Annotated in this window: 79 protein-coding genes, 2 tRNA genes and 3 rRNA genes (1 of these 84 running past the window's edge); 29 read left to right on the top strand and 55 right to left on the bottom strand. The window is 47.3% G+C overall.

Features of this window, described 5'->3' with window-relative positions; all coding sequences use genetic code 11:
* The 3 genes from DXD65_RS06095 to DXD65_RS06085 all read right to left on the bottom strand — a co-directional run.
* Nucleotides 1-1643 carry the 5' portion of a SusC/RagA family TonB-linked outer membrane protein gene (locus DXD65_RS06095; RefSeq protein ID WP_117887427.1) on the bottom strand. Its footprint begins 1360 nt before the window's first position, so 1643 of the gene's 3003 nt are visible here — the first part of the coding sequence; it begins with the start codon at nt 1641-1643; its stop codon lies off the left edge, out of view.
* A gap of 719 nt (nt 1644-2362) precedes the next feature.
* Nucleotides 2363-4840 (bottom strand): glycoside hydrolase family 2 TIM barrel-domain containing protein, encoded by a 2478-nt coding sequence (locus DXD65_RS06090; RefSeq protein ID WP_117887426.1) that lies wholly within the window; start codon nt 4838-4840, stop codon nt 2363-2365.
* Between the two features lie 28 nt (nt 4841-4868).
* On the bottom strand, nt 4869-6044 hold the full coding sequence (locus tag DXD65_RS06085) for an arabinogalactan endo-beta-1,4-galactanase (protein WP_117749331.1): 1176 nt from the start codon (nt 6042-6044) through the stop codon (nt 4869-4871).
* Between the two features lie 215 nt (nt 6045-6259).
* Between DXD65_RS06085 and DXD65_RS06080 the strand changes: the two genes are divergently transcribed.
* The 6 genes from DXD65_RS06080 to DXD65_RS06055 all read left to right on the top strand — a co-directional run bounded on the left by DXD65_RS06080 (nt 6260) and on the right by DXD65_RS06055 (nt 16793).
* Nucleotides 6260-7264 carry a LacI family DNA-binding transcriptional regulator gene (locus DXD65_RS06080; protein WP_117887425.1) on the top strand — a complete coding sequence of 335 codons (1005 nt, stop codon included), beginning with the start codon at nt 6260-6262 and terminating at the stop codon, nt 7262-7264.
* Nucleotides 7265-7283: 19 nt separating this feature from the next.
* Entirely contained in the window at nt 7284-8651 is a 1368-nt protein-coding gene (locus DXD65_RS06075; RefSeq protein WP_005826335.1) for an MFS transporter, read from the top strand.
* 224 nt (nt 8652-8875) lie between these two features.
* Nucleotides 8876-11194, top strand: a complete 2319-nt coding sequence (locus DXD65_RS06070; protein ID WP_005826334.1) for a family 65 glycosyl hydrolase domain-containing protein — start codon at nt 8876-8878, stop codon at nt 11192-11194.
* A gap of 157 nt (nt 11195-11351) precedes the next feature.
* On the top strand, nt 11352-12404 hold the full coding sequence (locus DXD65_RS06065) for an efflux RND transporter periplasmic adaptor subunit (protein WP_009036569.1): 1053 nt from the start codon (nt 11352-11354) through the stop codon (nt 12402-12404).
* 50 nt (nt 12405-12454) lie between these two features.
* Nucleotides 12455-15484 carry an efflux RND transporter permease subunit gene (locus DXD65_RS06060; RefSeq protein ID WP_117887424.1) on the top strand — a complete coding sequence of 1010 codons (3030 nt, stop codon included), beginning with the start codon at nt 12455-12457 and terminating at the stop codon, nt 15482-15484.
* A gap of 34 nt (nt 15485-15518) precedes the next feature.
* Nucleotides 15519-16793: a TolC family protein gene (locus tag DXD65_RS06055; RefSeq protein ID WP_117887423.1), complete on the top strand. Its 1275-nt coding sequence runs from the start codon at nt 15519-15521 to the stop codon at nt 16791-16793.
* An 89-nt stretch (nt 16794-16882) separates the two neighbouring features.
* Here DXD65_RS06055 and DXD65_RS06050 read toward each other — a convergent pair whose 3' ends face one another.
* From DXD65_RS06050 to DXD65_RS06010, 9 genes are all read right to left on the bottom strand, one after another.
* Nucleotides 16883-18118 carry a sodium ion-translocating decarboxylase subunit beta gene (locus DXD65_RS06050; protein ID WP_005826328.1) on the bottom strand — a complete coding sequence of 412 codons (1236 nt, stop codon included), beginning with the start codon at nt 18116-18118 and terminating at the stop codon, nt 16883-16885.
* Complete coding sequence (locus DXD65_RS06045; protein WP_005826327.1) at nt 18118-19956, bottom strand: biotin/lipoyl-containing protein; 1839 nt, start codon at nt 19954-19956, stop codon at nt 18118-18120. Before DXD65_RS06045 ends, DXD65_RS06050 begins: the two co-directional genes overlap by 1 nt.
* 39 nt (nt 19957-19995) lie before the next feature.
* The gene (locus DXD65_RS06040) at nt 19996-20253 is read right to left on the bottom strand and encodes an OadG family protein (RefSeq protein WP_005826326.1); all 258 of its coding nucleotides are present in this window, start codon (nt 20251-20253) and stop codon (nt 19996-19998) included.
* A 192-nt stretch (nt 20254-20445) separates the two neighbouring features.
* Nucleotides 20446-20937, bottom strand: coding sequence for an HU family DNA-binding protein (locus DXD65_RS06035; protein ID WP_117887422.1), 492 nt, complete (start codon nt 20935-20937; stop codon nt 20446-20448).
* A gap of 451 nt (nt 20938-21388) precedes the next feature.
* Nucleotides 21389-21523 (bottom strand): hypothetical protein, encoded by a 135-nt coding sequence (locus DXD65_RS21470; RefSeq protein ID WP_005826323.1) that lies wholly within the window; start codon nt 21521-21523, stop codon nt 21389-21391.
* A 221-nt stretch (nt 21524-21744) separates the two neighbouring features.
* Nucleotides 21745-23319, bottom strand: a complete 1575-nt coding sequence (locus DXD65_RS06025; protein ID WP_005826320.1) for a peptide chain release factor 3 — start codon at nt 23317-23319, stop codon at nt 21745-21747.
* Between the two features lie 21 nt (nt 23320-23340).
* The gene (rfbD, locus tag DXD65_RS06020; protein ID WP_005826319.1) at nt 23341-24195 is read right to left on the bottom strand and encodes a dTDP-4-dehydrorhamnose reductase; all 855 of its coding nucleotides are present in this window, start codon (nt 24193-24195) and stop codon (nt 23341-23343) included.
* A gap of 60 nt (nt 24196-24255) precedes the next feature.
* A complete protein-coding gene (locus DXD65_RS06015) occupies nt 24256-24801 on the bottom strand; it encodes a DUF4924 family protein (protein WP_117887421.1) in 546 nt (181 codons plus the stop codon).
* A 37-nt stretch (nt 24802-24838) separates the two neighbouring features.
* A complete protein-coding gene (locus tag DXD65_RS06010) occupies nt 24839-25492 on the bottom strand; it encodes a LysE family translocator (protein ID WP_117887420.1) in 654 nt (217 codons plus the stop codon).
* 140 nt (nt 25493-25632) lie between these two features.
* On the opposite strand from DXD65_RS06010, the gene DXD65_RS06005 reads away from it, so the two are divergent.
* From DXD65_RS06005 to DXD65_RS05980, 5 genes are all read left to right on the top strand, one after another.
* Nucleotides 25633-27885 (top strand): family 20 glycosylhydrolase, encoded by a 2253-nt coding sequence (locus tag DXD65_RS06005; protein ID WP_117887419.1) that lies wholly within the window; start codon nt 25633-25635, stop codon nt 27883-27885.
* A 189-nt stretch (nt 27886-28074) separates the two neighbouring features.
* On the top strand, nt 28075-31779 hold the full coding sequence (gene purL / locus DXD65_RS05995) for a phosphoribosylformylglycinamidine synthase (protein ID WP_117887418.1): 3705 nt from the start codon (nt 28075-28077) through the stop codon (nt 31777-31779).
* A 170-nt stretch (nt 31780-31949) separates the two neighbouring features.
* Nucleotides 31950-35993, top strand: coding sequence for a two-component regulator propeller domain-containing protein (locus DXD65_RS05990; RefSeq protein WP_117887417.1), 4044 nt, complete (start codon nt 31950-31952; stop codon nt 35991-35993).
* Between the two features lie 17 nt (nt 35994-36010).
* Nucleotides 36011-36553 (top strand): chromate transporter, encoded by a 543-nt coding sequence (locus DXD65_RS05985; RefSeq protein ID WP_034528571.1) that lies wholly within the window; start codon nt 36011-36013, stop codon nt 36551-36553.
* Between the two features lie 70 nt (nt 36554-36623).
* A complete protein-coding gene (locus DXD65_RS05980; RefSeq protein WP_117887416.1) occupies nt 36624-37193 on the top strand; it encodes a chromate transporter in 570 nt (189 codons plus the stop codon).
* A 52-nt stretch (nt 37194-37245) separates the two neighbouring features.
* Here DXD65_RS05980 and DXD65_RS05975 read toward each other — a convergent pair whose 3' ends face one another.
* A complete protein-coding gene (locus DXD65_RS05975; RefSeq protein ID WP_034525493.1) occupies nt 37246-38757 on the bottom strand; it encodes a glycoside hydrolase family 10 protein in 1512 nt (503 codons plus the stop codon).
* Between the two features lie 40 nt (nt 38758-38797).
* Entirely contained in the window at nt 38798-40747 is a 1950-nt protein-coding gene (locus DXD65_RS05970; RefSeq protein WP_117589139.1) for a sensor histidine kinase, read from the bottom strand.
* A 184-nt stretch (nt 40748-40931) separates the two neighbouring features.
* On the opposite strand from DXD65_RS05970, the gene uvrA reads away from it, so the two are divergent.
* Nucleotides 40932-43715: an excinuclease ABC subunit UvrA gene (uvrA, locus tag DXD65_RS05965; protein WP_008663931.1), complete on the top strand. Its 2784-nt coding sequence runs from the start codon at nt 40932-40934 to the stop codon at nt 43713-43715.
* 100 nt (nt 43716-43815) lie between these two features.
* Here the strand turns inward: uvrA and DXD65_RS05960 are convergent, their stop codons facing one another.
* Nucleotides 43816-44994, bottom strand: a complete 1179-nt coding sequence (locus DXD65_RS05960) for an energy transducer TonB (RefSeq protein WP_117887415.1) — start codon at nt 44992-44994, stop codon at nt 43816-43818.
* A gap of 112 nt (nt 44995-45106) precedes the next feature.
* Between DXD65_RS05960 and DXD65_RS21110 the strand changes: the two genes are divergently transcribed.
* On the top strand, nt 45107-45289 hold the full coding sequence (locus tag DXD65_RS21110; protein ID WP_044467943.1) for a hypothetical protein: 183 nt from the start codon (nt 45107-45109) through the stop codon (nt 45287-45289).
* A 208-nt stretch (nt 45290-45497) separates the two neighbouring features.
* Here the strand turns inward: DXD65_RS21110 and DXD65_RS05955 are convergent, their stop codons facing one another.
* From DXD65_RS05955 to DXD65_RS05945, 3 genes are read right to left on the bottom strand one after another with little or no spacing between them, the layout of a single operon-like run.
* Nucleotides 45498-45986: an outer membrane beta-barrel protein gene (locus DXD65_RS05955; RefSeq protein ID WP_005826298.1), complete on the bottom strand. Its 489-nt coding sequence runs from the start codon at nt 45984-45986 to the stop codon at nt 45498-45500.
* A gap of 25 nt (nt 45987-46011) precedes the next feature.
* Entirely contained in the window at nt 46012-46233 is a 222-nt protein-coding gene (locus DXD65_RS05950; protein ID WP_005826297.1) for a hypothetical protein, read from the bottom strand.
* Complete coding sequence (locus DXD65_RS05945; protein ID WP_008663941.1) at nt 46233-47663, bottom strand: carbon starvation protein A; 1431 nt, start codon at nt 47661-47663, stop codon at nt 46233-46235. The genes DXD65_RS05950 and DXD65_RS05945 overlap by 1 nt, the downstream gene beginning before the upstream one ends.
* A 122-nt stretch (nt 47664-47785) precedes the next feature.
* Here DXD65_RS05945 and DXD65_RS05940 point away from each other — a divergent pair, with 122 nt between their 5' ends.
* A complete protein-coding gene (locus tag DXD65_RS05940; RefSeq protein ID WP_229126627.1) occupies nt 47786-49243 on the top strand; it encodes a glycoside hydrolase family 10 protein in 1458 nt (485 codons plus the stop codon).
* On the opposite strand, the gene DXD65_RS05935 is transcribed toward DXD65_RS05940, so the two are convergent.
* On the bottom strand, nt 49227-50435 hold the full coding sequence (locus DXD65_RS05935) for a hypothetical protein (RefSeq protein WP_035449587.1): 1209 nt from the start codon (nt 50433-50435) through the stop codon (nt 49227-49229). The genes DXD65_RS05940 and DXD65_RS05935 overlap by 17 nt on opposite strands.
* 128 nt (nt 50436-50563) lie before the next feature.
* Here DXD65_RS05935 and DXD65_RS05930 point away from each other — a divergent pair, with 128 nt between their 5' ends.
* The 3 genes from DXD65_RS05930 to DXD65_RS05920 all read left to right on the top strand — a co-directional run bounded on the left by DXD65_RS05930 (nt 50564) and on the right by DXD65_RS05920 (nt 55620).
* The gene (locus DXD65_RS05930; RefSeq protein ID WP_005826292.1) at nt 50564-51742 is read left to right on the top strand and encodes an ATP-binding protein; all 1179 of its coding nucleotides are present in this window, start codon (nt 50564-50566) and stop codon (nt 51740-51742) included.
* A gap of 41 nt (nt 51743-51783) precedes the next feature.
* A complete protein-coding gene (gene nifJ / locus DXD65_RS05925; protein ID WP_005826291.1) occupies nt 51784-55341 on the top strand; it encodes a pyruvate:ferredoxin (flavodoxin) oxidoreductase in 3558 nt (1185 codons plus the stop codon).
* A 90-nt stretch (nt 55342-55431) separates the two neighbouring features.
* Nucleotides 55432-55620 carry a hypothetical protein gene (locus DXD65_RS05920; protein ID WP_005826290.1) on the top strand — a complete coding sequence of 63 codons (189 nt, stop codon included), beginning with the start codon at nt 55432-55434 and terminating at the stop codon, nt 55618-55620.
* A 62-nt stretch (nt 55621-55682) separates the two neighbouring features.
* On the opposite strand, the gene DXD65_RS05915 is transcribed toward DXD65_RS05920, so the two are convergent.
* From DXD65_RS05915 to DXD65_RS05895, 4 genes are all read right to left on the bottom strand, one after another.
* Nucleotides 55683-58442 carry a substrate-binding domain-containing protein gene (locus DXD65_RS05915; protein ID WP_117887414.1) on the bottom strand — a complete coding sequence of 920 codons (2760 nt, stop codon included), beginning with the start codon at nt 58440-58442 and terminating at the stop codon, nt 55683-55685.
* 71 nt (nt 58443-58513) lie between these two features.
* Nucleotides 58514-59401: a carbohydrate kinase family protein gene (locus DXD65_RS05910; RefSeq protein WP_005835617.1), complete on the bottom strand. Its 888-nt coding sequence runs from the start codon at nt 59399-59401 to the stop codon at nt 58514-58516.
* Nucleotides 59402-59635: 234 nt separating this feature from the next.
* On the bottom strand, nt 59636-60796 hold the full coding sequence (locus DXD65_RS05900; RefSeq protein WP_022401570.1) for an MFS transporter: 1161 nt from the start codon (nt 60794-60796) through the stop codon (nt 59636-59638).
* 16 nt (nt 60797-60812) lie between these two features.
* The gene (locus tag DXD65_RS05895; protein WP_229075267.1) at nt 60813-62726 is read right to left on the bottom strand and encodes a GH32 C-terminal domain-containing protein; all 1914 of its coding nucleotides are present in this window, start codon (nt 62724-62726) and stop codon (nt 60813-60815) included.
* A gap of 237 nt (nt 62727-62963) precedes the next feature.
* On the opposite strand from DXD65_RS05895, the gene DXD65_RS05890 reads away from it, so the two are divergent.
* The 3 genes from DXD65_RS05890 to DXD65_RS05880 all read left to right on the top strand — a co-directional run bounded on the left by DXD65_RS05890 (nt 62964) and on the right by DXD65_RS05880 (nt 69145).
* The gene (locus DXD65_RS05890) at nt 62964-64331 is read left to right on the top strand and encodes a neutral/alkaline non-lysosomal ceramidase N-terminal domain-containing protein (protein WP_022401572.1); all 1368 of its coding nucleotides are present in this window, start codon (nt 62964-62966) and stop codon (nt 64329-64331) included.
* A gap of 71 nt (nt 64332-64402) precedes the next feature.
* Nucleotides 64403-67363: a SusC/RagA family TonB-linked outer membrane protein gene (locus tag DXD65_RS05885; protein WP_009036545.1), complete on the top strand. Its 2961-nt coding sequence runs from the start codon at nt 64403-64405 to the stop codon at nt 67361-67363.
* A gap of 18 nt (nt 67364-67381) precedes the next feature.
* Complete coding sequence (locus DXD65_RS05880) at nt 67382-69145, top strand: RagB/SusD family nutrient uptake outer membrane protein (RefSeq protein ID WP_022401574.1); 1764 nt, start codon at nt 67382-67384, stop codon at nt 69143-69145.
* Nucleotides 69146-69327: 182 nt separating this feature from the next.
* Here DXD65_RS05880 and DXD65_RS05875 read toward each other — a convergent pair whose 3' ends face one another.
* Nucleotides 69328-70173 (bottom strand): patatin family protein, encoded by an 846-nt coding sequence (locus tag DXD65_RS05875; protein ID WP_009036543.1) that lies wholly within the window; start codon nt 70171-70173, stop codon nt 69328-69330.
* Between the two features lie 95 nt (nt 70174-70268).
* Here DXD65_RS05875 and DXD65_RS05870 point away from each other — a divergent pair, with 95 nt between their 5' ends.
* Complete coding sequence (locus DXD65_RS05870; RefSeq protein ID WP_117887473.1) at nt 70269-71468, top strand: aminopeptidase C; 1200 nt, start codon at nt 70269-70271, stop codon at nt 71466-71468.
* A gap of 44 nt (nt 71469-71512) precedes the next feature.
* On the opposite strand, the gene DXD65_RS05865 is transcribed toward DXD65_RS05870, so the two are convergent.
* Nucleotides 71513-73273 carry a 1-deoxy-D-xylulose-5-phosphate synthase gene (locus DXD65_RS05865; RefSeq protein WP_005826266.1) on the bottom strand — a complete coding sequence of 587 codons (1761 nt, stop codon included), beginning with the start codon at nt 73271-73273 and terminating at the stop codon, nt 71513-71515.
* Between the two features lie 336 nt (nt 73274-73609).
* Between DXD65_RS05865 and DXD65_RS05860 the strand changes: the two genes are divergently transcribed.
* From DXD65_RS05860 to DXD65_RS05845, 4 genes are read left to right on the top strand one after another with little or no spacing between them, the layout of a single operon-like run.
* Nucleotides 73610-74503, top strand: a complete 894-nt coding sequence (locus DXD65_RS05860) for an electron transfer flavoprotein subunit beta/FixA family protein (RefSeq protein WP_005826262.1) — start codon at nt 73610-73612, stop codon at nt 74501-74503.
* A gap of 4 nt (nt 74504-74507) precedes the next feature.
* Nucleotides 74508-75527 carry an electron transfer flavoprotein subunit alpha/FixB family protein gene (locus DXD65_RS05855; RefSeq protein ID WP_117887413.1) on the top strand — a complete coding sequence of 340 codons (1020 nt, stop codon included), beginning with the start codon at nt 74508-74510 and terminating at the stop codon, nt 75525-75527.
* Between the two features lie 14 nt (nt 75528-75541).
* Nucleotides 75542-76363, top strand: a complete 822-nt coding sequence (locus tag DXD65_RS05850; RefSeq protein WP_057098175.1) for an energy transducer TonB — start codon at nt 75542-75544, stop codon at nt 76361-76363.
* 10 nt (nt 76364-76373) lie between these two features.
* Complete coding sequence (locus tag DXD65_RS05845) at nt 76374-78080, top strand: acyl-CoA dehydrogenase family protein (RefSeq protein WP_035449607.1); 1707 nt, start codon at nt 76374-76376, stop codon at nt 78078-78080.
* Nucleotides 78081-78216: 136 nt separating this feature from the next.
* Here the strand turns inward: DXD65_RS05845 and DXD65_RS05840 are convergent, their stop codons facing one another.
* Complete coding sequence (locus DXD65_RS05840) at nt 78217-78510, bottom strand: chaperone modulator CbpM (protein WP_009036538.1); 294 nt, start codon at nt 78508-78510, stop codon at nt 78217-78219.
* Nucleotides 78511-78527: 17 nt separating this feature from the next.
* Complete coding sequence (locus DXD65_RS05835) at nt 78528-79496, bottom strand: DnaJ C-terminal domain-containing protein (RefSeq protein WP_005826253.1); 969 nt, start codon at nt 79494-79496, stop codon at nt 78528-78530.
* A 308-nt stretch (nt 79497-79804) separates the two neighbouring features.
* On the opposite strand from DXD65_RS05835, the gene DXD65_RS05830 reads away from it, so the two are divergent.
* Nucleotides 79805-82315: a glycoside hydrolase family 9 protein gene (locus DXD65_RS05830; protein ID WP_117887412.1), complete on the top strand. Its 2511-nt coding sequence runs from the start codon at nt 79805-79807 to the stop codon at nt 82313-82315.
* 171 nt (nt 82316-82486) lie between these two features.
* Here DXD65_RS05830 and DXD65_RS05825 read toward each other — a convergent pair whose 3' ends face one another.
* From DXD65_RS05825 to DXD65_RS05810, 4 genes are all read right to left on the bottom strand, one after another.
* Entirely contained in the window at nt 82487-83506 is a 1020-nt protein-coding gene (locus tag DXD65_RS05825; protein ID WP_034525502.1) for a threonine aldolase family protein, read from the bottom strand.
* 155 nt (nt 83507-83661) lie between these two features.
* Nucleotides 83662-83880, bottom strand: a complete 219-nt coding sequence (locus tag DXD65_RS05820; RefSeq protein WP_005826242.1) for a winged helix-turn-helix domain-containing protein — start codon at nt 83878-83880, stop codon at nt 83662-83664.
* A gap of 254 nt (nt 83881-84134) precedes the next feature.
* Nucleotides 84135-85772 carry a chaperonin GroEL gene (gene groL / locus DXD65_RS05815; RefSeq protein ID WP_005826239.1) on the bottom strand — a complete coding sequence of 546 codons (1638 nt, stop codon included), beginning with the start codon at nt 85770-85772 and terminating at the stop codon, nt 84135-84137.
* 37 nt (nt 85773-85809) lie between these two features.
* Complete coding sequence (locus DXD65_RS05810; protein ID WP_004290132.1) at nt 85810-86082, bottom strand: co-chaperone GroES; 273 nt, start codon at nt 86080-86082, stop codon at nt 85810-85812.
* 183 nt (nt 86083-86265) lie between these two features.
* On the opposite strand from DXD65_RS05810, the gene DXD65_RS05805 reads away from it, so the two are divergent.
* Entirely contained in the window at nt 86266-87120 is an 855-nt protein-coding gene (locus DXD65_RS05805) for a bile acid:sodium symporter family protein (protein ID WP_005826236.1), read from the top strand.
* Here the strand turns inward: DXD65_RS05805 and DXD65_RS05800 are convergent.
* From DXD65_RS05800 to hisS, 3 genes are all read right to left on the bottom strand, one after another.
* The gene (locus DXD65_RS05800) at nt 87090-87851 is read right to left on the bottom strand and encodes an EFR1 family ferrodoxin (RefSeq protein ID WP_117887411.1); all 762 of its coding nucleotides are present in this window, start codon (nt 87849-87851) and stop codon (nt 87090-87092) included. The two genes, DXD65_RS05805 and DXD65_RS05800, sit on opposite strands and share 31 nt — an antisense overlap.
* A gap of 48 nt (nt 87852-87899) precedes the next feature.
* The gene (locus DXD65_RS05795) at nt 87900-88058 is read right to left on the bottom strand and encodes a hypothetical protein (protein ID WP_165491391.1); all 159 of its coding nucleotides are present in this window, start codon (nt 88056-88058) and stop codon (nt 87900-87902) included.
* Between the two features lie 146 nt (nt 88059-88204).
* Nucleotides 88205-89566: a histidine--tRNA ligase gene (gene hisS, locus DXD65_RS05790; RefSeq protein WP_009036531.1), complete on the bottom strand. Its 1362-nt coding sequence runs from the start codon at nt 89564-89566 to the stop codon at nt 88205-88207.
* A 132-nt stretch (nt 89567-89698) separates the two neighbouring features.
* On the opposite strand from hisS, the gene DXD65_RS05785 reads away from it, so the two are divergent.
* Nucleotides 89699-90862 (top strand): TPR end-of-group domain-containing protein, encoded by a 1164-nt coding sequence (locus tag DXD65_RS05785; RefSeq protein ID WP_233556119.1) that lies wholly within the window; start codon nt 89699-89701, stop codon nt 90860-90862.
* Between the two features lie 105 nt (nt 90863-90967).
* On the opposite strand, the gene DXD65_RS05780 is transcribed toward DXD65_RS05785, so the two are convergent.
* The 7 genes from DXD65_RS05780 to DXD65_RS05750 form a co-directional block, all read right to left on the bottom strand.
* On the bottom strand, nt 90968-91663 hold the full coding sequence (locus DXD65_RS05780; RefSeq protein ID WP_035449626.1) for a zinc metallopeptidase: 696 nt from the start codon (nt 91661-91663) through the stop codon (nt 90968-90970).
* A 141-nt stretch (nt 91664-91804) separates the two neighbouring features.
* Complete coding sequence (locus tag DXD65_RS05775) at nt 91805-93109, bottom strand: alpha-L-fucosidase (RefSeq protein ID WP_005826218.1); 1305 nt, start codon at nt 93107-93109, stop codon at nt 91805-91807.
* Nucleotides 93110-93211: 102 nt separating this feature from the next.
* Nucleotides 93212-94483, bottom strand: coding sequence for an adenylosuccinate synthase (locus tag DXD65_RS05770; RefSeq protein WP_005826216.1), 1272 nt, complete (start codon nt 94481-94483; stop codon nt 93212-93214).
* A complete protein-coding gene (locus tag DXD65_RS05765; protein ID WP_005826214.1) occupies nt 94480-94968 on the bottom strand; it encodes a Fur family transcriptional regulator in 489 nt (162 codons plus the stop codon). Before DXD65_RS05765 ends, DXD65_RS05770 begins: the two co-directional genes overlap by 4 nt.
* A gap of 127 nt (nt 94969-95095) precedes the next feature.
* Complete coding sequence (locus DXD65_RS05760; RefSeq protein WP_005826212.1) at nt 95096-95770, bottom strand: DNA alkylation repair protein; 675 nt, start codon at nt 95768-95770, stop codon at nt 95096-95098.
* A gap of 6 nt (nt 95771-95776) precedes the next feature.
* Nucleotides 95777-97825: a dipeptidyl-peptidase 3 family protein gene (locus tag DXD65_RS05755; RefSeq protein WP_005826209.1), complete on the bottom strand. Its 2049-nt coding sequence runs from the start codon at nt 97823-97825 to the stop codon at nt 95777-95779.
* Nucleotides 97826-97926: 101 nt separating this feature from the next.
* Nucleotides 97927-98400, bottom strand: a complete 474-nt coding sequence (locus tag DXD65_RS05750; protein ID WP_005826207.1) for a helix-turn-helix domain-containing protein — start codon at nt 98398-98400, stop codon at nt 97927-97929.
* A gap of 281 nt (nt 98401-98681) precedes the next feature.
* On the opposite strand from DXD65_RS05750, the gene recQ reads away from it, so the two are divergent.
* The gene (gene recQ / locus DXD65_RS05745; protein WP_008663984.1) at nt 98682-100493 is read left to right on the top strand and encodes a DNA helicase RecQ; all 1812 of its coding nucleotides are present in this window, start codon (nt 98682-98684) and stop codon (nt 100491-100493) included.
* 3 nt (nt 100494-100496) lie between these two features.
* Here the strand turns inward: recQ and DXD65_RS05740 are convergent, their stop codons facing one another.
* The 14 genes from DXD65_RS05740 to DXD65_RS05675 form a co-directional block, all read right to left on the bottom strand.
* Nucleotides 100497-101348, bottom strand: a complete 852-nt coding sequence (locus tag DXD65_RS05740; RefSeq protein WP_005826199.1) for a tetratricopeptide repeat protein — start codon at nt 101346-101348, stop codon at nt 100497-100499.
* A 15-nt stretch (nt 101349-101363) separates the two neighbouring features.
* A complete protein-coding gene (cysK, locus tag DXD65_RS05735) occupies nt 101364-102314 on the bottom strand; it encodes a cysteine synthase A (protein ID WP_008663985.1) in 951 nt (316 codons plus the stop codon).
* A 409-nt stretch (nt 102315-102723) separates the two neighbouring features.
* Complete coding sequence (leuB, locus tag DXD65_RS05730) at nt 102724-103785, bottom strand: 3-isopropylmalate dehydrogenase (protein WP_005826196.1); 1062 nt, start codon at nt 103783-103785, stop codon at nt 102724-102726.
* Nucleotides 103775-104032 carry a hypothetical protein gene (locus DXD65_RS05725; protein WP_005835569.1) on the bottom strand — a complete coding sequence of 86 codons (258 nt, stop codon included), beginning with the start codon at nt 104030-104032 and terminating at the stop codon, nt 103775-103777. The genes leuB and DXD65_RS05725 overlap by 11 nt, the downstream gene beginning before the upstream one ends.
* Before the next feature lie 12 nt (nt 104033-104044).
* Nucleotides 104045-105586: an alpha-isopropylmalate synthase regulatory domain-containing protein gene (locus DXD65_RS05720; protein ID WP_005826194.1), complete on the bottom strand. Its 1542-nt coding sequence runs from the start codon at nt 105584-105586 to the stop codon at nt 104045-104047.
* Nucleotides 105576-106175, bottom strand: coding sequence for a 3-isopropylmalate dehydratase small subunit (gene leuD / locus DXD65_RS05715; protein WP_005826193.1), 600 nt, complete (start codon nt 106173-106175; stop codon nt 105576-105578). The genes DXD65_RS05720 and leuD overlap by 11 nt, the downstream gene beginning before the upstream one ends.
* 109 nt (nt 106176-106284) lie before the next feature.
* On the bottom strand, nt 106285-107679 hold the full coding sequence (gene leuC / locus DXD65_RS05710) for a 3-isopropylmalate dehydratase large subunit (protein WP_005826191.1): 1395 nt from the start codon (nt 107677-107679) through the stop codon (nt 106285-106287).
* 42 nt (nt 107680-107721) lie between these two features.
* Complete coding sequence (locus DXD65_RS05705) at nt 107722-109218, bottom strand: 2-isopropylmalate synthase (RefSeq protein ID WP_005826189.1); 1497 nt, start codon at nt 109216-109218, stop codon at nt 107722-107724.
* Between the two features lie 366 nt (nt 109219-109584).
* Nucleotides 109585-109821, bottom strand: a complete 237-nt coding sequence (locus DXD65_RS05700; protein WP_034523359.1) for a hypothetical protein — start codon at nt 109819-109821, stop codon at nt 109585-109587.
* A gap of 123 nt (nt 109822-109944) precedes the next feature.
* Nucleotides 109945-110055, bottom strand: a 5S ribosomal RNA gene (gene rrf / locus DXD65_RS05695).
* Nucleotides 110056-110127: 72 nt separating this feature from the next.
* Nucleotides 110128-113007, bottom strand: a 23S ribosomal RNA gene (locus tag DXD65_RS05690).
* Nucleotides 113008-113120: 113 nt separating this feature from the next.
* Nucleotides 113121-113194: transfer RNA gene (locus tag DXD65_RS05685), tRNA-Ala, on the bottom strand.
* A 90-nt stretch (nt 113195-113284) separates the two neighbouring features.
* Nucleotides 113285-113358, bottom strand: a tRNA-Ile gene (locus DXD65_RS05680).
* A 135-nt stretch (nt 113359-113493) separates the two neighbouring features.
* Nucleotides 113494-115020 (bottom strand): 16S ribosomal RNA (locus tag DXD65_RS05675).
* Together the 16S, 23S and 5S rRNA genes with 2 tRNA genes alongside form the textbook arrangement of a ribosomal RNA operon.
* Nucleotides 115021-115343: the final 323 nt, after the last annotated feature.

The following is a 115343-nucleotide window of genomic DNA, read 5'->3' as shown; positions in this document are numbered from 1 at the left end:
TCTTCAGCTTTTACTGTAGAATAAGGATATTTGGTCCATGTAGAATTATAGAAATGCTGCCAAGAATAACCCGCCATAACATCGACATGATGTGCACCAAACTCTTTAGCATAATTCAAATAGAAATCCAGCAATGTATTCCGCTTCAATTGATAATAACTGCTATTTTCACCAAACCCTGTTTTATAGTTACCTTGGCACCAAGTCATAGGAGCATTATCTTCTATAATAACATCACCTTCACTCTTAGACACGTCGTAACCTAAATTCAAGTTTGCTCTCAATTCGGGCAGGAAATGAAACTTATAGTCAATTTGTGCATTACCAATACTTCTATAAACAGTTGATTCGTCATGCTTTGAATCTAAAATAGAAACGGGATTAGCCAAACCAATATCAACCGGTGTAGGATTATTGCCACTTTTCATATACATAAAGTAGCCGTTACCATAGGGATTTCCATCCATGTAAATAGGCTGTGTCGGATCATATTGCGTCGCCATACCTATCGCACCAGTATCTGCAAAACGGTTTGTATTATAAATACCTTTCACATTCAACTGAATATTCAATTTCTTATCAAAGAAATTAGGATTCAAGCTAATAGCACCAGTCAAACGCTCCATATTAGAAGTCTTCAATATACCATTTTCATTGGTATAAGAAACTGATACACGATAGGGCATGTGTGGTATAGCACCAGAAACATTAACATTGTGGTCTGTACTGAAAGAGGTTTTGAATATTTCATCCTGCCAATCAGTATTTGCTTGACCTAATGCTTTAAACTGAGCACTTGATTCACCGAATTTAGAAGTCACAAATTCTCTAAATTCATTTGCAGACATTACATCTACTTTATTGGGTCTTGTATTAATAGAGAATGTACCGCTATAACCAACTTGTACACGTCCAGACTTTCCTTTTTTAGTATTAATAATAATAACACCGTTAGATGCACGAGAACCATAAATGGCTGTTGCAGAAGCATCTTTCAAAATAGTAAAAGTCTCAATATCATTGGGATGGACAGTAGCCAAAGGATTTGACATACCATTAATACCACCGTCATCTACAGGCACACCGTCAATAACAATCAACGGATTATTGGATGCAGACATAGAAGAACCGCCACGCACACGAATTGTAGCACCAGCTCCCGGAGCACCACCGTCAGTAATCACACTTACACCGGCAGCTTTACCAACCAACATATCAGTAGCAGATGTAACAGCACCTTTTACCATTTTATCTGCACTAATAGCCGTAACAGACCCAGTCAAATCATTCTTTTTGGCTGTACCGTAACCAATTACGACCACCTCGCCCAACAATTCCGCATCATCTTGTAATGTAATAATTACTGAAGGAGCAGCAGCTACTTCTTGCGTCTTGTATCCGATAAAAGACACGACCAACGTAGCTCCCTGAGGAACTGTCAATGTAAAATTACCATCAAGGTCAGTGATTGTACCATTCGTGGAATTTCCTTTTTCCACTACATTTGCGCCTATCACTCCTCCCAAAGCATCTTTTACATGCCCTTTCACGGTGATGTTCTGTGCATAAGCGCCTACAGACAAGAATAACCCTAACATTAGGGTAAGAATCGTTTGACAGATTCTAAGATTAACTTGCTTCATGCATTTAATAAATTAAAGTTAACAATATTAATTACCTATATATATTATTCGAAAAATAATTTTCGTACTTTCGCTTTCCAACGTCTTTCAAGTACCCAAAGCATGACGCAACAAAAATATGCTTTATTACTTTAGTAAAGTATAAAGAGAGTGTAAAATGTGGGAAACGAACAGTGCAAACGATTGCATGCGGTTGCACAAGATAGGGAAATCACTTGATATATCATAATACAGCGCTTCTCTCCACTCTACATGTGGCATTCTTGCACATAACATATATGTTTATTCTGCTGAAGTACAGAGATTTTCACCGCCTAACGGCCGTTAGGCGATTTGTTGATGGCCGTTGGTAGATTGCTTTACGGCCGTCAACAAATCGCTTTACGACCGTTAAGCACTACACAACATCAAGACAAAACAAAAGAAACACAAAGCTTTTACTGAAGAAATGCCATGCATGTATAAACCAAGCAACATACTTTCAAGATATGAATAACGTGTCTGCACAATATTAATATGCCATTAACACGATATTAACAAAATGGCCGACATGATATTAACTTGTTACATTACAATAAGTTAACATCATGTCGGCCCTAAAAACAGAGGTGGAAGCAAATTTTGCTTCCACCTTTTTCTGTTGCTTCCACCGCACCTCAAACACCGATGAACAAAGGGTTACAGAGCAGGTGTGGTAGAGTGGAAGCAAATAGTGCTATTTATTTCTCTGAAGTATAAAGTACCAGCTTTCCGGACTTCAATCCTTTAGCCCTTGCCTCAAACACAATCTCACCGGCTTGCTCGCCACTCTGCACAATAGCCGTCAGCTGACCGCTGAAAGCCGGCATCTTGGGCAGATGGAACAAATCGAGGCTGGTAGCATCTCCATTGGCAGCAGCGCGATATTTTCCGGCACCCTTCACCGAGAAGTTTACCATGCGGCTGTCTGCCGGACAAAGGTTACCGTCCTTATCCACGACACGGACTGTGATATATGCCAGGTCTTTGCCATCGGCAGACAAGCGGGTGCGGTCGGCAACCAGCTCCAGATGATGGGGCTTGCCAGCGGTACGAATCACCTTTTCTTCTGCAGGATTGCCGGAAGCATCATAAGCCACCACTTTCACTTCGCCCGGTTCATAAGGAACATCCATCCACATCAAGCGATAGCGACGCTGCAAAGCAAGGGAGTCCCGGCCTTCCAAAGCACGGCTTTCATCAGCAGTAAGTTTCCGTTGTTTGCCATAACTCTTTCCGTTGACGAACAGTTCGGCACTGGGATAGCTGGTGTAAACAAAAACCGGAGTATTCTCCCCTTCCCTGCCCGGCCACGTCCAGTGCGGAAGGACATGCAAGGTATTTGCCTGCTTGTTCCATAGGCTGCGGTACAGATAGAAACGGTCTTTGGGGAGGCTTGCCAAGTCTATGATACCGAAAACGGAGCTGTGGCTGGGCCAGGAATCCGTACTATAAGGAGAAGGCTCACCCAAATAATCAAAGCCCGTCCAGACGAACTGTCCGATTGTCCAGTCATAATCATCAGACAAAGCAAAATCCTCATCGGGAAGATTCGACCAGGAACAACACTCCACATCATAACCGGAGCACTGATGGTCATCATACATCACACTGGCACCCTTCTGTACGGGAAATTTATAGACACCACGAGAACTTACAGTGGAAGCCGTCTCCGAACCAAGCACAATATTCTGTGGAAGAGTCTCATAAGACTCCACATAACGGTGAGCCCGATAATTAAGACCGGGTACATCAATCATTGCCGCAAACCCGTTGGCAAGCACGCAAGTTACCTGGTCCATACCGCAAGTAACGGGGCGTGTAGGGTCTTCGCGATGGCAAATATCCTGCAGGAAAGAAGCCACTTTGTAGCCCTCGGGACTACATTGGGTAGGAACCTCATTTCCTATACTCCACATTACCACACAAGGATTGTTCCGATACTGATGCAGCATATTTACCATATCCTTTTCTGCCCATTCGTTGAAATAGCGGTGATAACCATTCTCACATTTGGCAATATCCCATTCATCGAAAGGTTCCAACATCATCATAAAGCCCATCTCGTCACAGAGTTCCACCAATTCGGGTGTAGGCATATTGTGGGAGGTACGGACTGCATCACATCCCATATCCTTCAATAATGTCAACTGACGGCGAAGAGCAGCCACATTGACAGCCGCACCCAACGGGCCCAAATCGTGGTGATTGCATACCCCCTGGAATTTACGGTGCTTACCATTCAGGAAGAATCCCTTATCAGCTATAATCTCAATGCTGCGGATACCAAAACGCGTGGTATATTCGTCAGTCTGTTTGCCATCTACATAAATCTTAGATACTGCCTTATATAAATAAGGTGTCTCAGGGGACCACAGAGACGGAGCATTTATCAGAAAATTCTGCTCAAATGGCTGTCCGTGATTAATTTTCCGGCTATTATCCTTACGGGCTACTATCTTACCGTCCGGCGCAATAATATCAGTAGAAATACGAACATCCGCATCACCGGCATTCCGTATTGTAGTACGCAGACGCACGGAAGCGTATTCATCAGAAACATGCGGTGTGGTGAGCTGTGTACCCCAAACCGGAACATGAACACGTTCCGTAGTAACCAGGTGGACATTGCGATACAATCCCGCCCCCGGATACCAACGGGAGGACTGGGGTCTGTTTTCCAGACGGACAGCCAGCACATTGTTTTTACCGTCGGCATTCAGCAAACCGGTAACATCGCAATGAAAAGAGTTATATCCGAAAGGCCAGAAACAAGCTTCTTTCCCATTGACATAGACCCGAGCCTCACTCATTGCACCATCGAAAACCAGAGTGACCTGCTTGTCGGCAGGAGCATCAAAAGCCGTACGATACCAACCGACACCCACATAAGGCAACCCTCCGGTACGCCCGGTCTTTACGGAAGCTTGTTTTTCAAGGTCTTGCGTAACCGCTACCTCCTGCAAATCGTTGTTGCGGTCGAACGGACCAAAGATGGCCCAATCATGAGGAATGGTCACTGTTTCCCACTTACTGTCGTCGAAATTTGTTTGTGTTGCTTCGGGAACATCTCCCTTGGTGAACTTCCAGTTCTTTTCCAACAATGCTTCTGTACGCTGCGCCATTGCCGCCAAGGCAAAAAAAGCGCAGCAGGAAAAGATAAGTATTGTCTTTCTCATTCTTCTTTAAAAGATTTTGTTAATATAATTATTTAAAAGCATCCATTATCACAGTGGGGCGGCCGTCTTCAGTGAATGCCCCCAGCCGATATTGGTTCGGCCTGCATTCCGGTTCCCAGTAGAACACACCCTTGCAGCGTCCGTCAGTATTCTCTTTGCACTCTTTCAGGACACGGGCCAGTTGGCGTTTCCCTTCTGCCAGTACGGAAGCACTTGCCAGGTTCCCTTTGTCGTCGGCACACTCCATACCGGTTTCCACCACCATCACATCACAGTTGTATTTCCGGGCTACACTATTAATATTGGCAATACACTCGGTGATAGTTCTATCAGCTGTATATTCCTTGTGCTCGAGCATCGTCCAGTAAGGATAGAGCGACATGCCTATCATATCCCACTTACCGCCATTGGCTTTCAGTCCATTAAAGAACCAGGTATACAATTCGTTGTCATATCCATTGTCCAGATGGACGATGACAATGGCATCGTCGAAGACGGACTTTACCGCATCGTATCCTACATTGATAAAAGCAGCCAGGTTGGCAAAGTTCTTACGGTATTTCACTTTCTCGGAAGTGCTGTTGGAACCCTTTACATCACATTCCCTCACATCATAGGACGCACCACTCAATGCAGCATCTTCATCCCAGAGCATCCCCGGACGGATTTCATTGCCTACCTGAATCCACTTAGGAGTAACTCCTGCCGTTTTCAGCGCATTAAGTACATCGGCAGTATGGTCGGCGACGGCTTTCTTCAAGTCGGCCAAGTTCAGTCCTTTCCATGCAGCAGGCTTATGCTGCTGTCCAGGGTCGGCCCACCAGTCACTGTAATGGAAGTCTACCATTACGTCCATGCCCAGCTCTGCGGCACGCTTGGCTTTCGTCACCAAATCGGCCGTATTGCACCAGTTATCGTGTTCTTTGGGATTGACCCATACTCTGAGTCGAACTGCATTCAAGCCCAAATCCTTCATCAGCTGGAAACAATCGGTCTCCACACCGGAAGCATTGTAGAATTTCATACCCTTATGTTCCATCTCCGTTACCCAACTGATGTCGGCACCTTTAGCAAAGTCCGTAGCCAGAGGTTCCTCCTTATCGGGAATTCCACCGGCGTTGGGGTCTGTCTCATTATTGCTGCTGCATGCAAATACGGCAAAGGCAATACAAAAAAAGAAAGTCAAAAACTTCATGTGTTTCATGGCGTTATCATCATTAATTGCGTACTGCAAATATAAGCATTTAGGAAATATAGAACTACATATCACCTTAATTTGTCAAAATACGGGTGTCCGCAATCGTTTGCACAAACTTACAACCCGATAAACCTCAACGAATAAGCACAATTTACCATATTACGTTATTTTTGCAATCGGATTAGGGAAGTTTACCTTATCTTTGTCCTCAAAACTATACCATGAATAAACCGCAGATTACCATCAAGGATATTGCCCGGGCGCTGAATGTCTCTCCTTCCACCGTGTCAAGAGCGCTGAAAGACAATCCGGACATCAGCAAGGAAACTCGTGACCTTGTACATGCCTATGCGCGCGAACATAACTACAAGCCCAATGTACTGGCTGTAAACCTCCGCGCAAGCCGCAGCAATACCATCGGCGTCATTGTTCCCCAGCTGGTACACCACTTCTTTTCCTGCGTATTGAGCGGAATTGAGAAAGCGGCGGCAGATGCCGGATATAATATCATAGTGGCGCAGAGCAGCGAATCGTACGAGCAGGAAGTGAAGATTGTGCATTCTTTCCTTGCCGCCCGTGTCTGCGGAGTCATCGCTTCACTTGCCAAGGACACTTCCCAATACGACCATTACCAGGAACTGCTGAACAACGACATTCCCATCGTCTTTTACGACCGTATCTGCACGGGACTGAAAACCGAGCGAGTGGTGGTGGACGACTATGCCGGCTCCTTTGCCGCCGTGGAATACATGATACAGACCGGATGCAAGCGTATCCTTTTCTATGGTGCGGCTCCCCACCTGGAGATTACCAAAAATCGCCGGAACGGCTACCTGGATGCCATGAAGAAGTATAAAATTCCGGTGGACGACAGCATGATTCTGTTGTGCGACACCCGTGAACGCGCCATCTCCATCACTCCCGACCTGCTGGAAAGCGAAGACCGCCCTGACGGTTTCTTTGCCATCAACGACGAGACAGCTTCGGGCATACTGTATGCCTGCAAACTGGTCGGCGTAAAAGTTCCCGACGAAGTATCCATCTGCGGATTCACCGACGGAGCCATTGCGCAAAGCACCGACCCGAAGCTGACTACCGTGGAGCAGCATGGCGAGGAAGTAGGTAAAAGCGTTTTCAGCATTCTGACCGGAAGGCTGGAGGGAGAAGAGAAAAGCAACAACAAGATAGTACGTACCAATCTGGTGATAAGAGGAACAACGAAATAATAAAACATATTAAACCATCATGAAAGTAAAACCCGATTTAAGTTTCTGGAAGCTGTGGAACATCAGCTTTGGTTTTTTCGGCGTACAGATTGCATATGCTTTGCAGAGTGCAAACATCAGCCGTATCTTTTCCACTTTGGGTGCAGACCCGCATAATTTGAGTTATTTCTGGATATTACCGCCGTTGGCAGGTATCATTGTACAACCCATCGTGGGAGCCGCCAGTGACAAGACCTGGACACGCTTCGGGCGGCGCATCCCTTATCTGTTTATAGGTTCGTTGGTGGCCGTACTCGTCATGTGCCTGCTACCCAATGCCGGAAGCTTCGGCATGGCAGTAAGTACAGCCATGATTTTCGGACTGGTATCGCTGATGTTCCTCGACACCTCCATCAATATGGCCATGCAACCCTTCAAAATGATGGTGGGTGACATGGTGAATGAGAAACAAAAAGGGCTCGCCTACTCCATCCAGAGTTTTCTCTGCAATGCAGGCAGCCTGGTAGGCTATCTCTTCCCGTTCATCTTTGCATGGATTGGCATCAGCAATACAGCTCCCCAAGGAGTAATCCCCGACTCGGTGATTTACTCATTCTACATCGGAGCAGCCATCCTTATCTTCTGCGTTATCTACACTTCGGTCAAAGTAAAAGAGATGCCGCCTGCCGAATATGCAGAGTATCACGGCATCACCGAAGAAGAGGAACATGAAAAGACCAACATGCTGAAGCTGCTCATCAAGGCTCCGAAAGCATTCTGGACTATCGGACTGGTACAATTCTTCTGCTGGTTTGCCTTTATGTTCATGTGGACCTATACCAACGGCAGCATCGCTGCCAATGCTTTTGACGCTCCTACAGTAGAGCACTTGGTAGATGGTGTGACCAAAGTAGTACTCGACACCAAGAGCCTGCAATATCAGAATGCCGCCGACTGGGTAGGCGTACTGTTTGCCGTGCAAGCCATCGGCTCTGTGCTTTGGGCCATCTGCATACCGATGTTCAAGGACCGCCGCCGCGTCTACTCACTCAGCCTTGTTCTGGGAGGTATAGGTTTCATTTCCACCTATTTTATGCACAATCCGTATATGTTGTTCATTTCCTTCCTGCTGATAGGTTGTGCATGGGCTGCCATGCTGGCACTGCCGTTCACCATCTTGACCAATGCACTGAGCGGAGGACATATGGGTACCTACTTAGGTCTTTTCAATGGTACCATCTGTATTCCACAGATTATTGCGGCAGCTTTGGGCGGCAGTATTCTGTCCTTGTTTACTCCCAAAGGAGTACTGCCCCCCGAAATCAATATGCTTGTATTGGCAGGAGTGATGCTGATAATAGGTGCTTTCTGTGTATATTTAATTAAAGAGACTAAGGGAGAGAAATAGAACCAAGCTCCTACTTCTGCACACAGATGACACAGATAAGGCAGATGAACACGGATTATTAGACAAACTTATCCGTGTTCATCTGCCTTATCTGTGTCATCTGTGTGCTATATTATCTTTTTTAATCCCCTCCCTTCCCCTTTCACTATTTTTGTCCTCACTTTTCTCTTTTATTTCCGCATATTGCGTATCTTTACGGCGATAACTACAGAAAACACGTCGCCATGAAAAAATACCTCAAGACCGATGAATGGAACATCATCGAAGACCAATTCCACCCCGACCGTCAACGGATGTCGGAAAGTATATTCAGCCTCGGAAACGGACGTTTCGGGCAACGAGGGTATTTTGAGGAGCCTTACAGCAGTGACAGTTACCGTGGTTCATTTGTGGCCGGCATCACTTTCCTGGACAAAACCCGCGTAGGATGGTGGAAGAACGGATTTCCACCATATTACACCCGTATACCCAAGGCTGCCGACTGGAGCCGCATCAACCTGCGCCTCATCGATGAGGAACTCGATTTGGCAGGCTGGGATGTCGACAGCTTCAACCGCCGCCTGGATATGAAGGAAGGTATCTCCTACCGGGACATGGAGGTGACGTCTCCTCGTGGAAACCAGCTCCGCATCCATGTAGAGCATATCACAAATATGGCAAGACCCAACCTCTGTCTCATCAAGTACAGCGTGTCTTCCATCAACTATACCGGCAGAATCTCACTCGTGCCCATCCTTGACGGGAATATAGTAGACGATGCCGATCTGCCAAACCTGAAAATATGGAACATACTGCGTTCCGGTTCTACCAGCAGCTGTGCCTATCTCTGGACACAGACCCGCCGGGAAGATGCACAAGTGTGCTACGCCATGACTTACCAATTCTTCAAAAACAACAAGGAAACCACTGCCAACCCCATACGGATAGAAAAGGAAAAGCAGACCGGTTTCAGCGTAGGTGCCGACGTGAAACCCGGAGACAACGTGACACTCATCAAATACACCGCCATCGCTTCTTCTCTCTACCACGAACGGAGTGAATTGGTGGAACACTCCGTGGCCGAGGCACGCGAAGCCAAGAGCATAGGCTGGAATACGCTGGTAGAAGAGCATCGAAGGGCCTGGCAGGAAATCTGGGACGAAACGGATGTCGTCATCGAAGGGGACCCGGAAGCGCAACAAGGTATCCGGTACAACATATTCCAACTGTATCAGACTTACCGGGGAGATGATCCGCGCCTAAACATCGGCCCCAAAGGATTCACCGGAGAAAAATATGGCGGAAATACTTATTGGAACACGGAACTGTGTTGTGTACCGTTTTTTCTGCTCTCCACTCCCAAAGAGATTGCAAAGAACTTGCTGGCATATCGGTACAACCAGCTTCCCAAAGCCATCGAAAACGCCCGTAAACTGGGTTTCAAGGACGGTGCAGCGTTGTTTCCGCAGGTAACCAACAATGGAGAGGAATGCCACAGTGAATGGGAAATAACCTTCGAGGAAATCCACCGTAACAATATCATTGTCTATGCCATCGTTCAGCATGCAGCGCTGACGGGCAATATGGACTATATCGCTAAATATGGCCTGGAAGTAATGATTGCCGTCAGCCGTTTCTGGAGACAACGGGTATCCTTCTCCCAACCCAAACAGAAATATGTCATACTGGGGGTTACCGGCCCGGATGAATACGAAAACAATGTGGACAACAACTGGTACACTAACTATTCCTGTATACAGTGCCTCAAGATGACCCTCCGTTTTCTGGAAATGGTGGCACAGCAATATCCAGATGAATATGCCCACATACGCCGCATCACCAATCTCGACCAAGTGAAGGAAAGTGCCCGGTGGAGAGACATCATCGAACACATGTATCTGCCGGAAGACAAGGAACGGGGTATTTTTATCCAAAATGACGGCTATATGGATAAAGTACTGGAAAGTACAGATAACATTCCTGCCGAAGAACGCCCCATCAACCAACATTGGTCATGGGACCGCATTCTGCGCTCTTGCTACATCAAGCAGAGTGACGTGTTGCTCGGACTTTACCTCTATTATTTCTATTTTGACACGGAAACCGTCCGCCGCAATTTCGAGTTCTATGAGCCGATGACCGTACACGAATCCTCCCTTTCTCCCCACATCCATTCCATCCTGGCTGCACGCATCGGCAAAGTGGAAAAAGCTTACCAGCTTTTCCTGCATGCCACACGGCTTGACCTGGACGACTACAACAACGAAGCAGACCAAGGTCTGCACATAACCAGTATGCCCGGCAGCTGGCTGGCCATTGTACGCGGATTTGCAGGTATGCAGGTGCTGAAGGAGACGTTGTGTTTCTCCCCTGTCATACCGCAAAAATGGGACAGCTATTCATTCAAGGTGAATTATCTGAAAAACACACTTCACATACGGGTAGGAAAAGAAATCGAAATCTCGCTTACAGCAGGCAGCAAAGTGGACATACAAGTCTACGGACACCCATATACGCTGGAACGGGGGACGGAATTGAAAATTAATATGCCAATGTGCCAATGACCTGCGGCGTGATAGCGCAGCATAAACATTGCGCAGCCAATTAGCACATTGGCACATTAAATCATCATTTATCCTATAACCGGGAGAACATTTGGTTGTTTTCCCGGTTTTATGTTTTTATATATACCTGAACGAATAACTATATACTTGTTTACCAATGAAAAAAATGTTTCTTTTCGCCCTGGTCATGGCGTTGCTCATCACGTCGTGCGGGCAAAAACAAAAGGGTAGCAATACCCTTATCCGACCGGTGAAGACTGCGCAAGTCAGTTCACAGTCGGTTATCCGCAAAGACTTCTCCGGAATAGTGGAAGCCGTGGAATATGTGAGACTTGCCTTCCGCGTCAGCGGACAAATCATCAGCCTCCCGGTTGTAGAGGGACAGCGGGTAAAAAAGGGGCAACTGATTGCCGCCATCGACCCACGCGACATCTCCCTGCAATATGCAGCCGACAAGGCTGCCTACGAAACAGCTGCCGCACAAGTGGAACGTAACAAACGGCTGCTTGGCCGCCAGGCTATCTCCGTGCAGGAATACGAAATCAGCGTAGCCAACTATCAGAAAGCAAAATCCACTTACGAGTTGTCCGGCAACAATATGCGGGATACGCGGCTGACAGCCCCTTTCGAGGGTTCCATCGAAAAACGGCTGGTAGAGAACTATCAGCGTGTCAATGCAGGAGAAGGGGTTGTACAGCTGGTAAATACACAGAAGCTACGAATCAAGTTCACCGTACCGGATGATTATCTCTATCTGCTCCGTGCCAAGGACGTAAAGTTCAAGGTGGTGTTCGACAGCTACCCCACAGAGGCTTTCGATGCCAGACTGGAAGAGTATCTTGACATCTCCACAGCAGGGACGGGTATTCCGGTGACAATAACAATTGACGACCCGCACTTTGACCGTACACGTTATGACGTAAAACCGGGATTCACATGCAAAATAAAGCTGGCATCGGATGTCGCTCCCTTTCTGGAAGAAAAGCTGATGAATGTACCGTTAAGCGCCGTATTTGGCGACAGTGAAAACCGGAAAACGTATGTATGGGTGGTGGAAGGTAATAAAGTCAGTCGCCGCGAAGTGACCGTTTATTCTCCAACGGGAGAGGCAAACCTGCTTATTTCTAAAGGGTTGGAACCGGGAGAAACCGTTGTGACGGCCGGAGTATACCAGCTGACAGAAGGAGAAGCAATAAAGGTACTAATGTGATTAATCACATTGGCACATTACATTCCCCATTTATCTAAAAAATATTCATTATGAATCTAGCCCAATATTCATTAGACAACACGAAGATAGTCTACTTCTTTCTGGCTGTGCTGCTTATCGGCGGTATACTGTCATTCGGCAGGTTGGGAAAGAAGGAAGACGCACCTTTCGTCATCAAGTCGGCAGTCATCATGACACGCTACCCGGGAGCGGAGCCGGCAGAAGTGGAACGGCTCGTCACCGAACCCATCTCCCGAGAAATACAGTCGATGAGCGGCGTCTACAAGATAAAGTCAGAGTCTATGTACGGACTCTCCAAGATAACCTTCGAACTGCAACCGTCACTCTCTGCCGCATCCATTCCGCAGAAGTGGGACGAACTGCGGCGTAAAGTGCTCAATATACAGCCCCAACTGCCCGCAGGCTCTTCTGTACCGACCGTCTCGGATGATTTTGGAGACGTTTTCGGCATCTATTACGGCCTGGTGGGTGACGACGGTTTCTCTTATGAAGAAATGAGAAACTGGGCGGAACGAATCAAGACACAAGTCATCACGGCAGACGGTGTGATGAAGGTAGCCCTTTTCGGTACACAGACAGAGGTCATCCATATATTCATCTCCGTAAACAAGCTGGCAGGAATGGGTATCGACCCCAAGCAGCTGGCCAGCCTGCTACAATCGCAGAACCAGATTATCAATACGGGTGAAATCAGCGCCGGAGAACAACAGTTACGCATTGTGGCCAACGGTACCTACACGACTGTCGATGATATCCGCAACCAGGTTATCACTACCTCCGGCGGACAAGTCAAGCTGGGTGACATCGCCATCATTGAAAAGGGATACATGGAACCTCCCGGCAATATCATGCACGTCAACGGAAAGCGCGCCATCGGTATCGGCATCTCCACCGACCCGACAAAGGATGTGGTAAAAACCGGTGAACTGGTAGACCGGAGGCTTGCCGAACTCATGCTCCTCATCCCCGTGGGGCTGGAACTGGAAAGTCTGTATCCCGAAAACGTGATTGCCAAAGAAGCCAACAACGGGTTCATCATCAATCTGATAGAATCCATCCTGATTGTGATTGTAATCATCATGCTGGTGATGGGTATGCGTGCAGGAGTACTGATTGGCTCTTCCCTTATATTCTCTATCGGAGGCACACTGCTCATTATGTCGTTTCTTGACGTAGGTCTGAACCGGACCTCCCTTGCCGGATTCATCATAGCCATGGGAATGCTGGTGGACAATGCCATCGTGGTGACAGATAATGCCCAAATTGCCATTGCCCGCGGCATCGACCGCCGGAAAGCGCTGATAGACGGTGCCACCGGCCCCCAATGGGGATTGCTGGGAGCAACGTTCATTGCCATCTGTTCGTTTCTGCCACTGTATCTGGCTCCCTCTTCCGTAGCCGAAATCGTGAAACCGCTATTCGTAGTGCTGGCCATTTCCCTGGGATTAAGTTGGGTGCTGGCGTTGACACAAACCACTACATTCGGCAACTTCATACTGAAAGCAAAGGCTAAAGATGGTAGCAAGGACCCATACGACAAGCCTTTCTACCATAAATTCGCCTCCATCCTCAGCACACTGATACGCAAGAAGGCGTTGACCCTTGGAAGCATTACAGCACTGTTCATCCTCTCCCTCATCGTCATGGGACTGATGCCCCAGAACTTCTTCCCTTCTCTGGACAAGCCCTACTTTCGGGCAGATGTATTCTATCCGGACGGGTACAGCATCCGCGAAGTAGAAACCGAAATGAAAAAGGTGGAAGCGCATCTGATGCAGCAGCCGGAAGTGAAACGGGTATCCGTCACATTCGGCAGCACACCGTTGCGTTACTATCTGGCCTCCACTTCCGTCGGTCCCAAACCTAACTTCGCCAATATCCTGGTGGAAGTAACGGACAGCAAATATACCAAGAAGCAGGAAGAGAACCTTGATGCCTACATGAAGGCCAACTATCCCAATGCCATCACCCGTACCATGTTGTTCAAACTCTCTCCTGCTGTAGATGCCGCCATTGAAATCGGGTTCATCGGCAATAACACGGATACGCTGGTCATGTTGACCAACAAGGCTCTGGACATCATGCACCGTGACGGCGAACTTATCAACGTGCGCAACTCCTGGGGCAATAAGATACCGGTATGGCATCCCGTTTACAGTCAGGAGCGTGCACAACCGTTGGGTATCTCCCGTCAAAGCATGGCACAGAGTATCCAGATCGGTACGAACGGCATGACACTTGGGGAATACAGGGAAGGAGACCAGGTACTTCCCGTTCTGTTGAAGGATAAAACTATCGACTCTTTCCGCATCAACGACTTGCGTACACTCCCCGTATTCGGCACTGCACGCGAAACAACCACTCTGGAACAAGTCGTCAGCCGGTTCGACTTCCAGTACAAGTTCTCCAATGTGAAAGACTACAACCGGCAGATGGTGATGATGGCGCAGGCCGACCCACGCCGCGGTGTGAATGCCATTGCCGCCTTCAACCGTATATGGAAGCAAGTGCAAGAAGAGATTGATGTGCCCGAAGGTTACACCATGAAATACTTCGGAGAGCAGGAAAGCCAGGCAGAAAGCAATGCCGCACTGGCAGCTAACCTGCCGCTGACATTCTTCCTTATGTTCGTCACCTTGCTGTTTCTGTTCCGCAGCTACCGGAAGCCGATTGTTATCCTGCTGATGCTGCCGCTTATCTTTATAGGTATTGTACTGGGACTGGTGGTATTGGGGAAATCATTCGACTTCTTCTCCATCCTCGGCTTGCTGGGGCTGATTGGAATGAATATCAAGAATGCCATCGTGCTGGTGGACCAGATTGATACGGAAACCGCTGCCGGAAAAGCACCGCGTGAAGCCGTTATCAGTGCAACGACCACCCGTATTGTCCCGGTGGCCATGGCATCGGGTACCACTATCCTGGGAATGTTGCCGTTATTGTTCGACGCCATGTTCGGCGGCATGGCGGCAACCATCATGGGTGGTTTGCTGGTAGCCTCGGCATTGACACTATTCGTGCTGCCGGTGGCTTATTGCGCCATTCATAAAATCAAGTGAGAGAACATTCAACAATTTACAGTTTACCAATTGAATGATGAAAACAAATATACTTATTCTATCATTACTGTGCTCAGGACTGAATGCCGGGGCACAACAAGCATATCTGAGCCGCGAAGAATACCGCGACAAGGTAGAAGCATACAGCCAGATTCTGAAACAACAGCATCTGAAAACATTCGCCAGTACCGAGGCACGCAAGATTGCCTCCACCGGTTTCCTGCCCCAGATTGACATCACTGCCGAGGGTACCGCCAATCTCAATCATCTGGACCAATGGAACAGTCCGAAAGGAGACTACCACCCTTATACCTATCAGGCACTTGCCACCTTGACGCAGCCGCTTTATACCGGAGGTTCCCTAATAGCCCAAAAGAAAGTGGCGCAAGCCGAAGAGGCACTGGACCAACTTACCACAGAGCTGACCCTCGACCAGATACACTATCAAAGTGACGCCGTCTATTGGAATGCCTCTGCCGCCCGTGCCGGTCTGAAAGCCGCGGCTACCTTTCAGGATATTGTACAACAGCAGTACGACATCATCCAAGACCGCTTTGATGACGGTGCCATCAGCCGCACAGACTTGCTGATGATTTCCACCCGGCGTAAGGAGGCCGAATTGCAGTACATCAAGGCACGCCAAAACCATACCCTTGCCCTGCAAAAACTGAATATCCTTATGGGCTCGGAACCGGACGCTCCCATAGACAGCATAGCCGAAATAGATATACCGACTGCTCCCATCCTCCCTTTGGGCCTGGATGATGTGCTGCCCCGCCGGGCAGAATATGCCAGTACCTCCGTGAACATCGCCCGCAGTGAAGCGCAACGGCATGCCGCCCTCAGCCGCTACAACCCACAAGTCAGCATGTTCCTCGCTACCGGTTGGGATACGGGAATTGCCTATATGGGGCAGGATGTACCTCATACTCCCGTCGCAGGGGTCAATGTCAGCATCCCCATCTTCCGTTGGGGAGCCCGCTTCAAGACAAACCGCCAACAGAAAGCCTATATCGGCATACAGAAGCTGCAACAAAGCTATGTAACGGACAATATTCTGGAAGAGCTCTCCGCAGCCACCACAAAACTGACGGAAACTGAACAGCAAGTCAAGACGGCCCGGGAGAATATGATACTCGCCGAAGAGAATCTGGGCCTTGTCACCTTCTCTTATAATGAAGGAAAAGCCAGCATGGCAGATGTGTTGTCCGCACAACTCTCGTGGACGCAGGCACACACCAACCTGATTGATGCGTATCTGGCGGAGAAGATGGCGATGGCTGAATATTGGAAGGTGGTTAGTGAATGAAATGCCCCTCAAAGAAAAACATACAAAAAACTCCGGCATAGCTTTACAAAGCCATACCGGAGTTTCTTTATATTTTTCCTACTGACCGTTTATCCCAGGAATGAAATCAGCACACCCGCCGCAACAGCCGAACCGATTACACCGGAGATATTACTGGACATACAGTAATTCAGCACATGGTTTTTCGGGTCATACTTCGTTGCTATTTCATTGCAGACACGGCTTGCCATGGGTACGGCACTCAGGCCGGTAGCACCAATCAGCGGATTGATCTTCTTCTTGCTGAATAGGTTGAACAGCTTCACAAAGAAAATACCTCCCGTAATGGACAATGCAAATGCCAGGAAACCACCAATCACAATACCGATAGTCGTCCAATTCAGGAATGCCTCACTGGTCATCGTGGCGCCAACGCTCAATCCTAAGAAGATGGTAGCTGCATTCATGATACTATTAGCAGCAGCATCAAACAAGCGGCTTGTATCCGAACCGATTTCCTTAATCAAGTTACCGAACATCAACATACCAATCAAAGGTACTGCTGTGGGCACAAATAAAGCAACAATCGTAGTCACTGCAATCGGGAAGATAATCTTCAATACACGCAGATTCTTAATCTCGGTTTTCGAAGGATACAGCTTCTCCTGCTCCTTCATGTTAATCATCAATTCCTTCTTGGTACAGAACAGCTTCACCACCATCGGAATGATGACCGGTACCAGCGCCATATAAGAATAAGCAGCAATGGCAATCGGTCCCAACAGATGGGGAGCCAGCTTGATGGTAGTAAAGATAGCCGTAGGACCATCGGCACCACCGATAATGCCCAACGCACCTGCTTCCTGCGGAGTGAACCCTATCATCACAGCACAAAGCAGTACGGTGAAAATACCTAACTGCGCAGCCGCACCGAATATGGAGAGACGCAAGTTACGGAGCATCGGACCGAAGTCTGTCAGCGCACCCACACCCATAAAGATAACAGGCGGCAGAAAGCCGGTCTTAATCAGCATATAATAAATGAAGTTCATCAGTCCGAGGTCGTGCGCAATCTCGTGCAACGGCATCTCCCAAATATTCTTCATCACCCCGCCTACCATGACCATTCCGTTTTCATCTGCCTGAATCACCCCCATCTCGCCGCCGGGAAAGTTGGCAATGAGCACACCGAAAGCGATGGGTACCAACAACAATGGTTCATAGTGTTTCTTGATACCTAAATAAAGCAGGATGAAAGCGATGGCATACATCACGAGGAACGACGGATCAGCAATGATGTTGCTGAAGGCCGTCATATCATAGAGTTTTGCAAATATATCTTCCATTATCCTATCTTCATTAATACATCATCTTCAGAAACAGAGTCACCCGGATTGACACAGATGGCAACAACCGTTCCATCAAAGTCTGCGCGGATGGCATTGTATGTCTTCATAGCTTCGATATAGCAGAGGAGGTCGCCACTCTTCACCTTGTCACCCACTTTCAACGGGGTTTCCTGCGCATTCTTTGTCAAGAAGAACTTGCCTTCGAGCGGAGCCGGAACGTCCTGACCTTCGCCTACGGGGGGAGCTGTCACCTTTTCGGTGGCCGAAGCGGGCAGGTCGATGTCACCGTATGCCACCGTCACGCGGTAAGCCTGACCGTCCACCTGCACAGTGAGCGTCTTGGGTTTGGCATCGTCCAGCGGAGACTTGTCACGTTCGGCACGGCGTTTCTCCACATCCTCCAGGAAGTCCTGCTTGGCCTTACCACTCTTGTAAGCCTCGTATTGAGCCGGGTGCATGGCGTATTCGAAGAGCTCTTCGTCGTCCTCGCCCAGTTCCCACTTGTTCTCCTTCATCAGCTTGCGGTACTTGTCCAGAGCATCGGGATAGTTGTCCTGCGGATTGCCGGTGAAGAACTTGCGTCCTTCGCGTTCGGCCTTCTCTATGATTTCGGGAGCCAGCTGACCCGGCAGCTTACCTGCCTTGCCCAACAGCATATCCCAAATGTCATCGGCAATCATACCCCAGCGTTCCTTGCCTTTCTCCATAGCAATGACGTTCATCATGGAAAGGTTCTTGACGTACTGGCTGAACGGAGTCACCAACGGGGGATAACCCACGCGCGGCCAAACATATGCCACTTCGTTGAACAACTTGATGAGCAGTTCATCCTGCTTCATGAAGGGCAGGTTGCGTTTTGCCTTGTATTTGTTGATGGACTCCAGATTGGATTCCAAGTCTGCCATCAGACTGCCCATCATGCCACCCGGCAGTCCGGGACCAATCAGCAGGGAGTTCATCAGGCGGTTGCGCGGGCTGATGTACAAGCCAAGGAAGTCGTCCATAAACTCCTGGATGAGTGCGCGTACCTTCATATATGCCTCCATATTGACTTCGGGCACCTGGAAGCCTGCATCCTTCAGCATGGCCTGCACACTGAGCAAGTCGGCATGTCCCGTACCCCAGGAAAGCGGCTCCATGCCTACGTCGATATAGTCGCAACCCGCTTCGCACACTTCAAGAATACTTGCCATATTGAAACCGGGACCCGCATGACTATGATACTGGATAGGAATATCGGGATGCGCCGCCTTGATATTGGCCACAATCTTGCCCAAAGAAACCGGACGTCCGATACCTGCCATATCCTTGATGCAGATTTCGTCGGCACCTGCCTTGATAAGCTTCAGTGCCATCTCCGTGTAGTATTCTACGGTATGGATGGGTGAATGGGTGATGCAGAGCGAGCATTGGGAAATCATTCCGGCATCGTGTGCATAGCCAATAGAAGGGATGATATTGCGGGTATCGTTCAGACCGCAGAAGGTACGCGTGATGTCCGTACCCTGCGCTTTCTTTACCTTATAGAACAGCTTGCGCACATCGGCGGGCACGGGACTCATGCGGAGGCCATTCAGGGCACGGTCCAACATGTGAGTCTGGATACCGGCTTCATGGAACGGCTTCGTCCACTCGCGCACGGCTTTATTCGGATTCTCCCCAAACAGCAGATTTACTTGTTCAAAACCTCCGCCATTGGTTTCCACGCGCGCAAAACAACCCATCTCAATGATGGCGGGAGCTACTTTCACCAGTTGGTCAACACGGGGTACATATTTTCCGGCACTCTGCCACATGTCCCTGAATACCAAACTGAACTTAATTTCCTTTTTCATACTAAATTATTCGGTGTGTTTTTATATAAGATTATTATTTCAGATTTTTTCTACCTTAGCAACTTTACCCTTACCTTGTGTCACTACTGTTACGGCTGCACTGATAGCTGCCAGAATATTACCGGGGACAGGTGCGGGACCATTTGCCGCAGCTTTAGCCGGTGTCACCTCTTCGGGCGCATATTTATTCACCAATGCAATAAGAGCTTTTCCTAAGTTAATAACAATCAGCAGGATAGCGAAGACTGTTGCCATACCTACCACCATCAGCAGAAGTGCTGTATTCAAGTTTTCCATATTATAAATTATTAGTTATTCAGCCGAATTTACGAAAAATCGCTCGAAATTAGCGATAATCCATTAAAGAAAGGCAGAGAAGAATGATAAAAGATGCTAAAAAGTAAAGCTTCCCGCACAACCAATGAGGTGGTACGGGAAACTTTTAGCATAAAACGGTGTCAGTCATCAATTGCTTTCAAGGAAGGAGAATCAGCCCAACGGATTCTCACCCTGGTCGCCGTCGTTGCCGCCGGGGGTTCCACCGGTATTGTCGCCGGGAGTAGTACCGGTGGAGGTAGAAGTCTTGCCCCACTCTTCCCAAACAATCTTCGTATTCACCATGCTGCGGGTAATCACCTGACGGCCACTATTACGCTCCACTTCGGGCAAAAAACGGACACGTACTCCGTTAATCAGCGAAGCGCTTACCTCCGCAGCCGTCGGCACCCCTCTTTTGGTAGAGGTGGCAGTATAGTAGAAGGTGCCTACACCATTTATCTTCACAGTACGTCCCTGCCCCATGAAATTGCTCAATACACGTCCCAAGTTCTCCATCACCGCATACGTGTCACCACGGGTCACGGTAGAAATGAAAGACAGTTCATCTGCCACTTCACGGGTAGTAACCGCCTTGCCCCAGGTTACTGATTGAGGATACCACAAATCGTTTACTTTTTTCTGAACTCTTTTAAAAAATGCCATAATCGTAATGTTTTAAATGATTAATAATAGGTATATTCTGTTTCTCTTGTCTCACCCGAGAAGCAGAAGTTTTCATCGTGAGGCCTCAACGATTCAGCCGTCTGCTTTTCTCAAATTCGATGTTGCAAAGTTAGGGTGGGAAACAAGGGAAAACAAGAAAATGGCATCTACAACCGATTTTCACAAATCACTCAAAAACAAAGGATTACAAAAACCATATCTCTACAAGAAGAAGGGGGGAAATAAAGCTTAAATAAGAGGAATAAGGTGATAATCTCTACAAGCGACACACGCAAACCCCTGATAATGAAGCCACCTGTATCTTCCTATCTCTACAAGGTAATTGTTATAAGTTATTCTTTGCAATATGACATCATTTATGAGTTTATGCCAGTGAAAAGAAAGAATAAACACATAGAGAGAATGTGCCTCTCTACGTGTTTGGCTGATTTTACTTTGTTACCGCATTATACAAATCCTGATAGGTTTTCACCACACTATACACCAAAGTTCTATCGGCAGGTTTCGAGCAGGCTGTCAGCCCCAGAAGGAGAATCAGCAGGAGAAAAAGGAAGGTATGTTTCATCTTGAAATTTTGTGTTTATAATAAGTAAGGTGTAAAATCGGTAAGGAACGAGCTTACTTCAACAGTTTTCATAATCAATGCATATTAATCGTTGCAGAAACAAAGGTAACACTTTCTTCCCACAATAAATAAAGAGGTACAAAGTTTTTCATTACTTTGTACCTCCTCTTTTTCTTCGACTTGCATCATTTATAGCCGTGAGTCAGCAAAAATCATATAGCTTAGAACTCACTCGTAAAGTGGAACTTGATATGCTTGAAGTCCATCTGCGCCATCTGCAACACATATCCGCTGTCGGCCAGGAACACATCCCTACCCTCGCGGTCTTTCGCCATGTACTGGTATTTGCGCTTCTTGAAGGCTTCCAACTCCGCCGCATCATCGCTCTCAATCCAGCAGGCCTTATACAGACTGAGCGGCTCCCAACGGCACTTCGCACTGTATTCGTTCTCCAGACGATACTGGATGACCTCGAACTGCAACTGCCCCACCGTACCGATAATCTTACGCCCGTTGAACTGGTTGACGAACAACTGCGCCACACCTTCGTCCATCAACTGGTCGATACCCTTGGCAAGCTGTTTCTGCTTCATCGGGTCGGCATTCTCAATGTACTTGAACATCTCCGGAGAGAAACTCGGAAGTCCCTTGAAGTGAAGCGCCTCGCCTTCGGTCAGCGTATCGCCAATCTTGAACGTACCGTTATCCGGCAGGCCGATAATATCTCCCGCCCAAGCCTCATCGACAGTTGTCTTGCGCTGCGCCATGAACTGCGTAGGCGACGAGAAACGCATCGTCTTGCCATGACGTACATGCAAGTACGGGGCATTGCGTACAAACTTCCCGGAGCAGATTTTGCAGAAAGCGATACATGAACGGTGATTCGGGTCGATATTGGCGGTTATCTTAAAGATGAATCCGGTAAATTTAGGCTCTTCCGGCTCCACCTCACGCTCTTCCGCCTTCACGGGACGGGGACTGGGAGCAATCTCCACAAAGCAATCCAACAGTTCCTGCACACCGAAATTATTCAGTGCCGAACCGAAGAATACGGGAGCAAGCTCTCCTTTCAAGTATTCCTCCTTATCGAATTCGGGGTAAACACCGTCTATCAGTTCCAATTCTCCGCGCAGCTTGTCGGCCAGTTGGGCGCCAATCTGGTTGTCCAGCTCCTCGGTATGGATGTCCACTTCCACCTTCTCCGTCACTACCTGCTTGCTGGGCTGGTAGAGGTTGAGGTTATGCTCGTAGATATTGTAGACACCCTTGAAACGGACACCGCTCTCGATAGGCCACGTCAAGGGACGCACGTGGATGTGCAGTTCCTCCTCCAGCTCGTCCAGCAGGTCGAACGGGTCTTTGGCTTCACGGTCCATCTTGTTGATGAAGATAATCACCGGCGTATTACGCATACGGCAGACCTCCATCAGCTTGCGTGTCTGCGTTTCCACACCTTTCGCACCGTCCACCACGATGATAACACTGTCCACAGCCGTCAGCGTGCGGTAGGTATCTTCAGCAAAGTCCTGGTGACCCGGAGTATCAAGGATGTTGACCTTGTAGTCATGGTAGTCGAACTCCATTACAGAAGTGGTAACGGAAATACCACGCTGTTTTTCAATATCCATCCAGTCCGACGTTGCCGTCTTCTTTATCTTATTGCTCTTTACGGCACCCGCCACCTGGATTTGTCCACCAAAAAGCAACAGCTTCTCGGTCAATGATGTCTTACCGGCATCCGGATGCGCAATAATCGCAAACGTTCTCCGTCTCTCTATTTCGTTGTTATTGGCCATATATCAATTAGTCAGTAATAATCACTCTTCCAAATTCTTCATGCAGACGGCAAGGCTCGCCTCCCAATGGGGTATATCGATGCCGAATGTCTTCTTTATCTTTGTCTTGTCCAACACAGAATAATGCGGACGCGGTGCCTTGGCAGGGAATTCGTCCGTATGCAGCGGACTTACCTTGCAGCTCTTGATACCTGCCAGACGATGGATAGCCAACGTAAAATCATACCACGAGCAGACTCCCTCGTTGCTGAAGTGATAGATGCCGGGCACGATTCCCTGGCTGATAGCCGCAAAGATGGCGCGTGCCAAATCATTGGCGTATGTCGGCGTACCTATCTGGTCGAATACAACTCCCAGCGTCTCGCGCTCGCGTCCCAAACGGAGCATCGTCTTCACAAAATTATTTCCATAAATGGAATAGAGCCACGCCGTACGGATGATCATGGCACGGCTGCAATACTTCATCACCGCCTGCTCACCCGCCAGTTTGGTAAAACCATATACTGAATTGGGACAAGTAGCCGCCTCTTCCGTATAGGGGGTGTGTCCGGTTCCGTCAAAAACATAGTCGGTAGACACTTGTATCAATGCAGCACCGCAAGCTTCGGCAGCGGCAGCCAGATAGCCCGGAGCGACATGGTTCAGCTTGTCGCAAAGCTCCTGATTGTCTTCCGCCTTGTCTACAGCCGTATAAGCGGCGCAATTCACGATTACATCTATCCGGTTGTCCTTCACAAACCCGTGCACAGCTTGTTCGTCGCAAATGTCCAATTCCTGCACGTCAGTGAAAAAATAAGCATGTTGTCCGTTTTCTTTCGACAACACTCGCATTTCATTGCCAAGTTGACCGTTGGCACCGGTTATCAGAATATTCATTTAATAAAGTTACACTTATATATAGAATGTTACGATGAACAATATTTTCCTCCATAATTATCAATTATCCATCAACTCCAATTCTCCCCGCTTCTCCTTGTCATAATAGTTGGCAAGCAACGAGACGAAACCGCTGATGGCCTCCATAGCCTTTGCCGTGCCCTGACTGATTTCCTTCTTCTGCAAGCGCAACAGCAGCACTCCATAAAGCGCCTCGAAACAAGTGTCTACCTCAGGCTCCTCTTTCCGGCCGATCTTCTGGCGCAGCTCCACGATAAAAGGCAGTGCCTTGAAATAAGCCGCATTATAGAACGGATATTTCGTAGAAGCCAGTAATTCGCCATGCAGCTCCGTCAGGTTCAGAATGACATTCCGGTTGATTTGCAGATGTCCTTTTTCCGTTACGCCTTCCGCACGCATCATATCTGCCAGATTTCCATACCATTCTTCCAACGCAGGCCGTTCCTCCTCCGGATAGCGCAAAATGATGTTCTGGCGTATCCGGTCTATGTCACAGCCGTTGGCACGGAGCAAATCCTCCACCTGCCACATATATATAAGGTATTCGGCTATATTCTTTTCTTTCAGTTGTTGCGCAATCTTCACGATAAAATGTATGAATTATGATTTTTCACCTTCCCACTCAATACAGCGATTCACCCATCAGCGTAAACACCAATCCCACCACAGACACCACAATGACAATGCTCCCGATAATACGGTTCAGCATCCAGATGCCACGCAAGTTGAATTGTGTACGGACTTTATTGACAAAAAAGGTAATGCCAAACCACCATGCCAAAGCGCCCAATGCGATGGCCAAGTATCCGGTAACGGCCTCGAATACCAGCACTCCCTCACTTACAAAAGCGAAGCGGGCGAAAAGGCCTACAAAAAGGAATATAATCAGAGGATTGGAAAGTGTGACGGCAAATGCCGTTATGAAGTTATGGAAATAGGAACCCTTATTGGTGGATACCGGCCGGATGGACTGTACCGGATTGCTGCGGAACGTATAAATGCCAAATGCCAACAGAAGAATGCTTCCGAAAAGCTGCAGGTAAAAGATGTTCTTGTTGACATAATCAAAAACGAAACTCATCCCGTAGCCCGTCAGCAAGGCATATGCAATATCGCTTAGCGAAGCTCCTATCCCCGTTACGAAACCATACCACCGTCCTTTATTCAAAGTACGCTGAATACACAATACTCCTACAGGACCCAATGGCGCGGACACAATGACGCCGATAATGAACCCCTTCCACAATATGTCAAATATGGTCTCTATCTGAATCATGGCTGCAAATATCGGACTTTTTTATGAGACGAACGAATAGTGTTAACGTTTTTTCGACGGAAAAGGATTTTAAGAAGTAAAGATTATCCATTTTACATATTATTCCGTATATTTACCTCCGAACTTAACAATACCCCCTTATGAAACGAATAAAAAAAACTCTAACACTCGTTTCCATGGCCGTCTTACTACTGACGGCATGCGAAGCCCCCAAGGAACTCGGTGTGGTTCCATATCCGCAGTATGCCCAAACAACGTCAAAAACAGTAGAACTGCCATCTACGGTAACCTTCTCGACCAATCTGGCGAAATCCGACATGAATGACCTGCTGGCCTATCTGCCGGACTTTGCCATCCCCATGAAGCTTGTCGACAAGAACCCTTTTGTAACGATAGAAATAACGGACGCAACGGATAATCCAATCGCTGCCGAAGGCTACAACCTGACAGTCAGCAAACAAGGTGTAAACATTCAGGCCTCCTCCGCTGCAGGTGCCTTCTATGGACTGCAAACCCTGGCACAACTTGCCCGTAACGGGAAGAAACTGCCAGTCACGACCATCAAGGACGAACCCAGATTCCCCTATCGTGGGCTGCACCTGGATGTTTCAAGACACTTCTTTAACACGGACTATGTCAAGAAACAAATAGACCTGGTAGCCACCTACAAAATCAACCGCCTGCATTGGCATCTGACCGACGGTGCCGGATGGCGGCTGGAGATTCCGGGCTATCCCCGCCTGACAGAATTCGCAGCCTGGAGAAAAGCCGCCAATCTGCAGGATTGGGGGAAATATGACCACCACTTCTGCGAGAAGGATGAAGAAGGAGCCTATGGAGGCTACTATACGGAAGCGGATGTACGTGAGGTTCTGGAATATGCCCGCTTGAGGCATGTCACCGTTATCCCCGAAATAGAAATGCCGGGACACTCGGGAGAAGTACTGGCAGCCTATCCACAGCTGTCCTGTACCGGCAAGCCTTATACATCCGGTGAAGTCTGTATCGGAAACGAAGAGACCTTCAAGTTCTTCGAAGATGTGCTGGATGAAGTGATACGGCTGTTCCCTTCCCGGTATATCCATATTGGAGGTGATGAAGCCAGCAGACGCCACTGGAAGGCATGCCCCAAATGCCAGAAGCGCATGAAGGAAGAAGGGCTCAAAGATGAAAGTGAGCTGCAAAGCTATATGATAGCCCGCATAGAGAAGTACCTCAACGACAAAGGGCGTGAAATCATCGGCTGGGACGAGATACTGGATGGAGGCCTGGCCCCCAATGCAACCGTCATGTCGTGGCGAGGTACGGAGGGTGGCATTGCCGCCGCCCGCATGGGGCATTACGCCATCATGACACCGGAGAGCCACTGCTATCTGGACCACTACCAGGATGACCCTGAGACACAGCCGCTGGCGTTTGGCGCCTGCATCCCCATCGGACAGACCTACTCCTACGACCCGGCTCCCGATTCATTGGGAAGTGATATCTGCAAATACATATTAGGCGTGCAAGGCAATGTATGGGCTGAATATCTGCCCACTTACGAACATGCCGAATATATGATATACCCACGCATCATCGCTCTGGCAGAAGTAGGCTGGACTCCCGTAAAGAACAAGCATCCGGAAAGTTTCAAGAGACGTATCAACAACGAAATACGATACATCCGGACGAAAGGGTACAACCCGTTCACCTTGTCGGAACAAGTGCAGACCAGCCAGACCGTTGACTATGCCAAGAAAAAAATCATGCTGTCCCTCACCTCCGAAAAACATCCGATTGACATCCGCTACACAACGGACGGCTCCGAACCGACTGTATCTTCCAAGTTATACAAGAAACCGTTTGCCGTAAAAGACTCCATATTGCTGACCGCACGCCTTTTCGACGGAGAAAAGCCTATCGGAAAAAGCCTTCACCTGCGCACCGACTACCATAAGGGCATAGGCAAAAAGATAACCTATGCACCGGGCGGCAGATACTATCAGCATAAAGAAGTATACAAAGGCGGCGGTGACGCCGGTCTCCTCGACGGACTTCGCGGCGGCAAAAGCTACATGGACGGACGATGGCAGGGCTTCTGCCCCAATGATTTGGATGCCATTATCGACCTGGGCGAAGTGACCGCCATACATCGGGTCATGGCCAACTTCATGCAAATCCGTACCCCACAAGTATTTCTCCCTGCCAAAGTGGAAGTATGGGCATCTGTTGATGGCAAGAACTTCACCCTGCTGGGCAGTGATATCTGCAGCGAGGAAGAGGCCGGAAAGGACGTGATATTCCGTGATTTCGGCTGGATTGGCACCCCCACTGAGACACGATATGTACGCTTCCATGCCATACAAGGGAAGAAGCAATTCTTATTTACGGATGAAATCGTCATACAATAACACACATCCGGTTTTTATGAAACAGAACAAAAAACGCATACGAGTAAAATTGCATGCGTTTTTTGTTTTCCTTTTTTTCTCCTCCCCACCGATTTTACGTATCTTTGCCCCCAAGAAGAAAAGATGAAGATACTCAAAGAAGTAACTTCAATCGTAAAATCGTAAAATCGTAAAATCGTAAATATAACTATGATTCTTTTTTTCAGAACCCCATCCAAGAGTGTGATTGCCGTAGAATGTAATCATGAACTCCCCCAGGCAGACAGCGACAAACTCTGCTGGCTTTTTGGAGAAGCCACCCCCGAAAGTGAAGACAACCTGAAAGGACATTTCGTCGGCCCGCGCCGTGAGATGATTACTCCTTGGAGTACAAACGCCGTAGAAATCACCCAGAATATGGGGCTGGACGGCATCATACGCATCGAGGAGTACTTCCCCGTAAAAGATGAGAACGCAGACCACGACCCGATGCTGCAACGTATGTACAAGGGGCTGGACCAGAATGTATTTACAACCAACCGGCAGCCGGAACCGATTGTACACATCGAAGACCTGGAGGCATACAATGAAAAGGAAGGTCTGGCACTCTCCAAAGAAGAAATGGACTACCTCAAGAAAGTAGAGAAAGACCTCGGACGCCCTTTGACAGACTCCGAAGTATTCGGTTTCGCGCAAATCAACTCCGAGCACTGCCGTCACAAAATCTTCGGCGGAACATTCATCATCGATGGAGTGGAACAGGAATCTTCACTCTTCCAAATGATAAAGAAGACCACACAAGAGAATCCCAACAAGATTATCTCTGCCTACAAAGACAATGTGGCCTTTGCCGAAGGTCCGGTTATCGAACAGTTTGCTCCGGCAGACCACTCCAAGCCCGACTATTTCCAAGTAAAAGACATCAAGAGTGTCATCTCCCTGAAAGCGGAAACACATAACTTTCCCACAACAGTAGAACCGTTCAACGGTGCGTCTACCGGTACGGGCGGTGAGATTCGCGACCGTATGGGCGGCGGTAAGGGCTCTTGGCCGATTGCCGGAACAGCCGTTTACATGACCTCCTACCCCCGTACGGAAGAAGGACGTCCCTGGGAAGAGATTCTGCCGGTACGCAAATGGCTGTATCAAACTCCCGAACAAATACTAATCAAAGCCTCCAATGGTGCCAGTGATTTCGGGAACAAATTCGGCCAACCGCTAATCTGCGGTTCCGTGCTCACTTTCGAACATAAGGAAAAAGATGAAGTCTATGGTTACGACAAAGTGATTATGCTTGCCGGAGGCGTAGGCTACGGTACCCAGCGTGACTGTTTGAAAGGTACACCGGAAGCCGGCAACAAAGTGGTTGTCATCGGTGGAGACAATTATCGCATCGGTTTGGGCGGCGGCTCCGTATCTTCCGTAGATACCGGACGCTACAGCAGTGGCATCGAGCTGAATGCCGTACAACGCGCCAACGCCGAAATGCAGAAACGCGCCTACAACGTGGTACGCGCACTTTGTGAGGAAGAGACCAATCCGGTGGTTTCCATCCACGACCACGGCTCTGCCGGACATGTAAACTGTCTGTCTGAATTGGTAGAGGAATGCGGCGGTTTAATTGACATGAGCAAGTTGCCCATCGGTGACACGACTCTGTCTGCCAAGGAAATCATTGCCAACGAAAGCCAGGAACGCATGGGCTTGCTGATTCAGGAAGAGGCCATCGAACATGTACGCAAGGTAGCCGAACGTGAGCGTGCCCCGATGTACGTAGTCGGTGAAACGACCGGCGACCATCGCTTTGCCTTCCAGCAAGCTGACGGTGTACGTCCGTTCGACCTCGCCGTAGAACAGATGTTCGGCTCTTCCCCCAAGACCTATATGGTGGACAAGACCGTGGAACGTCACTACGAAATGCCCCAATACGAAGTTTCCCAACTACACGAATACCTCACCAATGTGCTCCAACTGGAAGCTGTGGCTTGTAAAGACTGGTTAACAAACAAGGTGGACCGTTCTGTAACAGGCAAGATTGCCCGCCAACAGTGCCAGGGTGAATTGCAGTTGCCTCTGAGCGATTGTGGTGTGGTAGCTTTAGACTATCGCGGCGAAAAGGGTATCGCAACCTCTCTGGGCCATGCTCCCCAGGCGGCACTTGCCGACCCGGCAGCCGGCTCCGTTCTTTCCGTCAGCGAAGCATTGACCAACTTGGTTTGGGCACCGCTTGCCGAAGGTCTGGACAGCGTTTCCCTTTCTGCCAACTGGATGTGGCCTTGCCGTTCGCAAGAAGGTGAAGATGCCCGTCTGTACACGGCAGTAAAGGCCTTGAGTGACTTCTGCTGTTCCCTGCAAATCAATGTACCGACCGGTAAAGACTCTCTTTCCATGACACAGAAATACCCCGACGGCAGCAAAGTAATTTCTCCGGGCACGGTAATTGTTTCTGCCGGTGGAGAAGTTTCCGACGTCAAGAAAGTCGTATCTCCGGTGCTGGTTAACAATGAAAAGACTACCATTTATCATATAGACTTCAGTTTCGACAACCTGAAACTCGGCGGTTCCGCCTTTGCTCAAACCCTGGGCAAGGTAGGTGACGAAGTTCCCAGCGTGCAGGATGCCGAATACTTCCGCGATGCTTTCCTTGCCGTGCAGGAACTGGTCAACAAGGGACTGATTCTTGCCGGACATGATATTTCCACCGGTGGTCTTATCACTACACTGCTTGAAATGTGCTTTGCCAATGTGGAAGGCGGTATGGAAATCAACCTGGATAAAATCAAGGAGCAAGACCTTATCAAGATTCTGTTTGCAGAGAACCCGGGTATCGTTATCCAGGTGAGCGACAAGCACAAGGAAGCTGTAAAGCAAATACTGGAAGATGCAGGCGTAGGTTACGTGAAGCTCGGCAAACCGACAGACGAACGCCATATTCTTGTATCAAAAGGCGATGTTACTTATCAGTTTGGCATCGACTATATGCGTGATGTATGGTACTCTACTTCTTATCTCCTTGACCGTAAGCAGTCCATGAACGGCTGCGCCAAGAAGCGTTTCGAAAACTACAAGATGCAACCGGTGGAATTCGCCTTCATGCCGGACTTCAAAGGCAAGTTCTCACAATACGGCATTAATCCGGACCGCCGTACACCGTCAGGTATACGCGCCGCCATCATCCGTGAAAAAGGAACCAACGGCGAACGCGAAATGGCCTACTCACTCTATCTGGCAGGCTTCGATGTGAAGGATGTTACAATGACCGACCTTATCAGCGGCCGCGAGACGCTGGAAGATGTAAACATGATTGTTTACTGCGGTGGTTTCTCCAACTCCGACGTTCTTGGTTCTGCTAAGGGTTGGGCAGGTGCTTTCCTCTTCAATCCGAAAGCAAAAGAAGCGCTCGACAAATATTATGCACGCGAGGATACGCTTTCACTGGGTGTCTGCAACGGCTGCCAGCTCATGATGGAACTTAATCTTATCAATCCCGAGCACAAGAAAAACGGCAAGATGCTTCATAATGACTCACACAAGTTTGAATCCAGATTCCTCGGTGTTACCGTCCCCACCAACCGCAGCGTAATGCTCGGCTCACTGAGTGGCAGCAAACTGGGTATCTGGGTAGCTCATGGTGAAGGAAAATTCTCCTTGCCATACGACGAGGACAAATACAACGTCGTGCTGAAATACTCATACGACGAATATCCTTCCAACCCCAACGGCTCAGATTATTCCATAGCCGGATTGGCAAGTGCCGACGGACGTCATCTGGCCATGATGCCCCACTTGGAACGTGCCATCTTCCCCTGGCAGAACGGTTGCTACCCCGCAGACCGCGTAAACAGCGACCAAATCACTCCTTGGGTAGAAGCATTTGTCAATGCACGCAAGTGGGTGGAAGCCAATAAAAAATGAGCTGAACTTCCTTTTTTATAGAAATGTAACAAGCGCGGGTTATGAATAATCTCGCGCTTGTTACATTTCTATTCTTCGCTTTCTTTTTGTTTTTCTCAAACAAAAGCATTATTTTTGTGTTTATTTTCAACTCTCCCTCAGTACAACATTCAAAAAACCGTTCGACAATTATGAAAAAGTACTTCTTTTTCTACATACTACTATTATTGCCAATTATAGGCATTGCACAAACATACAAATACATCGGTGTGGAAGACGGTTTGAGCAACAGACGGGTATATGCAATTCAAAAGGGACCTAAAGGTTACATGTGGTTTCTTACCCACGACGGCATCGACCGATACAACGGAAAGGACTTCAAGCCGTACAAATTGATGGATGGAGATGAAGAAGTGAATTCCATGATGAACCTGAATTGGCTCTATGTTGACCCCAAAGGCACCATATGGGAAATAGGCAAAAAAGGACGTGTGTTCCGCTATGATACAAAACACGATCGCTTTGTCCTGGTATACAAGCTACCCGAAAGCGAAGTGAAAGGACGTCCAACCCCTATCAGTTACGGTTTTGTGGATGCCAACAGCGTAATATGGCTTTGCAATGAAGATGCCCTATATCTGTACGACAGCAATACCCAGAAGGTAACATTCATTCAAAACGAAATAGGAGAACGAATTACGGATATCGCACAGATTGATTCGACCCACTTCTTCATCGGAACCGACATCGGCATACACTATGCTGAACTGGCCAACAACATCCTCACCCTCAGCCCCTGCAACCAGTTGGATACCTTGAAGATACAAATCAACGAACTATACTATCACAAACCATCCCACAAGGTTTTTATCGGTACTTTCCAGCGGGGAATATTCTCCTATGACCTAAACAAGCACAAGGTCATGCATATACCATCCGGACTGATGGACATCAGCATCAACTGTATCCGTGCCTTCAATGACAATGAGATTCTCATCGCAACGGACGGAGCCGGTGTCTACAAGATGAATACCGATACCTATGCATCCGAACCGTATATCGTTGCCGACTACAATCGGTACAACTCAATGAACGGAAATACTATCAATGACATTTACATCGACAGCGAGCAGCGTATCTGGATGGCCAATTATCCCATCGGCATAACTGTACGCAATAACCGATATACCGATTACCAATGGATAAAACACTCTATCGGCAATAAACAATCACTCATCAATGACCAGGTAAACGCCATCATCGAGGACCATGACGGAGATTTATGGTTTGCCACGAACAACGGAATCAGCCTCTATTACAGCAAGACGAAACAATGGCATTCTTTTCTCAGCACCTTCGACTCCGAAAGCCATAGCAAAAATCACACCTTCATCTCACTATGCGAGGTGGAGCCCGGCATCATCTGGGCCGGAGGGTATAGTTCCGGCATCTACCAGATAAACAAGAAGCAACTGTCCATAGACTTCTTTACCCCATCCTTATTCAGCAATCTGAATATCCGGCCAGACAAGTATATTCGTTCCATTATGAAAGATTCTTCAGGAAACATCTGGTCCGGAGGGTATTATAACTTAAAAGAAATAGATTATTCCAGAAAAAACATACGGCACTTCCCGGGCTTGAATGGTATCACCGCTATCATAGAGAAAGACTCCACACATATGTGGATAGGCACTTCCACCGGCTTGTACCTGTTGGAAAAAGCAACCGGTAAGTATACCTATATCCAGATGCCGGTAGAATCCTACTACATCTACTCCCTATGCCAAGCTTCCGACGGAATGCTGTATATCGGTACCAACAATGCCGGTTTACTGGTATATGATACGACCAAAAACACATTCAGACATTATCATAGAGACAACTGCGCCTTGATTTCCAATAATATCTATACACTATTGTCTGATGGTAAAGGAAATATCTTTCTGAGTACAGAACACGGTCTGTCCACCTTCTATCCTGTCGAAGAGACATTCCATAACTGGACCAAAGAACAAGGACTGAAGTCTGACCATTTCAACGCAGCCTCAGGCACCTTGAGGAAAAACGGCAATTTCATTTTCGGCAGTACGGATGGAGCCATAGAATTCAACAAAGACATGATCCTGCCTCGCGACTATAAGTTCAAAATGGTATTCAGTGACCTGCGGGTATTCTATCAGACCGTTTATCCCAAGGATGAAGGTTCTCCACTTATTCTGGATATTGACGAGACAAAAACCTTGCGTTTGAAGTACAACCAGAACATCTTCTCATTGCAGGTCTCAGACATCAACTATGACTATCCTTCCCTAATTCTGTACTCCTGGAAACTGGAAGGCTTCTATGAGGGTTGGAGCCGTCCGGGAGAGGAAAACGTCATCCGTTTTACCAACCTGAGTCCGGGCAACTATACCCTCCGCGTACGTGCCATCTCCAACGAAGACCGTCGTATTGTCCTGGAGGAACGCAGTATGGACATCATTATCGAGCAACCCCTCTGGCTCAGTTTCTGGGCGCTGATACTCTATGCAGTAATTATCATATCCATTGCAAGCATCACTCTGCGAATAATAGTCTTGAGAAAACAGCGGAAAGAATCCGATGAGAAAATACGCTTCTTCGTCAATACGGCGCATGATATACGTACTCCACTGACGCTCATCAAAGCACCCTTGGAAGAAATCACCGAACGCGAGCAACTGACTTCCAGCGGACAGAGCAACATCAATACAGCCCTGCGAAACGTAAATGCCTTGTTGCGCCTGACCACCAACCTTATTAATTTCGAGCGCGCAGACACCTATTCCGGAAGTCTATACGTATCCGAATACGAACTGAGCACATATATGGAAGAGACGATCGATGCTTTCCGTTCATACGCAAACATAAAACACATCAACCTGACCTACGAAAGCAGCTTCCGTTATCTGAACGTATGGTTAGATAAGGACAAGATGGATTCCATTTTGAAAAATATCATATCCAACGCACTGAAATATACACCGGACGGCGGCAATGTACATGTCTTTACTTCCGAGACAGAAGATACCTGGAGTATTGAGGTGAAAGATACCGGTATCGGAATTCCGGCTTCAGAACAGAAAAAGCTGTTCAAGATGCATTTCCGTGGCAGTAATGCTATCAATTCCAAAGTTACCGGCAGCGGCATCGGACTACTTCTGGTAGGGAAACTTGTACACTTACATAAAGGAAAGCTCAACTTCAGCAGCATGGAAGGGAAAGGCTCTTGCATCAAAATCACGTTTCCCAAAGGGAACAAGCATTTCCGCAAAGCAATCCAACGCCCTCAACCCAAAAACGAACGGATTGTTTATTCGGCTTCCGGAGTGCCTATCAATGCCTCTACTACATCATCCCCTGCTTCCAGTGGAATCTACGACAAGACGCAGCAACAGTCACAAAACAACAGTAACCACCAGAAAATTCTTATTGTAGAGGACAATGACGAATTAAGGGAATATCTGCGCAGAACATTGTCTGAACAATACAACATACAAGTATGCTCCAATGGAAAAGAAGCACTGACCATTGTCAAGGAGTATATGCCCAACCTCGTCATTTCAGACATTATGATGCCGGAAATGAGAGGAGACGAATTGTGTCATATCCTGAAGAACGACATCGAGACATCACATATCCCCATCATCCTGCTCACAGCACTGAATACCGACAAGAATATCATCGAGGGACTGCAAAGCGGAGCGGATGAATATATTGTGAAACCCTTCAATATCGGTATATTGCGAGCAAACATTGCCAACCTGCTGACTAACCGGGCACTGTTGCGCCACAAATATACCAGCCTGGACCTGAACGACGAGAAGAACAATACGGATTGCATCAACTGCTCCAACGACTTGGACTGGAAATTCATTGCAACCGTCAAAAAGAGCGTCGAAGACAATATGGACAACCCAAGCTTCAACGTCGACGTGCTCTGCAACCTGCTGAATATGAGTAGGACCAGCTTCTACAATAAGATAAAGGCACTGACCGACCAAGCTCCGGCTGACTACATCCGGCTGATTCGACTGAAACATGCTGCCCAACTTCTGAAAGAACAAAAGCATACCATCACCGAGATTTCAGAGCTGACCGGTTTCAGTGATGCGAAATATTTCCGTGAAGTATTCAAGAAACATTTCAATATGAGCCCAAGCCAGTATGCCAAGAGAGGGAAGGAAGAGAAAGATGATAAAGAAATAAAGTAAATTACAACATTTTGAATATGAATATATATCTTGAAGCATTCTCCATTTTCTTTAAGATAGGAGCCTTTACCATCGGCGGCGGTTATGCTATGGTACCGCTGATAGAAAACGAAATCGTAACCAAACGAAACTGGATAGCCAAAGAAGATTTCATTGACCTGCTTGCTATATCACAGTCCGCTCCGGGCATCCTTGCCGTCAATATATCCATTTTTATAGGGTATCGGCTACGGGGAATACGAGGGAGCATAATCACTGCATTGGGAACCATACTTCCTTCGTTTCTCATCATCCTCGCCATAGCGTTGTTCTTTCACAACTTCAAGGACAACATCATTGTGGAACGTATATTCAAAGGTATTCGCCCGGCAGTGGTTGCATTGATCGCAGCCCCTACATTCAGCATGGCTAAATCGGCCCGGATAAACCGATACAACATATGGATACCGGTGGTTTCAGCACTGCTCATCTGGCTGTTGGGCTTCTCTCCCATCTGGATTATCATTGCAGCAGGTGTAGGAGGATACTGCTTCGGACGTTTTCAACGTCCGAAGAATTAAAAATTAAAGAATTAAAAATTAAAAAGGATAGCAACATTAATCACTAACCATTTATCATTAATTACTAATCATGGTTTTCTTACAGTTATTCTATACATTCTTTAAGATTGGGCTTTTCGGCTTTGGTGGCGGATATGCCATGTTGTCTATGATACAAGGTGAAGTAGTTACCCGTTACGGTTGGCTTACAGCGCAGGAATTTACTGATATTGTGGCAATCAGCCAGATGACACCCGGTCCGATAGGAATCAATTCGGCAACTTATGTGGGTTATACTACGATAGCTGATTGCTACGGTACAAACTATGGTATTTTAGGTTCTATTATTGCTACGTTTGCCGTGGTGCTTCCTTCTTTCCTACTGATGCTGACCATCAGCAAATTCTTTCTGAAATACCAGAAACATCCTTCCGTGGAAGCGGTATTCAGTGGGCTCCGCCCGGCAGTGGTCGGTCTGCTAGCCTCAGCCGCGCTGGTATTGATGAATTCGGAAAACTTCAGTTCTCCCAAAGAAGACATATATTCCTTCGTCATCAGCTGCCTCATCTTCCTCGTGGCATTTATAGGCACAAAGAAATATAAACTGAACCCGATAGGAATGATTGTAGCTTGTGGAATAGCAGGATTGATACTTTATTAAGGATTAAGGATTAAACGTTAATGATTAATCCCTAATCCTTAATCCCTAATTTTTAAAGTTTAATCTTCTTTCCAACGGATTTCGATTCATTATGCAGACGGTCCAAGGCTGTCACCACATAGCGGTACTTTGTCTTTCCGTCTTCGTAAGGAAGTTTATAGAAATTATCGCGCGTGATGGCTACAATATGGGAAGGGTCATCTATATTCACTTTCTCTTTGTCATTAAAGCGATAGACCACATATTGGACGGCACGGTTCATTTCCTCTTTATACTTGGGAGCTGTCCAGAAAAGAATATATCCGTCTTCCGTCCACACCGGTTTCATCTTACGTACCTTTGCCGGGGCTTCGTTATCCATGAAATCGAAAACGGGAGGTAGCGCCGGATACTTATGATATTCGGCAATCAGGGCATCGCGATACTTGCCTGCATTCTCTACAACCGCACTGGCAGGCCACTGGCAACTGCCACCGATGGTCTGATAGGCCCGTTGCAAGGCCATTTTGCGAGGAAGCTGATTTATCGACGGGTTCTTGGGGTCGGCATTCTGCACGGTGTTCATCACGGACTGGCCGATAAACAAGGGGCGGTTTTCCGTATTCCTGGCCCACCACTTCACCAGTGTCTCATAGTCGGCAACCGGATGTCCTATATGCCAATAAATCTGCGGAATATTATAGTCTATCCAACCTTCACGGGCCCACAGCAACACGTCCGCATAAAGGTCATCGTAGTTTTGCAGGCCTTTGGTCTTACTGCCAAGCGGGTCACTGCTTTCATTCCGGTAAATGCCAAACGGAGAAACCCCGAACTTCACCCACGGCTTGATTTCACGAATTGTTTCATGCAGTTTCTTAATCAGCACATTCACGTTGCTCCGGCGCCAGTCTCCTTTATTGCTGAAACCTCCGCCAAAACGTGCAAAACTTGCATCGTCAGGGAAATCCTTTCCCTTAATGGGATAAGGATAAAAGTAATCGTCCATATGAATGGCATCCACATCATAGCGGGAAACGATGTCGCTCACCACCATGCAGATGTGCCGGCGGCTCTCAGGCAGTGCCGGGTCAAAATACAACTGGTCGCCATAAGTGACAAACCATTCCGGATGGATATTGTACACATGATTGGGAGCCAACTCACTCTTCAAGGTCGTCTTCGTGCGATACGGATTAATCCATGCATGAAACTCCATACCACGCTTATGGCATTCATCAATCATAAACTGCATAGGGTCCCAATAGGGTTCGGGCGCTTTACCCTGCACTCCGGTAAGGAAACGACTCCACGGTTCCAGTCTGGAAGCATACAGAGCATCCGCTTCGGGACGTACCTGGAAAATTATGGCGTTGATTCCCGCCTTCTGCAAGGAATTCAACTGCCCGATCAGATTCTGCTTCAGTTTTTCGGTCGGCATTCCACGGAACTGTCCGTTTACTGACTGTATCCATGCTGCACGAAATTCACGTTTAGGATAGGCAGACCCGGTCTGCACTTGCGCAAATACTCCTCCCGCCATTAGCAGCAAGAAGAATACACATAAAAGGGATTTTACTCTCATTCTCTAATTACAGCTTTTTAATACTTAAAATAGTTTATAATTAAGGTTTGTCCTTCATCGGCCATTCCACAATAAAGCGGCATCCTCCGCAATAGGTGTCATCCAGATAAATCCGGCCTCCCACCAACTCCATTATCTCATTGGCTATGGCAAGCCCCAATCCGGACCCTTTGGTAAACGTGTCCACTTTATAAAAACGTTCGAAAATACGGTCCGATTCGTCCGGCCTGATGCCTATACCGGTATCCTCTATCACGAAGCGCAATACATGTCGGGACTTATCTTCCTCGCAGGAAACGCGTATATGACCTTCTTCCGTAAACTTCACCGCATTATCCAACAAAGACACCAGCACCATTTTCAGCCATTGCCGGGCTGCATAAAAGGCCATAATGCCGGAAGCAGGCACATATTCCAGTTCAACTCCCGGCTTCAGTTCCGGACGGAAGCCCTCAATACATTCCTTGCAACACGCATCCACTTCTATCTCCTCCCGCGGCATCTCCCACACTCGCGAATCCATATCCGCAATATTGAGTATGTTCTCCATCAGACTCAACAGATATGTATTGTTGCCCTCCACTTGTTCAACATACTCGCGTTTCTCCACATCATCCAGCTTCTCTTGAGCCAGCAAGGTAGAAAAGCCGACGATGGAATTCAACGGAGTACGGATTTCATGGGTGATATGCTGTATAAAGGAACTTTTGACCTGGCTCATTTTTTCCACCGCCCTGCGTGCAGCTTCCAACTTGCGGTTCATGGAGAGGGTGCGGATATACAGATAAGTAATGAGCAGCAAAAGCAACAATACCAGTCCGCCAACAGCCAAGGCTATCATCAGTCGTTCCTTGTTCAATCTGGCACTCAGCTCCAGCTTCTCCATCTTCAACCGGTCCACCTCAAACTGTGCCGTATATTTGCTTAGCTTGTCATCCATTTCTGCCGTACGCACGGAGTCACTCACGGCGGCATATCTGGCATAACTGCGGCAAGCCGCACGATAATCGCCCAACTGTTCCTGCAGTTCTCCTTTCATATAATGGTTATAAGGATAGCAAAGCCCCAGTGAATGCTGATAATCCATGAGTGAATCCACGTAAGCAATGTTACCTTTCAAATCACCGAGGATACGGCAACACATTATCTTATAGCCAAACCATGCTTCGGGCGTCGAGCTCTCCGGATGTTGACGGTAGAAGCGGTCGGTCTCCTCAATATAAGGCTCAGTAGCCTTTCTACCTTCATTGGCCAATAAGCCTATAACCCTGAATTCACAGAAACGCAGGTGCAGGGAAGGGTCTATGCTGACTTGTTTACGGTCCAGTTTGTCCTCCAGTTGCGACAATTTACTCAGATACTCGCCGGCTTCTGCATACTCACTGCGTGAAAGATAAGTCTGGATAATATTAAGCAACACCACGTATGCGTCACGATAATAGCTGCCTTCCTCGAAAAGTTTCAGTGCATTGTTGTAATTCTCTATACACAGTTTTACGTTGTTTCCAAAGACCCGATGGTTATACCCGATGCACATTTCGCCACATGCCAATCCGTATTTGTCCCGGGCTTGCTCGGCATCCTGATGGAGCCTGACGGTTTCAGCCATCGCCTCCTCCTGCATACCTTTCTCCGTCATACGCTGAATGTACTGCCGCCACGCCATATACCGGTCTCGTGTCCGTTGGTATTTCCGGCACCAGTCCATATATTCATAGGTTGCGGCTTTCAATTGGTCAATGTCCCCCAACTGATAATAATGAGAAATCAAGTTGTTATGGGCATCACTAATCTGTACCGTATCGTTCAGTTCGCGGGCAAGTTTTATCCACCGGGCATTGATGGAAGGCAATCGGTCTTGTCCCAACACTTTCTGCGCACTATCTGCCAGAGCTTTCATCTCTCCATAAGGGTCTTCGGCATGCAGGATTGAGGGGCATAAACCTAACACCAGCACAACAAGAAGCCATTTTATATTACGCTTTACCATGTTCGGACATTAAAAGGAGTCGGATGCGAATTTAGTGCTTTTATTTAATGTAAATTAGCAGTCATCCTAAAGTATAACAAATCTTAACCTTGCCTATCTGATACGATTTTTCCAGCAGGTTCGTTTTATTCTACCCCGGTTTGCATTATCTTTGCAAATCCTAAATCACATAAGTGACTTTTATATGGCAGAAAATACATCGATTATCATAAAGGGAGCCCGTGTCAATAACCTCAAGAACATTGACGTAGAGATTCCCCGTAACAAACTCGTAGTCATCACCGGACTGTCCGGTTCCGGAAAATCCTCACTTGCTTTCGATACATTATATGCCGAGGGGCAGCGCCGCTACGTGGAGAGCTTGAGCAGTTATGCCCGCCAGTTTTTGGGACGTATGAGCAAGCCTGAATGCGATTTCATCAAAGGGATTCCACCTGCCATTGCCATTGAGCAGAAAGTAAGCAGCCGTAACCCACGGTCCACCGTGGGTACCTCCACTGAAATATACGAATATCTGCGGTTGCTCTACGCACGTGTCGGTAAGACCTTCAGCCCGGTCAGCGGACAAGAAGTGAAGAAACACTCGGCAGAAGATATCGTGAAGTGCATGCTGGAATATCCGGAAGGAACCAAGTATACCGTGCTCGCCCCGATATTGCTGCGCGAAGACCGCACGCTGCAACAACAACTGGAGATAGACATGAAGCAAGGTTTCACCCGTCTGGAAGTGAACGGTGAAATGATGCGCATCGACGAATACAAGCCGAAAGCCGGAGACACAGTTTTTCTGTTGATTGACCGTATGACAGCCTCTTCAGAAAAGGATTCCGTCAGCCGCCTCACCGACTCGGCCGAAACAGCCATGTATGAAGGAGACGGTGCCTGCCTGCTGCGTTTCTACCAGCCCGACGGGAGTACCTGCCTCTATCGTTTCAGCACCAAGTTCGAGGCAGACGGCATCACCTTCGAAGAACCGAACGACCAGATGTTCTCCTTCAACTCTCCCATCGGTGCATGCCCCGTATGCGAGGGATTCGGGAAAGTCATCGGCATCGACGAGCATCTCGTGATACCCGACCGCTCCTTGTCCGTCTATGATGGAGCCGTTGTATGCTGGCGGGGCGAAAAGATGGGCGAATGGAGGGATATGGTGATACACGGAGCCGAGAAAGCCGGCTTCCCCATCTTCACTCCCTATTATGAACTGACCGACGAGCAACGCCGGATGCTGTGGGAAGGGACACCCTACTTTGAGGGCATCAACGCCTTCTTCAAGATGGTGCAGGAAAATCAGTACAAGATACAATACCGTGTGATGCTGGCACGCTACCGCGGAAAGACGCTCTGCCCCAAATGCCACGGTACCCGCCTGAAACCCGAAGCAAACTACGTACGCGTGGGAGGACGCAACATCTCCGAACTGGTAGATTTGCCCATCACTGAGTTGAAGCTCTTCTTCGACAACCTGCAGCTAGACCCACATGACGCCGACATAGCCCGCCGCATCCTGACAGAAATCAACAGCCGCATCCAATTCCTATTGGATGTCGGTTTGGGATACCTCACGCTGAACCGCCTCAGCAACTCGCTCTCCGGCGGTGAAAGCCAGCGAATCAACCTCGCCACCTCGCTGGGAAGTAGTCTGGTGGGCAGCCTGTATATTCTTGACGAACCGAGCATCGGCCTGCATAGCCGCGATACGGACAAACTGATACACGTGCTCCGCCAGCTGCAACAGTTGGGCAATACGGTAGTGGTAGTGGAACACGATGAAGAGATTATCCGTGCTGCCGACTATATCATCGACATCGGTCCCCGGGCAGGCCGCCTGGGAGGGAAGGTCGTCTACCAAGGAGATATGAAAGACCTTCAGAAAGACAGTGACAGCTATACCGTGCGCTATCTGCTGGGCGAAGAAACCATCCCCCTGCCGGAACACCGCCGCCCGTGGAACAACTACATAGAAATAAAAGGCGCGCGCGAAAACAACCTGAAGGGTGTAGAGGCACGGTTCCCGCTGAATGTAATGACCGTAGTCACCGGTGTCAGCGGTTCGGGCAAGAGTACGCTGGTACGCGACATCTTCTACCGCGCCCTGAAACGAGAGTTGGATGAATGCAACGAACGTCCAGGCGAGTTCACTTCCATTGGAGGAGACTTGCAGAACCTGCGCAATGTAGAGTTTGTTGACCAGAATCCTATCGGGAAGTCATCGAGAAGTAACCCCGTGACCTACATCAAGGCCTACGATGAAATCCGTAAACTATGGGCGGACCAACCGCTTGCCAAGCAGATGGGATACAGTGCCGGATACTTCAGCTTCAACAGCGAAGGCGGCCGTTGCGAGGAATGCAAGGGTGAAGGCACCATCACGGTGGAGATGCAATTCATGGCAGACCTTGTACTGGAATGCGAATCCTGCCACGGCAAACGCTTCAAGGCGGACACGCTGGAAGTGAAGTTCCACGACATGAATATCTACGACGTATTGGAGATGACCGTAAACCAAGCCATCGAATTCTTTACGCAACACGGACAGAAAAAGATTGTGAAGAAGCTGCAACCCTTGCAGGATGTAGGTTTGGGATATATCAAACTGGGGCAAGCCTCCTCCACCCTCTCCGGTGGAGAGAACCAGCGCGTGAAACTCGCCTTCTACCTCAGCCAGGAGAAAGCAGACCCGACCATGTTCATCTTCGATGAACCGACCACCGGACTACACTTCCATGACATCAAGAAACTGCTCGAAGCCTTCGATGCCCTAATACGCCGCGGGCACAGCATTGTCATCATCGAACATAATCTGGATGTGGTGAAGTGTGCGGACCATGTGATAGACCTGGGGCCCGAAGGAGGGGACAAAGGAGGAAACATCGTAGCTACCGGTACACCGGAGGAAGTGGCGAAGTGTGCGGCAAGTTATACGGGACAATTCTTGCAAGAGAAATTACACCCCTCGCTTCCTTAAATAGAACACAGAGGCACGGAGACACAGAGATATTAAATTCAAGGAAAAAGAATAAAACTCTATGCCTCCGTGTCTTTGTGCTTAATCTTACCGGGTGCTACTACTCCAATTTAAAAGTAACCGGAAAAGTAAATTCCACCTTCACGGCTTTACCCTGCTGCATCCCCGGTTTCCATTGTGGCATCAATTCTACAATCCGTAATGCTTCCTCATCCAGGGCAGGATACCTGCTGCGCATAATAACGGGGTCCGTCACACGACCATTCTCGTCAATCACCACGCTGACAGCAACTCTTCCTTGAATGCCATTCTTACGGACTTCTTCCGGATAACGGATATTCTTTTGAATAAAATCCATTAAGGCTTTCATACCTCCCGGAAACTCGGGCATCACTTCCACTACTTTATAGACCGGTTCTTCCATTGGCTCTTCCGTTATCAATTGTGGGCTCCCGCCCTTCCCTGCATCCGAAACATAAGGGGAAAGAGATGTCTTTTCCGCCGTTCTCCATTCTTCCTCATTGTCCGTCAGTCTGAACTCAGCCATCATCAAGACAGGTTTCCTCCTGATGGTTATCTCATAAAAGTAACGGTAGCGTCCCGGCTTGTTGGGATGCACATCCGGATAAAGGGAGGCTTTCATAACCCTTTCCTCCCCATCTCGCAGCACATAGGCGATGTCCCAAAAGGCAGCGTTTATCGGCAATTCCCGCCAAGTACCTTTTTCGTCTTCGAACGTCAGGTAGTAATGCTCGCCGCAGGTCAAATCTCCGCCGCTGTGATTGCTGAGGATAAATGTCGCCTGAGTCGCTTTCGTTGAAAAGACCGGATATTCGGGACGGATATGGATGCCACGAATATGATTCCTGCCTACTCTCTCGTTGATGACGGGGACTTCTACACCATGAAAACAGAAAACGGGGGAGTCCATTATCTCCTCCCGGAACTCTTTCCGTTTTTCAGGAGTATTCACAATCAAATCTATATCTATGCAATGCATCCCCACCCCATATCCAGTCACATTCCTCCGGATGTGTGTGTAGGTTGTGTTTTCCAACCGCTTTCTCAGTTCGTCGTGAATGGCAAGCAATTGTTTTTGCAAGCAGTCACCGTCATCCACGAGCCCTATCTTGAGGCTATCGCTCACTGATTTTTCCTGCAACCGTCGGTCTAACCCTACCGTATCTACAGAATCTTCAGGCATTTCTACGCGTTCCGTCTTATTCATCTTGCAGGATGAAAGGCAACAAAGCAATAGGAGAAAACAAACTCTGTTCATAGCATTTTGTATTTCAAGTCCATAGCATCAAATATACTCATTTTCGCAATCATAATCAAAAATAGAACCCCTAATCTCATAAGACTATATTAGGAATACATGTAATAACGGTATGAGAATAGAAAAGATTACGGCTAAAAGACACTGCATCGCCACTGCAAAGTCACTGCATTCCTTTTGCAGTGCTGCTGCACGCCCATTGCAGTACGACTGCAACCGTATTGCAGAGCTACTGCAAGCCTCATGCAGTGACACTGCAAAAAGCGTGCAGAACTTTGCAGTAGGAAAGAACTGATAACTAAGATAATAGCGCCAATGAAAGAAGTATGCAGTACAATTGAAATGGAAACGAAATGGGCGTGACAGATAAGTGTAACGATTCTTATCTATCACGCCTATCTATCACGCGGTAAGGTATTTGTAATCAATAGAATATACCCCTCCGCGTGATAGCATGACAGATGTTTTGCAAAAACAAACTCTGTGGTAGTAGCAAAATGAGATTAGAAATAGAATCCGAAACCTACCTTCAGACCGAATTTAGAACGGTCGCTATTGACGTTCCAGTAAGCTGCAGGTTCGATGGTCACCGTGCGGGTCAGGAAGAACGCATAACCGGCTTCCAGACCGAAAGAGAACTTGGTATCATCCAAATCATGTCCCCAATCCCAACGGTCCACATTGACATCGGCACCCAGATACACGCCAATCTTGTCGAAATAATAACGTCCACCTACACCCAGCGTATAGACATCGAGGTCAGACCCTCCGGTATTCCAAGCAGCCCCGGCATGCACCAGCAAGGCGATGTTGTCGAGCAGGAAAGCACCTCCCTTGGCTTCAAGGCCAAAACTTGTCTTGTCGGTTCCCGTGTCATGAGAAAATTCCAAACCGGTGATGGACGGGTTCAAAATCCACTTACCTTTTTCAAACTGTGCCTGAGCTGCCACTGTGACAACAAGCAAGCAAACGAATAATGCCAGTTTTTTCATCTTGTTCTGTTTTTTGAGTAAATAATCAATGTTGTTTATTGTCTTCTTCGAATCGCTTGCGTTGCAGCGCCTCCTTCTTGCGAAGCACCAGCCACAGCACAAATACAATGAGGTACGAAGCAGCTACGGTGACATACTTCTCAGTATCGCTGATTTCCGTATTGCGGGGAAGGAAATAAGCGGCAGTAGCAGAAACGTAAATAAGCAGGGCCAACGTGAGCCCGGTAGATTTCTTGATTTTCTTCATTACCAAAGTTTTTTAGTCGTCTTAAAATACCAAATATTAAACCAAATAGCAGCCAGCACAACAGCTATCAAGGCTATGCCCAGCGCATAATTCGGACCGAGCCCGAAACCTTCGGGAGCAATGCAGATGTAAGTGGTACACACAGCCGTCATGAATAATGCCGGGAAATAGGTGACGTAATAATAACGTCCTTTCTTCTCGCGTACCAGATAGACCGTAATGGCCCACAACGTAAAGACGGACAGAGTCTGATTGGCCCAGGCAAAATAACGCCAAATCATATCAAATCCATCCTTGTCCCGCAGGCTGTAAAGCAACAAGCTAATGGCTACCAGGAACATCGGGATGCATATATATAAACGGCGACGCATGGATTTTTGTTCCATTCCCAAGAAATCTGCCACAATGAGGCGCGCTGAACGGAAAGCCGTGTCGCCACTGGTAATAGGCGCGGCAATAACACCCAGAATGGCCAATACGCCACCTACGGCACCCAGCCAGTCTTTTGTAATGGCGTCTACAATGATAGAGGCATTCGTCTCCCCCATCCCGTTCTCATGGAAGAAATAAGTGGCGGCGGCAGCCCATATCAGAGCTACAATGCCTTCGGTTATCATTGCCCCATAGAAAACGGGGCGTCCGTGGCGCTCGCTTGTCATGCAACGTGCCATCAGCGGACTCTGCGTGGCATGGAAGCCACTGATGGCACCGCAGGCAATACTGACGAACATGATGGGGAAGATGGGCAATGCAACCGCATCGGGATGCGTGTTCTGCAATCCGTCCCATATCTCCGGCAATGCAGGATGGTTGACGTAAAGCATTACCAGAATACCGACCGCCATGAACAGCAGGGCAACGGCGAACAGCGGGTATATCTTACCGATAATCTTATCTACCGGCAGCAAAGTGGCAAAGATATAATAAGCGAAAACAACAATAATCCAGAAGGTGGTATCCAAGCTGTCGGGGGTCAACTTGGCAAGCAGTCCGGCCGGCCCTGCCACAAAGACAGCTCCCACCAATATCATCAGGATGACGGTAAAGCCGCGCATCACCTGCTTGGTGGTCAGCCCCAGATAGCGTCCGATGATTTCCGGCAGGCTTTCCCCGTCATGCCGCAAGGAGAGCATACCGGCAAGATAGTCGTGCACTGCACCGGCAAAGATACTGCCAAGTACAATCCACAGATAGGATGCCGTACCGAACTTGGCTCCCATGATGGCACCGAAGATAGGTCCCAACCCGGCAATATTGAGAAACTGTATCATAAAGATTTTCCAAGTAGGCAGTGGAATGTAATCCACACCATCGGCTTTGGTAAGGGCGGGTGTTTTGCGGTCATCGGGACCAAAGACGCGTTCTATGAAGCGTCCGTAGATAAAATAGCCGGCTATCAACGCCAGCAGGCAAAGCGTAAATGTAATCATGGCGTGTTAATATCTTTAATGTATGCAAATGTAACAGTTTCCAAGTAAACAGCACAAAATAATCGGGTGTTTTGCTTATCTTCGCCGAGAAATATGACAGAAATAAAGAAGAAAAGAGAAAAATGAAACGAATTATTTCCATTTTACTATATATGGCCGTCTTGCTGCCACTGGCTGCGCAACCGCCCAAGCATGAAGTGCGTGCCGCCTGGATAACCGCCGTCTATGGCCTGGACTGGCCGCAGACACGCGCCACTTCGCCCGAAGGCATCCGCAAGCAACAGGCCGAACTGATTGAAATATTGGACAGACTGAAAGCCGCCAATTTCAACACAGTACTGTTCCAGACCCGTACACGGGGAGATGTCCTCTACAAATCAGCCATCGAGCCCTACAACTCCATACTGACCGGAAAGGTGGGCGGCGACCCCGGCTACGATCCGCTGGCTTTTGCCATAGCCGAATGCCACAAGCGCGGTATGGAGTGCCATGCCTGGATGGTGACCATCCCTCTGGGCAACCGCAAGCATGTAGCCGCCCTCGGTAAAGAGTCCGTCACCAAAAAGAAACGCGCCATCTGCGTACCCTACAAACGCGAATACTTCCTGAATCCCGGACATCCGCAAACCAAAGAGTACCTGATGAGCCTTGTCCGCGAAGTGGTGGAACGCTACGATGTAGACGGGATACACTTCGACTACCTGCGCTATCCGGAAAACGCCCCCCGTTTTCCCGACAGCTACGACTACCGCAAATACAGCAAAGGACGCAGCCTTGCCCAATGGCGCAGAGACAACCTGACGGAAATAGTACGCTATATATATAAAGGTGTAAAAGCCATGAAACCCTGGGTAAAGGTCAGCACCTGCCCGGTAGGAAAATACAAAGACACTTCCCGCTACCCCTCCCGTGGCTGGAATGCCTTCCACACCGTCTATCAAGACGTGCAGGGTTGGCTGGGCGAGGGCATCCAGGACCAGATTTATCCGATGCTCTATTTCCGTGGCAATCATTTCTATCCCTTTGCCCTCGACTGGCAGGAACAAAGTAACGGACGCCAAATCATTCCCGGTCTGGGCATCTACTTCCTCGACCCCAGCGAAGGGAACTGGACGCTGGACGAGATTGAACGGCAGATGCACTTTATCCGCGCCCACGGTCTGGCGGGCGAGGCACACTACCGCGTGAAGTATCTGATGGACAATACGCAAGGGCTTTATGATGCGCTGGAAGAAGACTTCTATACCGCCCCGGCCCTGCAACCCGCCATGCCGTGGATAGACAATGTAGCTCCTACACCTCCCGCCGGACTCACGGTGGAAACACCGGAAAACGGCTATTGGAAACTAAGCTGGCAACCCGCCACGGACAATGACAAGCGGAATGCTCCGATGTATGTAATCTACGGTTCGGACACCTATCCCGTAGATACCTCCAATCCGGAGAATATCCTGGCACAACGAGTACAAGGCACGGAATATACCTATGCCCCCATCCGCCCGTGGACTGCCCGAAAATATTTTGCCGTGACAGCCATAGACCGTTGCGGAAACGAAAGCGAAGCTATTCAGCAGCAGTGACACAGACAAAAGCCCGGTAACGGCTCTTCGGAGTGACCGGTACCAGAGGCAGATAGCCGGAAACAACCCTGCCGTCCTTCACCACCAGCGGATAGCTTTGCATATCCTGCTCATGCCGCTCCATCAAAGCTTCATGGGTCGGAAAACAATCAATGGAGAAACGTCCCTCCCCACCGGGGACAATGAAATGATCACTAAGCACATGGGAAACGATTCCCATATTCATCCGTAGATTTATTTCGACATGGGGGTTGATGGCATACGGATGCCCTTTCTTCTGACGGCAGACCATCATGTCCACACCCAAGAAACCCATATAAGATGTAGCATAACTCGTTTCCAATGCTTTCTGCATCATATTGCGTATGCGTACAAATGCTTCAAAGGGTACATATTGCTGAATCCATTCCTCCACTTGCTCATCCGAAGTAAGGATATTACCACGATATGCCCCTTTGTCATCCGTAACAAAACGGGAATAGCCGACAAAAAGAAGCTTTCCCCGACCATCCGAATAAAATTCCATGGCAAAGTCTTCCACCTTATTAAATATAGGCTCCATCACAAAACCTCTATTTTCTTTCAGCGCCCTACTACACCAATCGGAAACATTTTTCGTAAAGCCATGACGGCACCAACACAATCCCTTTCCACTTCCCGACCAAAGTGATTTGAACACACATCCCTCCTTGTAACGATCAACAATATCCGGAGAGATATCCGTCATTCTACCATCAGCCTCCACCAAGCAACAACCGTCACCACAAGTATAATCTATTTTATTGAAATAGAAAAGTGCGCGAAAAGCCAAAGCGTTACTACGGGCAGCCTTCATACGATATTTATCCAAAGCATCCGGTGTAGGAAGATTTTTTTCCAGAACACCGCCTTTCAACATCCGTTTACGGATAGCGGGGTTCCATCCCCAAGGCATTACCCGCACATCAGCATAATCGGGCAGCTCCGGCTCTGTCACCAAATGCACATCCAGCCGGAACAACTGTTGCATCTGTTTCAGATAATCTGCATTATAGGCGGAAGAGGCCAGTACCCCACTACCCGGCTGGGCATACCAAATCGGCAACAAAGCCAAGTCTTCAGCCATACGGCGGATGGTAGCGGGCGCCATATAATTTTCTTCATTATTTCCCAATGCCATATCTGCATCAGGATTGAACACATAAAGTTTCATCTTTCAAATGTTAACCAATTACTCACGTTTTGTATGAGAGTGCAAAGTTATATAATATTTTGCCATCTCTACTTTGCAAATCTATAAAAAAGCCGTATATTTGTCGCCCGATAAACCGAATTTAAAGCATGGAAGCATTTTACCGTACACACGCTTATCTCGTAGAGCATACCAATGCTCCCGTACGCCGCGACCTCATGGACGAAATAGACTGGAATGACCGTCTTATCGGTATCAAAGGCACAAGAGGCGTAGGTAAGACCACTTTCTTGCTGCAATATGCCAAAGAGAAATTCGGCACAGACCGCTCCTGCCTCTTCATCAACATGAACAACTTCTACTTCTCCGGACATGGCATCGTGGAGTTCGCCGCCGAATTCCAGCGTCGCGGAGGAAAAGTGCTGTTGATAGACCAGGTATTCAAGTACCCGGAATGGAGCAAGGAACTGCGTATGTGCTACGACCGCTTCCCCAACCTGAAAATCGTGTTCACCGGCTCGTCCGTGATGCGCCTGAAAGAGGAGAATATGGAGTTGCGCGACATCGTGAAGAGCTACAACCTGCGCGGCTTCTCCTTCCGCGAATACCTGAACCTGCAGACGGGCATGAAGTTCCACGCCTATCCGTTGGAAGAAATCTTGAGCAACCACGAACAGATAGCCAAAGGCATCCTCTCCAAAGTACGTCCATTGGACTACATGCAGGACTATATGCACCACGGCTTCTACCCTTTCTTCCTCGAAAAGCGTAACTTCTCGGAGAATCTGCTCAAGACAATGAACATGATGGTGGAAGTAGACATCCTGCTCATCAAACAAATTGAGCTGAAATACCTTTCGAAGATAAAGAAATTACTATATTTGTTGGCCGTGGACGGGCCGAAAGCGCCGAATGTCAGCCAACTGGCAAACGACATACAGACCTCCCGTGCCACCGTGATGAATTACATCAAGTATCTGGCAGACGCACGACTCATCAATATGGTCTATCCGAAGGGAGAAGAATTCCCCAAGAAGCCGTCGAAGATAATGATGCACAATTCAAATCTGATGTATTCCATCTATCCCGTCAAGGTGGAAGAGCAAGACGTACTGGACACTTTCTTTGCCAACACAATGTGGAAGGACCACAAGGTGAACAAGGGCGACAAGAACATCTCGTTCATGGTAGATGAGGTGATGCCTTTCAAGATTTGTCCGGAAGGAACAAAGATAAAGAATAATCCGGGAGTTACTTATGTACTGCATAAGGCAGAAATAGGCCGAGGCAACCAAATACCTCTCTGGTTATTCGGTTTCTTGTATTAAGAGAGAGATTTTTTTACTTAAATAAATAATTCAATTTAGTTATGACTAAACAGAAGAAATTCATTACTTGTGATGGTAACCAGGCTGCTGCACATATCTCGTATATGTTCTCCGAAGTAGCTGCCATCTACCCCATCACCCCCTCTTCTACGATGGCTGAATACGTAGACGAATGGGCTGCCGCAGGTCGCAAGAACATCTTCGGCGAAACAGTATTGGTACAGGAAATGCAGTCAGAAGGTGGTGCTGCAGGTGCCGTCCACGGCTCTCTGCAAGCCGGTGCGCTGACTACTACTTACACAGCTTCACAAGGTCTGTTGCTGATGATCCCGAACATGTACAAGATTGCCGGTGAATTCCTGCCTTGTGTATTCCACGTATCAGCACGTACATTGGCAAGCCATGCACTGTGTATCTTCGGTGACCACCAGGACGTTATGTCTGCACGCCAGACTGGTTTTGCCATGTTGGCCGAAGGTTCTGTACAAGAAGTTATGGACTTGGCAGGTGTTGCCCACCTAGCCACCATCAAGGCCCGTGTTCCGTTTATGAACTTCTTCGACGGCTTCCGTACTTCTCACGAAATCCAGAAGATTGAAATGTTGGAGAACGAAGACCTCGCTCCGCTTATCGACCAGGAAGCTTTGGCTGAATTCCGCGCACGTGCATTGAACCCGATGAACCCGGTTGCCCGTGGTATGGCCGAAAATCCTGACCACTTCTTCCAACACCGTGAATCTTGCAACAACTACTATGAAGCAGTTCCGGCTATCGTTGAGGAATACATGAACGAGATTTCCAAAATCACAGGCCGCAAGTATGGTTTGTTCGATTACTACGGTGCAGAAGATGCAGAACGCGTTATCATCGCCATGGGTTCTGTAACGGAAGCTGCCCGCGAAGCTATCGACCACCTCGTTGCCAATGGCGAAAAGGTTGGTTTGGTTGCCGTTCACTTGTATCGTCCGTTCTCTGCCAAGCACTTCCTTGCCGCCGTTCCCAAGACTGCCAAGAAGATTGCCGTACTGGACCGTACGAAAGAACCGGGTGCTAACGGCGAACCGTTGTACCTCGACGTAAAAGACTGTTTCTACGGTGCAGAGAATGCTCCGGTTATCGTAGGCGGCCGTTATGGTTTGGGTTCCAAGGATACTACTCCTGCTCAAATCCTCGCCGTTTACAAGAATCTGGCTATGCCGATGCCGAAGAACCACTTCACTATCGGTATCGTGGACGACGTTACCTTCACTTCTCTGCCCCAGGAAGAAGAAATCGCATTGGGCGGCGAAGGTATGTTCGAAGCCAAATTTTACGGTTTGGGCGCTGACGGTACAGTAGGTGCCAACAAGAACTCCGTAAAGATTATCGGTGACAACACCGACAAGCACTGCCAGGCCTATTTCTCTTACGACTCCAAGAAATCAGGCGGTTTCACTTGCTCGCACCTGCGTTTCGGTGACACTCCTATCCGCTCTACATACCTGGTAAATACGCCTAACTTCGTGGCTTGCCACGTTCAGGCTTACCTGCACATGTACGACGTAACCCGCGGCTTGCGTAAGAACGGCTCTTTCTTGCTGAACACCATCTGGGAAGGCGAAGAGCTGGCCAAGAACCTGCCTAACAAGGTGAAGAAGTACTTTGCACAAAACAATATCACTGTTTACTATATCAATGCAACCCAGATTGCACAAGAAATCGGTTTGGGCAACCGTACCAACACCATCCTGCAATCCGCATTCTTCCGTATCACCGGCGTTATTCCGGTTGACCTGGCTGTAGAGCAGATGAAGAAGTTCATCGTTAAGTCTTACGGCAAGAAGGGTGAAGATGTTGTCAACAAGAACTATGCAGCTGTTGACCGTGGCGGCGAATACAAGCAGCTGACCGTTGACCCGGCTTGGGCCAATCTGGCAGACGACGCCAAGGCTGAAAACAACGACCCTGCATTCATCAACGAAGTGGTTCGTCCTATCAACGCACAAGACGGTGACTTATTGCCGGTATCTGCATTCAAGGGTATCGAAGACGGTACTTGGGAACAAGGTACTGCCAAATATGAGAAACGTGGTGTAGCTGCATTCGTTCCCGAATGGAACGCTGAAAACTGTATCCAGTGTAACAAGTGTGCATACGTTTGTCCTCACGCTTCCATCCGTCCGTTCGTACTCGATGCTGAAGAGCAGAAGGGTGCCAACTTCACTCAACTGAAGGCTGTAGGTAAAGCATTCGACGGTATGACATTCCGTATTCAGGTAGACGTTCTCGACTGTCTGGGTTGTGGCAACTGTGCCGATGTCTGTCCGGGTAACCCGAAGAAGGGTGGCAAGGCTCTGACTATGAAGCACCTCGAAAGCCAATTGCCGGAAGCTGCCAACTGGACTTACTGTGCTGAAAACGTGAAGAGCAAACAACACTTGGTTGACATCAAGGCCAACGTGAAGAACTCTCAGTTCGCCACTCCGTTGTTCGAGTTCTCAGGCGCTTGCTCCGGTTGTGGTGAAACTCCGTATGTGAAGCTGATTTCCCAGTTGTTCGGTGACCGCGAAATGGTAGCCAACGCAACAGGATGTTCTTCCATCTACTCCGGTTCAGTACCTTCTACTCCTTATACCAAGAACGAAAAAGGTCACGGTCCTGCTTGGGCAAACTCATTGTTCGAGGACTTCTGCGAATTCGGTCTGGGTATGGAGCTTGCCAACGAAAAGATGCGCGCACGTATCGTGAAGGCTATGGAAGATGCCATCGCAGCAGAAGGAACTCCGGCCGAATACAAAGAAGTATTCCAGGCTTGGATTGAAAACATGTACGATGCAGACAAGAGCAAGGAACTGGCTGAAAAGATTATTCCGATGGTAGAAGCTGCCAAAGACAAGTGCGACAGCTGCAAGACTATCGCCAGTCTGTCTCAATACCTGGTAAAACGCAGCCAGTGGATTATCGGTGGTGACGGTGCTTCTTACGACATCGGTTACGGTGGTCTCGACCATGTAATCGCAAGCGGTAAGGATGTCAACATCCTCGTACTGGATACTGAGGTTTACTCCAACACAGGCGGTCAGTCTTCCAAGGCTACTCCGGTAGGCGCTATCGCCAAGTTTGCCGCTGCCGGTAAGCGTGTACGCAAGAAAGACCTCGGTCTGATGGCTACTACTTACGGTTACGTATACGTTGCCCAAATCGCTATGGGTGCCGACCAGGCTCAGACCCTGAAGGCTATCCGTGAAGCAGAAGCATATCCCGGTCCGTCACTCATCATCGCTTACGCTCCGTGTATCAACCACGGTCTGAAGGCAGGTATGGGCAAGAGCCAGGCAGAGGAAGAAAAGGCCGTTAAGTGCGGTTACTGGCACTTGTGGCGTTACAACCCGGCTCTGGAGGCTGAAGGCAAGAATCCGTTCACGCTGGATAGCAAGGAACCGGATTGGAGCGGATTCCAAGACTTCCTGAAGGGTGAAGTTCGTTACGCATCCGTAATGAAGCAATATCCGCAGGAGGCCGACGAGCTGTTCAAGGCTGCTGAAGAAAACGCTAAATGGCGTTACAATAGCTACAAGCGTCTTTCCAAAGAAAATTGGGGCGCTGAAGTTACAGAGTAATTCCGATTACTAAATAAAGAATAGAGGCTGCTCCTGAATAAGGCGTAGTCTCTATTTGTTTTTAATTAACAATACTAAATATCACAGGTTATGATTGGATTTATCATTTGGATTATCGGTGTGGTTCTGTGTGTCAAAGCCGTACTTGAAATCATGAAGTGGCCGGTAGACGGCGTGAAGAAACTATTAGTTGCAATTATCATCCTGCTCACAAGCTGGATTGGAATCTGTGTTTACTACTTCTGGGGAAGGGAAAACCTGCCTCAAATACTGAAATAAGTTCCAGTATCATTTACAGAAGTAAACAGACGTGTATTAAGAACAAGGGGGATAGACAACAGCTATCCCCTTCTTTTCAGAAACTCGGTAGGACTCTCCCCAAACTGTTCCTTATAGCATTTCGTGAAATAGGAAGGTGACGAAAAGCCCACTTCATAGGCAATCTCCGCTACCGTCATGTCAGAGGAGGCAAGCAGTGAGGCAGCCTTTTTCAACCTCATCTGGCGCAGCAGCTCATTCGGCGAATAGTTGGTCAGCGATTTCAGCTTACGGTAAAGCTGCACACGGCTCATACCCATATTCCGTCCCAAATCCTCCACATTGAGTTCCGCATCTTTCATTCTCTCCTCGACAAGCGATTTGAAGCGGGAGACGAAACCCTTATCCAAATCACTGATGGTTTCCTTCTCAATAGTCTGGTTATCTCCGAAGAACTGCCTCAACTGACGGCGGTTTGCAATGAGATTGCGGACACGAGACAAGAGCAACTGCGAATTGAATGGTTTGGAAATATAAGAATCGGCACCGCCATCATAGCCCTGGATACGCTGTTCGTCCAGCGAGCAGGCCGTCAGCAGAATCACCGGGATATGGCATGTCTGTAACTCCCCCTTCAAGCGGCGGCAGCATTCCACACCATCCATACCGGGCATCATTACATCGGAGATAATCACATCCGGCACATACTTCATGGCCAGCCGGATACCCTCTGTCCCGTCCGCAGCATCCAATACACGGAACTCGTTCGACAGAAGAGACTTCACATAGTTGCGAATATCCGCATTATCGTCAATTACCAGCACAGTAGGACAATCAGCCTCAACCACCTCTTCGCATGCCTTCACTTCCGTATCTATCAGGGTGGACGACACGTCCTTCTCTTCGGCAGGCAACGTCACTATGGTGGGATGGTACTGCGAAACATCCTGCTGCGGGAAAGTAACGATGAAAGTAGTGCCTTTCTCGTCACTGCGTGCCGTAATGTTACCGCCATGCATCTCTACAAAGGCACGTACCAGCGCCAGTCCGATACCGGTACCGGCTTGATGCCCGTCCACTTGATAGAAGCGCTCGAAGATGGCTTCCACATCGGTCGAAGAAATGTAGCTGCCGGAATTGAAGACGGACAGACTGTAGTTCTGTTCCGACTTTAACAACCGTACGGTGATTTTCCCGTTCTCCGGCGTATACTTCACGGCATTGGAGAAGAGATTGAAGTAAATGCGCTCCATCTTCTCCGCATCTGCCATCATCCGGAAGTCCGTATCGGAAGATGCCTCAAAGCTGAAAGCAATATGTTTCTTCAGCAACGCCATGCGGAAAGAGTCGTTCCAGCCCCGGAAGCTGTCGAGCAAATCAAAAGGTTCGAGATGGAGCTCCATGCGCCCGTTCTCCACCTTCCGGAAATCAAGTATCTGGTTGACCAGGCGAAGCAGGATATGCACATTCTTTTTCATCAGCTCGAGGAGCTGGCGCGGCTGTCCGTCGAGGGTGCGGTTGGCAAGAAGCTGCTCTATGGGATCGGCTATCAGCGTCAGCGGAGTACGGAAATCGTGTGAAATATTCGTGAAGAACACCAGCTTGGCGTGCGTAGCCTCCTCCAGTTCATGGGAAAGCTGTTCCAACTGCGACTTCTGCACTTCCAACAGTTCCTTCTGCTGTATCAACTGAGTTTTCTGTTCTTCCAGTTTCTTTTTCTGCATGGACAGCTCACGGTTCAACCGGTTCTTGGCACGCAAGGAGAGGTAGACAGCCACCAACAAACCGACCAGCAACAATAGGGCAGACAGACTGCCGTACAAGACAACCTGCTGCGTGGCATAACTGGCCAAATACTGGTTTATCTTTCCGTTCAGGGTTTCTATCTTTCCATCCAGGGTGCCGATGTGGGCGGTCTGCATCTTCATGATGAGAGCATTGTCGCGGTCGACGACGGAAGTGCCCAGGATAGTTTCACGGGGGAAATCACGCTTGTTCAGGATATCCATGGCAATCTGCATCACGCGGTCGCCACCGGTAGGATATATAAACGTGGCATCCAGTTCGCCGGCAAGCACTTTCTCCACTCCATAGTCTTTGCCGGACAGGGCGTCTATGCCGATGAACCGCATATCCTTTTCCCGCCCCTCTCGGGCAGCGGCAGCATAGGCTCCGGCCGCCATACGGTCATTCTGAGCATACACCAGGTCGATATGCGGAAAGCGGCTCAGCAGGGTATCCATTTTCTCTCCGGCCTTGAGTTGCAACCAGGCACCGTCTTCAACGGCCAGCAACCGGATACCGGGATAAGCGGATATAGCCTTCACAAATCCCTGATGGCGGTCTACGGCAGGTGTGGAGCCCACCAAACCCGAGATTTCCACCACATCTCCCTGCTCGTGCAGCACATTGGCCACATACTCTCCCACAGCTTTCCCTATCTCGTAGTTGTCTGCACCAACGTAGGCCGTGTATTTGTCCGAAAGGATTTTACGGTCCACTACAATCACCGGAATGCCCCGGTTGTATGCCTCCTCCACAACCGGAGTTATCGGAGTGGCTTCATTAGGGGCCACAATCAGCAGATCCACCCCTTCGGCTATCAGCTCACGAATGTCTTTTGCCTGACGGTCATTATCGTCGACAGCAGTACGGATGTCCACCTCCACATCCTCGTAGAAATGGGCTTCACGGAGTATCTCACTGTTCATCTGGCGCCGCCATTCATCCTCGCTACATTGGGAAACGCCGATACGGAAACGTGCCTCGCGCCGGGAGCAGGCAACCGCCACTCCCCAAAGCACGAGCAAAAAGAATAAAATCCGAAGGTTATGCTGTCTCATCTTCACTTTCCTCTGATTTAAGATTGCAGATGAGCAAAGATAGCGAAAAATGTGAAAAGAATAAGAAAAATCTATGCCAGCCTTTCTTTCAAGGCGTCCGGCAATTCCGGCATGGCACCGCTCTGGGTACATACATAGGCAGAGACTTCCACCGCCAGTTTATGGGCATCGGGCACCTGCTTCCCGCTGAGAATGGCAGCGGTGAAGGCTGCCGTGAACGAGTCACCGGCTCCAACGGTGTCCGCCACCGGTACCTTGGGCGTCTCCTGGAAGGAAACCACTCCCGGAGTGAACACATAGCTGCCGTTCGTTCCACAAGTCAAGATAAGCATCTTCAGGTTATACTTGGCCAGCAGAATCCAGCATTTGTCCTGCAAGTCGATGCCCGGGTAGCCGAAAATACGGCTGATGGTCACCAGCTCCTCATCGTTTATCTTGAGGATGTTGCAGCGGCGCATGGATTCGCAGAGTATCTCTTTGGTATAGAACCCTTGGCGGAGATTGATGTCGAATATCTTCAGTTGTCCCTCCGCATCGGGCATCGTGTCGAGAAAGCGGTTGATGGTGATGCGGCTTGTTTCACTGCGTTGCGCCAAAGAGCCGAAACATACGGCACGCGTGTTCAGTGCCAGACGCTTCAGTTCGTCGGTAAAGGGAATGTTGTCCCAGGCCACGCCTTCTTTTATCTCATAGCACGGCACGCCCACGGCATCGAGCGTCACCTGCACCGTTCCCGTGGGGTAAGGCACGCGCTCAATCTGCGTGCGCAGCCCCTTCCGGGCGAACACATCCAGAATCTCGTCCCCATCCGCATCGGCACCTACGGCACTGACCACACGGCTGTCGAAACCAAACTGCGATGCATGGTAAGCAAAGTTTGCCGGAGCACCGCCTATCTTCTTTCCTTCGGGGAGGCAGTCCCACAGAGCCTCGCCCATACCTACTATTATCTTATTCATAATATTATATTGTTTAATGAATGATATATTTTATTCACGGCAAACTCAATGTCCTACCCGCTGCAAACCTAATAAAAAAGTTCCTAACTATAGAATGAAAAGTTGCCAATTATCTATTAAAAAGTCTCTAAGAACTAAGGATTATCTCTATCCCAAGGCTTGGGATAGACATCCGCAACCTTGGGACAGATATCCGCAGCCTTGGGATATGTGTCCGCAGCCTGCGAACAAAGATTACCGCTTCATACGCAGCATATAGAAGAACAAGTACACTACCCCTACCGTCATCACAGCCACGGCACCGCTTTGTCCTACAGCATCACTTGCCAAGCCCATTGCTATCGGAAATACCGTACCGCCGAAGAGCCCCATGATCATCAAGCCGGAAACCTCGTTCTTCTTTTGTGGCATAGCAAGCAACGCCTGAGAGAAGATAACCGGAAAGATGTTCGAATTGCCGAAACCGATAAGGGCAATGCAAATGTATATCATTGTCTTTTCATGGAAAACGAACAACCCTACCATCGCAGCCAACATACATAACACGCTGATGCCGAAGAAGGTTCGGGGAGCCATCTTCTGAAGAATGAAGGCGCCGAGAAAGCAACCCGCCGTGCGGAAGATGAAGTAAAGGCTGGTGGCAAAGCCGGCATCGGCCAGCGTCATGCCCAGACGCTCCATCAGGATTTTGGGCGCTGTGGTATTCGTACCTACATCAATGCCCACATGACACATGATGCCCAGGAAGCAGAGAAAGATAAACGGCTTGCCCAGCAGGGCGAGGCACTCCCCGAAGGTGGAAGGGCGTCCCTCTTCCTTTTCCTCGCGGATGGAAGTACCGCTCAGCCAGAGAATGGCAATCACCGCAATGACCATATAGACCGGGAACAGCACCCTCCAGCCCATGCCCAGAGACGGAATGGCCTGCGTAGCTCCCCACATGGCGATGTATGGAGCCAGAAACGAAGCAATGGCTTTTACAAACTGTCCGAAGGTGAGCGAACTTGCCAACCGCTCGCCGCTTACGATGTTGGAAAGCAACGGGTTGAGCGACGTTTGCATCAGCGCATTACCGATGCCCAGCAATGAGAACGAGAGCAGCATCAGCACGTAACCGTCTCCGAAAACCGGGAGAAGCAAAGAGGCAAACGTGATGACAAGACTGAGAAGCACCGTCTTCTTACGTCCGATGCGGTTCATCAGCATACCCGTAGGTACGGAGAAGATGAGGAACCAGAAGAACACCAGAGACGGGAATATGTTAGCTTGCGAGTCGGTCAGGTTCAAGTCGGCCTTCACGTAGTTGGAGGCGATGCCCACCAAATCCACAAAGCCCATGGCGAAGAAGCAAAGCATGACCGGAAAGAGCTTTGCCAAGGAATTCGTTTTTTGCATAATTATATCCTATTTTTTAAAATCCTAATCTGTAAATTCTGCAATTATTCACTTTGTAGCTTCCACCTTTTGCATAACAACTCATACGATTATATGGCTCATTAGGGAAAACCAAATTAGTCATAGCTACCTTACCACCATCAAGGAAAATCTCAACAGAACACTTATCAACAAATATATTTAAAGTATGGCTCATTGTTTTTACTATAGGCCCCCAAGTAGCAAGAGCAAAATCATCGATATAATTAATCGAAGTTTTCATACGTTTATCATGGGTTTCAAGTATATGAGATTGACTATTACGACCAAAATCAACAATACCACTCTTCGTGCGATCCATTACTAATCTACTTTCTAATAAATCTAAGTAAATATCAACCTCTTCACCTTTTTCATTAAATAGTTTAACCCCCATTATATTTGCTGTACCATTGACAAACTGCATTTCAATTTCATAGGCCCCACTATTCTCATTCAACAATGTATCCACATGATACTCGGTATCAACCATAAATGTAGATATCTCCCTCACTTCTTTACGTATATCACGTACTTCCTTTACTGGAGTTATTGATACATAAAATTCACCATCTTGTTCATACAACCCTAACTCACGAGGCAAGGCATTAGCACTACGAAACTGTTTTGTAGGAACGATGTTTGCATACTGCCAATTACTCATCCAAGGTATTGCAACAACCCTATCACAAGTATTTGAGAAACAAACTGTTGCATAATGGTCCTTTCCCCAATCCAGCCATTTTACTGTCTCTTTAGGACTATCACAGACAAACTTCGTCCCATCAAAATTGCCTACAAAATATTGCGTAGCACTTCCCCCAAAATAGCAACCAGGATTTACATTGACAATCATAACCCATTTCATATAATCCTTATTACCATTAACTGGTAATTGGACCATGTCTGGGCATTCAAATTGACGAGGTTGCACACCATATCCTTCTCCCCACGCACTAAGATATGTCCAATCCTTTAAATTGTACGAAGCATAAAAGCGCATTTCTTTATCAGCAGAAACAATCATAATCCATTTCTTTTCAGGATTATACCAAAAGACCTTGGGATCACGAAAATCTTTTATCCCATCAAAAGGAGTCAGAATAGGGTTCTTTTCATATTTAGTATAAGTATACCCATTATCTTTACTGTAAGCCATACACTGAATTTGCCCATTTTTTTCACTTGCAGAAGTATAAAAAGCAATAATAGCTCCTGCACCATAACCAGCTGTATTCTCTACATCTACAACAGAACTACCTGAAAATATATGTCCCAGAGAATCACGAGCAATCACCGGTGCTTTATGCTCCCAATGCATCAAATCTTTACTGACTGAGTGTCCCCAATGCATATTCCCCCAAACAGAGCCATAAGGATTATATTGAAAATAAAGATGATATTCTCCATCCTTATAGACCAATCCATTGGCATCATTCATCCAACCATACAAAGGTGTGTGATGGTAAATTGGACGAAAAGTTTCACGGTTAGTAGTATCAAAAGTATCAACCAGCTCTATAGCATCCCACGTAACAGCATTATTATAGAGTCCTTTCATACGAATCATAATAGTCTCTCCACTACCCTGCCGATAATTATCTAAATCAAGAGGAACAAAATAATCTATACTGTCAACTGCCATATGTACGTCTAAAGTCTGCATAATTTTATTCCCGTCCCCACTCTCTATTTGCAAAAGAGATTCATCTGCAGACTCTTGAATTGGAAGAAGCAATATTTTTGCTTGTCCTTCCACATAAATAATACTTTCCAACTCATTCATATGCTCCAATTGCATCTGAAAATGAGTAGCTTGTTTACAACCCCAAAAGAGTAAACAGCACAAACTTGCGAATAATGCTATACTCCATTTTACTGCCATCTGCCACTGTGTTAATAAATGTTTCATGTTTAATGGTATTATATTAATAAGGTTTTGCAAAGAAACAACAAAAAAAGAAGCCTGGACATAATTAATGTTGCAACTACTATAACAAATGTTACCTCAGTATTGTAGAACAATGCTGAGGTAACAAAATTCATAGTTTTTGAAACATATTTGACAAGCATTTCATTTTCTTAGCGCTATATTTGCCATTGTTATAAAATAAATAATATATTAAGTTAAACTCAAATTATTAAGACCATGAAAACATGTAAAGCAAAAAAAATGTATGGATTAGCTATAATGCTTTTTTCCATAATGCTTGTAAGTCCTACTTATGCGCAAAACGGTCCCAAAGGAACATTAAGGGTTGGAGCTGCAAAAGTGGACATTACTCCTAATCAAGATGAATTACCACCGAATTCTTTCGGTATCCTTGACCATATTCATAGCCGAGCTATTGTAATTGATAATAATCATACGAAAGCAGCATTGGTTACAGTAGATATAGGTGGTATCAGTGATGCTCAATGGAAGACTATAACAGAACGGGTTGAGACGGAAATTGGAATACCCCAAAATAATATAATGATTACAGCGTCACATACACATAGTGGAGCACGTTTAAAACCAGAAGTCTTGAATGAAAAAATATTCTCTTCCATTAAAGAAGCCACATCCAAACTACAACCTGCCCAAATAGGATATGGTAGTGGAGTTTCATATATCAATATCAATCGCAATATTTTTGATCAAGAACGTCACGGCTGGTGGGAAGGCCCCAACTATGAAGGGATATCAGATAAAACAGTTGCAGTCATCTGTTTCAAAACAATGGATAACAAACCCATCGCAGTATATTATAATTACGCAATGCATGCTGTTGCAGCAGGGCAGTTGGATATGATTAGTGGAGATGTACCAGGAACAACTTCCAAATACATAGAAGACACTTTTGATAATGAAATAATAGCAGTATGGTCAACCGGAGCCAGTGGTGACCAAAACCCGATTTACTTCAATCAGACGTATGAGTTACGAGATATCCGTATTAAGGAATATGCAAAAAGAGGCGAAGATATCTCAAATGCAATGCCTCCAGGAGGCACAGGGCTTGACCGGAACAACCCTCAAGTAGCAAAACTAATGCAACAACAGAAAGATATCATCATATCTATGGGGCAAATGTTAGGAGAAGAAGTTCAACATGTTATGCGTAATATCAAACGTTATGAAACAGTTATTCCAATTAATACGGGAAGCAAAATTATAACTTGTCCAGGACGTAACCGATTAAATAAAGGAAGAGCTGGCTACGAAGGCAAATATGAAGATGCAGACCCGATTGAGCTCCGTCTCGGTCTAATTATGCTAGACAATATACCTATTACATCTGTTAATGCAGAAATATTTAATTATATAGCAGTCAGATTGAAAAATGAATCTCCATATACACGCACAATGATGGCAACAATAACAAATGGAACAGCACGTTCTGGATATATACCTAATGATGCAGCTTATGGTTTTCAGACATTTGAAGTACTTTCTTCCAGATTAAAACCCGGATATGCAGAAAGCGCCATTGTCAATGGACTACTTGATTTAATCAATGAAGCCACTCATTAAAAAAAGCTGGGCTATCCTTATAAAAAGGACAGCCCACATAACAAACTTTTGATTAACTAGAAAATGTGATTATGAAAACACATATATTTACCCAAAAATTCATATGGATAACATTTTTATTCATACTTTATTCCAATTCCATATTAGCTCAACAAATCAGTGTGACAGGAACTGTTATTGGAACAGATGATGAGCCTATTATAGGTGTTAGCATATTAGTTAAGGGAACCACCCAAGGAGTTATCACCGACCTTAATGGAAATTACACAATCAACACAAACAGTGATGCTACTCTTGTTTTTTCTTACGTAGGTTGCATAACCCAAGAAGTAGCTATCGCTGGTAGAAAAAAAATTAATATAACCCTCGTGGAAGACAGTAAAGCTCTGGATGAAGTAGTAGTTATCGGTTATGCTGTCGGTAATAAACGATCTGTATCAGGAGCAGTAGATCGTGTTACGGCAAAAGATATGAATCTTGGTTATATTGCTACTCCTATTGATGCCATCAGAGGCAAAGTTCCTGGTATGGTTATTTCTCAAGACGGTGGGAATGTTAATGCTGAACCGACTGTCCGCATTCGTGGAACATCTTCTTTATCAGGAGGTAATGATCCATTAGTAATCATAGATGGAGTCTTCGGATCCCTAGAGATGTTAAATACAATTGCAGCCCAAGATATTGAAGAAGTTACAGTTTTAAAAGACGCTTCTGAAACAGCCCAATATGGTTCACGCGGTGCAGCAGGCGTAATTGTTGTAACTACAGCTAAAGGAAAAGAAGGAGTTTCCAATATCACATATAATGGCCAATTCGGTATCAGCCATGCATATAAACAATTACAAATGTTATCACCTGACGAATGGAGGCATGTCAATCAAACTTTATTTTCTGGAGTAGGAAAAGATTTAGGTGCAAGTACCAACTGGATGGATTGGGTACAAAATTCTGTATATACCCAAAATAATCATACAGTCTCTCTTACACAAGCAACAAAAAAAGGAAGCATGCGTGCCACATTTGGTATAAATGACAGAACCGGATCAGTACGTAATACTGGTAATACCACGTATTACGGACGTTTCAACTCAAACTTACATGGTCTAAATAATAAATTGAGTCTTGAATTTAATTTATCTGCTATTTACCGTGAATCCAAGCCAGGTTCCAATGTTTGGTCAAGCGCTGCCGTTTATAATCCAACATATCCATCTGAAAGAAATCCAGAAACTGGTATATGGGACATTGACAACAATGTTTCATCAATGGTTGTACATCCAGGAGAAATAATGGAATACGATTTGAAAAATGAAAGCACACGCATTAATGCCAGTGCAAGAGCAACATATAAGATAATCGATGGATTATCATTAAGCGCTTTTGGCTCATTTATGTATGTAAACGCAAATAATAAAGCATATTACCCCAATGATGTATATGCTTATAGAGGTAATCGTGGACGTGCTCAGGTCAGCAATCGACATGGCAAAGATTGGATGGGTAATATACAAGCAAATTACTCAAAAGAATTTAACAAACATGCAATTAATGCTTTAGCTCTAGTAGAAGGTCAATCCTACTATACATTCAATAGTTCTGTATATACAGAAGGGTTTGATACCAACTACTTTAAATATAATAATCTTGCAGCCGGTGCCCTATTAAGTTATGGAAATGCATCATCAGGGGCTCAAAAGAACACACTTTTATCTTATATGGCACGCCTCAACTACATGTTTGACAATAAATATGTAATAACAGTGAATGCACGTACAGATGGTTCATCTAAACTTGGAGCTAACCATAAATGGGGATTTTTCCCTTCCGCATCTGCCGCATGGATTATCAGTAATGAAGAATTCATGAAAAAGCAAAAAATATTTTCTACACTTAAACTACGTGCCGGTTATGGAGTTACAGGTAATCAAGATGCTATTTCACCACTCAACTCTTTACAAGTCTTATCTCCAAATGGAATTTCATCTTACAACAATCAGTCAGTAGTAACTTATGCTGTAGCTTCCAATGCTAATCCCGATTTAAAATGGGAAACAAAATATACTTTTGATATTGGATTGGACTTTACAATGTTCAATGGTCGTTTACGTGGAACGATGGATTACTTCCATTCAACAACTAAAGATTTACTGTATACATATAATGTATCTGTTCCGCCATTTACATACCCCACCTTACTTGCCAATATGGGAGAAATGGTTAATAAAGGATTTGAATTTTCCATTTCAGGAGAAGTAATCAAAAATAAAAAATGGGGACTCAATTTATCAGGTAATGTATCATTCTTAAAAAATAAATTAATATCACTTTCAGGAGCATATAATGGTGAAGCATTAACTACCACAGACTGGGTAGTAGTATCAAGTGCAGGTGGTTCAGGGCTTACCGCAAACACAGCTGTTACTTATATGGCAGAAGGTTATCCCGTTGGTATTTTCCGTTTACCAGTACACGATGGCTTCAATCAAGCTTCAGATGGAAAGAAAACATATAAATTTAAAGATCTAGACGGTGATGGAACCATTGACCACTCAGATTCTGGAGATAGAGAGATACTTGGTCAAGTTGTACCAAAAGTCAACATGAATCTTAATGCACAGTTACGATATAAGCAATTCGACCTGTCTGTCCAATTCAATGGCGCATTTGGACATAAAATTTATAACGCAACCCATCTTAATTATAATAACTTAAACTTATTTCCTTCATATAATGTACTTAAGACAGCCCCTGACTTAGGTATCTATGATATTGTACATACTTCATATTGGCTTGAAAAAGGAGATTATGTAAACATTGAATATATAACATTGGGATACAACATTCCCACCAAAGTATTCAAAGTCTTTTCCAATGCTCGCATAGCACTTTCATGTAATAATGTAGCTACCATTACTGGTTATTCCGGACTAACTCCAATGATTAACTCAGCAAGTTTTCAAGGTGGAGTTGATTCTCGTAATATCTATCCTATTAATAGAACATATACTATTCAGTTAATTCTTAGTTTCTAAACATAAAAATAGAAAGCCATGAAGAAAAAAATATTAGGTTTAGTGACAATAGCAATACTATTACTAAGCAGTTGTTCTGATTTTCTTGACGAAGTTGCCTATGACAAATTCCAAAAAGAGGACGCATTAAGTAATCCCACATTAGTATATATCAATTCTGTTGCTGCTATATATTCAGGAATGGGATTACAAGGAACCTGCTTTGAGTTTCGTACATACCCTTACTCCTTTTTATCAGAATTCACATCGGATTTAGCAATGTTGCCCGGTCGTCAAGGTGACTGGGTAGATGGCGGTTTCCATCAGAATGCTTTCTTACACAGTTGGTCACCATCTTATGCGGCATTTTTAGCAACTTGGAATGACATTTACAAACAGATTAGTTTATGTAATTCTGCTTATGAAGACTTACAAGATATGATAGATAAGGGAGGAGAAGATTATCTCAAAGACTATCAATATGAAATTAGAGCTTGTAGAGCATTTTATTATTATCATGCAATAAATCTTTTTGGCAGGGTACCTATTATAGTTTCCTCAGATACCAAAGTGGCAGACGTAAAGCAACCAAATCGTACTCAAGTTTATGATTTTTTACGTGATGAATTAACCGATATCATACCACACCTACCTGAAGCAAAGTCCGCAGATTCAAACAGCCAATACTATGGGCGTATCACAAAGGCTGTCGGTTATATGATGATGGCAAAACTAGCTATCAATGCACCAATCTTTTCAAAAGAAGATTGGAACGATGGCTCCTTCACTGGAGGAATTAACGCAGTAGAATCCTATATTACAAATGCCGGAAAGAATATAACAATCACTCTTGAAGGAACTACACGTAACGCCTGGGAAACTGTTATATACTGCAAACAACGTATTAAAGAATTAGGATATGCACTAGCTGATAACTTTAAATCTAATTTCCTTGTAGGCAACGAAGGTTCTATTGAAAATATTTTTATTCGTCCTAATGATACAGACACTTACCGCCTTAGTCAAAATTTACATTGGTACTCATTGCATTATGCACATTCTGCTGCTATGGGATTTAATGGTGGGAACGGTCCAATAGCAACAATAGAAGCTGTTAAAATATTTGGTGCGACCTATGACGAAGCGACAGAAACTGCTGACTATTCAGCAACAGATCCACGTTGGGACATGAGCTTTTTCTATGGAGATGTGTATGTTGACGGAAAAAGAATTGCCTCACAAGTTTCCGAATCTTATAATCCTTATGGAACCTATTTACCATTCCAAGCCCGTATTGATTATGACGTAACTTCATACTCTGACCCTAAAGGATTATATATAGTGAAATGGGCTGGAGCTAGAGTAAAAAAACTGGAGCTTGATAAAACCGACAAAAACACAATGTGGGCTCATTATACTAATGCAGATTTTGTGGTATACCGATATGCGGATGCGCTACTACTCGCAGCAGAAGCACAATATCGTCTAGGGAATATTTCAGAAGCACTTACACTGGTAAATGAAGTTCGTAATCGGGTGAATGCCCAACCAAGAGAAACCCTTACATTACAAGACTTACTTGATGAACGTGCTCTTGAATTAATGTGGGAGCCTGTTCGGAGAGAAGATCAAATCCGTTTTGGTACCTACACTGAGGCTACAGATGATAAGTATCCAGGCGTACCGCATGCCAATTCTGCAGGAGACTGGGTATACGATGCCAACGGATACACAACAGTATTTCCAATTCCTATCGATGTACTCAACTTAAATAAAAATCTTACGCAGAACCCCGGATATTAATAATACTCCTCTCATGCAACAGTAAATATAAGAGTCGTGCTAGAATCAATCCTACACGACTCTTTAATACAGATATTTTAAGGATTTATATATAATGCCAATTTACTCAAAAAAGTCATTAATGCCTCACCATTTATCTATTAGTAAACAATAATAACCTCAGGAAAATAAATCTATACTTCTCAAAAAACAAACTGTTCCGCACACCGATATCCTTCTTCATAAAGCTCCGTCAGCTTCTTGATGTCACGCTCGATGCGGTCTACCACTACCGGCTTCTGTGGACGGATCACAACGATTTCCCCGGCGGCTTCCATCCGTTCCACCTGCTCCAACTGTTGATTATAGACAATACTGCGGCGGTTGATGGCTTCACGCAATAGCGGATATTTCTTATATATAAAAGGTGGAACCTTCGTTCCCTGAATTTCCTTACGGTACCCATGATTGCGCGTCAACACCACTACATTATTGGTAAATCCATCCTGACGGGCACGCATCAAAGGGATACTGTCCACAATACCTCCATCCAGCATAGGGATGTTGTCCACGTAGGTAATGGGACAGACAAACGGCAGACTGCTCGAAGCACGCACAATATCAATGACGCGCTCTTTACTCCGCTTCTCCTCAAAATAGTTCGCTTCGCCCGTCTCGCAGTTGGTAGTTACCATCACATAACGTTCGGGACAATGAAAGTATGCCTCGTAGTCGTAGGGAAGTATGTGTTCCGGAAACTCCTGGAACAACAAGTCGAAATCCATGATATTCCGCTTCTTCAACAGATACTTCAATCCGATGTAATTGTATTTTTCCAGCAAGTCGATATTGCTGTACTTGGCACGCCCGCGCTGACCGGACATATAGGAAAGTCCGTTGCAGGCTCCGGCACTGACGCCGATGGTATAGGGAAAGCGAATGCCACGATCCATAAAGCTGTCGAGCACACCGCAAGTGAAGACGCCGCGCATACCGCCGCCCTCCAAAACAAGACCGCTATGGTCGTCGATACGTATTATTTTCTCCATAAGTGTCGGAATTAACGCTTCAAAGATAGCTTTTGTTTACGATATTCTACCTATATTTGCAGTTGCAACAATAAATCTATAACATTTTAATTATGATGAAGAAATCAATACTGATGGCTGCATTGGGTTTATTAAGTTTAAACACAATAGCACAAGACACTCCGAAAGAGGAAGGTTTCATCTTTACGACCGTAAAAGAAAATCCTATCACTTCTGTTAAGAACCAGAACCGTGCCGGTACATGCTGGTGCTATTCCGGACTGGCATTCATCGAATCCGAACTGCTCCGCATGGGCAAAGGCGAATACGACTTTTCTGAAATGTTTATCGTACACAACACCTATCTGGACCGTGCCGACAAGGCAGTGCGTACACATGGTGACGTTTCGTTCTCACAAGGCGGTTCGTTCTACGATGTAATTTATGGTATGAAAACTTTTGGTCTGGTGCCCGAAGAGGATATGCGTCCGGGCGTTATGTATGGCGACACGCTGAGCAACCACACCGAATTGACAGCCGTATCTGATGCCGTAGTGGCAGCCATTGCCAAGGGAAAACACCGCAGCCTGCAAACAGACCAAGACAAGAACCCGCTCTGGAAGAAAGCCATTACCGCTATCCACGATATTTATCTGGGCGAACGTCCCGAGAAGTTCACCTACAAAGGCAAGGAATATACTCCGAAGTCTTTCTATGAATCTACCGGACTGAATGCAGATGACTATATCTCACTGACTTCCTATACCCACCATCCCTTCTACCAGCCGTTCGTCCTGGAAATACAAGACAACTGGCGTTGGGCTTCTTCCTACAACTTGCCTATTGACGAGTTGATGGAAGTGTTTGACAACGCTATCAATAAGGGTTACACCATTGCATGGGGTAGTGACGTAAGCGAACAAGGCTTCACACGCGACGGTATAGCCGTAATGCCCGATGCAGAAAAGGTGCAAGAACTGAGCGGTTCGGACATGGCACACTGGCTGAAAATGAAACCCGAAGAAAAGAAACTGAACAGCAAGCCTCAACCGCAGAAGTGGTGCACACAAGAAGAGCGCCAGCTGGCATACGACAACTGGGAAACTACTGACGACCACGGTATGCTGATTTACGGTATAGCCAAAGACCAGGAAGGCAACGAATACTATATGGTAAAGAACTCTTGGGGTGAAGCCGGAAAGTACAAAGGACTGTGGTATGCTTCCAAAGCTTTCGTGCGCTATAAAACAATGAACATCATTGTGCACAAGGATGCACTGCCTAAGGATATTGCCAAGAAACTGGGTATTAAATAAATAAAAGAAGGAGATGCAGTTTGATGCATCTCCTTTTTCAATTCTTACCAAATCCTACAGATATCTTCCACAATCTGCGGAACCGTCAACCGGTTCTTCTTCAACTGCTCCTCCACATCGTAACGGTCGATAAACTCTTTCTTCACACCATAGTTCAGTACCTTCATATCCGACGGACCGTAATAACGGGCAATCTTCTCGCCAAAGCCACCGTCCAGCACTCCGTCCTCAAGAGTAATGACCAGTGTATGGTCGCGCTTCAGGTCATCGAGCAAAGCCTCGTCCACACCCGTGATGTAGCGAGGATTGACAAGCGTGGCATCCACTCCTTTCTCTTCCTTCAACCGGGCAGCCACGGCTTCGCCCAACTGATAGAAAGAGCCCAGTCCCAATATGGCGACCTTCTCTCCACGATGGGACACCTCATAACGGTTCAGCGTCTTGCCGTAATCCTTCTCCGGTTCTACATTCCTGCGGACAACCCCATTGGCCGGCACGCGAATGGCAACCGGATGTTCCGTTTGACGGATGCCCCACTCCAGCATTGCCATATACTCCTCACGACAAGTAGGTGCCAGATAAACCATATTCGGAATATTACCGATGACCGGAATATCAAAAAGACAAAGATGGGTAACATCATTCATACTCGATAAGCTTCCCCAGAAGACAAGAATCAGTGCAGGATTATTGTTGATGCAAAGATCCTGGGACAACTGGTCGTAGGCGCGCTGGATAAAGGTGCTGTAGACCCCGAATACCGGTTTTCCACCTCCGGCAGCAATGGCAGAAGCCATGGCAACAGCCTGCTCTTCGGCAATGCCCATATCGATGAACTGCCGCCCTGCCTCCTTGCGGCGCTCCGGTGTAAAGCCAAATACCGTAGGTGTACCTGCGGTGATGCCCACCACAGTCGGGTCTTTCTTCATCTCCTGCAACAAATAACCGGCGGTAAGGTCGGCATAGTCTTCACCCTCTCCAGACTCACCGGTCAGATTGCCGGTTTCAAGGTCGAACGGAACACTGTAATGGAAACGTTCTTTTTGCTCTTCTGCCAATTTGTATCCCTTACCTTTCAAGGTATTGATATGTACCACAACCGGATGCTTCTTGTCCTTCACTTCACGGAAAGCCTCTATCAATTGCTCCACGTCATTGCCATCCTTCACATAGAGATAATCATATCCCATTGCCTTAAAATAGTTGCAGGGAGCCTGCCCCTCCGTTTCGCGTAACTGTTGCAGATTGCGGTATAGCCCGCCATGATTCTCGGCAATGGACATCTGGTTATCGTTGACAATGACGATGAAGTTCGTGCCCAGTTCGGCACCTACATTCAATCCTTCGAAGGCTTCACCTCCACTCAACGAGCCATCGCCGATGACGGCAATCACATTACCCGCCTCCCCCTTCAGGTCACGCGCCTTGGCAAGTCCGCTTGCCAGACTGACGGAGGTAGAGGTATGCCCAATGACGAAGAAGTCGTGCTCGCTTTCCGACGGTTCGGAATATCCGGAGACTTCGTCATACTCGTCCGCATTCATAAACGCTGCCCGGCGGCCTGTCAATATCTTATGGGTATAACTTTGGTGAGACACGTCATAGACTATCTTGTCCGTTGGTGAATCGAACACGTAATGCAGGGCTATGGTGGCTTCTACCATTCCCAGGTTGGGACCTACGTGTCCTCCGTGGGAGCTTAACTTGTTTAACAACACCTGGCGGATTTCTCCACCCAATCCGTTCATTTCGCTGACTGATAACTTTTTCACGTCAGCAGGGGAATTTACTTTTTCAATATACATATTCTATAATAACATTTAAGTAGCAATGCTTGTTTATCCGATGCTGCCCGTTATGCAGACCTCATCCAGACGCTGCAAAAGTACAGAGGAAACGGGAACGGAAAGGTAGATAAATTACCGGTTTTATTACCTTTTTTACAGATATAGAGCCAACTGATATTTGCGCAAAATCCCTCAACTTGTGCATTTTTCACCCCATTTTCTTGTCAAACCCAACTCTTTCCGTAAATTTGCAGGCTGATAATGAGTTAACCGGCCAATTTCAGTAGCAGGATTCTACTACTCCTATTCCCGGTACTGACATACAAAGAAATACTAATACTAATAATTAATAGCATGAGTTTGAAAATTGTTGTATTGGCAAAACAAGTTCCCGACACACGCAACGTTGGGAAAGATGCCATGAAAGCCGACGGAACTATCAACCGCGCGGCACTCCCTGCCATCTTCAACCCCGAGGACCTGAACGCTCTTGAACAGGCTCTCCGACTGAAAGATGAACATCCGGGCTCCACCGTTACCATCCTGACCATGGGACCGGGACGTGCAGCCGAAGTTATTCGTGAAGGACTTTACCGTGGTGCCGACAACGGCTATCTGCTGACCGACCGCGCCTTTGCAGGTGCCGATACGCTTGCCACTTCGTATGCCCTTGCCACAGCCATCAAGAAGATAGGCGACTATGACGTCATCATTGGCGGACGCCAGGCCATCGACGGTGATACCGCCCAAGTAGGCCCGCAGGTTGCCGAAAAGCTGGGGCTGACGCAAGTGACCTACGCAGAAGAGATTCTGAACGTGGATAAAGCCGCCAAGAAGATTACCGTGAAACGTCATATTGACGGTGGTGTGGAAACCGTTGAGGCTCCCCTGCCCATAGTCATCACCGTAAACGGAAGTGCCGCTCCCTGCCGCCCGCGCAATGCCAAACTGGTGCAGAAGTACAAACGCGCCCTCGGTGCCCAGGAAAAAGCTGCCATCACCAAGGAAGGCGCTGAGCTTGCCTACGCCGGCCTCTACGAGAAATATCCCTATCTGAACATCACGGAATGGAGTGTTGCCGACGTGAACGGCGACCTTGCACAATGCGGTCTGAGCGGTTCGCCTACCAAGGTGAAGACCATTCAGAACATCTCATTCCAGGCCAAAGAAAGCAAAACGCTGACGGGCAGCGACAAGGATGTGGAAGATTTGATTGTTGAACTGTTAGCTAACCATACGATAGGATAAGATTATGAATAATGTATTTGTATATTTAGAGATAGAAGGCACAACAGTTGCCGACGTCAGTCTCGAACTCTTGACCAAAGGTCGTAAATTAGCCAATCAGTTGGGCTGTCAACTGGAGGCAGTTGCTGCCGGCAACAATCTGGCAGGCATTGAAAAACAAGTATTGCCCTTCGGAGTAGACAAACTCCACGTATTCGACGCTCCGGGCTTGTTCCCCTATACTTCCCTTCCCCACTCCTCTGTCCTCATCAATTTGTTCAAAGAAGAAAAGCCGCAAATCTGCCTGATGGGCGCCACCGTTATCGGTCGCGACCTCGGCCCGCGCGTTTCTTCCGCTTTGACCAGCGGACTGACTGCCGACTGTACCTCACTGGAAATCGGCAACCACGAAGACAAGAAGGAAGGCAAGGTTTACGAGAACCTGCTGTATCAAATCCGTCCCGCATTCGGCGGTAACATCGTTGCCACGATTGTGAATCCCGAGCACCGTCCGCAGATGGCAACCGTTCGCGAAGGCGTGATGAAGAAAGAGATACTGGACGCTGACTATAAGGGCGAAGTCATCAACCACGACGTTGCCAAGTACGTGCCCGAGACGAATTATGTGGTAAAAGTCATCGACCGCCACGTAGAAAAGGCAAAACACAACCTGAAAGGCGCTCCCATCGTGATTGCCGGCGGCTACGGCATGGGAAGCAAGGAAGGTTTTGACATGTTGTTCGAGCTTGCCAAAGAACTCCATGCAGAGGTAGGCGCCAGCCGTGCTGCCGTCGATGCCGGTTATGCCGACCATGACCGCCAGATTGGCCAGACCGGTGTCACTGTCCGCCCCAAACTGTATATTGCTTGCGGCATCAGCGGACAAATCCAGCACATTGCCGGTATGCAGGAAAGTGGTATTATCATCTCCATCAACAATGACGAGAACGCTCCCATCAATACGATTGCCGACTATGTCATCAACGGTACGGTGGAAGAGGTTATCCCGAAGATGATAAAATATTATAAATCACACAGTAAATAACAATAAAGGTAATCATGAAAGGGCTGATTCTTATATTTGTTCTTCTTTCAGGTATATCTTCCGCTATCGCTCAAGAAAAGCTCTGGTTGGACAAGAATTACCAATGGACGGACGACTCCATCCAGGCAGTCAGGTATGCTCTTGTTTCCAAGATAAACAAGAAGTGCATCAAGGTGGAAGAGTATGCTTTGGAAGGACAAAAGAAGGATGTCTGGCATTTCTCCGAATACAAAAGCAATCCCCGCAAAAGGATAAGGGAAGGCCTGCATACATCATTCTATGCAAATGGCAAGGACAGCCTGACAGAAGTATATAGAGACAACCGCCTGGAGGGGCAGACCATGGTGTATTATCCCGACGGTGCCATACATCTGGCCCGGAGCTACAGCGATGGTAAACTTGACGGAACACTCCTGCAGTACTATCCCGACGGGAAACTCCGTAGAGAGGAACACTATTCAGAGAATCAGTGTACCGGTGGAAAGATGTTCGACGAGCACGGAACTGAAATGGAACATCAGCCGTATTTCGTGTTTCCATCCTTCCCCGGTGGAATAGAGAACCTCATGAAACTGGTGGCCAATGTTACCAAATATCCGGAAGACGCCTGGAAGCAAAAGGCAGAAGGAAGGGTAATCCTGCGATTCGTTGTAGACGAAGAAGGCAAGATGACCCATCCCCAAATTCTCCAGTCCGTGCGCTATGACATCGACAAAGAAGCCATACGCGCTTTCGAGGCCATTGCCGACGTCTACCGCTGGTCGCCCGGCTATCAGGACGGAGAGGCCAAGCGAGTGAAATTCACCATACCCCTATACTTCAGAATACCTAAATAACCAAGAAATTATGGCAAATTTTTATACCGAAGTTCCCGAATTGAAGTATCATCTGAACAACCCGATGATGGAACGTATCTGCGAACTGAAAGAACGCGGTTACCAAGACAAAGACAAGTATGACTATGCCCCGCAGGACTATGCGGATGCTATGGACTCTTTTGACAAGGTACTTGAAATCACCGGAGAGATTACCGGAGAGATTATCGCTCCCAATGCCGAGGGCGTGGACGAAGAAGGTCCCCACTGTGCCAACGGCCGTGTGGAATATGCCAGCGGCACCAAGCAGAACCTCGACGCCATGGTAAAAGCCGGATTGAACGGTATGACCATGCCGCGCCGTTTCGGTGGCTTGAACTTCCCGATTACTCCGTACACCATGTGTGCGGAAATCGTTGCCGCCGCCGATGCCGGTTTCGGTAACATCTGGTCACTGCAAGACTGTATCGAAACGCTCTACGAATTCGGTAACGAAGACCAGCACAGCCGTTTTATACCGCGTGTCTGCGCCGGAGAGACCATGTCTATGGACCTGACAGAACCGGATGCCGGTTCCGACTTGCAGAGCGTAATGCTGAAAGCGACCTATGACGAGGCCAACAACTGCTGGCGCCTGAACGGCGTGAAGCGTTTTATTACTAACGGTGACGCCAATCTCCACCTCGTACTGGCACGTTCAGAAGAGGGTACCAAAGACGGACGTGGCTTGTCCATGTTCATCTACGATAAGAATGAAGGCGGTGTAGACGTGCGCCGCATCGAGAACAAGCTGGGTATCCACGGCTCTCCCACCTGCGAGCTGGTTTACAAGAATGCAAAGGCAGAACTTTGCGGCGACCGCAAGCTTGGTTTGATTAAATACGTTATGGCTTTGATGAACGGTGCCCGTCTGGGTATTGCCGCACAGTCGGTAGGCCTTTCACAAGCTGCCTACAACGAAGGTCTGGCTTATGCCAAAGACCGCAAGCAGTTCGGCAGGGCTATCATCGAATTCCCGGCTGTATATGACATGCTGGCTATTATGAAAGCCAAGTTGGATGCAGGACGCTCCTTGCTGTACCAGACTTCCCGCTACGTTGACATCTACAAAGCGCTGGACGACATTGCTCGCGAACGCAAACTGACTCCGGAAGAACGCCAGGAACAAAAGAAGTATGCCAAACTTGCCGACGCCTTCACTCCGCTGGCAAAAGGTATGAACTCTGAATATGCCAATCAGAATGCTTACGACAGCATCCAGATTCACGGCGGTTCGGGCTTCATGCTGGAGTATGCTTGCCAACGTATCTATCGTGATGCACGTATCACTTCTATCTACGAAGGTACTACTCAGTTGCAGACCGTAGCTGCTATCCGCTATGTAACAAACGGCTCATACTCTGCCACCTTGCGCGACTACGAGCAAGTGCCGTGCAGCGAAGAAATGCAACCGTTGATGGACCGCATCAAAGAGATGACCAACAAGTTCGAAGCCTGCACCAATGCGGTGAAAGAGGCACAGAATCAGGAATTGCTGGACTTCGTGGCACGTCGCCTCTATGAGATGGCTGCGGTATGTATCATGTCGCACCTCATCATTCAGGACGCGACAAAGGCTCCCGAACTGTTCGGCAAGTCGGCTCTGGTGTATGTGAACTACGCAGAAGCTGAAGTGGAAAAACACTTTAACTTCATCCGTAAGTTCAAGGCAGAAGAGCTGGAAAGCTACCGCAAATAAATGCATTGCTTGACAAGGCAAATATAGCGGGCACCGGAGTTTAGCTACTCCGGTGCCCGCTTGTTTTTTCTGAAATACTTCCTCCTGCTTGCCCCTTCTTAAAAGGACAAAAGTTCTCAAAGAGACGAAAGGAAAATTAATACTCTCCGTGCAGCCTCAGCCTGCCGCGCAGCGAGTGTATCTCCCGCTGCATCTCTTCCATCCTTGCCAGCAGATGGTGGATGGCATCAATCCCTTCCATATTGATGGAAAGGTCGTAGTACATACGGCTGTACCGTTCCACATCCGGCAACTCGGAGAAAGGCAGATAACGCTCTCCACCTTCCTGCTCCACATCTATCAGTCCACTTTCGCACAGCATATCAATAAAAGTGGGCTCTATATGACACTTGTCACAATATTCGCTGATGACAATCCATTCGTTCTGCATAATCCGTTCTCCTTTCATTAGTTCATACTCTGAATTTTACGGAACATCTCTTTCTGCTGTTCCGTCAGGTTTGTCGGCAACTTCACGGAATAAGTCACGATGAGATCGCCAAACTGTCCCTCCTTCTTATATACGGGGAAGCCCTTACCCTTCAGACGTACCTTAGTCCCGTTCTGAGTTTCGGGTTTCACCTTCAGCTTCACCTGACCATCCAAAGTATCCACCAACTGGTCGCCACCCAGCAGGGCTGTATAAAGGTCGACGGTCACATCCACATACAAATCATCTCCCAAACGCTTGAATACCGAGTCGTCCGGAATCACAAACGTGATGTATAAGTCACCTGCAGGACCTCCGTTGATGCCCTCGCCACCATAGCCTTTCAGTTTGATGACCTGTCCGTTGGCCACACCGGCCGGAATGGTAATACGCACTTGCTTGCCATTCACCGTCAATATCTGTTTATGGGTCTTCGCAGCCTCACGAAGCGAGAGGTTCAAATCCGCATGATAATCCTGCCCGCGGAAACCGGCATTGGCACCGCCTCCTCCGCGCGTACGATGACCGAACATCTGTTCGAAGAAGTCTGAGAAACCACCGGCATTACTGCCCGAAAATTCCTGGCCGTCGGAAGAATACCAATACGTACCGCCTCCGTCCGTACCAAATCCCGCACCGGAACCTCCAAAACCGGCACCGCCAAATCCTCCGAAGCCCCCGGCTTGCTGCTGTGCCCGCTTCTGCGCTTCAAACTCGTCGGCATGTTTCCAGTGTTCACCATATTCATCATATTTCTTTCTTTTTTCAGGATCACTCAGCACCTCATTCGCCTCGTTGATAGCCTGAAACTTATCCTTGGCCGTAGCATCGTTCGGATTCAAGTCAGGATGGTACTTGCGCGCCAGCTTGCGGAACGCTCTCTTGATGTCATCCTGAGATGCCTTTTTGTCCACTCCAAGGACCTGATAGTAATCAATATAAGCCATAGTCTATTAGTTTTATTGTCTAAATACCATAAAACAAATAACACGCCAATTTGTTTTACGCATTATTAAAATAGGTAAACGAAAATTAAAAAGCATCATCAAGCATAATAATTACGTGATAAACAAACATTTAGTTTCAACCAAACACTTATTTCACGTCTATAAAATACCAAAATAGTGTAAACGACACCTAATATCGTCTAATTATTCATCCTAAATCTTCCTAAAATTGACAGAAAATGCTTTATTTGTAATAAGGAAAATTTGTTTTATATATAATCCCCAACCTTAGATTAAAAACCCCCATTATGAAAAGTAATTATTGGCTCCTAACGGTAATATTCGCTCTCGTAGCCCTGCCGGGCAAAGCAGGCGAATGGATCAGAATCAACCAACTCGGCTATTTGCCGCAATCCGTCAAAGTCGCTGTATTCATGAGCGAGGAAGGAACAAACGTAGAAAATTATTCATTGATTGACGCTTTCACCGGAAAGGTGGTGCGTACCTTCAACACAACCAAGGCCACCGGCAAGATGGGAGGCATGAAGAGTACCTACCGGTTGAACTTCAGTGATTTCACAGAACCGGGCACGTATTATCTGAAAGCAGGCAAAGCGGTCTCCCCCCGTTTCCCCATCAATGCACAAGTCTACAACGGTACCGCAGACTACCTGCTGCACTACATGCGGCAGCAACGCTGCGGCTATAATCCGTTCCTGAAAGACAGCTGCCACGTGCACGACGGCTACATCGTCTATCATCCCACCAAAACCGGACAACATATAGACGTCCGCGGAGGCTGGCACGATGCTACGGACTATCTGCAATACACCACCACCTCCGCCAATGCCATCTACCAGATGATGTTTGCCTATCAGGAAAATCCGGAATCATTCGGTGACGTCTATGATGCAGCCGGACATCCGGGAGCCAACGGCATTCCCGACATCGTGGACGAAATCAAGTGGGGACTGGACTGGCTGAACCGGATGAATCCTGCTCCGGGCGAGCTGTACAACCAGATAGCCGACGACCGTGACCATGCCGGAATGCGCCTACCTAACAAAGACCTGGTGGATTACGGCTACGGACCGGGTAAAGGACGCCCCGTTTACTTTTGCAGTGGCGAACCGCAAGTACGTGGAGAGTTCAAGAATGCAACGACCGGAGTGGCAAGCACTGCCGGCAAGTTTGCCTCCTGCTTCGCTTTAGGCGCCAAGATACTGAAAGACTACTATCCTAAATTTGCAGCAGAAATCGAAGCCAAGGCCGATGCCGCCTATCAGGAAGGCGTAAAGAAACCGGGAGCATGCCAGACAGCCTCTGTCTTGTCTCCCTACATTTACGAAGAGGACAACTGGGTGGACGATATGGAACTGGGAGCCATGGAACTGTACAAAGCCACCGGCGACAACAAATACCTGGCCCAAGCCCTTGAATACGGACGTCGCGAACCGGTGACTCCTTGGATGGGCGCCGACAGTGCACGCCACTACCAATGGTATCCGTTCATGAACATGGGGCACTACCATCTTGCCAAAGTGGACAACAGCCGCATCAGCAAGGAATTCATCCGCAACATGCGTACGGGCATTGAACGCACGTACGAGAAAGCGGTAGAAAGCCCCTTCCTGCACGGTATACCCTACATCTGGTGTTCCAACAATCTGACTACCGCCATGCTGACCCAATGCCGGCTGTACCGTGAAACCACCGGCGATGACACATACGCCGAAATGGAAGCCTCCCTGCGCGACTGGCTGTTCGGCTGTAACCCTTGGGGAACCAGCATGATTGTGGAACTTCCCCTTTACGGAGACTATCCCTCGCAACCCCACTCCTCACTGCTGAATGCAGGCGTGGGCAATACTACCGGCGGACTGGTGGACGGTCCTGTCTATCGTACCATCTTCGAAAGCCTGCGCGGTGTCAATATGACGGGAATTCCCGGAACTCCCGGACAAGACTACGAACGCTTCCAGCCAGACCTGATGGTATATCACGACGCCATCCACGACTATTCCACCAATGAGCCTACCATGGACGGAACCGCCTGCCTCACGTACTACCTCTCTGCCATGCAGAAGGATGGAATGAAGCAAGCCGGTATCCCAAATGACAAGAATGTATATGTGGACGGAGGCATTATCCGCACCGATCCCTCAAAAAAGCAAATCACCCTCGTATTCACTGCCGCCGACAAAGCAGACGGTGCCGATGCCATCATCAGCACCTTGAAGAAGCATGGCATCAAAGGTGGCTTCTTCTTTACCGGAGAGTTCTATGAACTCTATCCCGATGTAGTGAAACGCCTGCTCGACGAAGGGCATTTTGTAGGCAGCCACAGTTACGGACATCTGTTGTACATGCCTTGGGAAGACCGTGATTCTCTGCTGGTCACCCGCGAAGAGTTTGAGAACGATATGATGAAAAGCTACGAGACCCTCCACAAGGCAAGTATCGAATACAAAGACGCTCCCGTCTATATTCCCCCTTACGAATACTATAACAAGGAAATATCCGCCTGGGCAAAGAATATGGGTATTCAAGTCATCAACTATACCCCTGGTACCATGAGCAATGCCGACTACACCACTCCGGACATGGGACAGAAGTACCGGAGCAGCAAATTCATCTACGACAAGATTATGGAGGTGGAAAAGAAAGAAGGTCTGAACGGACACCTAATGCTGATGCACTTCGGAACGGACGACCGCCGCACAGACAAGTTCTATAATGGCTATTTGGACAAGATGATTAAGACACTGAAACGAAAAGGCTACACTTTTGTACCGGTCCGCGAGGCTGTCGGTATATAAGCATACTCTAACAAAGATTTATTGAAAAGGTTAGTTAAAAAGGTTATCGTGCAAAGGTATTTAAGGTAAATATTCAATCGGTTTGTTTTCAGTAAACCTTCCCCTACCCCCAAGAGGGGAAAGTTTCGAAGTAAGCTCCCAGCCTGTGAAGGTTAGGAGCTTTTATATATTTCAGAGAAGCCTTTTTACCGATTGCAGCAATTGCTCGATATCTTCTTCCGTAGTATCAAAAGAGGTTACAAAACGGATTTCGTGGATGGCCTCATCCCAGAAGTAGAAGAAATAGTCCTTCAACAGCTCGTCAATCACCGGACGGGGCATCGTAAGGAAAAGTTGGTTACTTTCCACCTTCTGCGTAAAATGCACACCTGGCAATTCCTTCAATCCGTCGTAAAGAATCTTTGCCATACGATTGGCATGCGCGGCATTTTTCAACCAAAGGCTGTCCGTCAGGTAGGCAGTGAACTGGCAGGACAGATAGCGGAGCTTGGATGCGAGCTGTGCCGACTGCTTGCGCACAAAATAAGCTTCCTTCTTCAAAGCTGGGTTAAAGACAACCACGCTTTCTCCCAACATCAGTCCATTTTTCGTACCACCGAAGCTGAGGATATCTATCCCGCAATCCACTGTCAGTTCCCTAAAGCCAAGATTCAAGGCTGCACAAGCATTTGCCAGACGGGCTCCGTCCATATGGACATACATGCCATGCCGATGGGCCAAATCCGTCAAAGCCCGCAACTCGTCCGGCTTATAGACAGTGCCCAGCTCCGAACATTGCGAAATATAGATGGCTCCGGGCTGCGAATGATGCTGTTCGCCGAAATGGCACAAATAAGGACGGACTAAATCGGGCGTCAGCTTGCCGTCAGGGGTAGCTATAGGACGAATCTGACAACCTGTCATACGGGCAGGCGCACCGCACTCATCGACATAGATATGTGCAGTCTCTGCACAAATAATGGAATTATAAGGGCGGGTACACAGCTGCAAAACCACCGCATTACTGCCCGTACCGTTGAATACGAACAACGGTTCGCAATCCGGCGTAAACGCTTCCCTTATTTTACGGACAGCCTCCTCTGTCCAAGGATCATCCCCATAACCAATAGCATGGTCACGGTTGGCCCGGTTCAGCGCCTCCATTACCAACGGATGTACGCCTGAATTATTGTCTGAAGCAAAACTTCTCATAGTCTTTCTGTTTTTGTTCATTGAAAAGAATGTGCAAAGAAAAGAATATTCTGCAACATGAAGAAACCAAGGAGCACAGATTTCATCCCCCGGTGGAAAATGCTTCCGCACTGAGAAATCTGTGCTCCTCAATCAATCCATTCAATCGGTTTCCTTTATCCGATATAAACATTTACCCCTAGTGAAACATAAAGTTCATCTTCTTCCTGATGAATTTCAATCTTGTCCTCACGGGCAAGCCACCCCAATGCGGCTCCCAACTCCTTGTCCTTCAGTCCGGACTTCCTCTTTAAAGAACCGTAGCTCCATCTGGTATAATCGCTAAGCAACTGCCAAACTTTCCCAGCATTTAGTCCAATTTCGCTTTTGTTCATTTTCTCTTCAATTAAAAAGGTTAATAGTTCTTGTTGATTAGGTTATCTTTACGAAGGGTAAAGATATGATTTTTTATTTTGCTAACAACAAAAACGAACAAAAGATATGAAAACTAATCATTTTTGTAACACTTTTGTAATATTACACGCTTTTTATTAATAATCAAGAAGGTAAATAGAACAAAAAAACCGCAGTATCTATCAAAAAGACACTGCGGTTCTCCTATTTGATTAAGCAATCAGGGAAAACGATCTTACATCATTCCGCCCATGCCTCCCATTCCGGGAGCACCCATCGGCATCTCAGGCTTATCTTCTTTCTTCTCTACGATTACACATTCTGTAGTCAGGAACATACCGGCAATAGAAGCGGCATTTTCAAGAGCCACACGAGTAACCTTGGCAGGATCTACCACACCGGCTGCATGCAGGTTCTCATAAACATCGGTACGGGCATTGTAACCGAAGTCTGCCTTGCCTTCGCGTACTTTCTGTACAACAACAGCACCTTCTTTACCAGCGTTGGCAACAATCTGGCGCAACGGTTCTTCAATAGCACGTTTGATGATGTCAATACCGGTTGTTTCATCTACATTGTCACCCTTAAAGCCTTCCAGAGCATCCAATGCACGGATATAGGCTACACCACCACCTGGAACAATACCTTCTTCGATAGCGGCACGGGTAGCACGAAGCGCATCGTCTACACGGTCTTTCTTTTCCTTCATTTCAACCTCAGAAGCAGCACCTACATAAAGAACAGCTACACCGCCAGACAACTTGGCCAAACGTTCCTGCAGTTTTTCCTTGTCATAATCAGATTTCGTAGATACAATCTGAGCCTTGATTTGCTCGCAACGTTCCTTGATGTTTTCTTTATCACCGGCACCGTTTACAATAGTTGTATTATCCTTGGAAACAGTTACCTTGTCGGCAGTACCCAACATTTCGATAGTAGCTTGTTCCAGCTTCAGACCTTTTTCCTCGCTGATGACAACACCACCGGTCAGCACTGCAATATCTTCCAACATTTCCTTGCGACGGTCACCGAAGCCCGGAGCCTTCACTGCACAAATCTTCAACTGAGAACGCAGACGGTTTACAACCAAAGTTGTCAGCGCTTCGCTATCCACATCTTCTGCAATAACCAGCAAAGGACGACCGGTCTGTACTGCCGGTTCGAGGATAGGCAGGAAATCTTTCAGGTTGGAAATCTTCTTATCATAAATCAGGATGTACGGTTTTTCCATTTCGCACTCCATCTTCTCCGTATTGGTAACGAAGTAAGCAGAGAGGTAACCACGGTCGAACTGCATACCTTCAACCACACCGATAGTAGTATCAGTACCCTTTGCCTCTTCGATAGTGATAACACCGTCTTTGGAAACTTTGCGCATAGCGTCTGCAATCAGCTTGCCGATAACGGGGTCGTTATTGGCAGAAACGGAAGCAACTTGCTCAATCTTGTCATAATTGTCACCCACTGTTTCCGCCTGGCCTTTGATAGAATCAACCACTTTGGCAACAGCCTTGTCGATACCGCGTTTGATATCCATCGGGCTAGCACCGGCAGTCACGTTCTTCAGACCTTCGGCTACGATAGCCTGAGCCAAAACAGTAGCAGTTGTAGTACCGTCACCTGCATCGTCGCCGGTCTTGGAAGCAACTTCCTTTACCAGCTGTGCGCCAGTATTCTGATATGCGTCTGCCAACTCTACTTCTTTAGCTACCGTTACACCATCTTTCGTGATGTGGGGAGCACCGAATTTCTTTTCGATGATAACGTTACGACCTTTAGGGCCGAGGGTTACTTTTACTGCATTTGCCAGTGTGTCGATACCTTTCTTCAATTGGTCGCGGGCATCGATATTGAATAATATTTCTTTTGCCATAACTATATTTACATTTTAACGATTTACAATTTACAAATTAACCTAAAACAGCGAGCACATCGCTTTGACGCATGATGAGGTACTTGGTTCCTTCAACTTCCAGTTCAGTACCGGCATACTTGCCATACAGCACTGTGTCACCAACCTTCAACACCATTTCTTCGTCTTTTGTTCCGTTGCCTACTGCAATAACTTCACCTTTCAAAGGTTTCTCTTTCGCTGTATCAGGAATAATGATACCGCCAATTGTCTTTTCTTCTGCAGGTGCAGGGAGTATCAGCACTCTGTCTGCTAATGGTTTAATGTTCATAATCTTTTTGTTTTATATGTTATACATTTGTTATAATGGTAATTTTGCTTTAAACAAGCGATAAACAACTTACGAAAACCGTGCCAAACGAACAAGCTGATTGTTTGGCAGACAAAGGCTGACAAAATGGCAAAGTATACAACAATATTTGCTATCTTTGCAGCCTCAAAAATGATTTGACTTATGAACGCAATATGGATAGTCCTCCCCATTCTTACCTTATTGATGTTTGAACTGGGACTGACATTACAAACCGAAGACTTTAAACTGTTCCGCAAACGCCCCCGCCCCATTATTGCCGGGCTGGCAGGCCAAATCATCCTACTGCCGATGCTGGCATTTGCTTTAGGACATGTCTTCCAGCTCGAACCTCTGTTCTTTATCGGCATCATACTCATAGCCTGCTCGCCAGGCGGCAGCTCATCCAACATCTTCTCCATGATAGCCAAAGGAGACGTAGCATTGTCCGTGTCACTGACGGCATGTAGCAGCATTATTACGCTGTTCACTATCCCCGTGATTATGGAATTCGCCACACACTTTGTAGACAGCAATCTGGACATAGATATCCATCTCCCCGTAGGCAGCCTTATCATGCAGAACCTGGTTCTGATGTTTCTTCCCATTGTAGCCGGCATATTCACGAAGCGCTACCGTCCGCAAATGGCAGAAAGGATTCATAAGATATTGTCCAAGACAGCCTTTCCCGCACTTATCCTGCTGGCAACCATCTTCTTCATACAGCACCATGCTACCATCACCGGCCAATTCGGCAAACTGGGCCTCTGCATCTCCATTCTTATCCTGCTGGCTATGGGAGGCGGCGTAGTGCTATCGAAGTCCATGCGCCTCAACCGGAAAGAACAACGTACACTCATTATAGAAATCGGTATGCAGAATGCCGCACAAGCAATTGCTGTTGCCAGTAGTCCGTTTGTATTCAACAATGACATTATTGCAATACCTGCCATTATCTACGCACTGGTAATGAATGTTATTCTGCTGATTTATGTGGGAGTGGTGAAGCGGCAAAGATAATCTTCCAACCGGTATCTCCCCTTCTTCTGTGTCGCTTTTCCATACTGTATCACTTTCCGGGGGCAAAAATGCAAACAAGCCATACAATGAATGCACTGCTTTCCCCACACCGGATGCCCATCCACCAACCGGATATTACCTACCGGACAAGATTTGCCGCATATTCCGCAAGAGATACAGCCTTCATCTACATGGAAACTCCTTGTACCAATGACAAAACGGACAAACAAAGGATTCACGACATACGTTTTCAGCCAGGCAGCACTGCCCTCATGCACATTCCAGACCCTCTTCCGTGCAATGACATCTTCGGCAATCGAAGCGACAGCATGCCGTGCATTCTCTATCTTCTTACGGCAAAGCGCCTCATCGTCCAAGTCGAACATCGGTACGTAGGTATTGGGCATTGCAACAGACCAGGCTGCATCCAACGGAAAATGTTCCGCCAGGCGGTTCATTCCCTTTCCCACATCGTCCCCGCATGTACACACGGCATAACGGTAACAGCAGTCCGGCAACCGGAGCTGCGACAAAAAATCAATCAAGACACGGGGGGCATACCATGAGTGCACCGGAAAAACAATACCCACTCTGTCAGCTTTTGACAGCTCTGCGGGTATCAGGCCTTGCTTAAGGCAATCAACAATGCTGACGGCAGTATCATGCGTAGCCTCTGCAAGCAATTCTGCAATCCAGCGTGAGTTTCCGGTTGCGGTAAAATAAAGTATCATCGGCAGTATGTTTTGCCGACAAAGGTAGTGATTTGACTTGAATTCCTTCTATTCCAGCAGCTCCTCTATGGAATAATTTTCCCAGAACGCTTTTGTAGAATGCACTAATGAACTGCCCATATAGAGCAGGAACAATACCGCTATGACAATCATCAGGAAACTGACGAGGGCATTGTGTTTTTCTTGCTTAAGCTCAACAGAAACCATAAGAACCTCCTTTTTTGTCAGTACAAAGATAAATGCAGGATGTTTCATTTTTCCTACGCCACTATTACAAATACCTATATTTGTGCCATAAATATACAAAAAAAGGAGCAATTTTGTGCTCCTTTTTAAATGTATTTCAGTTTTTATTATTTCAGTTCGCTAACCAGCTCTTGGGGAGTGACCATTTTCTGCTCTCCGGTCTCCATATTTTTCAATGTCACCTTACCTTCATTCATTTCATTCTCACCCACCAGGGCCACAAACGGGATGGCTTTGGAGTTCGCATACCCCATCTGTTTCTTCATCTTGCTTGCATCGGGGAAAATCTCGGCACGGATGCCTGCCGCACGCACTTCAGTCAATACATTCATTGAGAATGCGGCCTCTTTCTCACCAAAGTTGATAAACAGTAACTGAGTACCGTTCACCGCTTCTTTCGGATAAAGGTCAAGCTGGTTCAGCACATCAAAGATACGGTCTGCACCGAACGAGATACCGACACCACTGACACCGGACATACCGAATACACCCGTCAAGTTGTCATAGCGTCCTCCACCAGTAATACTACCGATTTGCACATCCAGCGCCTTTACTTCGAAGATGGCACCGGTATAGTAATTCAAGCCACGGGCCAATGTCAAATCCAGCTCGATTTCGTTCTTCAAGCCAAGGTTCTTTAAGGTGGAAAGGATAAATTCACTTTCCTCCACGCCCTTCAGTCCGGTCTCGCTGGCAGCAAGAACTTCCTTCAGAGTTGCAAGTTTCTCTTCATTACTTCCGCTCAACAAAATGATAGGTTGCAGTTTGGCGATAGCCTCGTCACTGATGCCTTTCTCTTTCAACTCGGCATTGACATTGTCCAGACCTATCTTATCCAACTTATCAATGGCCACAGTAATATCAACAATCTTGTCAGACTCACCGATGATTTCGGCAATGCCACTCAATACCTTACGGTTGTTAATCTTGATACAAACACGGATGCCGAAGCGGGTAAATACCGTATCGACAATTTGCATCAGCTCCACCTCATTCAGCAAGGAATCACTGCCTACCACATCGGCATCGCACTGATAGAACTCACGATAGCGTCCTTTTTGCGGACGGTCGGCGCGCCACACGGGCTGTATCTGATAACGTTTGAAAGGAAAAGTTATTTCATCGCGGTGCATCACCACGTAGCGGGCAAAAGGTACTGTGAGGTCATAGCGCAAACCTTTCTCGCAAAACTTGCAGGCAAGTCTCGGAGCATTACGGCTCAACAGTTCTTCATCTGTCAGTCCGGAAAAGTAATCACCGGAGTTCTGTATCTTGAACAAAAGCTTGTCGCCTTCCTCACCATACTTCCCCATCAAGGTAGAAAGCATTTCCATCGAGGGCGTTTCTATCTGCTGAAAACCATAGAGATGATACACCTCACGAATCGTATTGAATATATAGTTACGCTTCGCCATTTCTACGGGCGAGAAGTCACGGGTTCCTTTCGGAATACTTGGTTTTGCTGCCATAATCAGTTCAATTATTTTAAAAATCGGACGACAAAGTTACAGTATTTTATTGATTAAGAAAAGAGAATGTTTACCTTTGTATCATTACCGTCGCATAAAAACGACCAAAACAAACTTCAAACTTACACATTTATGAAAGAGAGACTGATTTTATTCTGCATGTTGTTGCTATGCGGCATCGGTGTTAGCCGGGCACAATCCGGCAACGCCAAAGACTTCGACCAAAAAGAAGAAACCATCGTACAAAAGCTGCAACAAGCCGTCAATGAGAAAAACTATAAAGAAGCCGAAAAGAACGGTAAGGCTTTGATAACTCTGTTCAAAGAACAAGACGAGAACACTCAGAAAAAGTACAGCTGGCTCATACAGTCCTATTACTACAATTTAGCCTGCTTCCAATCCTTGTTAAAGAAAAAAGGTGAAGCCATCAAAAATTTAGAACTGGCCTACGACAATGGATTTCAAGATTACAACCACATGATGAATGATACCGACTTAGACAACCTGCGCAGCGATAAACGGTTCAAGGCAGTGCTTGCCAAAGTGAAGAAAGTGGGTGACTACCTCGACATACTTCAAAAAACACCGGGATACACCCACAATGAGCGCCCTGATACACTCCCCCGCTTCGAATACATCAATCCCAACAACAAGTATTTAGTAGAGGTACGCCAATACTTCAAGTTGGACAGTGTGGCAGGCGCAGGCGACGAATTATCGAAAATAAAGAACATACTTACTTATATACACAATACCATAAAACATGACGGAAACCATGAAAGTCCGGCAGGCAGCAACATCATAAAATGGGCAGAAGCTTGCAAAGGCGGTGCGCGAGGTCTGCATTGCGGAGGTCTTGCCCATGTACTGAAGGATTGTTATCTGTCCATGGGATTTAAGGCACGCCACATCAGCGGATTACCCAAAAAATACATTGGTGAATGCCATTCCATTAACGTAGTTTATTCCAATACCTTGGATAAATGGATATGGGTAGACCCCACCAACAATGCCTGGGTGATGGATGAAAACGGCATCATGCTAAGCGTGCAAGAAGTGCGCGAACGTCTGCGAGACGGTCGTCCGGTAATCCTAAATGAAGAAGCCAACTGGAATAACCTGCAGAAGATTACCAAAGAATATTATTTAGACAGCTATATGGCCAAGAATCTCTATAGCATAAAAGCAGACGATGTACTGCTTTGCCCCTCAGACCCTAATGCAGAAAACTTCTTCCAAGCCAAGTACGTGGTCAATGACGATGCCTGGTTCTGGCAGTCGCCCTATCAAGAATAAAAAAACAGATGATGCATCCGGCAGAGACACATCATCTATTTAATGTAAACAGACCATCTGTTTCGGGTGAACAGATGGTCTGTTTTTTATGTCTGCATCATGTGTTTAATCTCTGCGTCCCATGAATATCATGATATAATAAATCAGGGTAGCAAGCGAACCGAGAGCAGCCACTACATACGTATAGGCAGCCGAGCGGAGTGCATCTTCCGCTTGCGCATGATTATATGAATTCGTAATGCCGGAATTGCTAAGCCATACCAGCGCACGCTTACTTGCATTGATTTCCACCGGCAAGGTGATGAAGCTGAATAAAGTTGTCAATGCAAACAGTATAATGCCCGCCAGCAACAGTTGCGGAAAGGAGTTCAGCAGCAAGATACCTGCCAGCAGCAACCACGTCATCCACTGTGAGGCAAAAGAGACTACCGGCACCAGTTTGCTGCGCATTGTCAACGGAGCGTATGCGCGTGCATGCTGCACGGCGTGACCACATTCGTGGGCTGCAACGGCAGCAGCCATGATGCTGTTACTGCTATAAACACTCTCACTCAGGTTTACTGTCTTATTGGCAGGATTATAATGGTCGGTCAGATGTCCGGGAGTATGCGTCACGGTCACATCGTAGATGCCATTGTCGTGCAGCATCTTCAAAGCAACGTCCGCTCCCGTCATTCCGTTGCCGGTAGGGATTTTAGAGTACTTCTTGAACTTGTTCTGAAGATTCATCTGTACCAGCCAACTGACGACGGCAATACCGATAAAAATAATCCATTGCATTCCTATCATTCCTGTTCCCATAATTTTCTTTCTTTAAATTGTGAATAAATCAGTCGTTTCTTATTGTATAACAAATAGTCTGCCAAAAATAAAAGGAAACGGTGAGCAATGCCAGCGTTTCCTTTATCTTTTAGGAAGAATTAAAGATTTCTGATTTATAATTTATTTTTCAATCTCCACCTCTATCACTTTATCAATATCCGTCGGAACCTCCGGCAAGTAGAGCATCACCCCTCCTTCACACTTACGGAACTTCACTGGAAGACGGTCGGCATACCCCACTGCCTTCCTCACTTTCTTGCCTTCCAACGGCAGGAAGAGAGCCTTATCCTGCAATTCGAGAATATGCACGTATAATTTATTTTCTCTTTGTGTAGTGACTCCCCAAGGATGCGGAGCAATGCAGCCGCCACGGGTTCCGTAGATGGTTTCACCGTATACCTTCATCCATTCCCCTACTTCTGCCAGACGCTCCAATGCAACAGCAGGCAGCTCACCGTCCGGCTGAGGACCGATATTCATCAGCAGATTGGCATCTTTACCCGCAGCCTTCACCAGGTAATGTATCAGCGTTTTGGTAGATTTATAATCCTGGTCCGTAATCTTATATCCCCACATTCCATTCATCGTCTCACAGGTTTCAAGGGGCAAGGCGCTGATATCCTGCCCGGAAAGGCCGGCACGGTTCTCTCCCGGCAGGTCGCGCTCGAATATCTGGATGTCCTCGCCGGCAAACGGTGCTTGATGATGGTTGTTCCCAACCAAGCAAGCCGGTTGCAGGCGGTGTATCATGGCATATTGCCCGGGCAGTTGCCAGTCAAAATCCGGATTCTGGTCCTGGTCCCACCAGCCATCAAACCAAATGGCACCTATTTTTCCATAATTGGTGAGCAACTCGGTCAGCTGGTTGTTCATGAATTTATAGTAGCTGTTCCAGTCGCCCTTCGGATTCGGTCGTCCCGTTCCACGTCCGGTGCGTCCCCACGGAGCATCTTCGCGATACCAGTCGATGTGCGAATAGTAGAGATGCAGACGAATACCTTGCTTGTGGCACTCGTCTGCCAATTCTTTCAGAATATCCCGCTTAAAAGGGGTAGCATCCACAATATTGTAATCGGAAAAGCGTGTGTGGAACATAGAAAAGCCATCGTGATGCCGGGATGTAAAGCAGATATACTTTGCCCCGGACGCCTTAATGGCTGACACCCATCTGGCAGCATCGAATTTGGCAGGATAGAAACCTCCCGCCAGTTTGGCATACTCCTTATAATTAAGGTTCTTGTTCGTCATGGTCCATTCTCCGGTAGCCAGCATACTGTATATCCCCCAATGCAGGAAGATACCGAAGCGATTGTCCCGAAACTCCTGACGGGATTTCAGGTTCTCCTCCGTCGGCTGGTAAGTCTGCGACTGTGCGGAGCACACAAGAAGAAACAACAGTAAAAAAGACAAAAGACGTGTTTTCATGGCAATAAATAAAAAAGGCACGGATTATCCGGACACCCACGGTTCTTCAGATGAAGCCGCGAAATCCGTGTAATCCGTGTCTAAGGTTATCTGTTTGTTTTATTATTCCTCTGTATACCGTTCGATGGTCTGCTCACGGTCCGGTCCCAGAGAAACAATCTTGATGGGCACACCAAGCTGTTCTTCCAGGAATGACAAATATGCATTGAATTCTTCCGGGAACTCATCTTCACTCTGCATCTTGGTCATATCCGTCTGCCAACCGGGTAGCTCTACATAAACCGGTTCAACAGTCTCATTGATATCGAACGGGAAGTAATCAATCTCTTCCTCATCCATCTTGTAAGCTACACAAGCCTTAATGGTTTCAAAAGAATCGAGCACATCGCTCTTCATCATAATCAGTTTGGTAACCCCGTCTACCATAATGGCATATTTCAATGCCACCAGGTCAATCCAGCCACAACGGCGCTTACGTCCTGTCACAGAACCGAACTCATGACCCAGCGTGCAAATCTGGTCACCGGTCTTGTCGAATAATTCCGTCGGGAACGGACCGGCACCTACACGCGTACAATAGGCCTTGAAAATACCATATACCTCACCAATCTTGTTGGGAGCAATACCCAGACCGGTACAAGCACCTGCACAGACCGTATTAGAAGAAGTGACAAACGGATAAGAACCGAAATCAATGTCCAGCATTGTCCCCTGCGCACCTTCGCACAATACAGACTTGCCGGCAGCCAGCAGATTGTTCATCTCGTGTTCGCTATCCACCAACTGGAATTGTTTCAAGTATTCGATACCTTCGAACCATGCCTTCTCCATTTCGGTAATGTCATACTCATAGTTCAAGCCTTTCAAGATTTGCTCATGACGGGCCTTGGCCGCTGCATACTTCTTGTCAAAGTCATGCAGAATGTCGCCTACACGCACACCGTTACGGCTGATTTTATCCGTGTAAGTCGGTCCGATGCCTTTTCCGGTCGTTCCTACCTTTGCATCGCCTTTGGCTGCTTCGTATGCAGCATCCAGTATGCGGTGAGTCGGCAGAATGAGGTGTGCTTTCTTGGAAATGTGCAAGCGTTCCTTCAAGTTATGGCCGGACGCTTCCAATGATTCGGCTTCCGCTTTGAAGAGAGCCGGGTCAAGCACCACTCCGTTACCGATGATATTCACCTTGTCTCCCTGGAATATTCCAGACGGAATGGAACGGAGCACATACTTCTGCCCTTCAAACTCGAGTGTATGTCCGGCATTCGGTCCGCCCTGGAAACGAGCTACGACATCGTATCTCGGAGTTAACACATCAACGACTTTGCCTTTGCCTTCGTCGCCCCATTGTAATCCTAATAATACGTCTACTTTCATTTTTCTTTTTTATGGTTATTATTCTTTTTCTTCCGTTTATTGGCCCGGTCACACTTGCTGCACAACCCATACATATATAAGGAATAGTGCGTAAGATTAAAACGGCTCAGTTTGGTATTCTCAATGGCATGTTGCAACTCCTCGTTCTGAAACTCGGTCACCTTTCCGCACTGGGTGCATATCTGGTGATGGTGCGTATCGCGATTATAACATTTTTCGTATTGGGAAGAGTTGCCGAACTGATGCTTGATGACCAGACGAGCATTTATAAGCAAAATGATGGTATTGTAAAGCGTTGCACGGCTGACGCGGAAGTTCTCCTGGTCGGCCATCAGTGAATAGAGCGTGTCGATATCAAAATGACCGTCTATGGAGTAAATGGTGTCAAGTATAGCATAACGTTCGGGAGTCTTCCGATGCCCGTTCGCATTCAGATATTCAGTGAATATCTGCCTAACTGTATCTTTCACATTCTGACTTTCCATTTGACGGCGCAGTTTTACAGCCAACAAAGTTAATCCTTTTTTGTGGAAAGCAAACGAGAAAGAGATAAAAATTGCGATAAGGGAAATATTCCCTTACCGCATCAGTCTCTATAACCATAGAACTAATCTAACAAACCTCCTCTTTTACAAGATTGTATAGTAATTGTTCTACATCAGAAGAAGAATTGTCCATACCCTCCACTCTGCGGCAAACTTGAAAAGAATTTTCCTCATTTTGCTGCATAAAGCGGCGGATAGCAGTCATGGCTGCATTGCGTACATGATAGGAGCCCGACAAAAAAGCCGTTATTGCCTGGTCGAGGAACTCATTTTCAACCCGTTCGTTCATATCCCCTTTCTTCATCAATAGACGGGCTATGGTGAGGAAGCCGCAAACCTGCGTGTATTCGTCCTCGCTTGCAATCCAATGGAAGGACTTGGCAGGCGCATAAGGAAGATGTTGGAATAAATTCATGCAGGTAAGTTCTGCAATCTCGATATTACGGATATCTTCCACCCAGATATCGGCTATCTCGGGCAGGAAACTCTCTACCGGCTGTAAAAGTCCCGCCAATATTTTGCACTCTCTGATATCTTCTTTCCACAAAGACTGAGCCAGAGAGTGGTCCTTCTCGTAACCGGCAGCAATACCCTTGATACGGGGCAACTCCACGCCAAAGTTCAGCTTATATACCAGCCCTTTCTCACGCATACTTTGGGACACAGCCCCGTTCATTGAGAGACGGAGCTGTGTCTTTATATCTTTCAGCCGCTGATGCAGCTGCTCTTTAGTATCTATCATAGTTCATCATTTATTGACAGAAGGCAATGTAGAATAGTCTTTGCTATAACGCAACATCTGTTCCGCATAACCTTCATCATAAGTCACTGTCACATCTGTTATAGTACCGTCGGCATCCGTCACCACTTCATACTTGGGATTGACGAACCCCTTATACGGCGCAAGATTCAGCTTCTTGTAGCGTTCCAGCACTTCGGCATGCAAAGCGGGATCGACTTTCACGGCATAGGCTTCCACCAAATCATGGGCGCCGGCATAGTCACCGGTGGACTTGATACGCTGTATCTCGGCAAGCAACCGGCCAAACAAGTCACGCACTTTCTCATAATCGTTTATCACGACGTACGTCTTCCCATCCTTCTTTACCAATTCCACAACCTTCTCCGCCGCACCTTTCTCGTACACCCAGCGGGCTATGAGCTGACGGTTGCGCATATGGGCTTCTTCTACATTGTTACCCGGCTCGATACGTACAAGCTGTGTCATCAAACCATTCATCAGATAGGTGTAGTATTGAGCCTTATAAGCATCCGCACTTGGAGTAAGCCCCAGTTCCACCAGCTTCGGGTCGGCCACGTAGTAGAGTCCGAACAAGTCGGCGCGCGCTTCTTCGATAGTAGAACCATATGCCTTCAACGCATCCGGGTCCACACCCGGGAGCAATTTACCGGAACCATGTCCCAAACATTCATGCAGGTCAGTATGCAGTTCATCTGTCACATCTGCGTACTTATCAATCAGTTGAAGCTCTGCATCACTGTACACAAACTCCTCATTGAACCCGTTGCCATGAGCTGCCTTGTTATAAGCATCTGTAATGTTACCGATTGTAACGGATTTCGAACCATGATGGCTACGTATCCAGTTGGCATTGGGCAGGTTGATGCCGATAGCAGTTGCAGGATACAAGTCACCGGCCAGAATAGCCGCCGTGATTACCTTGGCAGACACCCCTTTCACTTTCTCCTTCTTGAATTGTCCGTCTACCGGCGAATGGTCCTCAAACCACTGTGCATTGCCGCTTATCAACTCTGTACGCTGGGTAGCTTCCAAATCTTTAAAATTCACCAGAGATTCCCAGCTTGCCTTCATGCCGAGCGGGTCACCATAACTTTCGGTAAAACCGTTCACAAAGTCAATGCGTGAGTTCAAATCCTTCACCCACAAAATGGCATATTCATCGAATGTCTTCAAATCGCCGGTTTCATAGAATTCCATCAGTTTGGCTATCACCGCCTTCTGCTCGGGAGTCTCGGCAACTCCTTCTGCCTTCTTCAGCCAGTAGACAATCTTTTCAAGTGCCTGTCCATACAAGCCCCCCACTTTCCATACTTTCTCCTGAATCTTGCCATCCTCTTTCACCAAACGGCTATTCAAACCATAGGAAACGGGAGTTTCATCCTGCGGATTCTTCAAGGCATTATAGAAATCTTCGGCCTCCTGCTGCGTCACGCCATCGTAATAATTGCATGCGGAAGTCAAAACCAAATCTTCACCGGCAGCTTGGTTCACCCGTTTGGGCATCACCGTGGGGTCGAAAATAACGGGGAACACTTCCTCGCACAGTTGTTCCACAGTCTGTCCTTCGGCAAGCGGCAACGTAGCTGCATCCACACTCTGTACAGCCTGCCTGAAGAATTCGGGAGTAAATCCCGGAACGAACTTTTCGCTGCCATAGTGATGATGAATGCCGTTAGAGAACCATACCCGCTTGAGGTACACTTCCATAGCCTTGAAATCAGGAGTATTCTTATCTCCCTTATAGCCGGTATAGACAGCTTCCAGCATCCGGCGAATCGTCAGGTTATACTTGCCATTCTGGTCGAAAAGAATGTCTCTGCCCTGCAAAGCCGCTTCCGTCAAATAATAAACCAATTCTTTTTGTTTGAGGGACAAATCCTCAAAACCTGGTACGCGGTAACGTAAAATCTGTAAATCTGCAAATTGTTCCACTGTATAGTCAATTTTTTCTGCCTCAGCAGTTGTTTTCGGATTTCCGCCACAAGCCGTCAATAGAGAAAGGGCAGTCACCATAGAAATTAGTTGTTTCTTCATGTGTCGGGAGTATATAGATTGGTATTAAAAAAGAAGAAAAGGAAGTATCCCGAAACAACTGTTCCGGAATATTTCCTTTTTATTCATTCAGTCATACAGAATTATTTCTTCTTAGCTTCTTTTTCTGCGTGTCTTTTACGATATCCATTAGGAGTCTCACCTACATTTTTATAGAAAGCAGCATAAAAAGACTGACGGTTTGCAAAGCCGACCATCGTACTGATCTCCTCTACATTCTTGTCAGCATATCTTTTGTCTGTCAACAAATGCTGCGCTTCTTTTACTCTATATTCATTCAGCAGGCAAGAATAGTTCATGCCGAAGCGTGAATTCACCACTGCAGACAAATAGCGAGTATTGGTCTGCAATTCTTTCGCCAAATCCTTAGCGGAATAATCAGCATCTCTGTACTTCTTTTGTACAACAACGATATTCAATATCTTGTCATACAACTCATCTGCCAATTCCGGCCTTATCAAAGAACGGTAGGCAGCATCCTTTTCTTTCTTTTCGCGCAGGTTGTAAGGACGTTTCTTCGTTCCTTTTTCCTGGGCATTGTTTTCTAAATCACTCATTGAATTAACTGGTTAGGGTTGTTTAAAATCGGAAAAGCCAAAGGGTTAGCCCCTTAGACTTTACAAAAGTCAGACATTTTTTTTTAATACACAACTTTTCCCGTATATATTTTTGATAAATAAACAACGAAAAAGGTTGAAAAGTAGGTCAATTCAGCCATTAATAAGAAACTTTAACCTTTTGCAGAAACTCATATGATACAAAATCTTGATGACTTTCCATTTGTAGTATATGCAATAATTAGTGTACCTTTGCCGGAAGAAATCCATACTGCCAGATTATGCTACAAACGCTCAAGACATATTTCGGTTACGACAGTTTCCGCCCCTTACAAGAAGACATCATACGCCATCTGATGGACCGTAAAGACGCATTGGTACTGATGCCTACGGGAGGTGGAAAGTCCATCTGCTACCAACTTCCCGCCCTATTGAGTGAAGGCACGGCGGTAGTGGTTTCTCCGCTCATTTCCTTGATGAAGGACCAAGTGGAAACGCTCTGTGCAAACGGTATCGCGGCCGGTGCACTGAACAGCAATAATGATGAAACAGAGAATGCTTCCCTACGACGTGCATGCATGGAAGGCAAGCTGAAACTGCTATATATTTCTCCTGAAAAATTATTGGCGGAAGCCAACTATCTGTTAAGGGATATGCATATTTCCCTTTTCGCCATTGATGAAGCTCACTGCATCTCACAATGGGGACACGATTTCCGTCCGGAATATACACAGATGGGCATCCTTCACCAACTGTTTCCCCAGGTTCCCATCATTGCACTTACTGCCACAGCCGATAAAATAACCCGTGAAGATATTATTAAACAGCTACACCTCAACCAACCGAGAATTTTCATTTCATCTTTCGACCGTCCCAACCTGAGTCTCACCGTAAAAAGAGGTTACCAGCAGAAGGAAAAAAGCAAAGCCATCCTCGACTTCATCGCCCGCCATCCGGGAGAGAGCGGCATCATTTATTGCATGAGCCGCAGCAAGGCTGAAACAGTGGCACAAATGCTTCAAAAACAAGGGATAAAGTCGGCGGTCTATCATGCAGGACTGTCGCCGGCACGAAGAGATGAAGCACAAGACGACTTCATCAATGACCGCGTGCAAGTGGTATGCGCCACCATTGCCTTTGGAATGGGAATTGACAAAAGCAATGTGCGCTGGGTAATTCATTACAATTTGCCCAAAAGCATTGAAAGTTTCTATCAGGAAATAGGACGTGCCGGACGAGACGGAATGCCCAGTGACACCCTTTTGTTCTATTCACTGGCCGACCTCATTCTGCTCACTAAATTCGCAACAGACAGCGGGCAACAAAGCATCAACCTGGAAAAGCTGCAACGTATGCAGCAATATGCGGAAGCAGATATCTGCCGCCGTCGCATTCTGTTAAGTTATTTCGGTGAAAATACGACCTGCGACTGTGGAAACTGTGATGTATGCAAAAATCCCCCCGAACGTTTCGATGGTACAATAATCGTACAAAAGGCACTTAGTGCAATCGCGCGTTCCGAGCAACAGATAGGAACCGGTATTTTAGTGGACATCCTCCGAGGAAACATGAGTTCTGAAGTTACAGAAAGAGGATACCATCGACTCAAGACCTTTGGAGCCGGGCGCGAAGTCCCCCCCAGAGATTGGCATGACTACCTGCTGCAAATGTTACAGCTCGGTTATTTCGAAATAGCCTACAATGAAAACAACCACCTGAAAATCACTCAAAGCGGAACAGATGTCTTGTTTGGCAGAGCACGCGCCCTGCTTGTCACCATCCGCCGCGAGGAAGCTGTACAAGCTACAAGAGGCCGTAAACGCAAGGCTACAGTTCCAACCAAAGAATTGCCATTGGGATTGCCCAATACAGAAAGTGGGGAACTTTTCGAGGCTCTCCGCACTCTCCGCAAACGCCTTGCCGACCAGGAAGCACTTCCTGCCTATATCGTACTGTCCGACAAAGTGCTCCACCTACTCAGCGCCTCCCGCCCCACTACCATAGAAGAATTTGGTAATATCAGCGGTATCGGTGAATATAAAAAGAAGAAATACGGAAAAGAGTTTGTGGAACTGATACGGAAATACAGTTGAATATTATTTACACTGTAACAGTAAATCCCTGAGGTCACCTTGCGGCACGCCAAGTGAAATGGCCTTTTCGAAGTCACGTTTTGCCAACTCCTTTTTCTTTTGAGAAAGGTAAATTTGCCCCCGTATCAAGTAGGCTTCTGTCTGCGAAGCATCCAGCTTGATGGCTTCTTCCAAGTCCATCATGGCCAGGTCCACATGTTTCATATCCTGCTCTACACCCGCACGTGCTACGTAAAGTACGGCATATTGCTGGGTAGTCAGCCGGGTAGCTTCTCCTCCTTTTTCTGCAATCATGGCATTCAATATCGAAAGCGCCGCTTCATATTTGCCCTCCTTCTGCTCCAGTGTAGCCAACCCCAGACGGCCATTGTAACTCTGGGGGGCAAGTTTCAGCAGACGTTCATAATCAGACTTTGCAAAATTATAGTTGCGCTGCCGCATATAGATATAGGCACGCATCAGCAAGGCTTCCTGATTATCGCTTTCTATATCCAGCACCAAAGAATAGTCTATCCGGGCCAAATCATCCTTCCCCAACTCAAGGTAAAGAGCGGCACGATTCATCAGGGCAGGTATGGCACGCGGAGCAATGTTCAATGCCAGAGTATACGAGTCAAGGGCCTGCTCATACCGGTGCTGCCGACGTTGTATCGTACCCAAGTTGGAGAACAGCAAAGCGTTATGAGGATTGGCGGGCTCCATTTTCAAAGCTTGTTCAATGTATTTTTCGGCCAATGACAAGCTGTCTTGCTCCGTGGCTGCAACCGCACGTTCGCTCAGTTCCTGATAGGTTTGTGAAAAGGCAGGGAACATCGTGGCTCCACACAAGAAGAAAGAAAAAATAAGTTTCTTCATATAATAGTTCAGTATTTATTCCAAAGGATAGGTATCGAAAGCGAACAGTTCTGTTGACAAATAGCGTTCCCCCGTATCGGGCAGTAGGGCAACAATCATTTTATCCGCAAATTCAGGGCGTTCGGCCAGCAACCGTGCCGCATATACCGCCGCACCGGATGAGATGCCAGCCAGCAAGCCTTCCGTAGAAGCCAGCTCTCGTCCTCCACGAATGGCCTCGTCATCGGGCACCGGAATAATCTCGTCTACTACAGAAGCATCATAAATGGAAGGAATAAAATTGGCCCCAATCCCCTGGATGCGGTGCGGTGCATCTTCCCCTCCTTCCAGAACCGGAGAGGAGGCCGGTTCTACAGCCACAACATAGACATCCGGATTATGTTTCTTCAAGGCACGCGCCACTCCACAGACCGTACCGCCCGTGCCCACACCGGCAACAAAAACAGTCACTTTACCATCCGTGTCCGTCCAGATTTCTTCCCCCGTAGTATGTTCATGAGCCTTGGCATTGGAGGGATTCTCAAACTGCTGCAGAATAACCGCACCAGGTATCGCATCCCGCAATTCTTTCGCTTTGGCAATGGAGCCGGCCATACCTGCCAGTCCGTCGGTCAGTACAATCTCCGCACCCAAGGCTTTCAACAGATTACGGCGTTCCACACTCATGGTCTCCGGCATGGTCAATATCAAATGATATCCCTTGATGGTTGCCACCATCGCCAGTCCCACGCCGGTATTGCCACTGGTAGGTTCAATAATCGTGGCTCCGGGTTTCAAAGCCCCACGTGCCTCGGCATCCTCAATCATGGCAAATGCCACACGGTCCTTCACGCTTCCCACCGGATTAAAAGATTCCAGCTTAGCCACAATATTTCTTTTCAATCCGTATTTACGGCTGTATTCAGCCAATTCCATCAAAGGAGTATGCCCAATCAACTCCGTCAGGTTCTTTGCAATTTTCGCCATAATCTCACTGTCTAATACATTCTTCCCGTACACACTTATGTAACATGGATATGCTGACAAAGATACTAAAATTCCAAGAAATAAACCGTGCGGGAAAGGAAAGATTATACTGCCATCTATCAAAGCTTAACACGAATAAAGAGGATGAAAGGATATGAAACGATTGAAGAAGGCAGGATGAGGAGGAAGAACCATATCTGACAATCAGCGACTTCCCACTGCAAAGATGGTGCATGCTTTTTGCAGTAGTACTGCAAACGAGCTGCAGCGTTACTGCAAATAGGTTTGCAGTGGTACTGCAACTGCTTTGCAGTGCAACTGTAACAGCTTTGCAGTGACACTGCAAAAGGTTTGCAGAACTTTGCAGTGAGAAGTTACTGATGAACAGAACGGTAATGAGACACTGTTATCAAGACTTCTTAAGATAGTCTACAATCCACGCGCCCACTTCCTTGGTACCGTATTTGTCGCCACCTTCTACTTGAATCTCCGGTGTACGTACATTCGCATCGAGTGAAGCATCAACTGCCTTACGAATCACCCCCCCCTCCTCTTTCAGGTCGAAGTATTCGAAAAGCATGGCTACAGACAAAATTTGCGCCAGCGGATTGGCTATATTCAAGCCTTTCGCCTGCGGCCAGGAACCATGGATAGGTTCGAATACCGGCGTGCTCTCTCCCGTAGAAGCAGAAGGCAGCAATCCCATAGAGCCACTGATGCAGGAACCCTCGTCCGTCAAAATATCACCAAACGTATTTTCCGTAACCATTACGTCAAAGAATTTCGGCTCTTGAATCATCTTCATGGCGGCGTTGTCCACAAACATATAGTCGGTTGTCACCTCGGGGTACTGCGGTGCCATCTCCTGGGCAATCTGTCTCCAAAGACGGGAAGAGGCAAGCACATTGGCTTTATCCACCACCGTAAGATGTTTGCTGCGTTTCATGGCATATTCAAATCCGACTTTCAGGATACGCTCAATCTCAGGACGGGTATACATGTTCGTATCATACGCCTTGTCATTGTCCTGGTATTTCTCACCGAAGTACATGCCACCGGTCAGTTCGCGGATACAAAGGAAATCGGCACCATCCACCAGTTCCGCACGAAGGGGAGACTTATGGAGCAGACATTTGAAGGTCTGCACGGGACGGATGTTGGCAAACAGTCCCAGTTTCTTGCGCATAGCCAGCAAGCCCTGCTCGGGACGCACTTTGGCAGTAGGGTCATTGTCGAATTTCGGGTCACCTACGGCAGAGAACAATACAGCATCCGCATTTTTACAAGCCTCATAAGTGGCTTCAGGAAACGGGTCACCCACCTTGTCTATCGCGTCTGCACCGCAGATGGCATATTCATAGTTCACTTTATGTCCGAACTTCTCACACACGGCAGTCATCACATCCACGCCTACGGTAGAGATTTCGGGGCCGATACCGTCACCGGCCAACACTGCAATTTTAAAATCCATTGTTTTCTTTATTATTTAAAAGTTCATCTATCTTCTTTTTGTTTGCAAGATTCTTGCGGCGATACCGGTCACCCCACACAAAACCAGCTGTCAATATAAGGGTATTGATGGCTGACATAAGATACTCGTCCGCATCCAACTCGCCGCTCCACCAACGCAGAAAGAGGTTGAAAGCAAAAAGCAAGCCTGCATACAACGCATAGCATACATAAGGACGCCTCTCAAAAAACGATTTCTTTTTCTCCATGAGATCCATTTTTTATGATTCGTATTCGTCTTCTATGATATTCAGCATCTTCACCGTCGCCTTGATGGCTGCTTCCGTCTGGTCTGCGTCCAATCCGCGTGTACGGAATATCGTATCTTCAAAACTCCAGGTAATAACCGTCTGCACAAAGGCATCGGTACGCCCACCGGGAGGAATAGTCACGGCATAGTTCGTCAGCATCGGGAACTTACGACCCAGTGTCACTTTATATATCTTGCGCAAGGCGCGCACAAAAGCATCATACTGGCCATCTCCACTGGAACTTTCCTCATATTCCTTTCCGTTAATTTCTATCTTCAACGTAGCCATCGGCTTCAATCCATACGCCAGATTCACAATATAGCTCTTAAGGCTGACGCGTTCTTCTGCCATTCCGTGCTTCAGTACGTCCGAAACGATATAGGGCAGGTCTTCTTGCGTCACCAGCTCTTTCTTGTCGCCCAACTCAATGATGCGTTCGGTCACTTTGCGCATGGCATCTTCATCCAGTTGTAACCCCAAGTCCTCCAGATTCTTCCGGATATTGGCTTTACCGCTGTTCTTGCCCAGGGCATACTCTCGCTTGCGACCAAAGCGTTCGGGCAGGAGGTCGTTGCAGTAGAGGTTACTTTTATTGTCACCGTCGGCATGGACGCCTGCCACTTGGGTAAATACATTCTCGCCAACAATCGGTTTATTGGCGGGAATGACGATGCCCGAGTAGGACTCCACCACACGGCTTACGTCGTTCAGGCGGCTTTCGTCAATGTTGGTAATGGCATTGAAGTGGTCTTTCAGGATAGCCTGCACACTGGCAAGCGGAGCATTGCCGGCGCGTTCGCCCAGGCCGTTAATGGTAGTATGCAGTCCCTTGCAACCGCTAAGTACGGCGGCAAGCACATTGCTCACGGCAAGGTCATAGTCATTGTGGGCATGGAAGTCAAAATGGGCATGCGGATAGCGTTTCACCATCTTGCGCATGAACTCGATGACCTGCAGCGGGTTCAATACGCCCAACGTGTCAGGCAACATATAGCGGCGGATATTGGTCTGCTCCAAGGCGTCCATCAGACGGAACACATATTCCGGAGAATCTTTCATGCCGTTGCTCCAGTCTTCCAGATAGACATTCACTACCATATCCTGCTCGTTGGCGTAATCCACTACGGACAGAATATCCTCGATATGCTCTTCGGGAGTCTTCTTCAACTGGTAGGTGCAATGCTTCAGCGAGCCTTTGCACAGCAGATTGATGACACGGCAACCGGTCGCATGTATCCAGTCCACCGACGTGTGGCCATCTACAAAGCCAAGCACTTCTACTCTTGGCAACAGATTACGGCGTGCCGCCCAGTCACAAATCATTTTTACGGCATCAAACTCTCCTTCGGATACCCGCGCAGAAGCCACCTCCACCCGGTCTACCTTCAATTCCTCCAGTAACAAACGGGCAATCATCAGCTTCTCATGGGGCACAAAGGAGACTCCGCTGGTCTGTTCACCGTCGCGGAGCGTAGTGTCCATGATTTCTATCTTCGGATGATTATGCTTCATTTTTATTCTCCCAAGCTTCTATCTTATCTTTATTCTCAACCAGAAAATCGATGTCATCCAAGCCATTCATCAGGCAATGTTTCTTGTAGGCATTGATTTCAAAATGTTCGATCTTGCCCGTAGCTTTGTTGGTGATGGTCTGTTCGGGCAGATTCACTTCCACTTCCATCTTCGGATTGGCAGAGATAGAGTCGAACAACTCTTTCAGGAACGGCTCACTTACCACCACCGGAAGCACAAAGTTGTTCAGTTCATTGTTCTTGTGTATATCGGCAAAGAAACTCGATACCACCACGCGGAAACCGTAACCGGCAATGGCCCATGCAGCATGCTCACGGCTGGAACCGGAACCGAAGTTCTTTCCCGCCACCAGAATCTGTCCACCGTAAGTGGGATTGTTCAAAACAAAGTCCTTGTTCAGAGAACCGTCCGGATGATAGCGCCAATCGCGGAATAAATTATCTCCGAAGAACTTTTCCTCACGGGTAGTAGCTTTCAGAAAACGTGCAGGGATTATCTGGTCTGTATCCACATTCTCTAATGGAAGAGGCACACAAGTACTGGTTATTATATCAAATTTTGTCTTCATCTTTGTATTTACGATTTACAATTTACGATTGAAAATACTCTTGATTTACCTTTGTTGAACGATGTTTGATTTACGAAGTAATTTTAATCGTAAATCGTCCAATCGTACATCAAATCAGCGTTCTCGGGTCAGTAATTACTCCAGTCACTGCCGCTGCTGCAGCTACAAGCGGGCTGGCAAGCAGTGTTCGGGAACCCGGTCCTTGGCGTCCTTCAAAATTACGGTTACTGGTAGACACTGCATACTTTCCGGCAGGCACCTTATCGTCGTTCATTGCCAGGCAAGCAGAACAACCCGGTTGGCGAATGGCAAAACCGGCCTCTTCCAAAATCTTGTCCAGTCCCTCTTCGCGAATCTGTGCATCTACCATCCAGGAGCCCGGAACCAGCCATGCCACTACATTCTCGGCTTTCCGACGGCCTTTCACAATGGAGGCAAATGCACGGAAATCCTCAATGCGTCCATTGGTGCAGGCACCCAAAAACACATAGTCAACCTTCTTACCCAGCAAAGGTTCTCCCGGTTGGAAACCCATATAGCTCATAGACTTCATGAAAGAGGTCCGGGCAGCTTCTCCCATGCCTTCGGTAGTAGGAATATGTTGTGTGATACCCATACCCATGCCCGGATTGGTACCGTATGTAATCATCGGTTCAATATCTTCGGCAGCAAAACGAACTTCCTTGTCGAACACTGCATCCTCATCACTCTTCAATGTTTTCCAATAGGCCAATGCCTTGTCCCATGCCTCACCCTTCGGAGCATATTCGCGTCCTTTAATATACTCGAAAGTGGTCTCATCCGGAGCAACCATACCGCCGCGGGCACCCATCTCTATACTCAGATTGCACAAGGTCAGACGCCCTTCCATAGTCAGACTGCGCACAGCTTCTCCGGCATATTCCACGAAATATCCCGTAGCGCCGCTGGTCGTCATCTTCGACATCATATACAATGCTACATCTTTTGCCGTCACTCCCTTGCCAAGTTTGCCGTCGACAGTGATGCGCATTGTCTTAGGACGGGTCTGAAGGATACATTGCGAGGCCATTACCATTTCCACCTCACTCGTACCGATACCGAAAGCCACTGCTCCCATCGCCCCGTGGGTGGAAGTATGCGAGTCACCGCAGACAATGGTCATGCCAGGCAGGGTCAGCCCGCGTTCCGGACCTACTACATGGATAATTCCGTTCTTCTTGTCCATCATGCCGAAATGGGCCAATCCAAACTCTTCCGCATTCTTGGCCAATGTATCTACCTGAGTCTTTGAAACCGGGTCTTCAATCGGCTTGTCCTGGTCATGCGTCGGCGTGTTATGGTCGGGCATACAGAAAATCTTTTCCGGACGGAAACACTTGATTCCACGTTCGCGCAATCCTGAAAAGGCTTGCGGGCTGGTTACTTCATGACAATAAAGCCGGTCAATATAAAGCTGTGTGGGACCGTCTTCCACTTTCTGTACCACATGGGCATCCCAGATTTTATCAAATAATGTATTCATCTCTTTATGTACAATTTAGCTATTTACAATTTACGATTAAAATCACATCTTGAACTTATTGATACAGTCGATGTACGCTTCCACTGATGCCGCGATAATATCCGTATTGGCACCGAACCCATAATAAATATGATTATCGTATTCCACCTGCATATGTACCTTACCCATATCGTCGCTACCCTTGCTGATAGCCTGGATAGTGAATTCCTTCAATGTCATATGGCGGTCAATAATCTTCTTCAAAGCCTTGATAGCAGCGTCTACCGGACCGTTTCCACTGGCGGCGGCTTCAAACTTCTCGCCAGAGATGTTCAATCCCAAGCTGGCAACCGAACGAACCCCCACCCCACTGGTCACCTGAAGATATTCCAGTTTGATACGGTGGTTCTGCGTACGGTTTGCCCCTGCCAATACCAGCATATCATCATCGTTGATATCCTTCTTCTTATCGGCAAGTTTCAAGAACTCTTCATACACTTTGTCCAACTTCTCCTGATCCAGTTGTACTCCCAATATCGACAAACGATTCTTCAAGGCTGCACGTCCGCTACGGGCTGTCAATACGATGGAATTATCATCAATACCCACATCATGCGGGTCAATGATTTCGTAAGTCTGTACATTCTTCAACACACCATCCTGGTGGATACCCGACGAATGGGCAAAAGCATTGCGACCTACAATAGCCTTGTTGGGCTGCACCGGCATGTTCATCAGACTGGACACCATACGGCTGGTTGGATAAATCTTCTGTGTATTGATGTTGGTCTCGATTTCTATGTCCTTGTGACATTTGATAATCATCGCCACTTCCTCAAGAGAAGTATTGCCGGCACGTTCACCAATACCATTGATGGTTACCTCCACCTGGCGGGCACCATTCAGTACGCCAGCCATTGTATTGGCAGTAGCCATGCCCAAGTCATTGTGGCAATGAGTAGAAATAATGGCATTATGAATACCGTTGACATGTTCCATCAGATATCTTATCTTCGCGCCATACTCATCAGGCAAGCAATACCCCGTTGTATCGGGAATATTCACCACAGTCGCACCTGCCTTGATAACAGCTTCTACCACCCGTGCCAAATATTCATTATCCGTTCGGCCTGCATCTTCGGCATAGAACTCTACATCATCCACATACTTACGTGCATACTTTACGGCAGCCACTGCACGCTCTATTATTTCCTCGCGATTGGAATTAAATTTATATTTAATGTGCGAGTCAGATGTACCGATACCAGTATGGATACGTTTATGCTTGGCAAACTGCAAAGCCTCTGCCGCCACATCAATATCTTTCTGTACGGCACGTGTCAAGGCACAGATGGTGGGCCATGTCACAGCTTTTGATATCTCAATGACCGAATTGAAATCTCCCGGACTTGAAATCGGAAATCCGGCTTCAATCACGTCCACCCCCAGGGCTTCCAGTTGTCTGGCTACCTGAATCTTTTCCACTGTATTCAATTGGCATCCCGGAACCTGCTCGCCATCGCGGAGCGTTGTGTCGAAAATAAATAATTTGTCACTCATTGCTTTATTGTATTTAATTTATGTTCCATAAAAAAAGCCTTTCACACTTGGAAGTGAGAAAGGCTTCATATATCATTGCATCTTACATATATATTCACGCACAGCACTCACTTCCACTAAACTTTGCCAGTAGAATAATAATACCACACAGTAGAATATATGTAAAGTTCTGAATCATCTTCTTTTTTGTTTTGACGTTGCAAAGGTAGATATTATTTCGTACCACACAAACAAATTCGTTACTTTTTTCCGATAAAAAATATCATTTTATAAGTTTGTGTTCATTTATCGCTGAAATATATCACAAAAAAAGGCGTACCTCAAGGTACGCCTTTCCTTATTCTTCAGTTCAATACAAGTTCTGAATTACTTCTTCTCACAAGGTTTGTCACACTTGGCACCATCACATGCAGCCTTAGGACACGCTGCTGAATCAGCAGCCTGGCAACATGCCTTTGCAGAGTCACATACTTGTTCTGTTTTTGCAGCACAGCAAGAATCTGCCTCAGTTGCATTAGAATCTGCAGCCTTTTTGTTGCCACAAGATGTCACTGCGAAAGAAAACGCTACCGCAACGGCAGCCAATAAAACTTTAGTCTTCATACTTTCAATTTGCTTTAAACGTTGATATAAAATTAGTTCGGCGCAAATATAAGAAAAGTTTATGAGACCGCCAAAAACGAACAAAGCCTCCGTATCCTTATCAGACACGGAGGCTTCTTCTGAAAACGGCGACTACCTACTCTCCCACTGTTACGCAGTACCATCGGCGTGACCGGGCTTAACTTCTCTGTTCGGAATGGGAAGAGGTGGAACCCCGGTGCTGTAGTCACCTGAATAAGGCAGACATGATGAGAAAAAAGTAAAGTGTCCATATATTGCTGAACGTATATACCTCCATACACGGAAGGCAAAAAGTGGACGGGCAATTAGTAATGCTCGGCTATGACATCGCTGCCTGTACACCTGCATCCTATCAACGTTGTAGTCTACAACGACCCTGAGAAATCTAATCTTGTGGCTGGCTTCGTACTTAGATGCTTTCAGCACTTATCCAATCCCGACTTAGATACCCGGCAATGCACCTGGCGGCACAACCGGTAAACCAGAGGTCAGTCCAACACGGTCCTCTCGTACTAGTGTCAGAGCCACGCAAATTTCATGCGCCCACGATAGATAGAGACCGAACTGTCTCACGACGTTCTGAACCCAGCTCGCGTGCCACTTTAATGGGCGAACAGCCCAACCCTTGGGACCTTCTCCAGCCCCAGGATGTGACGAGCCGACATCGAGGTGCCAAACCCCTCCGTCGATATGAGCTCTTGGGAGGGATCAGCCTGTTATCCCCGGAGTACCTTTTATCCTTTGAGCGATGTCCTTTCCATACAGAAACACCGGATCACTATGCTCTAGTTTCCTACCTGATCGACTTGTAAGTCTCCCAGTCAAGCGCCCTTATGCCATTACACTCTGCCGACGGTTACCAATCGTCGTGAGGGCACCTTTAGAAGCCTCCGTTACACTTTTGGAGGCGACCACCCCAGTCAAACTACCCACCAAACAGTGTCCCCGCAACAACGGGTTAGAACTCAAATAATCAAAGGGCCGTATTTCAACAGCGGCTCCACAAATACTGGCGTACCTGCTTCGAAGCCTCCGGCCTATCCTACACATCAATTACCCAAATTCAATGTTAAGCTATAGTAAAGGTTCACGGGGTCTTTTCGTCCCATCGCGGGTAATCGGCATCTTCACCGATACTACAATTTCACTGAGCTCACGGTTGAGACAGCGTCCAGATCATTACACCATTCGTGCAGGTCGGAACTTACCCGACAAGGAATTTCGCTACCTTAGGACCGTTATAGTTACGGCCGCCGTTTACTGGGGCTTCAATTCAATGCTTCTCTTGCGATGACATCTCCTCTTAACCTTCCAGCACCGGGCAGGTGTCAGGCTGTATACTTCATCTTTCAATTTTGCACAGCCCTGTGTTTTTGTTAAACAGTTGCCTGGACCTATTCTCTGCGCCTCGCCGTTAAGCGAGGACCCTTTATCCCGAAGTTACAGGGTCAGTTTGCCTAGTTCCTTAACCGTGAATCACTCAAGCGCCTTAGTATATTCAACCCGACTACGTGTGTCCGTTTGCGGTACGGGTACCTGCAGGATTAAGTTTAGCGGATTTTCTTGGAAGTATGATTACACGCACTATTGGATTGTTCTAAGAACGCTCCATACTATCAGGTTCGACTCTTGCTCCGGATTTGCCTGGAACAATCAGCATCTACACCCTTCAACGGACTATTCCGTCAGTCCGCGGCGCTGTCACGACTCCGTCTCCACGTCACTCCCACAGGTAGTACCGGAATATTAACCGGTTCTGCCATCGGCCTCGCCGTTCGGCTGAGCCTTAGGACCCGACTTACCCTGATCCGATTAGCGTTGATCAGGAAACCTTAGTCTTTCGGCGAGGGGGTTTCCCACCCCCTTTATCGTTACTTATACCTACATTTGCTTTTCCACACGCTCCAGCAAAGCTCGCGCTTCACCTTCGACGCCGAGTGGAATGCTCCCCTACCGATGATTTCTCATCCCAAAGCTTCGGTAGAATACTTATGCCCGATTATTATCCACGCCAAACTCCTCGACTAGTGAGCTGTTACGCACTCTTTAAATGAATGGCTGCTTCCAAGCCAACATCCTAGCTGTCTTAGCAATCTGACTTCGTTAGTTCAACTTAGTATTCATTTCGGGACCTTAGCTGTTGGTCCGGATTGTTCTCCTTTAGGACATGGACCTTAGCACCCATGCCCTCACTCCTGACATAGAACTGACACGCATTCGGAGTTTGTCAAGACTTGATAGGCGGTGAAGCCCTCGCATCTTATCAGTCGCTCTACCTCATGCCAGTATAAGTCAAGGCTGCACCTAAATGCATTTCGGGGAGTACGAGCTATCTCCAAGTTTGATTAGCCTTTCACCCCCACCCTCAGGTCATCCAGAAGCTTTTCAACGCTTATTGGTTCGGTCCTCCAGATGGTGTTACCCATCCTTCAACCTGCCCAAGGGTAGATCACTTGGTTTCGCGTCTACTCCTTCCGACTATACGCCCTGTTCAGACTCGCTTTCGCTTCGGCTGCAGATCTGAAATCCTTAACCTCGCCGGAAAAAGTAACTCGTAGGTTCATTATGCAAAAGGCACGCCGTCACACCAAAAGGTGCTCCGACCGCTTGTAGGCACATGGTTTCAGGAACTATTTCACTCTTCTGTTCGAAGTGCTTTTCACCTTTCCTTCACAGTACTGGTTCACTATCGGTCTCTCGGGAGTATTTAGCCTTACCGGATGGTCCCGGCAGATTCACGCAGAATTCCTCGTGCTCCGCGCTACTCAGGATACCACTAGGCTTCGCTTGGCTTCGCATACGCAGCTGTCATGCTCTATGGCTGTACTTTCCAGAACATTCTGCTCACCAACTTTCTTGCCACGGCGTGGTCCTACAACCCCACCCATGCCGTAACATGGATGGTTTGGGCTATTCCCCGTTCGCTCGCCACTACTGGGGGAATCATTGTTTATTTTCTTTTCCTGCAGGTACTAAGATGTTTCAGTTCCCTGCGTTAGCCTCCTGCAATGCAGGATGATACTTCTTCAAAGTACCGGGTTGTCCCATTCGGAAATCCGCGGATCAAAGGTCATTTGCACCTACCCGCAGCTTATCGCAGCTTATCACGTCCTTCATCGCCTCCGAGAGCCAAGGCATCCGCCATGTGCCCTTACTTACTTTTTGTCTTACCGATCACGTATGGTCGATATATACTTTCAGCTTTTAACTTTACTTTTTTTTGGTCACATCATGTCAAAGAACGGTGTTTCAATTATAAAACAATAATCAAAACGGAGTGGAGAATAACGGATTCGAACCGTTGACCCCCTGCGTGCAAAGCAGGTGCTCTAGCCAGCTGAGCTAATCCCCCTTCTTATAAGTGGAAAACGGAAAGTGGAAAGTGGAAAATCCGGAGAGTTCCCGATTTTCATTTCTCAATTTTCAGTTTTCAACTTTGAAGTAGTCCCAGGCAGAGTTGAACTGCCGACCTCTACATTATCAGTGTAGCGCTCTAACCAACTGAGCTATAGGACTGTCAGTCAAACCCTCGCCTTACGGCTCGGCTTCTACTTTTCTCGTATATTTTAATAAACAAGTACGCGCAGTACAAGAGGTTCTTATGGAAGCATAACTTCAAGAACCAACGATCGAGTCGAGACGTCACTCCAGAAAGGAGGTGTTCCAGCCGCACCTTCCGGTACGGCTACCTTGTTACGACTTAGCCCCAATCACCAGTTTTACCCTAGGGCGCTCCTCGCGGTTACGCACTTCAGGTACCCCCGGCTTTCATGGCTTGACGGGCGGTGTGTACAAGGCCCGGGAACGTATTCACCGCGCCGTGGCTGATGCGCGATTACTAGCGAATCCAGCTTCATGGAGTCGGGTTGCAGACTCCAATCCGAACTGAGAGAGGCTTTCGGGATTAGCATCACGTCGCCGTGTAGCTGCCTTCTGTACCCCCCATTGTAACACGTGTGTAGCCCCGGACGTAAGGGCCGTGCTGATTTGACGTCATCCCCACCTTCCTCACATCTTACGACGGCAGTCTCGACAGAGTCCCCAGCATAACCTGATGGTAACTATCGATAAGGGTTGCGCTCGTTATGGCACTTAAGCCGACACCTCACGGCACGAGCTGACGACAACCATGCAGCACCTTCACAACTGCCTTGCGGCTGACATGTCTCCACATCATTCAGTTGCAATTCAAGCCCGGGTAAGGTTCCTCGCGTATCATCGAATTAAACCACATGTTCCTCCGCTTGTGCGGGCCCCCGTCAATTCCTTTGAGTTTCACCGTTGCCGGCGTACTCCCCAGGTGGAATACTTAACGCTTTCGCTTGGCCGCTTACTGTATATCGCAAACAGCGAGTATTCATCGTTTACTGTGTGGACTACCAGGGTATCTAATCCTGTTTGATACCCACACTTTCGAGCATCAGCGTCAGTTACAGTCCAGCAGGCTGCCTTCGCAATCGGAGTTCTTCGTGATATCTAAGCATTTCACCGCTACACCACGAATTCCGCCTGCCTCTACTGTACTCAAGACACCCAGTATCAACTGCAATTTTACGGTTGAGCCGCAAACTTTCACAACTGACTTAAGCGTCCGCCTACGCTCCCTTTAAACCCAATAAATCCGGATAACGCTCGGATCCTCCGTATTACCGCGGCTGCTGGCACGGAGTTAGCCGATCCTTATTCATACGGTACATACAAAAAGGCACACGTGCCTCACTTTATTCCCGTATAAAAGAAGTTTACAACCCATAGGGCAGTCATCCTTCACGCTACTTGGCTGGTTCAGACTCTCGTCCATTGACCAATATTCCTCACTGCTGCCTCCCGTAGGAGTTTGGACCGTGTCTCAGTTCCAATGTGGGGGACCTTCCTCTCAGAACCCCTATCCATCGAAGGCTTGGTGGGCCGTTACCCCGCCAACAACCTAATGGAACGCATCCCCATCGATGACCGAAATTCTTTAATAGTTCTACCATGCGGAAGAACTATGCCATCGGGTATTAATCTTTCTTTCGAAAGGCTATCCCCGAGTCATCGGCAGGTTGGATACGTGTTACTCACCCGTGCGCCGGTCGCCATCAAACTTAGCAAGCTAAGTTCATGCTGCCCCTCGACTTGCATGTGTTAAGCCTGTAGCTAGCGTTCATCCTGAGCCAGGATCAAACTCTTCATTGTAAAAGTATCTTGACTGCGCAAATTAAAAATTAAAGTGCGACAGCTTAATTATCTGTCCAGGACGCTCGAATTCAAAAAGTTTATCTTTACCTATTTATATAGAATAAGTATTGACGGTTCTTTTGTTTTACCCAGGTACGACGCGCCTTAATCATTAGTTTCCAATTATTAATTTGCGAAGCACCTGCTCTTGTACTACTTGTATTGTTTATGTAAATCTGTTCAAAGATCGCTCGTTTCACGATTGCTGTTCTTTTCAGAAAGCGGATGCAAAGGTAAGAACTTTAAAGCATATCTTCCAAATATTTTCGGAAGTTTTTTTT

This window comes from Bacteroides sp. 4_1_36, from assembly GCF_003466325.1.
GTDB lineage: Bacteria > Bacteroidota > Bacteroidia > Bacteroidales > Bacteroidaceae > Bacteroides > Bacteroides uniformis.
Note: the sequence above shows the minus strand (reverse complement) of the source record. Positions and strands in the feature narration are given on the sequence as shown.

Excerpts from the sequence above, each read along its gene's own strand:
- DXD65_RS06090 (WP_117887426.1), bottom strand. The coding sequence starts at position 4,840 with ATGAGAAAGACAATACTTATCTTTTCCTGCTGCGCTTTTTTTGCCTTG.
- DXD65_RS05855 (WP_117887413.1), top strand. The coding sequence starts at position 74,508 with ATGAATAATGTATTTGTATATTTAGAGATAGAAGGCACAACAGTTGCC.
- DXD65_RS05985 (WP_034528571.1), top strand. The coding sequence starts at position 36,011 with ATGAATATATATCTTGAAGCATTCTCCATTTTCTTTAAGATAGGAGCC.
- DXD65_RS05990 (WP_117887417.1), top strand. The coding sequence starts at position 31,950 with ATGAAAAAGTACTTCTTTTTCTACATACTACTATTATTGCCAATTATA.
- DXD65_RS05930 (WP_005826292.1), top strand. The coding sequence starts at position 50,564 with ATGGAAGCATTTTACCGTACACACGCTTATCTCGTAGAGCATACCAAT.
- DXD65_RS05845 (WP_035449607.1), top strand. The coding sequence starts at position 76,374 with ATGGCAAATTTTTATACCGAAGTTCCCGAATTGAAGTATCATCTGAAC.
- leuC (WP_005826191.1), bottom strand. The coding sequence starts at position 107,679 with ATGAATACATTATTTGATAAAATCTGGGATGCCCATGTGGTACAGAAA.
- DXD65_RS05920 (WP_005826290.1), top strand. The coding sequence starts at position 55,432 with ATGATTGGATTTATCATTTGGATTATCGGTGTGGTTCTGTGTGTCAAA.
- DXD65_RS05895 (WP_229075267.1), bottom strand. The coding sequence starts at position 62,726 with ATGAAACATTTATTAACACAGTGGCAGATGGCAGTAAAATGGAGTATA.
- DXD65_RS05865 (WP_005826266.1), bottom strand. The coding sequence starts at position 73,273 with ATGTATATTGAAAAAGTAAATTCCCCTGCTGACGTGAAAAAGTTATCA.
- purL (WP_117887418.1), top strand. The coding sequence starts at position 28,075 with ATGATTCTTTTTTTCAGAACCCCATCCAAGAGTGTGATTGCCGTAGAA.
- DXD65_RS05935 (WP_035449587.1), bottom strand. The coding sequence starts at position 50,435 with ATGAAACTTTATGTGTTCAATCCTGATGCAGATATGGCATTGGGAAAT.
- groL (WP_005826239.1), bottom strand. The coding sequence starts at position 85,772 with ATGGCAAAAGAAATATTATTCAATATCGATGCCCGCGACCAATTGAAG.
- DXD65_RS05810 (WP_004290132.1), bottom strand. The coding sequence starts at position 86,082 with ATGAACATTAAACCATTAGCAGACAGAGTGCTGATACTCCCTGCACCT.
- DXD65_RS21470 (WP_005826323.1), bottom strand. The coding sequence starts at position 21,523 with ATGAAACATACCTTCCTTTTTCTCCTGCTGATTCTCCTTCTGGGGCTG.
- DXD65_RS06080 (WP_117887425.1), top strand. The coding sequence starts at position 6,260 with ATGAATAAACCGCAGATTACCATCAAGGATATTGCCCGGGCGCTGAAT.
- DXD65_RS05945 (WP_008663941.1), bottom strand. The coding sequence starts at position 47,663 with ATGATTACATTTACGCTTTGCCTGCTGGCGTTGATAGCCGGCTATTTT.
- DXD65_RS05760 (WP_005826212.1), bottom strand. The coding sequence starts at position 95,770 with ATGATAGATACTAAAGAGCAGCTGCATCAGCGGCTGAAAGATATAAAG.
- DXD65_RS05850 (WP_057098175.1), top strand. The coding sequence starts at position 75,542 with ATGAAAGGGCTGATTCTTATATTTGTTCTTCTTTCAGGTATATCTTCC.
- DXD65_RS05825 (WP_034525502.1), bottom strand. The coding sequence starts at position 83,506 with ATGAGAAGTTTTGCTTCAGACAATAATTCAGGCGTACATCCGTTGGTA.
- DXD65_RS05705 (WP_005826189.1), bottom strand. The coding sequence starts at position 109,218 with ATGAGTGACAAATTATTTATTTTCGACACAACGCTCCGCGATGGCGAG.
- DXD65_RS05890 (WP_022401572.1), top strand. The coding sequence starts at position 62,964 with ATGAAAACATGTAAAGCAAAAAAAATGTATGGATTAGCTATAATGCTT.
- DXD65_RS06040 (WP_005826326.1), bottom strand. The coding sequence starts at position 20,253 with ATGGAAAACTTGAATACAGCACTTCTGCTGATGGTGGTAGGTATGGCA.
- DXD65_RS05875 (WP_009036543.1), bottom strand. The coding sequence starts at position 70,173 with ATGGAGAAAATAATACGTATCGACGACCATAGCGGTCTTGTTTTGGAG.
- DXD65_RS05915 (WP_117887414.1), bottom strand. The coding sequence starts at position 58,442 with ATGAGACAGCATAACCTTCGGATTTTATTCTTTTTGCTCGTGCTTTGG.
- DXD65_RS05885 (WP_009036545.1), top strand. The coding sequence starts at position 64,403 with ATGAAAACACATATATTTACCCAAAAATTCATATGGATAACATTTTTA.
- DXD65_RS05720 (WP_005826194.1), bottom strand. The coding sequence starts at position 105,586 with ATGAAGCATAATCATCCGAAGATAGAAATCATGGACACTACGCTCCGC.
- DXD65_RS05770 (WP_005826216.1), bottom strand. The coding sequence starts at position 94,483 with ATGAAAGTAGACGTATTATTAGGATTACAATGGGGCGACGAAGGCAAA.
- DXD65_RS06085 (WP_117749331.1), bottom strand. The coding sequence starts at position 6,044 with ATGAAACACATGAAGTTTTTGACTTTCTTTTTTTGTATTGCCTTTGCC.
- DXD65_RS05960 (WP_117887415.1), bottom strand. The coding sequence starts at position 44,994 with ATGAACAGAGTTTGTTTTCTCCTATTGCTTTGTTGCCTTTCATCCTGC.
- DXD65_RS06065 (WP_009036569.1), top strand. The coding sequence starts at position 11,352 with ATGAAAAAAATGTTTCTTTTCGCCCTGGTCATGGCGTTGCTCATCACG.
- DXD65_RS05740 (WP_005826199.1), bottom strand. The coding sequence starts at position 101,348 with ATGAAGAAACTTATTTTTTCTTTCTTCTTGTGTGGAGCCACGATGTTC.
- DXD65_RS05795 (WP_165491391.1), bottom strand. The coding sequence starts at position 88,058 with ATGGTTTCTGTTGAGCTTAAGCAAGAAAAACACAATGCCCTCGTCAGT.
- DXD65_RS05880 (WP_022401574.1), top strand. The coding sequence starts at position 67,382 with ATGAAGAAAAAAATATTAGGTTTAGTGACAATAGCAATACTATTACTA.
- DXD65_RS05775 (WP_005826218.1), bottom strand. The coding sequence starts at position 93,109 with ATGAAAACACGTCTTTTGTCTTTTTTACTGTTGTTTCTTCTTGTGTGC.
- DXD65_RS05870 (WP_117887473.1), top strand. The coding sequence starts at position 70,269 with ATGAAGAAATCAATACTGATGGCTGCATTGGGTTTATTAAGTTTAAAC.
- cysK (WP_008663985.1), bottom strand. The coding sequence starts at position 102,314 with ATGGCGAAAATTGCAAAGAACCTGACGGAGTTGATTGGGCATACTCCT.
- DXD65_RS06075 (WP_005826335.1), top strand. The coding sequence starts at position 7,284 with ATGAAAGTAAAACCCGATTTAAGTTTCTGGAAGCTGTGGAACATCAGC.
- DXD65_RS05840 (WP_009036538.1), bottom strand. The coding sequence starts at position 78,510 with ATGCAGAACGAATGGATTGTCATCAGCGAATATTGTGACAAGTGTCAT.
- DXD65_RS05800 (WP_117887411.1), bottom strand. The coding sequence starts at position 87,851 with ATGATACTTTATTTTACCGCAACCGGAAACTCACGCTGGATTGCAGAA.
- DXD65_RS06010 (WP_117887420.1), bottom strand. The coding sequence starts at position 25,492 with ATGATTCAGATAGAGACCATATTTGACATATTGTGGAAGGGGTTCATT.
- DXD65_RS05900 (WP_022401570.1), bottom strand. The coding sequence starts at position 60,796 with ATGCAAAAAACGAATTCCTTGGCAAAGCTCTTTCCGGTCATGCTTTGC.
- uvrA (WP_008663931.1), top strand. The coding sequence starts at position 40,932 with ATGGCAGAAAATACATCGATTATCATAAAGGGAGCCCGTGTCAATAAC.
- DXD65_RS05955 (WP_005826298.1), bottom strand. The coding sequence starts at position 45,986 with ATGAAAAAACTGGCATTATTCGTTTGCTTGCTTGTTGTCACAGTGGCA.
- recQ (WP_008663984.1), top strand. The coding sequence starts at position 98,682 with ATGCTACAAACGCTCAAGACATATTTCGGTTACGACAGTTTCCGCCCC.
- DXD65_RS06050 (WP_005826328.1), bottom strand. The coding sequence starts at position 18,118 with ATGGAAGATATATTTGCAAAACTCTATGATATGACGGCCTTCAGCAAC.
- DXD65_RS05765 (WP_005826214.1), bottom strand. The coding sequence starts at position 94,968 with ATGGAAAGTCAGAATGTGAAAGATACAGTTAGGCAGATATTCACTGAA.
- DXD65_RS06055 (WP_117887423.1), top strand. The coding sequence starts at position 15,519 with ATGATGAAAACAAATATACTTATTCTATCATTACTGTGCTCAGGACTG.
- DXD65_RS05805 (WP_005826236.1), top strand. The coding sequence starts at position 86,266 with ATGAACGCAATATGGATAGTCCTCCCCATTCTTACCTTATTGATGTTT.
- DXD65_RS05725 (WP_005835569.1), bottom strand. The coding sequence starts at position 104,032 with ATGGAGAAAAAGAAATCGTTTTTTGAGAGGCGTCCTTATGTATGCTAT.
- DXD65_RS05940 (WP_229126627.1), top strand. The coding sequence starts at position 47,786 with ATGAAACGAATTATTTCCATTTTACTATATATGGCCGTCTTGCTGCCA.
- DXD65_RS05785 (WP_233556119.1), top strand. The coding sequence starts at position 89,699 with ATGAAAGAGAGACTGATTTTATTCTGCATGTTGTTGCTATGCGGCATC.
- DXD65_RS05830 (WP_117887412.1), top strand. The coding sequence starts at position 79,805 with ATGAAAAGTAATTATTGGCTCCTAACGGTAATATTCGCTCTCGTAGCC.
- DXD65_RS05835 (WP_005826253.1), bottom strand. The coding sequence starts at position 79,496 with ATGGCTTATATTGATTACTATCAGGTCCTTGGAGTGGACAAAAAGGCA.
- DXD65_RS05970 (WP_117589139.1), bottom strand. The coding sequence starts at position 40,747 with ATGGTAAAGCGTAATATAAAATGGCTTCTTGTTGTGCTGGTGTTAGGT.
- DXD65_RS05755 (WP_005826209.1), bottom strand. The coding sequence starts at position 97,825 with ATGAAGAAACAACTAATTTCTATGGTGACTGCCCTTTCTCTATTGACG.
- DXD65_RS05950 (WP_005826297.1), bottom strand. The coding sequence starts at position 46,233 with ATGAAGAAAATCAAGAAATCTACCGGGCTCACGTTGGCCCTGCTTATT.
- DXD65_RS05700 (WP_034523359.1), bottom strand. The coding sequence starts at position 109,821 with ATGAAGACTAAAGTTTTATTGGCTGCCGTTGCGGTAGCGTTTTCTTTC.
- DXD65_RS21110 (WP_044467943.1), top strand. The coding sequence starts at position 45,107 with ATGAGAATAGAAAAGATTACGGCTAAAAGACACTGCATCGCCACTGCA.
- DXD65_RS06060 (WP_117887424.1), top strand. The coding sequence starts at position 12,455 with ATGAATCTAGCCCAATATTCATTAGACAACACGAAGATAGTCTACTTC.
- DXD65_RS05910 (WP_005835617.1), bottom strand. The coding sequence starts at position 59,401 with ATGAATAAGATAATAGTAGGTATGGGCGAGGCTCTGTGGGACTGCCTC.
- DXD65_RS06005 (WP_117887419.1), top strand. The coding sequence starts at position 25,633 with ATGAAACGAATAAAAAAAACTCTAACACTCGTTTCCATGGCCGTCTTA.
- DXD65_RS06070 (WP_005826334.1), top strand. The coding sequence starts at position 8,876 with ATGAAAAAATACCTCAAGACCGATGAATGGAACATCATCGAAGACCAA.
- DXD65_RS06045 (WP_005826327.1), bottom strand. The coding sequence starts at position 19,956 with ATGAAAAAGGAAATTAAGTTCAGTTTGGTATTCAGGGACATGTGGCAG.
- rfbD (WP_005826319.1), bottom strand. The coding sequence starts at position 24,195 with ATGAATATTCTGATAACCGGTGCCAACGGTCAACTTGGCAATGAAATG.
- DXD65_RS05750 (WP_005826207.1), bottom strand. The coding sequence starts at position 98,400 with ATGAGTGATTTAGAAAACAATGCCCAGGAAAAAGGAACGAAGAAACGT.
- DXD65_RS06025 (WP_005826320.1), bottom strand. The coding sequence starts at position 23,319 with ATGGCCAATAACAACGAAATAGAGAGACGGAGAACGTTTGCGATTATT.
- nifJ (WP_005826291.1), top strand. The coding sequence starts at position 51,784 with ATGACTAAACAGAAGAAATTCATTACTTGTGATGGTAACCAGGCTGCT.
- leuD (WP_005826193.1), bottom strand. The coding sequence starts at position 106,175 with ATGAAGACAAAATTTGATATAATAACCAGTACTTGTGTGCCTCTTCCA.
- hisS (WP_009036531.1), bottom strand. The coding sequence starts at position 89,566 with ATGGCAGCAAAACCAAGTATTCCGAAAGGAACCCGTGACTTCTCGCCC.
- DXD65_RS06035 (WP_117887422.1), bottom strand. The coding sequence starts at position 20,937 with ATGGCATTTTTTAAAAGAGTTCAGAAAAAAGTAAACGATTTGTGGTAT.
- leuB (WP_005826196.1), bottom strand. The coding sequence starts at position 103,785 with ATGGATTTTAAAATTGCAGTGTTGGCCGGTGACGGTATCGGCCCCGAA.
- DXD65_RS05975 (WP_034525493.1), bottom strand. The coding sequence starts at position 38,757 with ATGAGAGTAAAATCCCTTTTATGTGTATTCTTCTTGCTGCTAATGGCG.
- DXD65_RS05780 (WP_035449626.1), bottom strand. The coding sequence starts at position 91,663 with ATGGGAACAGGAATGATAGGAATGCAATGGATTATTTTTATCGGTATT.
- DXD65_RS05860 (WP_005826262.1), top strand. The coding sequence starts at position 73,610 with ATGAGTTTGAAAATTGTTGTATTGGCAAAACAAGTTCCCGACACACGC.
- DXD65_RS05980 (WP_117887416.1), top strand. The coding sequence starts at position 36,624 with ATGGTTTTCTTACAGTTATTCTATACATTCTTTAAGATTGGGCTTTTC.
- DXD65_RS05820 (WP_005826242.1), bottom strand. The coding sequence starts at position 83,880 with ATGAACAAAAGCGAAATTGGACTAAATGCTGGGAAAGTTTGGCAGTTG.